This window comes from Streptomyces sp. NPDC029292 (genome assembly GCF_055569295.1).
Genome location: NZ_JBVHXR010000002.1, coordinates 261726 through 373917, shown reverse-complemented (window position 1 = coordinate 373917; position 112192 = coordinate 261726). Strand labels below are relative to the sequence as shown.

General features: G+C 69.7%; 103 protein-coding genes and 3 pseudogenes (2 of these 106 only partly in view). 41 read left to right on the top strand and 65 right to left on the bottom strand.

The window, feature by feature from the left end; all coding sequences use genetic code 11:
- From ACZ4WS_RS06545 to ACZ4WS_RS06525, 5 genes are all read right to left on the bottom strand, one after another.
- Nucleotides 1-897 carry the 5' portion of a CpaF family protein gene (locus tag ACZ4WS_RS06545; protein WP_467977750.1) on the bottom strand. Its footprint begins 444 nt before the window's first position, so 897 of the gene's 1341 nt are visible here — the first part of the coding sequence; the start codon lies at nucleotides 895-897; its stop codon lies off the left edge, out of view.
- Between the two features lie 18 nt (nucleotides 898-915).
- Nucleotides 916-1494, bottom strand: a complete 579-nt coding sequence (locus ACZ4WS_RS06540; RefSeq protein WP_467977748.1) for a TadE family protein — start codon at nucleotides 1492-1494, stop codon at nucleotides 916-918.
- Between the two features lie 164 nt (nucleotides 1495-1658).
- On the bottom strand, nucleotides 1659-3275 hold the full coding sequence (locus tag ACZ4WS_RS06535) for an AAA family ATPase (protein ID WP_467977746.1): 1617 nt from the start codon (nucleotides 3273-3275) through the stop codon (nucleotides 1659-1661).
- A gap of 111 nt (nucleotides 3276-3386) precedes the next feature.
- On the bottom strand, nucleotides 3387-4100 hold the full coding sequence (gene cpaB, locus ACZ4WS_RS06530) for a Flp pilus assembly protein CpaB (protein WP_467977744.1): 714 nt from the start codon (nucleotides 4098-4100) through the stop codon (nucleotides 3387-3389).
- A gap of 161 nt (nucleotides 4101-4261) precedes the next feature.
- Nucleotides 4262-5137, bottom strand: a complete 876-nt coding sequence (locus tag ACZ4WS_RS06525) for a hypothetical protein (RefSeq protein ID WP_467977742.1) — start codon at nucleotides 5135-5137, stop codon at nucleotides 4262-4264.
- A 379-nt stretch (nucleotides 5138-5516) separates the two neighbouring features.
- On the opposite strand from ACZ4WS_RS06525, the gene ACZ4WS_RS06520 reads away from it, so the two are divergent.
- From ACZ4WS_RS06520 to ACZ4WS_RS06510, 3 genes and pseudogenes are all read left to right on the top strand, one after another.
- Complete coding sequence (locus ACZ4WS_RS06520; protein ID WP_467977741.1) at nucleotides 5517-7211, top strand: chitinase; 1695 nt, start codon at nucleotides 5517-5519, stop codon at nucleotides 7209-7211.
- Nucleotides 7212-7452: 241 nt separating this feature from the next.
- A pseudogene (locus tag ACZ4WS_RS06515) lies at nucleotides 7453-7716 on the top strand (hypothetical protein); the annotation flags it as partial.
- A 301-nt stretch (nucleotides 7717-8017) separates the two neighbouring features.
- Nucleotides 8018-9397, top strand: coding sequence for a M14 family metallopeptidase (locus ACZ4WS_RS06510; RefSeq protein WP_467977739.1), 1380 nt, complete (start codon nucleotides 8018-8020; stop codon nucleotides 9395-9397).
- 50 nt (nucleotides 9398-9447) lie between these two features.
- On the opposite strand, the gene ACZ4WS_RS06505 is transcribed toward ACZ4WS_RS06510, so the two are convergent.
- The 5 genes from ACZ4WS_RS06505 to ACZ4WS_RS06485 form a co-directional block, all read right to left on the bottom strand.
- Nucleotides 9448-10005, bottom strand: a complete 558-nt coding sequence (locus ACZ4WS_RS06505) for a hypothetical protein (RefSeq protein WP_467977737.1) — start codon at nucleotides 10003-10005, stop codon at nucleotides 9448-9450.
- Nucleotides 10006-10126: 121 nt separating this feature from the next.
- On the bottom strand, nucleotides 10127-11611 hold the full coding sequence (locus tag ACZ4WS_RS06500) for a GntP family permease (RefSeq protein WP_467977735.1): 1485 nt from the start codon (nucleotides 11609-11611) through the stop codon (nucleotides 10127-10129).
- Between the two features lie 201 nt (nucleotides 11612-11812).
- The gene (locus tag ACZ4WS_RS06495; RefSeq protein ID WP_467977733.1) at nucleotides 11813-12223 is read right to left on the bottom strand and encodes a RidA family protein; all 411 of its coding nucleotides are present in this window, start codon (nucleotides 12221-12223) and stop codon (nucleotides 11813-11815) included.
- Nucleotides 12224-12230: 7 nt separating this feature from the next.
- Nucleotides 12231-12986 carry an IclR family transcriptional regulator gene (locus ACZ4WS_RS06490; RefSeq protein WP_467977731.1) on the bottom strand — a complete coding sequence of 252 codons (756 nt, stop codon included), beginning with the start codon at nucleotides 12984-12986 and terminating at the stop codon, nucleotides 12231-12233.
- The gene (locus ACZ4WS_RS06485) at nucleotides 12983-14095 is read right to left on the bottom strand and encodes a sugar kinase (protein WP_467978327.1); all 1113 of its coding nucleotides are present in this window, start codon (nucleotides 14093-14095) and stop codon (nucleotides 12983-12985) included. Before ACZ4WS_RS06485 ends, ACZ4WS_RS06490 begins: the two co-directional genes overlap by 4 nt.
- Nucleotides 14096-14302: 207 nt before the next feature.
- Between ACZ4WS_RS06485 and ACZ4WS_RS06480 the strand changes: the two genes are divergently transcribed.
- Both ACZ4WS_RS06480 and ACZ4WS_RS06475 read left to right on the top strand, forming a co-directional pair.
- Nucleotides 14303-15580: an amino acid deaminase gene (locus ACZ4WS_RS06480; RefSeq protein WP_467977729.1), complete on the top strand. Its 1278-nt coding sequence runs from the start codon at nucleotides 14303-14305 to the stop codon at nucleotides 15578-15580.
- Nucleotides 15581-15588: 8 nt separating this feature from the next.
- Complete coding sequence (locus ACZ4WS_RS06475) at nucleotides 15589-17196, top strand: N-acyl-D-amino-acid deacylase family protein (RefSeq protein ID WP_467977727.1); 1608 nt, start codon at nucleotides 15589-15591, stop codon at nucleotides 17194-17196.
- 21 nt (nucleotides 17197-17217) lie between these two features.
- Here ACZ4WS_RS06475 and ACZ4WS_RS06470 read toward each other — a convergent pair whose 3' ends face one another.
- Both ACZ4WS_RS06470 and ACZ4WS_RS06465 read right to left on the bottom strand, forming a co-directional pair.
- Nucleotides 17218-18102, bottom strand: coding sequence for a S1 family peptidase (locus ACZ4WS_RS06470; RefSeq protein ID WP_467977725.1), 885 nt, complete (start codon nucleotides 18100-18102; stop codon nucleotides 17218-17220).
- A 495-nt stretch (nucleotides 18103-18597) separates the two neighbouring features.
- Nucleotides 18598-19257, bottom strand: coding sequence for a hypothetical protein (locus tag ACZ4WS_RS06465; protein WP_467977724.1), 660 nt, complete (start codon nucleotides 19255-19257; stop codon nucleotides 18598-18600).
- A gap of 125 nt (nucleotides 19258-19382) precedes the next feature.
- Here ACZ4WS_RS06465 and ACZ4WS_RS06460 point away from each other — a divergent pair, with 125 nt between their 5' ends.
- A complete protein-coding gene (locus ACZ4WS_RS06460; protein ID WP_467977722.1) occupies nucleotides 19383-20594 on the top strand; it encodes a pyridoxal phosphate-dependent aminotransferase in 1212 nt (403 codons plus the stop codon).
- A 103-nt stretch (nucleotides 20595-20697) separates the two neighbouring features.
- Nucleotides 20698-21120: an SCO4983 family protein gene (locus tag ACZ4WS_RS06455; protein WP_467977720.1), complete on the top strand. Its 423-nt coding sequence runs from the start codon at nucleotides 20698-20700 to the stop codon at nucleotides 21118-21120.
- A 146-nt stretch (nucleotides 21121-21266) separates the two neighbouring features.
- On the opposite strand, the gene ACZ4WS_RS06450 is transcribed toward ACZ4WS_RS06455, so the two are convergent.
- The 6 genes from ACZ4WS_RS06450 to ACZ4WS_RS06425 form a co-directional block, all read right to left on the bottom strand.
- Nucleotides 21267-22427, bottom strand: a complete 1161-nt coding sequence (locus ACZ4WS_RS06450; RefSeq protein ID WP_467977719.1) for a hypothetical protein — start codon at nucleotides 22425-22427, stop codon at nucleotides 21267-21269.
- Nucleotides 22424-23221 carry a PP2C family serine/threonine-protein phosphatase gene (locus ACZ4WS_RS06445; protein WP_467977717.1) on the bottom strand — a complete coding sequence of 266 codons (798 nt, stop codon included), beginning with the start codon at nucleotides 23219-23221 and terminating at the stop codon, nucleotides 22424-22426. The genes ACZ4WS_RS06450 and ACZ4WS_RS06445 overlap by 4 nt, the downstream gene beginning before the upstream one ends.
- 27 nt (nucleotides 23222-23248) lie before the next feature.
- Nucleotides 23249-24010, bottom strand: a complete 762-nt coding sequence (locus ACZ4WS_RS06440; RefSeq protein ID WP_467977716.1) for a vWA domain-containing protein — start codon at nucleotides 24008-24010, stop codon at nucleotides 23249-23251.
- A gap of 33 nt (nucleotides 24011-24043) precedes the next feature.
- Nucleotides 24044-25123 carry a hypothetical protein gene (locus ACZ4WS_RS06435; protein ID WP_467977714.1) on the bottom strand — a complete coding sequence of 360 codons (1080 nt, stop codon included), beginning with the start codon at nucleotides 25121-25123 and terminating at the stop codon, nucleotides 24044-24046.
- 118 nt (nucleotides 25124-25241) lie between these two features.
- Nucleotides 25242-25706: a hypothetical protein gene (locus ACZ4WS_RS06430; RefSeq protein WP_467977712.1), complete on the bottom strand. Its 465-nt coding sequence runs from the start codon at nucleotides 25704-25706 to the stop codon at nucleotides 25242-25244.
- Nucleotides 25693-26679, bottom strand: a complete 987-nt coding sequence (locus tag ACZ4WS_RS06425; RefSeq protein ID WP_467977710.1) for a serine/threonine-protein kinase — start codon at nucleotides 26677-26679, stop codon at nucleotides 25693-25695. Before ACZ4WS_RS06425 ends, ACZ4WS_RS06430 begins: the two co-directional genes overlap by 14 nt.
- A 498-nt stretch (nucleotides 26680-27177) precedes the next feature.
- Here ACZ4WS_RS06425 and ACZ4WS_RS06420 point away from each other — a divergent pair, with 498 nt between their 5' ends.
- Complete coding sequence (locus ACZ4WS_RS06420; RefSeq protein WP_467977708.1) at nucleotides 27178-27801, top strand: tetratricopeptide repeat protein; 624 nt, start codon at nucleotides 27178-27180, stop codon at nucleotides 27799-27801.
- Nucleotides 27798-29072: a glycosyltransferase gene (locus ACZ4WS_RS06415; RefSeq protein WP_467977706.1), complete on the top strand. Its 1275-nt coding sequence runs from the start codon at nucleotides 27798-27800 to the stop codon at nucleotides 29070-29072. Before ACZ4WS_RS06420 ends, ACZ4WS_RS06415 begins: the two co-directional genes overlap by 4 nt.
- Before the next feature lie 117 nt (nucleotides 29073-29189).
- On the opposite strand, the gene rfbD is transcribed toward ACZ4WS_RS06415, so the two are convergent.
- From rfbD to ACZ4WS_RS06395, 4 genes are all read right to left on the bottom strand, one after another.
- Nucleotides 29190-30107: a dTDP-4-dehydrorhamnose reductase gene (gene rfbD, locus ACZ4WS_RS06410; RefSeq protein ID WP_467977704.1), complete on the bottom strand. Its 918-nt coding sequence runs from the start codon at nucleotides 30105-30107 to the stop codon at nucleotides 29190-29192.
- Entirely contained in the window at nucleotides 30104-31078 is a 975-nt protein-coding gene (rfbB, locus tag ACZ4WS_RS06405; protein WP_467977702.1) for a dTDP-glucose 4,6-dehydratase, read from the bottom strand. The genes rfbD and rfbB overlap by 4 nt, the downstream gene beginning before the upstream one ends.
- 276 nt (nucleotides 31079-31354) lie before the next feature.
- The gene (locus tag ACZ4WS_RS06400; RefSeq protein ID WP_467977700.1) at nucleotides 31355-32017 is read right to left on the bottom strand and encodes a hypothetical protein; all 663 of its coding nucleotides are present in this window, start codon (nucleotides 32015-32017) and stop codon (nucleotides 31355-31357) included.
- A 418-nt stretch (nucleotides 32018-32435) separates the two neighbouring features.
- Nucleotides 32436-33035, bottom strand: a complete 600-nt coding sequence (locus tag ACZ4WS_RS06395; protein ID WP_467977698.1) for a dTDP-4-dehydrorhamnose 3,5-epimerase family protein — start codon at nucleotides 33033-33035, stop codon at nucleotides 32436-32438.
- A gap of 390 nt (nucleotides 33036-33425) precedes the next feature.
- Between ACZ4WS_RS06395 and ACZ4WS_RS06390 the strand changes: the two genes are divergently transcribed.
- The gene (locus ACZ4WS_RS06390; protein ID WP_467977696.1) at nucleotides 33426-34883 is read left to right on the top strand and encodes a DUF2079 domain-containing protein; all 1458 of its coding nucleotides are present in this window, start codon (nucleotides 33426-33428) and stop codon (nucleotides 34881-34883) included.
- 291 nt (nucleotides 34884-35174) lie between these two features.
- Here ACZ4WS_RS06390 and rfbA read toward each other — a convergent pair whose 3' ends face one another.
- Nucleotides 35175-36119, bottom strand: coding sequence for a glucose-1-phosphate thymidylyltransferase RfbA (rfbA, locus tag ACZ4WS_RS06385; protein WP_467977694.1), 945 nt, complete (start codon nucleotides 36117-36119; stop codon nucleotides 35175-35177).
- A 129-nt stretch (nucleotides 36120-36248) separates the two neighbouring features.
- On the opposite strand from rfbA, the pseudogene ACZ4WS_RS06380 reads away from it, so the two are divergent.
- A pseudogene (locus ACZ4WS_RS06380) lies at nucleotides 36249-36602 on the top strand (transposase family protein); the annotation flags it as partial.
- A 36-nt stretch (nucleotides 36603-36638) separates the two neighbouring features.
- On the opposite strand, the gene ACZ4WS_RS06375 reads toward ACZ4WS_RS06380, so the two are convergent.
- Nucleotides 36639-37430, bottom strand: a complete 792-nt coding sequence (locus ACZ4WS_RS06375) for a DUF6445 family protein (protein ID WP_467977692.1) — start codon at nucleotides 37428-37430, stop codon at nucleotides 36639-36641.
- Nucleotides 37431-37698: 268 nt separating this feature from the next.
- Here ACZ4WS_RS06375 and ACZ4WS_RS06370 point away from each other — a divergent pair, with 268 nt between their 5' ends.
- A complete protein-coding gene (locus tag ACZ4WS_RS06370; protein WP_467977690.1) occupies nucleotides 37699-37854 on the top strand; it encodes a phosphorylase family protein in 156 nt (51 codons plus the stop codon).
- A gap of 395 nt (nucleotides 37855-38249) precedes the next feature.
- On the opposite strand, the pseudogene ACZ4WS_RS06365 reads toward ACZ4WS_RS06370, so the two are convergent.
- Nucleotides 38250-38381: pseudogene (locus tag ACZ4WS_RS06365) on the bottom strand (MerR family DNA-binding transcriptional regulator); the annotation flags it as partial.
- Between the two features lie 175 nt (nucleotides 38382-38556).
- Nucleotides 38557-40380: a phosphoenolpyruvate carboxykinase (GTP) gene (locus ACZ4WS_RS06360; protein WP_467977688.1), complete on the bottom strand. Its 1824-nt coding sequence runs from the start codon at nucleotides 40378-40380 to the stop codon at nucleotides 38557-38559.
- 332 nt (nucleotides 40381-40712) lie between these two features.
- Between ACZ4WS_RS06360 and trhA the strand changes: the two genes are divergently transcribed.
- From trhA to ACZ4WS_RS06340, 4 genes are all read left to right on the top strand, one after another.
- Nucleotides 40713-41426: a PAQR family membrane homeostasis protein TrhA gene (trhA, locus tag ACZ4WS_RS06355; RefSeq protein WP_467977686.1), complete on the top strand. Its 714-nt coding sequence runs from the start codon at nucleotides 40713-40715 to the stop codon at nucleotides 41424-41426.
- Between the two features lie 137 nt (nucleotides 41427-41563).
- Nucleotides 41564-43222, top strand: coding sequence for an MFS transporter (locus tag ACZ4WS_RS06350; protein WP_467977684.1), 1659 nt, complete (start codon nucleotides 41564-41566; stop codon nucleotides 43220-43222).
- A complete protein-coding gene (locus tag ACZ4WS_RS06345) occupies nucleotides 43219-43890 on the top strand; it encodes a TetR/AcrR family transcriptional regulator (RefSeq protein ID WP_467977682.1) in 672 nt (223 codons plus the stop codon). The genes ACZ4WS_RS06350 and ACZ4WS_RS06345 overlap by 4 nt, the downstream gene beginning before the upstream one ends.
- A 4-nt stretch (nucleotides 43891-43894) precedes the next feature.
- Nucleotides 43895-44623, top strand: coding sequence for a Mut7-C RNAse domain-containing protein (locus ACZ4WS_RS06340; protein ID WP_467977680.1), 729 nt, complete (start codon nucleotides 43895-43897; stop codon nucleotides 44621-44623).
- Nucleotides 44624-44649: 26 nt separating this feature from the next.
- On the opposite strand, the gene ACZ4WS_RS06335 is transcribed toward ACZ4WS_RS06340, so the two are convergent.
- The 5 genes from ACZ4WS_RS06335 to ACZ4WS_RS06315 all read right to left on the bottom strand — a co-directional run bounded on the left by ACZ4WS_RS06335 (nucleotide 44650) and on the right by ACZ4WS_RS06315 (nucleotide 53404).
- Nucleotides 44650-46914: a galactose oxidase-like domain-containing protein gene (locus ACZ4WS_RS06335; RefSeq protein ID WP_467978325.1), complete on the bottom strand. Its 2265-nt coding sequence runs from the start codon at nucleotides 46912-46914 to the stop codon at nucleotides 44650-44652.
- A gap of 152 nt (nucleotides 46915-47066) precedes the next feature.
- A complete protein-coding gene (locus tag ACZ4WS_RS06330) occupies nucleotides 47067-48272 on the bottom strand; it encodes a glycosyltransferase (protein WP_467977678.1) in 1206 nt (401 codons plus the stop codon).
- Nucleotides 48269-49924, bottom strand: coding sequence for an ArnT family glycosyltransferase (locus ACZ4WS_RS06325; RefSeq protein ID WP_467977676.1), 1656 nt, complete (start codon nucleotides 49922-49924; stop codon nucleotides 48269-48271). The genes ACZ4WS_RS06330 and ACZ4WS_RS06325 overlap by 4 nt, the downstream gene beginning before the upstream one ends.
- The gene (locus ACZ4WS_RS06320) at nucleotides 49921-51183 is read right to left on the bottom strand and encodes a glycosyltransferase (protein ID WP_467977674.1); all 1263 of its coding nucleotides are present in this window, start codon (nucleotides 51181-51183) and stop codon (nucleotides 49921-49923) included. Before ACZ4WS_RS06320 ends, ACZ4WS_RS06325 begins: the two co-directional genes overlap by 4 nt.
- 193 nt (nucleotides 51184-51376) lie before the next feature.
- Nucleotides 51377-53404: a thioredoxin domain-containing protein gene (locus ACZ4WS_RS06315; RefSeq protein WP_467977673.1), complete on the bottom strand. Its 2028-nt coding sequence runs from the start codon at nucleotides 53402-53404 to the stop codon at nucleotides 51377-51379.
- A 258-nt stretch (nucleotides 53405-53662) separates the two neighbouring features.
- Here ACZ4WS_RS06315 and ACZ4WS_RS06310 point away from each other — a divergent pair, with 258 nt between their 5' ends.
- Together ACZ4WS_RS06310 and ACZ4WS_RS06305 are read left to right on the top strand one after the other, a co-directional pair.
- Nucleotides 53663-56866: a tetratricopeptide repeat protein gene (locus tag ACZ4WS_RS06310; protein WP_467977671.1), complete on the top strand. Its 3204-nt coding sequence runs from the start codon at nucleotides 53663-53665 to the stop codon at nucleotides 56864-56866.
- Between the two features lie 113 nt (nucleotides 56867-56979).
- Entirely contained in the window at nucleotides 56980-57321 is a 342-nt protein-coding gene (locus tag ACZ4WS_RS06305) for a hypothetical protein (RefSeq protein ID WP_467977670.1), read from the top strand.
- Nucleotides 57322-57327: 6 nt separating this feature from the next.
- On the opposite strand, the gene ACZ4WS_RS06300 is transcribed toward ACZ4WS_RS06305, so the two are convergent.
- The 3 genes from ACZ4WS_RS06300 to mca all read right to left on the bottom strand — a co-directional run bounded on the left by ACZ4WS_RS06300 (nucleotide 57328) and on the right by mca (nucleotide 59681).
- Complete coding sequence (locus ACZ4WS_RS06300) at nucleotides 57328-58467, bottom strand: Fic family protein (protein ID WP_467977668.1); 1140 nt, start codon at nucleotides 58465-58467, stop codon at nucleotides 57328-57330.
- Between the two features lie 61 nt (nucleotides 58468-58528).
- Nucleotides 58529-58807, bottom strand: coding sequence for a hypothetical protein (locus tag ACZ4WS_RS06295; protein WP_467977666.1), 279 nt, complete (start codon nucleotides 58805-58807; stop codon nucleotides 58529-58531).
- Nucleotides 58800-59681 carry a mycothiol conjugate amidase Mca gene (mca, locus tag ACZ4WS_RS06290; protein ID WP_467977664.1) on the bottom strand — a complete coding sequence of 294 codons (882 nt, stop codon included), beginning with the start codon at nucleotides 59679-59681 and terminating at the stop codon, nucleotides 58800-58802. The genes ACZ4WS_RS06295 and mca overlap by 8 nt, the downstream gene beginning before the upstream one ends.
- A 175-nt stretch (nucleotides 59682-59856) precedes the next feature.
- Here mca and ACZ4WS_RS06285 point away from each other — a divergent pair, with 175 nt between their 5' ends.
- Both ACZ4WS_RS06285 and greA read left to right on the top strand, forming a co-directional pair.
- Nucleotides 59857-60258 carry a DUF4307 domain-containing protein gene (locus ACZ4WS_RS06285; RefSeq protein WP_467977662.1) on the top strand — a complete coding sequence of 134 codons (402 nt, stop codon included), beginning with the start codon at nucleotides 59857-59859 and terminating at the stop codon, nucleotides 60256-60258.
- Nucleotides 60259-60445: 187 nt separating this feature from the next.
- The gene (gene greA / locus ACZ4WS_RS06280) at nucleotides 60446-60943 is read left to right on the top strand and encodes a transcription elongation factor GreA (protein ID WP_467977660.1); all 498 of its coding nucleotides are present in this window, start codon (nucleotides 60446-60448) and stop codon (nucleotides 60941-60943) included.
- A gap of 64 nt (nucleotides 60944-61007) precedes the next feature.
- Here the strand turns inward: greA and ACZ4WS_RS06275 are convergent, their stop codons facing one another.
- The 3 genes from ACZ4WS_RS06275 to ilvA form a co-directional block, all read right to left on the bottom strand.
- The gene (locus tag ACZ4WS_RS06275; RefSeq protein ID WP_467977659.1) at nucleotides 61008-61865 is read right to left on the bottom strand and encodes an ABC transporter permease; all 858 of its coding nucleotides are present in this window, start codon (nucleotides 61863-61865) and stop codon (nucleotides 61008-61010) included.
- Nucleotides 61862-62872: an ATP-binding cassette domain-containing protein gene (locus tag ACZ4WS_RS06270; RefSeq protein ID WP_467977657.1), complete on the bottom strand. Its 1011-nt coding sequence runs from the start codon at nucleotides 62870-62872 to the stop codon at nucleotides 61862-61864. Before ACZ4WS_RS06270 ends, ACZ4WS_RS06275 begins: the two co-directional genes overlap by 4 nt.
- 151 nt (nucleotides 62873-63023) lie before the next feature.
- The gene (gene ilvA, locus ACZ4WS_RS06265; RefSeq protein ID WP_467977655.1) at nucleotides 63024-64253 is read right to left on the bottom strand and encodes a threonine ammonia-lyase; all 1230 of its coding nucleotides are present in this window, start codon (nucleotides 64251-64253) and stop codon (nucleotides 63024-63026) included.
- 164 nt (nucleotides 64254-64417) lie between these two features.
- On the opposite strand from ilvA, the gene ACZ4WS_RS06260 reads away from it, so the two are divergent.
- The 3 genes from ACZ4WS_RS06260 to ACZ4WS_RS06250 all read left to right on the top strand — a co-directional run bounded on the left by ACZ4WS_RS06260 (nucleotide 64418) and on the right by ACZ4WS_RS06250 (nucleotide 65976).
- Nucleotides 64418-64924 carry a MarR family winged helix-turn-helix transcriptional regulator gene (locus tag ACZ4WS_RS06260; RefSeq protein ID WP_467978323.1) on the top strand — a complete coding sequence of 169 codons (507 nt, stop codon included), beginning with the start codon at nucleotides 64418-64420 and terminating at the stop codon, nucleotides 64922-64924.
- Between the two features lie 306 nt (nucleotides 64925-65230).
- The gene (locus tag ACZ4WS_RS06255) at nucleotides 65231-65731 is read left to right on the top strand and encodes a sigma factor-like helix-turn-helix DNA-binding protein (RefSeq protein WP_467977653.1); all 501 of its coding nucleotides are present in this window, start codon (nucleotides 65231-65233) and stop codon (nucleotides 65729-65731) included.
- A complete protein-coding gene (locus ACZ4WS_RS06250; protein ID WP_467977651.1) occupies nucleotides 65728-65976 on the top strand; it encodes a hypothetical protein in 249 nt (82 codons plus the stop codon). The genes ACZ4WS_RS06255 and ACZ4WS_RS06250 overlap by 4 nt, the downstream gene beginning before the upstream one ends.
- Nucleotides 65977-65980: 4 nt before the next feature.
- Here ACZ4WS_RS06250 and ACZ4WS_RS06245 read toward each other — a convergent pair whose 3' ends face one another.
- Nucleotides 65981-67138 (bottom strand): cystathionine gamma-synthase, encoded by a 1158-nt coding sequence (locus tag ACZ4WS_RS06245; protein ID WP_467977649.1) that lies wholly within the window; start codon nucleotides 67136-67138, stop codon nucleotides 65981-65983.
- Between the two features lie 110 nt (nucleotides 67139-67248).
- On the opposite strand from ACZ4WS_RS06245, the gene ACZ4WS_RS06240 reads away from it, so the two are divergent.
- From ACZ4WS_RS06240 to ACZ4WS_RS06230, 3 genes are all read left to right on the top strand, one after another.
- Nucleotides 67249-68367 (top strand): hypothetical protein, encoded by a 1119-nt coding sequence (locus ACZ4WS_RS06240; RefSeq protein WP_467977647.1) that lies wholly within the window; start codon nucleotides 67249-67251, stop codon nucleotides 68365-68367.
- A 169-nt stretch (nucleotides 68368-68536) separates the two neighbouring features.
- Nucleotides 68537-69205 (top strand): peptide-methionine (S)-S-oxide reductase MsrA, encoded by a 669-nt coding sequence (gene msrA, locus ACZ4WS_RS06235; protein WP_467977646.1) that lies wholly within the window; start codon nucleotides 68537-68539, stop codon nucleotides 69203-69205.
- On the top strand, nucleotides 69198-69536 hold the full coding sequence (locus ACZ4WS_RS06230) for a hypothetical protein (protein WP_467977645.1): 339 nt from the start codon (nucleotides 69198-69200) through the stop codon (nucleotides 69534-69536). Before msrA ends, ACZ4WS_RS06230 begins: the two co-directional genes overlap by 8 nt.
- Before the next feature lie 44 nt (nucleotides 69537-69580).
- On the opposite strand, the gene ACZ4WS_RS06225 is transcribed toward ACZ4WS_RS06230, so the two are convergent.
- The 6 genes from ACZ4WS_RS06225 to ACZ4WS_RS06200 all read right to left on the bottom strand — a co-directional run bounded on the left by ACZ4WS_RS06225 (nucleotide 69581) and on the right by ACZ4WS_RS06200 (nucleotide 73896).
- Entirely contained in the window at nucleotides 69581-69901 is a 321-nt protein-coding gene (locus ACZ4WS_RS06225) for a DUF5958 family protein (RefSeq protein ID WP_467977643.1), read from the bottom strand.
- A 33-nt stretch (nucleotides 69902-69934) separates the two neighbouring features.
- Nucleotides 69935-71149, bottom strand: coding sequence for a cytochrome P450 (locus tag ACZ4WS_RS06220; protein WP_467977642.1), 1215 nt, complete (start codon nucleotides 71147-71149; stop codon nucleotides 69935-69937).
- Between the two features lie 13 nt (nucleotides 71150-71162).
- Entirely contained in the window at nucleotides 71163-72554 is a 1392-nt protein-coding gene (locus tag ACZ4WS_RS06215) for an NAD(P)/FAD-dependent oxidoreductase (RefSeq protein ID WP_467977641.1), read from the bottom strand.
- Nucleotides 72551-72778, bottom strand: a complete 228-nt coding sequence (locus ACZ4WS_RS06210) for a ferredoxin (RefSeq protein ID WP_467977639.1) — start codon at nucleotides 72776-72778, stop codon at nucleotides 72551-72553. Before ACZ4WS_RS06210 ends, ACZ4WS_RS06215 begins: the two co-directional genes overlap by 4 nt.
- A 526-nt stretch (nucleotides 72779-73304) precedes the next feature.
- Entirely contained in the window at nucleotides 73305-73523 is a 219-nt protein-coding gene (locus ACZ4WS_RS06205) for a hypothetical protein (RefSeq protein WP_467977637.1), read from the bottom strand.
- Between the two features lie 4 nt (nucleotides 73524-73527).
- A complete protein-coding gene (locus tag ACZ4WS_RS06200; protein WP_467977636.1) occupies nucleotides 73528-73896 on the bottom strand; it encodes a hypothetical protein in 369 nt (122 codons plus the stop codon).
- Nucleotides 73897-74235: 339 nt separating this feature from the next.
- Here ACZ4WS_RS06200 and ACZ4WS_RS06195 point away from each other — a divergent pair, with 339 nt between their 5' ends.
- The 5 genes from ACZ4WS_RS06195 to ACZ4WS_RS06175 all read left to right on the top strand — a co-directional run bounded on the left by ACZ4WS_RS06195 (nucleotide 74236) and on the right by ACZ4WS_RS06175 (nucleotide 78431).
- Nucleotides 74236-74883 (top strand): hypothetical protein, encoded by a 648-nt coding sequence (locus tag ACZ4WS_RS06195; protein WP_467977634.1) that lies wholly within the window; start codon nucleotides 74236-74238, stop codon nucleotides 74881-74883.
- 163 nt (nucleotides 74884-75046) lie between these two features.
- The gene (locus ACZ4WS_RS06190) at nucleotides 75047-76105 is read left to right on the top strand and encodes an ABC transporter substrate-binding protein (RefSeq protein WP_467977632.1); all 1059 of its coding nucleotides are present in this window, start codon (nucleotides 75047-75049) and stop codon (nucleotides 76103-76105) included.
- 7 nt (nucleotides 76106-76112) lie between these two features.
- The gene (locus ACZ4WS_RS06185; RefSeq protein WP_467977630.1) at nucleotides 76113-77135 is read left to right on the top strand and encodes a FecCD family ABC transporter permease; all 1023 of its coding nucleotides are present in this window, start codon (nucleotides 76113-76115) and stop codon (nucleotides 77133-77135) included.
- On the top strand, nucleotides 77132-78196 hold the full coding sequence (locus tag ACZ4WS_RS06180) for a FecCD family ABC transporter permease (RefSeq protein ID WP_467977628.1): 1065 nt from the start codon (nucleotides 77132-77134) through the stop codon (nucleotides 78194-78196). The genes ACZ4WS_RS06185 and ACZ4WS_RS06180 overlap by 4 nt, the downstream gene beginning before the upstream one ends.
- Before the next feature lie 31 nt (nucleotides 78197-78227).
- On the top strand, nucleotides 78228-78431 hold the full coding sequence (locus ACZ4WS_RS06175; protein ID WP_467977627.1) for a hypothetical protein: 204 nt from the start codon (nucleotides 78228-78230) through the stop codon (nucleotides 78429-78431).
- Here the strand turns inward: ACZ4WS_RS06175 and ACZ4WS_RS06170 are convergent.
- Nucleotides 78428-79468, bottom strand: a complete 1041-nt coding sequence (locus ACZ4WS_RS06170) for an NAD(P)-dependent alcohol dehydrogenase (RefSeq protein ID WP_467977625.1) — start codon at nucleotides 79466-79468, stop codon at nucleotides 78428-78430. The two genes, ACZ4WS_RS06175 and ACZ4WS_RS06170, sit on opposite strands and share 4 nt — an antisense overlap.
- 171 nt (nucleotides 79469-79639) lie before the next feature.
- Here ACZ4WS_RS06170 and ACZ4WS_RS06165 point away from each other — a divergent pair, with 171 nt between their 5' ends.
- Complete coding sequence (locus ACZ4WS_RS06165; protein WP_467977623.1) at nucleotides 79640-80545, top strand: helix-turn-helix domain-containing protein; 906 nt, start codon at nucleotides 79640-79642, stop codon at nucleotides 80543-80545.
- A 169-nt stretch (nucleotides 80546-80714) separates the two neighbouring features.
- On the opposite strand, the gene ACZ4WS_RS06160 is transcribed toward ACZ4WS_RS06165, so the two are convergent.
- The 6 genes from ACZ4WS_RS06160 to ACZ4WS_RS06135 all read right to left on the bottom strand — a co-directional run bounded on the left by ACZ4WS_RS06160 (nucleotide 80715) and on the right by ACZ4WS_RS06135 (nucleotide 89346).
- Entirely contained in the window at nucleotides 80715-81485 is a 771-nt protein-coding gene (locus ACZ4WS_RS06160) for a globin domain-containing protein (RefSeq protein ID WP_467977622.1), read from the bottom strand.
- Between the two features lie 119 nt (nucleotides 81486-81604).
- A complete protein-coding gene (locus ACZ4WS_RS06155) occupies nucleotides 81605-84847 on the bottom strand; it encodes a S8 family peptidase (RefSeq protein ID WP_467978321.1) in 3243 nt (1080 codons plus the stop codon).
- 265 nt (nucleotides 84848-85112) lie between these two features.
- Nucleotides 85113-85796: an ABC transporter ATP-binding protein gene (locus ACZ4WS_RS06150; protein ID WP_467977620.1), complete on the bottom strand. Its 684-nt coding sequence runs from the start codon at nucleotides 85794-85796 to the stop codon at nucleotides 85113-85115.
- Between the two features lie 56 nt (nucleotides 85797-85852).
- Complete coding sequence (locus ACZ4WS_RS06145) at nucleotides 85853-87322, bottom strand: ABC transporter permease (RefSeq protein WP_467977618.1); 1470 nt, start codon at nucleotides 87320-87322, stop codon at nucleotides 85853-85855.
- A gap of 204 nt (nucleotides 87323-87526) precedes the next feature.
- The gene (locus ACZ4WS_RS06140) at nucleotides 87527-88792 is read right to left on the bottom strand and encodes a L,D-transpeptidase (protein WP_467977616.1); all 1266 of its coding nucleotides are present in this window, start codon (nucleotides 88790-88792) and stop codon (nucleotides 87527-87529) included.
- 209 nt (nucleotides 88793-89001) lie between these two features.
- Nucleotides 89002-89346, bottom strand: coding sequence for a hypothetical protein (locus ACZ4WS_RS06135; RefSeq protein ID WP_467977614.1), 345 nt, complete (start codon nucleotides 89344-89346; stop codon nucleotides 89002-89004).
- 110 nt (nucleotides 89347-89456) lie between these two features.
- On the opposite strand from ACZ4WS_RS06135, the gene ACZ4WS_RS06130 reads away from it, so the two are divergent.
- Together ACZ4WS_RS06130 and ACZ4WS_RS06125 are read left to right on the top strand one after the other, a co-directional pair.
- Complete coding sequence (locus ACZ4WS_RS06130) at nucleotides 89457-89798, top strand: hypothetical protein (RefSeq protein ID WP_467977613.1); 342 nt, start codon at nucleotides 89457-89459, stop codon at nucleotides 89796-89798.
- A 37-nt stretch (nucleotides 89799-89835) separates the two neighbouring features.
- Nucleotides 89836-90570 carry a DUF2625 family protein gene (locus ACZ4WS_RS06125; protein ID WP_467977611.1) on the top strand — a complete coding sequence of 245 codons (735 nt, stop codon included), beginning with the start codon at nucleotides 89836-89838 and terminating at the stop codon, nucleotides 90568-90570.
- A gap of 106 nt (nucleotides 90571-90676) precedes the next feature.
- Here ACZ4WS_RS06125 and ACZ4WS_RS06120 read toward each other — a convergent pair whose 3' ends face one another.
- From ACZ4WS_RS06120 to ACZ4WS_RS06100, 5 genes are all read right to left on the bottom strand, one after another.
- Nucleotides 90677-92341, bottom strand: a complete 1665-nt coding sequence (locus ACZ4WS_RS06120; RefSeq protein ID WP_467977610.1) for a DEAD/DEAH box helicase — start codon at nucleotides 92339-92341, stop codon at nucleotides 90677-90679.
- A 139-nt stretch (nucleotides 92342-92480) separates the two neighbouring features.
- On the bottom strand, nucleotides 92481-92684 hold the full coding sequence (locus ACZ4WS_RS06115; RefSeq protein ID WP_028803001.1) for a cold-shock protein: 204 nt from the start codon (nucleotides 92682-92684) through the stop codon (nucleotides 92481-92483).
- Nucleotides 92685-92924: 240 nt separating this feature from the next.
- Nucleotides 92925-94463, bottom strand: a complete 1539-nt coding sequence (gene hutH, locus ACZ4WS_RS06110) for a histidine ammonia-lyase (RefSeq protein ID WP_467978319.1) — start codon at nucleotides 94461-94463, stop codon at nucleotides 92925-92927.
- 79 nt (nucleotides 94464-94542) lie between these two features.
- Complete coding sequence (locus ACZ4WS_RS06105; protein WP_467977608.1) at nucleotides 94543-95715, bottom strand: GGDEF domain-containing protein; 1173 nt, start codon at nucleotides 95713-95715, stop codon at nucleotides 94543-94545.
- A 273-nt stretch (nucleotides 95716-95988) separates the two neighbouring features.
- A complete protein-coding gene (locus ACZ4WS_RS06100; RefSeq protein WP_467977606.1) occupies nucleotides 95989-96795 on the bottom strand; it encodes an enoyl-CoA hydratase/isomerase family protein in 807 nt (268 codons plus the stop codon).
- Between the two features lie 205 nt (nucleotides 96796-97000).
- On the opposite strand from ACZ4WS_RS06100, the gene ACZ4WS_RS06095 reads away from it, so the two are divergent.
- A complete protein-coding gene (locus ACZ4WS_RS06095; RefSeq protein ID WP_467977604.1) occupies nucleotides 97001-97705 on the top strand; it encodes a hypothetical protein in 705 nt (234 codons plus the stop codon).
- Nucleotides 97706-97770: 65 nt separating this feature from the next.
- Here ACZ4WS_RS06095 and ACZ4WS_RS06090 read toward each other — a convergent pair whose 3' ends face one another.
- Both ACZ4WS_RS06090 and ACZ4WS_RS06085 read right to left on the bottom strand, forming a co-directional pair.
- The gene (locus ACZ4WS_RS06090) at nucleotides 97771-98973 is read right to left on the bottom strand and encodes an adenylate/guanylate cyclase domain-containing protein (protein WP_467977602.1); all 1203 of its coding nucleotides are present in this window, start codon (nucleotides 98971-98973) and stop codon (nucleotides 97771-97773) included.
- Between the two features lie 291 nt (nucleotides 98974-99264).
- The gene (locus tag ACZ4WS_RS06085; RefSeq protein WP_467977600.1) at nucleotides 99265-100131 is read right to left on the bottom strand and encodes a biotin--[acetyl-CoA-carboxylase] ligase; all 867 of its coding nucleotides are present in this window, start codon (nucleotides 100129-100131) and stop codon (nucleotides 99265-99267) included.
- A 136-nt stretch (nucleotides 100132-100267) separates the two neighbouring features.
- On the opposite strand from ACZ4WS_RS06085, the gene ACZ4WS_RS06080 reads away from it, so the two are divergent.
- Nucleotides 100268-101860, top strand: a complete 1593-nt coding sequence (locus tag ACZ4WS_RS06080) for an acyl-CoA carboxylase subunit beta (protein ID WP_467977599.1) — start codon at nucleotides 100268-100270, stop codon at nucleotides 101858-101860.
- Between the two features lie 23 nt (nucleotides 101861-101883).
- Nucleotides 101884-102093: an acyl-CoA carboxylase epsilon subunit gene (locus ACZ4WS_RS06075; RefSeq protein ID WP_467977597.1), complete on the top strand. Its 210-nt coding sequence runs from the start codon at nucleotides 101884-101886 to the stop codon at nucleotides 102091-102093.
- On the opposite strand, the gene ACZ4WS_RS06070 is transcribed toward ACZ4WS_RS06075, so the two are convergent.
- Nucleotides 102090-103220: an SGNH/GDSL hydrolase family protein gene (locus ACZ4WS_RS06070; RefSeq protein ID WP_467977595.1), complete on the bottom strand. Its 1131-nt coding sequence runs from the start codon at nucleotides 103218-103220 to the stop codon at nucleotides 102090-102092. The two genes, ACZ4WS_RS06075 and ACZ4WS_RS06070, sit on opposite strands and share 4 nt — an antisense overlap.
- A gap of 162 nt (nucleotides 103221-103382) precedes the next feature.
- Here ACZ4WS_RS06070 and mmpB point away from each other — a divergent pair, with 162 nt between their 5' ends.
- Together mmpB and ACZ4WS_RS06060 are read left to right on the top strand one after the other, a co-directional pair.
- Nucleotides 103383-103511, top strand: a complete 129-nt coding sequence (gene mmpB, locus ACZ4WS_RS06065) for a morphogenic membrane protein MmpB (protein WP_327431229.1) — start codon at nucleotides 103383-103385, stop codon at nucleotides 103509-103511.
- A gap of 22 nt (nucleotides 103512-103533) precedes the next feature.
- Entirely contained in the window at nucleotides 103534-104142 is a 609-nt protein-coding gene (locus ACZ4WS_RS06060; RefSeq protein ID WP_467977593.1) for a Maf family protein, read from the top strand.
- A 107-nt stretch (nucleotides 104143-104249) separates the two neighbouring features.
- Here ACZ4WS_RS06060 and ACZ4WS_RS06055 read toward each other — a convergent pair whose 3' ends face one another.
- The gene (locus ACZ4WS_RS06055) at nucleotides 104250-104537 is read right to left on the bottom strand and encodes a hypothetical protein (RefSeq protein WP_467977591.1); all 288 of its coding nucleotides are present in this window, start codon (nucleotides 104535-104537) and stop codon (nucleotides 104250-104252) included.
- Between the two features lie 20 nt (nucleotides 104538-104557).
- Nucleotides 104558-105028: a hypothetical protein gene (locus tag ACZ4WS_RS06050; RefSeq protein ID WP_467977589.1), complete on the bottom strand. Its 471-nt coding sequence runs from the start codon at nucleotides 105026-105028 to the stop codon at nucleotides 104558-104560.
- Between the two features lie 355 nt (nucleotides 105029-105383).
- Here ACZ4WS_RS06050 and ACZ4WS_RS06045 point away from each other — a divergent pair, with 355 nt between their 5' ends.
- Nucleotides 105384-107156, top strand: a complete 1773-nt coding sequence (locus tag ACZ4WS_RS06045; protein WP_467977588.1) for an acetyl/propionyl/methylcrotonyl-CoA carboxylase subunit alpha — start codon at nucleotides 105384-105386, stop codon at nucleotides 107154-107156.
- Nucleotides 107157-107251: 95 nt separating this feature from the next.
- On the opposite strand, the gene ACZ4WS_RS06040 is transcribed toward ACZ4WS_RS06045, so the two are convergent.
- Nucleotides 107252-107902 carry a hypothetical protein gene (locus ACZ4WS_RS06040; RefSeq protein WP_467977586.1) on the bottom strand — a complete coding sequence of 217 codons (651 nt, stop codon included), beginning with the start codon at nucleotides 107900-107902 and terminating at the stop codon, nucleotides 107252-107254.
- 191 nt (nucleotides 107903-108093) lie between these two features.
- On the bottom strand, nucleotides 108094-109083 hold the full coding sequence (locus ACZ4WS_RS06035) for a helix-turn-helix transcriptional regulator (RefSeq protein ID WP_467977585.1): 990 nt from the start codon (nucleotides 109081-109083) through the stop codon (nucleotides 108094-108096).
- Between the two features lie 249 nt (nucleotides 109084-109332).
- Between ACZ4WS_RS06035 and ACZ4WS_RS06030 the strand changes: the two genes are divergently transcribed.
- Nucleotides 109333-109878 carry a TetR/AcrR family transcriptional regulator gene (locus tag ACZ4WS_RS06030; RefSeq protein WP_467978317.1) on the top strand — a complete coding sequence of 182 codons (546 nt, stop codon included), beginning with the start codon at nucleotides 109333-109335 and terminating at the stop codon, nucleotides 109876-109878.
- Nucleotides 109879-109896: 18 nt separating this feature from the next.
- On the opposite strand, the gene ACZ4WS_RS06025 is transcribed toward ACZ4WS_RS06030, so the two are convergent.
- Complete coding sequence (locus ACZ4WS_RS06025; protein ID WP_467977584.1) at nucleotides 109897-110862, bottom strand: DeoR/GlpR family DNA-binding transcription regulator; 966 nt, start codon at nucleotides 110860-110862, stop codon at nucleotides 109897-109899.
- A 167-nt stretch (nucleotides 110863-111029) separates the two neighbouring features.
- Nucleotides 111030-112192, bottom strand: the 3' portion of a protein-coding gene (locus tag ACZ4WS_RS06020; RefSeq protein ID WP_467977582.1) for an NAD(P)H-quinone dehydrogenase. The gene runs 337 nt beyond the window's last position; only the last 1163 of its 1500 coding nucleotides appear in the window; its start codon lies off the right edge, out of view — the gene reads right to left on this strand; it ends in the stop codon at nucleotides 111030-111032.

Sequence of the window (112192 nt, the reverse complement as noted above, 5' to 3'; positions counted from 1 at the left end):
GGTCTCGCCGCCGCGGACCTCGCCGACGATGATGCGGTCGGGGCGCATGCGCAGGGAGTTGCGGACCAGGTCGCGGATGGTGATCTGGCCCTTGCCCTCGACGTTCGGGGGGCGGGACTCGAGGCGGATGACGTGCTCCTGCTGGAGCTGGAGTTCGGCCGAGTCCTCGATGGTGATGATGCGTTCGTGGACGGGGATGAGTCCGGAGAGGGCGTTGAGAAGGGTCGTCTTTCCGCTGCCCGTTCCGCCGCTGACGATGACGTTGAAACGGGCCCGTACGAAGGCCGCGAGGAGCATGAGCATCTGCTCGTCCAGGGAACCCAGGCCGATGAGCTCGGGGAGGGTGTACGCGCGGGGGAAGCGGCGGATCGTGAGGGTCGGACCGGTGAGGGCGAGCGGCGGGATGATGACGTTGACGCGCTCGCCGGTGGGGAGGCGGGCGTCGACCATGGGGTTCGACTCGTCGACGCGCCTGTTCACCGTGGAGACGATGCGTTCGATGGTCTGCATGAGCTGTTCGTTGGAGGCGAAGCGGAGGGGGAGCTGTTCGACGCGTCCGGCTCGCTCCACGAAGATCGAGTCCGGGCCGTTGACCATGATCTCGGTGATCGACGCGTCGGCGAGGAGAGGTTCGAGGACGCCGAGGCCGAGGGCCTCGTCCACGACCCTGCGGATCAGCTGGGAGCGTTCGGCGGAGGAGAGGACCGGGCCCTCGCGGCTGATGATGTGGCCGAGCACGCGCTCCAGGCGTACCCGGCGTTCGGCTGCCGCCAGGCTCGACATCTCGGCGAGGTCGATCTCTTCGAGGAGCTTCGCGCGATAGACGGCGACGAGGTGTCCGTCCTCACGGGCGGGCCCTCCCTCGTCGGGGGCGGCGATACGGGAACGCAGGCTCATGTCTTCGGCTCCTCCCGGTCAGTCGTCGGTGGGCATGGTCGCGTGGCGCACTACGGTCCAGCCGTCGAAGAGCGGGATGACGGCGGGGACTTTGACGGTGACCGTCGCGGTGGTGACGTCGGGTCCCTCGGGAGCCGATACGGCCGGGTCGAGCCAACCGCTCACCGCGGCCTGCCCTGCCGCCGCGCCGTCACCGCCCTGCGAGGCCACCCGGGCGGCGGCTCGCGCCCCGGACCCTGCCTGGTTGATGCCGTATCCGATGAGGCCCAGCTGGATGGCGGCCATACCGATGACGAGCAGGATGGGGAGGAATCCGGCGAACTCCAGGATGGAGACGCCTCGGTCGCCCCAGCGGCGGTGACGCGGCTGGGCGTCGCGGGTCGGCTTCGCGTCGTGGCCCGGCTTCGCCCCGTGGCTCGGCTGCGCCGGGGTCGCGGCCGGTTCGGCACCGCCGGAATCCGCCGTCGTGGCTGCTCGCCGTCGCGGCGGATTTTCTTGAGCGGGCGTGGAGGGGTGAGCGGGAGTGAGGGGGCGAGCGGGCGTCGAGGGGTGAGCAGGAGTGAGGGGGTGAGCGGATGTGAGGTGGTGGGCAGGCACTGTTCGGGCCGCAGGCGCAGTCCGAGCCGCAGGCACTGTGCGAGCCCCCCGCGTTGAGCGGGCCGCAGGATCCGAGCGCCGGGCAGGCTCCGTGCGCCGAGCAGGCTGCGCGGGCCGAATGGGCTGCGCGCGCCCAGTAGGTGTTCCGCCGACTGTCACCCGGGTCATCCCCCGTCCCCCTCCAACGCCGCCCCCGCGTCCCCGCTCACATGCCACCCCGCGTCGAAGCCCGGGAAGAAGAGAGGGACGTCGGCCTCGACGGTGGCCGTCATCACCGAGCCTGCGGGGGTGCAGTTGATGGTGGCGCCCTTCCAGGCGCCCGGGAGATGTTTGTCGCCCGCCGCCTGGCACGCGCCCGCGACGTCGCCGTTGACCGCGTACGCCGCCGTCGCCGCCCGAGCCGCCTCGTCCGCCGCGTTCCCGGCCAACGTGTACGTATAGCCGTACAGCACGCACTGCCAGAGGATCGTCATCACGACCAGCAGCAGCGGGAACATGCCGGCGAACTCCAGCGTGACCGCTCCCCGGTCGCCGCCCCGGCGGCGGAGAGCCAGCGCGCCGCGGTCCGAGGACGCCTTGCGACGTCGGCCGCCGCCCCCGCTCTCCTGGGCGACCACGAGCCCCAGTTCGCCCGCCAGGGCCCACAGCGCCTGCTTCACGGTGGAGCGGGCGTCCAGGTCCTGGAGGCGGCCCGCGTCGACCACGGACTGGAGTTCCTTGAAGGCGGCGGGCACCGTGGAGCGGGCGACCTTGGTGCCGGTGACGCGTTCGACGAGGGAGGGCTGGATCTCCGTGCCGCGAGTGGAGCGGTTGACGACGGTCGTCGTCTCCTCCGCCTTGCGGATCTGGAGGCGGTCCCACATGCGCACCATGCGTTTGGCGGCGCGGACGGCCACGACGTCGGGGGTGACGAGGAGCAGGGCCTGGTCGGCCATCTCCACGGCGGCGGCGGTCGCGGAGTTCATCTGGGAGCCGCAGTCGACGACCACCACGTCGTGGCGGGAGCGCAGGGCGGCCAGGACCTGGCGGGTCACCCGGTCGGTGACCTCCTCGCCGCGTTCGCCCTCGGCGGGGGCCAGCAGCAGCCCGATGCCGCTGTCGTGGGTGTAGACCGCGTCCTGGAGCACACGGGGGTTGATGTCGCTGATCGAGGCGAGGTCGGCCACCGACCGCCGGAACTGCACGTCCAGGTACGACGCCACGTCCCCGGACTGGAGGTCGAGGTCCACCAACGCCACGGTGCGGCCCGACGCCCGTGCGGCGAGGGCGAGCTGGACGGCCGTCACCGTCGCGCCGACGCCGCCCTTCGCGCCGGTCACCGTGACGACGGTGCCGCCGGGGCCCGCGTACAGCTCGGGCGTACCGCTGCCGAGGTGGCGGCGCATGCCGAGCGACCACGCGGCGGCCGCCTGGACGCGTTCGGCGAGGGCGTCGTAGCCCAGCGGCAGGCCGATGATGCCCCGGGCGCCGGAGTCCATGGCGGCGGTGAGCACGCCGGTGCTGGTGTCGGCGGTGATGAGGACGACGCCGACGGCGGGGAAGCGCAGGACCAGGTCGCGGATCAGGTCCAACGCCGGGACGGGGCCGATCCGTTCGTGGACCAGGACGACCTCGGGCAGCTCGTCCAGGGAGTCACCGGCCAGCCGCGCCAAGGTGTCGAGGAGGGCCGTCGAGTCGGGGACGGGCGGGGCCGGTTCGGCGTCGGCGAGCTGGCTCAGCAGCGTGGTGAGCGCGCGGGCCGAGTCGATGTCCCCGACGGCGGGGAGAATGCGGATGGTCATCGGCACAGCCCCACGACCGCCGTGCCCGGCCCTGCGCACAGCCCCATAGCCGTAGACCCCGTGCGTGGCCATCGGTACCGCCCCGTAGGCGTGGACCTCATGCGCGGCCTCCTACTTGTCCTCGTCGAGGGTGTACGTACGGTCGCCGGGCGGGACGGTCGTGTCGGAGCCGCCCGCGACCAGGGCGAGCCGGACGTGTTCGGCGAACGACTCGGCGTACGCGACGCGTTGGGCGTCGGCGGTGTCGAGCGCGAAGGTGATGGGGACGGCCTGGGTGGCGGTGCGGCTGCGCTCGGAGCTGGACTGGCCGGGGTCGAGCGCGGTGAGCTTGCCGACGTCGATGACGCGGGCGTTCTCGACGATGACCTTGGACTGGTCGGTGCCCTTGTCGTTCTGGGCCTTGAAGGTGGCGTAGATGTTGACCCGCGCGCCCGGGTTGATCTTGCCCGCGACACCCGTCGCCGCGTCGATCATGATCGCGATCTCCTGCTGGCCCGCCTCCAGCGCGGGCCGGTCCACGATCATGTCGGTCTGGAGCAGGGAGCCCTTCTCCAGCTGGGTGACCGCGATCTTTCCGCGGATCTGACTGAGCCGCGTGACGGCCGTGGACGACAGCCACCGCTTGGGCATCGAGATCTTCTCGAACTGGTCGGCCGACAGCTCCTTGTAGGGCGCGATGTCGCTCTTCAGGCGGTACGCCACCACCTCCGGGCCGACCTTGGAGTTCACGTCACGGATCACCGAGAGCACTCCGGCGAAGGCGCCCAGGGCGCACAGGGCCGAGAGGACCAGCAGGATGACGCCGCGGCGCTGGCGCGAGTTCACTGAATCTCACCTCGTAGTGGCTTACCGGGAACGGGCCGGAGCTGTCTTTCCTGCCGGGGGTCCGGGGGTTGTCCCCCGGGGTGATGCAGCATGCTCCGGACAACCTCGATCTGCGGGGGACGGCGGGGTCGGCGGTCGTGCCTGTTGTTGTTCAGGTGTGCTTACGTGGCGCCCCGGGGCAGCGCGCGTACAGAAGAGGCTGCCCGTACGGCGGGAGCCGGAAGCTCCGCCGGCGGGGGCAGCGGCGCGGCGCAGAACCCGCAGCGGTCACCGATGAGTTCGAGGCCGCACCAGTGGCACTCCTCCCGCCGGACGGACGACACGAGCTGGTAGAGCACGGAGACGTCGTACAGGCCGGCGGCGAACTCGACGAGGCGCGAGGTGCCCCACCAGCGGGCCGACTCCTCCGGCAGCGGCACGGTCGCGGCACTCTGGACGCGCCAGCCGGGCGCGAGGGTCGCCGTGACCCAGTCGGAGGGCGGCTGGCCCTCGGCGACGAGCAGCCGGGTGCCGAACTCGGGCCCGGCCAGCTCCTCTTGGCCGACTCTGACGAGCTGCGGCCGTGGATTGGCGAGTACGGCGAACTGGGCGCCCGGCACCCACGACTTGGCGTGCGCCTTCAGGGTCACCGGGATCCGGTCGAGCTTGGTGACCGAGCCGAGCAGGGCGCCGGCGTAGATGTAGTGGGCGAGCAGGCGGGCGGAGGAGGCGAGTACGCCGGGGCTGAAGTCGCAGACCGACAGCTGCCGCAACTGCTGGGCCAGCAGGGCGAGTCCGAGCGGCGGCAGGTCGATGCCGAGCAGCGCGATGCGGTCGCTCTCCAGGACGGAGCGGACCGTGTGCAGCCGCCGGGTGACCTCCCCGGGGACCGAGGCCGGGTAGAGCGAGATGACGTACCCGTGCTGCTCGATGAGCGCGTGCATCCCGGTGAGGGAGTTCTCGAGGGTGTCGAGCGGCTGGACGACCGCGGGCGGGGTCTGCCGGTCGTGCGGTGGCAGCACCAGATCGGGACTGGTGACGGCTATCGCGGTCGGCACGCTGCACACACCCCGTTCACTGCGGCGGGGTGGTCAACCGCCGCCTCAGATGGCCCCTGTTTCGCCATGGACCGTCACAGATGGCGACAGATCGTCACTGTGACGTCCTCCTGCATCTGCACCATATCCACGGCATGCCCCGCTCAACACCGAATCCCCGAGATCATCTCACCGAAGGTGCGGGCGTGATCAACGCAGAGTGAGGCGAACATGCCACAACTCGGGGGCCCGGCAGGGACGTTGAAGGTTCCAGAGGTCTTGACAACCGAATTGGTCTGGACCAGCTTGTACGTCAACGGTGGCCACCGTTCCGTATCCCTTCCCCTCGTCTCCCCTCCCCTCCCCCTCATCGGAGGTCCCAGTGGACCGCGTATCAGGCATGCCCGGACGCAGACGCACCTGGGCGGGACTCCTCGCCGCCGCCCTCGCCGCGTCAGCCCTCACCCTCACCGGCCTCGCCACCGACGCCTCGGCCGCCGACGTCAACAACGCCAAGAACGGCGGCTACGAGTCGGGCCTGAGCAACTGGACCTGTTCCGCGAGCAGCGGTACGACCGTCTCCTCGCCGGTGCACGGCGGCTCCGCCGCGCTGAAGGCCACGCCCGCCGGGCAGGACAACGCCCAGTGCACCCAGGCGGTCGCCGTCCAGCCGAACTCCACGTACACGCTGAGCGCCTGGGTGCAGGGCGGGTACGCCTACCTCGGCGCGACGGGCACGGGAACGACGGACGTGTCGACGTGGACGCCCGACTCCTCCTCCTGGAAGCAGCTGACGACCACCTTCACCACGGGCGCGTCGACGACCTCGGTGACGGTGTACACGCACGGCTGGTACGGACAGGCCGCGTACTACGCGGACGACCTGTCGGTGTACGGCCCCGACGGCGGCGGTGGCACCGACCCGGCCCCGACGATCCCCGCGGCGCCGGCCGGTCTGGCCGTCGCGTCCACGACCTCCTCGTCCGTCTCACTGTCCTGGAGCACGGTGTCGGGCGCGACCGGCTACAACGTCTACCAGGACGGCACCAAGGTCCAGTCGGTGACGGGGACTTCGGCGACCGTCTCCGGACTCGCCGCCTCGACCTCGTACTCCTTCCAGGTCACGGCGACGAACTCGGCCGGTGAGTCGGCGAAGTCGTCGGCGGTCACCGGTACGACGACCGCGTCCTCGAGCGGCGGCGGTGGCACCGTGCCCGCCCACGCCGTCACGGGCTACTGGCAGAACTTCAACAACGGCGCGACCGTCCAGAAGATCTCCGACGTGCAGTCCGCGTACGACATCATCGCCGTCGCCTTCGCCGACGCCACCACCACACCCGGCGCGGTGAGCTTCACCCTCGACTCGGCCGGGCTGGGCGGCTACACCGTCGACCAGTTCAAGGCGGACATCAAGGCCAAGCAGGCCGCGGGCAAGAAGGTCATCATCTCCATCGGCGGCCAGAACGGCACGGTGTCGGTGAGCGACTCGGCCTCCGCGACGAACTTCGCGAACTCCGTCTACTCCCTCATGCAGACGTACGGCTTCGACGGCGTCGACATCGACCTGGAGAACGGCCTCAACGCGACGTACATGTCGCAGGCCCTGAGGTCCCTCTCCACGAAGGCGGGCTCGTCCCTCGTCATCACGATGGCCCCGCAGACGATCGACATGCAGTCCACCTCGAACACCTACTTCCAGACGGCCCTGAACATCAAGGACATCCTGACCGTCGTCAACATGCAGTACTACAACAGCGGTTCGATGCTCGGCTGCGACGGCAAGGTGTACAGCCAGGGCTCGGTGGACTTCCTGACGGCCCTCGCCTGCATCCAGCTGGAGGGCGGCCTGTCCCCGGCCCAGGTGGGCCTCGGCCTCCCGGCCTCCACCAGCGGCGCGGGCAGCGGCTATGTCTCGCCCACCATCGTGAACAACGCCCTCGACTGCCTCACCCAGGGCACGAACTGCGGCACCTTCAAGCCGTCCAAGACGTACCCCACCCTGCGCGGCGCCATGACCTGGTCCACGAACTGGGACGCGGCGGCGGGCAACGCGTGGTCGAACGCGGTGGGTCCGCACGTGCACGCGCTCGGCTGACAGCCGACACCGCTAGCCGCTAGCCGCTAGCCGCTAGCCGACAGAGATACGGAAGCCGCCTGCCCCCGGACGCTGCACGCGCCGGGGGTCGGGCGGCTCTTTCTACGGGTCCAGCGCACCGGGTAGGCCGCCTGGGCCCGAAGCAGGTTGAAACATTTCCGTGGGCCCGGCGCATCAATGAGGTGAGGCGGTACGAAGCAGGCACTGGGGGCGCGCATGAGAGAGGTCCGGGCGGACGGCTGCGGACCAGCTCTTCGGCTCCGACGCCGAGACCCTGCCCGACGGCACGAAGATCGCCACGCATCAGGTTCCCGGCGAGAAGGGCGGCGCCGGAGTCGTCATGTGGACCGCCGACACCCTCAGGACCGACGGCCTGCGGGTGGTGGTCAGCGCCTTCAACTCCGGCAGCCAGAGCAGCGCCGCGACGCGCAAGGCACCGGCGCTCACAATGAAGCAGCTCAAGGCGATCGCCACCAGCGAGACGTGGCGCAAGGTCGCCTCCTGACCGAGCTGCCGCACGACCCGGGGGCACCGCCCGGGATAGCCCGGGACGACCCGTGACGGCCTCAGCCCGTCGCGCCACCGGCCGGGCATACGCCACGCGTACGCCCGGCCGATTTTCGGCCGATTCCCGCCACCGGCCCTTTATCCACTCTTGACCTGCTCATGCCACACCCCCACCATGAGCGCCACACCCGCGCACACCCGTACTTCGCACCCGCACCAAGTACGTCGCACTGAACCACCCCCCGCTCCACTCCCCACTTCCGGAGACCCCGGAATCCCTGGAGAAACAAGGAGACTTCATGCGACTTCGCATACGCGGCAGCGGCAGCGGCAACCTCAACGGCAAAAGCAGAAGCGGCCGGCGTACCGCCGCCCTCGCCGTGCTCGCGGCCCTCGCCCTCGCGGCCCCCCTCACCGCCACGGCCACCGACGCCACGGCGAGCGGAGTGAAGGCCCCCGCGCCCTCGTCCGACGACATCCGCCAGTACGAGATCCACCAGAGCACCACACCGGTGACCCGTGCGGCGATCCAGCAGACCGGCGTCAGCGTGGACGAGGCCGACGAGGAGACCGTCGTCGTCTCCGGCCGCGCGGACCAGATCAAGAAGCTGCGCCAACTCGGTTACGACGTCTCACTGCTGGGGTCGGCACCGAACCGTGCGAGCAGTGCCGACGACGTACGGATCCTCGACTTCCCGACGGCGGACTCGAAGTACCACAACTACGCCGAGACGAACACGGAGATCGACCAGCGGCTCGCGGCGTACCCGAGCATCATGAGCAAGAAGGTGATCGGCAAGTCGTACCAGGGCCGGGACATCGTCGCCATCAAGGTCAGCGACAACGTCGCGACCGACGAGGCGGAGCCCGAGGTCCTCTTCACCTTCCACCAGCACGCCCGCGAGCACCTCACCGTCGAGATGGCGCTGTATCTGCTACGCGAACTCGGCGCGGGCTACGGCTCCGACTCCCGCGTCACCAACATGGTGAACAACCGCGAGATCTGGATCGTCCCGGACCTGAACCCCGACGGCGGCGAGTACGACATCGCCACCGGCTCGTACCGCTCGTGGCGCAAGAACCGCCAGCCCAACTCCGGTTCGTCGTACGTCGGTACGGACCTCAACCGCAACTGGAACTACAAGTTCGGCTGCTGCGGCGGCTCTTCGGGCTCCACGTCCTCCGAGACCTACCGCGGCGCGTCCGCCGAGTCCGCCCCCGAGGTGAAGGTGGTCGCCGACTTCGTACGCGGCCGGGTCGTCGGCGGCAAGCAGCAGATCACCGCCGGGATCGACTTCCACACGTACAGCGAACTGGTGCTGTGGCCCTTCGGGTACACCACGTCCGACACGGCGACGGGCATGACGACCGACGACCGCAACGCGTTCGCCGCCGTCGGCCAGAAGATGGCCGCCAGCAACGGCTACACGCCCGAGCAGTCCAGCGACCTGTACATCACGGACGGCTCGATCGACGACTACCTCTGGGGCACCCAGAAGATCTTCAGCTACACCTTCGAGATGTACCCGACGTCCAGCTCCGGCGGCGGCTTCTACCCGCCCGACGAGGTCATCGAGCGCGAGACATCACGCAACCGCGACGCGGTACTGCAACTCCTGGAGAACGCCGACTGCATGTACCGGTCGATCGGCAAGGAGGCGCAGTACTGCGCGAGCTGAGCGGGTTGAGCAAGCCGAGAGAGCCGAGCGAGCTGAGCCAGCCGACCGGGCTATTCCTGGAAGTAGGCGTCCAGGACCTCGTCGAGCTGCGTCTCCCACTCCTTGAAGCGCGCCCGGGCCGTCGCCTCGATCTCGATCGGGTACCAGCGGCGGTCCGGTGTGTGCACCGTGATGGTGAACCGCTTCCCGAAGCGGGGCGTCTCCGTCTCGACGGCCCCGATCTCGTCCCAGCGGAACTCCGCCTCCTGGTCGTCCAGGCGCAGTCGTACGCCGCTGTGGTCGGCCGCGATCGAGGCGCGCCGGTCGGACGCCTCGAAGACGGGGCCGTCGGGGTCGGGCGCCTCGGCTTCGGCGGACTCCTCCTCTGCCTCATCGTCGGGGTCGGCGTCGGCGTCGGCCTCATCCTCGGCCTCGGCCTCATCCTGGTCGGAAGCCGCCTCCTCGGCGGTGACCTCGTCAGAGGCGGCTTCCTCGGTCTCCTCGACCTCGGCGTCCTGCACCGCGTCTTCCGGCTCCGCGGGCGCGGGTGACGTGAGCCCGGGGATGTACGCCGGGTTGACCGCGGCGGCATCCAGGGGCTGACTCTTCGAACCTATGCGCTGCTCCACAGCGGGCAGTATGGTCGACGATCCTGTGTCAGCAACAGTCAGCCCCTGGATCACAGGGTCAGTTGACGCCTTTCGTGGGCTGGAGGTCGTGGGCTGGAGGTCGTGGACTGGACGTCGCGGGCTAGACGAAGAGGCTCAGTACCGCCGCCATCGCGAAGCCCGCCACCGACAGGACCGACTCCAGGACCGTCCAGGTCTTGAGCGTGTCGCGCTCGCTGATGCCGAAGTACTTGGCGACCATCCAGAAACCGCCGTCGTTGACGTGCGAGGCGAAGATGGAGCCCGCCGAGATCGCCATGATGACCAGGGCGACGAAAGCCTGGGAGTGGTCGCCTTCGGCCAGCAGGGGCGCCACGATGCCCGCCGTCGTGACGATCGCGACCGTCGCCGAGCCCTGGGCGACCCGCAGGACCAGGGAGATCAGGTAGGAGAGGACGATCACCGGAAGGCCGACGTCGTTGAAGGTGTCCGAGAGGGCCTGGGCGACACCGCTCGCCTTCAGTACGGCGCCGAAGATACCGCCCGCGCCGACCACCAGCAGGATGTTGCCGACCGGCTTCAGGGACGAGGTCGACACGGTCTCCAGGGACTTGCGGGACCAGCCGCGGCGGATGCCCAGCAGGTAGTACGCGAGAAGCAGGGCGATCGTCAGAGCCACGAACGGGCTGCCGAAGAACTCGATCACCGAACGGCCCGTGGAGGGGTCGAGGGCGATCGACGAGAAGGTGGCCGCCAGGATCAGCACCAGCGGCGTACCGATGATGCCGAGGACCGTGCCCAGCGGCACCGGCTTCTCACGCGGCTCCACTCCCGCCGCGCGCTGCTCCTCGATGACGGCCAGCTTGGCCTCGGCGGCGGCCTCGACCATGTCCTGCGGTACGGCGACGAAGATCCGCTTGCCGATCCAGGCGGCGTAGACCCAGGCGGCGAGCACGGCGGGGAGGCCGCAGACGACGCCCATGAGGATGACCCAGCCGAGCTGTACGTGGAGCAGTCCCGCGGCGGCGACCGGACCCGGGTGCGGGGGCAGGAACGCGTGGGTCATCGACAGGCCCGCCAGCAGCGGCAGGCAGTAGAGCAGGATCGACTTGCCCGAGCGCTTGGCGGCGGCGTACACGATCGGCGCGAGGACGAAGATGCCGACGTCGAAGAAGACCGGGATGCCGAAGATCAGGCCCGTGAGGCCCATGGCCAGGGGCGCCCGCTTCTCGCCGAAGAGGTTCAGCAGCCGGGACGCCAACACCTCGGCGCCGCCGCTGACTTCGAGGATCGCGCCGAGCATCGTGCCCAGGCCGATGATGATCGCGACATGGCCGAGGATGCCGCCCATGCCTGACTCGATGGTGGAGACCGCGTCGGAGCGCTGGACCGTGCCGAAGAGTTCGGTGACCGAGAGTCCGGCCGCGAGGCCGACGGCTATGGAGACGGCGAGCAGCGCGACGAACGGCTGGATCCTGGCCTTGATGATCAGGAAGAGGAGGAGCGCGATACCGAGGGCGGCGACCGTGAGCAGCCCCGCGGTGCCGTCGACGAGGAGGAGCAGACCGCCGGTGTGGACCGGCGCCGGGGCGGCTGGGGCTGTCGCGGCGAGCGGATGGGAGAGCAAGGGGGACCTCTTCTTAAGTACATGGTGCTTTCGGGCAGGGGGGATCGCGGCACGACGCCCCAGGGGTGAGGGGTGCCGTGCCGTGATGACATACGGGGTGCGGGAGTTGATGGAGCATCAGCCCGTGTGGGGCGTCAGTCCATGTGAGGCGTCAGTCCATGTGAGGCATCGGCCCACGTGCGGCGTCGGCTCCTGTGGGCGTCAGCCGAGTACGGCGAGCGCGTCGATCTCGATGAGGAGTCCGGCCGGCAGACCGACGTAGACCGTCGTGCGGGCGGCGGGGGGCGCGGTGAGGCCCTGCTCCTCGAAGTAGGTGTTGTAGATCTGGTTCATCTCGGCGAAGTGGTCGACGTCCGTGAGGTAGACGCGGATCATCATCGCGTCGTCCCAGGTCGCGCCGCCCTCTTCGAGGATCGCCTGAACGTTGGCGAGGGTCTGGAGGGTCTGCTCGCGCAGGGTGGGCCCGGCGGGCGTGGGCGGCTTGCCCTCCTCGGCCGGCAGGAAGCCGACCTGCCCGGCCACCTGCAGGATGTTCCCCTTCTTCACGCCGTGCGAGAACTTGGCGGGCGGGGTGGTGTGGGTCTTGGGGGTGAGGGCGATCTTCTCAGTCATGCTGCATTCATTCCTTCGTGGAGGACTTGCCGGAGTACTCGCGGCTGATGGCGTCCGCCGTACGGCGCACCAGCGGGAGCAGCGTGAGGAGTTCGTCGGCGGTGACGACGACGTTGGGCGCGGAGACCGACATCGCGGCGACGACCCGTCCGTCGGTGCCTCGGATGGGGGCGGCCACGCAGTTGATGGATTCCTCGTGGCCGCCGAGGTCGGTGGCCCAGCCCTGTTCGCGCACCGTCGCCAGCTCCTTGAGGAAGGCAGCGGCGCCCGGGATCGAACGGGCCGTGTACATGGGGTAGTCGAGCTTCTCCGCGAGGGCGCGGCGCTCGGCTTCGGGGAGGTCGGCGAGGAGGAGCTTCGCGACGGCGGCGACGGTGATGGCGACGGGCTTCCCGATCCGCGAGTACATCCGCACGGGGTAGCGGCTCTCCACCTTGTCGATGTAGAGGACCTCGCCCTCCTCGTGCACCGCGAGGTGGACGGTGTGCCCGCACTGCTCGTTGAGGCGTACGAGGTGGGGGTGGGCGATCTCGCGGATGTCGAGGTTCTCGACGGCCTCCTGGGCGAGGGCGAAGAGACGGGCGCCGAGGCGGTAGCGCTGGTCCGACTGGCGGTAGACGAGCCCGTGCTCGTGCAGGGTGCGCAGGAGGCGGAGCGCCGTGGACTTGTGCACGCCGAGGCGGTCGGCGACCTGCCCGAGGTCGGCGGGTCCCTCGGCGAGGAGCGGCAGGATGCTCAGCGCCCGGTCGACGGTCTGGCTCATGGGGTACATACCTCCTCGTCGGCCCGCGTGACGGCTTCGGTCCAGCCGGGGCCGAGTCGAAGTGTCTCCCACGCACTGTCGTCCAGAGCGGCCAGCCGGTCGGCGTGGTCGCGCGCGGGAGGTGCGGCGAGGTCGCCGGGGACGGTGAGGGCGGCGGCCGCCATGAGGTGGCCGTGCCGGAGCCGCTCCCGGGCGGTCAGTCCCCGCAGGGTCGCGGAGAGGAAACCGGCGGCGAAGGCGTCTCCGGCACCGACGGCGGCCACGACGTCGACCCGCAGGGCCCGTACGAACGTGGCAGTGTCCGTGACGATGTCCGTGGCTGTGTCCGTGGCGATGTCCGTGGCTGTGTCCGTGGCGATGTCCGGGGCGGTGTCCGTGGCGATGTCCGTGGCGTCCTCGACGCCCCCGCCGTCCTCGGCCCTTCCGTCGACGCTCTTCTCGAACACGATCGCCCCGCCCCTGCCCTGCTTGACGACCAGGACGTCCGGCTCGGGAAGCGCCGCCCGGATCGCGGCGGCGCCTCGCAGCCCCCAGGCCTCCCGGGCCTCGTCGTCGCCGACGAACACGATGTCGGCGCCGCGCGCGAGGTCGAGCAGTACCCGCGGCGTGCCGGCGTCGCGCCACAGCCCCGGGCGGTGGTTGACGTCGAAGGAGACGAGCGGGCGGCCGGGGCGGGGTGCGGTGAGTTCGCGCATCAGACCGAGGCAGTCGCCGGAGAGCGCGGCGGTGATCCCGGAGAGGTGGAGGACACGGCCCGCGCGGACGGCGTCCAGGTCCACGTTCTGCACGGCCATCGCGGAGGCCGCGGACCCCGCCCGGTAGTACGCCACTTCGTGGGCGTCGGTCGCCCGGTCCCCCGCGGTGCGGAAGTAGATGCCGGTCGGACGCCCGGGATCACGTCGTACGGCGGAGGTGTCGACGCCGTACGAGGTGATCGCCTCCACCAGGTGGTCGCCGAACCCGTCGGCGCCGACCCGCCCGACCCACCGCACGGAGTGCCCCGCGGCGGCGAGCACGCACGCCACGTTCGACTCCGCGCCGCCGATCCCCCGCTCGAAGGACGGCACGTCGGCGAGGCGCCCGGCGCGCGTGGGCAGGAACGTGACCATGGACTCGCCGAGCGCGACGACGTCGAAGGGGGCGACATCGTGGGATGCGGCACAGGCCTGCCCGTTGATGGTCACGATGGTGGGGACTCCTCGCTCTCGCGGCCAACGGCACCGTTGACCCTGCGTTGGCTGGGATGTTAGACAGCAGTAAGCGACATACGCAATGACCGTTGCAGACAGTGCAACGCACCTCACCAGGGAGGCCCCATGGGCGCCGACACCGCCGCAGCACCACTGGCCGCTCTCACGGCGGAGCGCGTCGACCACCGCTTCAAGGGCCTCCCCCCGGACGCCGCGGGCCTGACCGTCGGCGAGCTCGCCGCCCAGCGCCGCAACCTCTTCACCGGCGGCTTCACCACCCCCGTCCTCGCCCTCTCCGCCGAGCGTCTGACGCACAACCTCGCCCTCATGGAGACCTACGCGGCCCGCCACGGCCTCACCTTCGCCCCGCACGGCAAGACCTCGATGGCCCCGCAGCTGTTCTGGCGGCAGATCGAGCACGGTGCCTGGGGCATCACGCTCGCGGTCCCTCACCAGGTGCGCGTGGCACGGGAGTTCGGGATCGACCGGATCTTCCTCGCGAACGAACTCGTCGACGCGGCGGCACTGCGCTGGATCGCCTCCGAGCTGGCGAAGGACCCGGACTTCCGATTCATCTGTTACGTCGACTCCGTACGCGGCGTCGCCCTGATGGACGCCGCCCTGCGCGGGACCTCCCGCCCGGTGGACGTCGTCGTCGAACTCGCCGCCGGTGAGGGCGCGCGTACCGGCGTCCGTACGGAGGCGGAGTGCGCGGCGGTCGCGGACGCGGTGGCCGCGACCGCGACGCTGCGGCTGGTGGGTGTGGCGGGCTACGAGGGCGAGGTCCCGGGCGCCGACCCGGAGCGCGTGCACGCCTGGCTGCGCCGTCTGACCGCGCTCGCGGCGGAGTTCGACAAGGCGGGCCGGTTCGCGGGCCGCGAGGAGATCGTCGTCAGCGCGGGCGGCAGCGCCTGGTTCGACGCGGTCGCGGACGTCTTCGCCGAGCTCCCCGAACTGTCGCTGCCCGTCCTGAAGTTGCTGCGCTCCGGTGCGTACGTCTCGCACGACGACGGCCACTACCGCAAGCTCACCCCGTTCACCCGCGTCCCGGAGGAGGGCGCCCTCCACCCCGCCTTCCGCCTCTGGGCCCAGGTCGTCTCCCGCCCCTCCCCCGAGCAGGCCTTCGCCAACGCGGGCAAGCGGGACGCGGCGTACGACCTGGATCTGCCCGAGGCGCAGGCGGTGCGCCGCGGCGGTGCCGAGCACCCGGCCGCCGGCATCACGGTCACCGGCCTCTCGGACCAGCACGCCTGGCTGCGTACGACCCCGGAGGCGGACCTCCAGGTGGGCGACTGGATCGGCATGGGCCTCTCGCACCCCTGCACGTCCTTCGACAAGTGGCAGCTGATTCCGCTGGTGGAGGCGGACGGCACGGTCGTCGACTACATCCGCACGTACTTCTAGGAGCGGCCATGGACCTCGTCATCCGTGACGCGGACGTCGTGGACGGCACCGGCGCGCCCTCGTACCGCGCCGATGTGGTCGTCGACGACGGCAGAATCGTCTCGATCGTCAAGGAGGCCGCGGCAGCGGGCTGCCAACGCCCCATCGCCACCCGGGTGTTGGACGCCGAGGGCCTGGTCCTCTCCCCCGGATTCATCGACATGCACGCGCACAGCGACCTCGCGCTGCTCAGGGACCCGGACCACAGCGCGAAGGCCGCGCAGGGGGTGACCCTCGAAGTCATCGGCCAGGACGGCCTGTCGTACGCACCGGTCGACGACCGTACGCTCGCCGAGGTGCGCCGCACGATCACCGGCTGGAACGGCCACGGCGACGACATCGACTTCGACTGGCGTTCCGTCGGCGAGTACCTGGACCGCCTCGACCGGGGCATCGCGGTGAACGCCGCGTATCTCATCCCCCAGGGCACCGTCCGCATGCTCGCCGTCGGCTGGGAGGACCGCGAGGCCACGCCCCAGGAGCTGGACCGGATGCGGCAGTTGGTGGCCGACGGCTTGCGGGAGGGCGCGGTCGGCATGTCCTCCGGACTCACCTACACCCCCGGCATGTACGCCAAGGACGCCGAACTCACCGAGCTGTGCCGGGTGGTGGCCGAGCACGGCGGCTACTACTGCCCGCACCACCGCTCGTACGGGGCGGGCGCCCTGGAGGCGTACGAGGAGATGGTCGCCCTCACCCGCGAGGCCGGCTGCCCGCTCCACCTCGCCCACGCCACCATGAACTTCGGCGTGAACAAGGGCAGGGCCCCGGACCTGCTCGCCCTCCTGGACAAGGCGCTGGCGGAGGGCGCCGACATCAGCCTGGACACGTACCCCTACACCCCGGGCTGTACGACTCTCGTGGCGATGCTGCCGAGTTGGGCGAGCGAGGGCGGCCCCGAAGCGATCCTCGGCCGGCTGAGGGACGACTCGGTGGCGGAACGGATCCGGCACGACATGGAGGTCGTCGGCGCGGACGGCTGCCACGGCGTCCCCATCGAGTGGGACACCATCGAGATCTCCGGGGTGAGCGATCCCGGGCTCGCGTCGTACGTCGGCCGGACCGTCCAGGAGTCCGCGGACCTGCGCGGCGAGCGCCCGTGGATCACCGCCCGCCGCCTCCTGGTCGACGACGGTCTCGGCTCGACGATCCTCCAGCACGTCGGCCACGAGGAGAACGTCCAGGCGATCATGCGGCACCGGGTGCACACCGGCGGCTCCGACGGCATCCTGCGGGGCGACAAACCGCACCCGCGCGCGTACGGCACCTTCCCGCAGTATCTGGGCCGGTACGTACGGGAGTTGGGCGTCCTCTCCCTGGAGGAGTGCGTCGCCCACCTCACCGGCCGCCCTGCCGCCCGCCTGCGCCTGCCCGACCGCGGGCTCGTCCGCGAGGGACACCGCGCCGACCTCGTCCTGTTCGATCCGGACACGGTGGCCGCGGGTTCGACCTTCGAGGCGCCGCGCACGCTCCCGGTCGGCATCCCGCACGTCCTCGTCGACGGCCGGTTCGTGATCGAGGACGGGCGCCGGACGGACGTACTGGCGGGGCGGGCGGTCCGCCGGACTGCCGGGTGACCGCCCGCCGCCGCACAGGAGTTACGGCTTGGGCAGGGTGCACCCGCTCGCGCTCAGGTTGAGCTGGTTGCCGGTCGTGAAGCAGGCCGGTATCTGGTAAGTCTCCTCGGCGTAGTTGATGCCCTCATGGATGGTGACGTTGCCGCTCGCGTCCACCTCACAGGGGTTGTTCACCGTGCAGGTCTCGCCGTCCTCGTTGCCGGTGTTGTTGACGGCGACGACCTTGCCGGTGGACTGGTCGATGACCGGCGAGCCCGAGGTGCCGCCGATGGTGTTGCAGGCGGAGGTGTAGCGGACCGAGTCCTTCCAGGTCCAGTCGCCCTCCTTGAGGCGGTACACGAACCCGTCGATGTTGCAGCTGTAGAGCCGCTTCCAGTAGCCGGAGGCGACGGTGATGGCGGTGCCGGCGGTCGGGTGCGTGTCCTGCACGGTCAGCGCGCTGATGCCGTACGAGTTCTTGATCGTCGCGTAGGTGCTGGTGAGTTGGTAGATCGTGACGTCCGTGTCGGTCATCGTCGAGTACGCGACCTTGCCGGCGCGCAGCGTCGCGACCCGGGTGCCGGCCGAGTTGAGCAGGCCGAAGGTACGGCTGGACGACTGGCCGACGATCACCTCGCCGGGATCCGGGAAGCCGGTCTCCAGGCAGTGACCGTTGGAGAGCACGAGCGCCGGGTCGGTGTCCGCGGAGTTGGGGAAGCGGATGACCGAGCCGGAGCAGTTGCTGAGCGCGACGGTCCCGGCGAGGCTGACGGCCTGGAGGGTCGGCGTCGCCGCCGCCTTCGTGTCCACCTTGACCGCGGACGCCGACGCGGACGTCGACGCGGGCACGGGTGCCGCGACCGCGGGTGCCGCGCCCGCCCCGGCAATCACCAGGGCGAAGAGCGCGGCGACGAGAGGCTTTCTCATGTGGGGGTCCCCTCTTGCGACTTGGGTGACCGGAGGTCTTCCGGTCACCTTCCGTTTTGTCATGCGCATTGTGAGGGGATTGGGGCTGGGGGGCAAGGAGTTGTTTTTGGCCTGGCGTTCGGCTTGTTCGAGTGCCGCGCCGATGCACGCGAAAAGCGCCCACCCGGCGGTCGCGATCTCCGCTCCGAGTTCTCGGGAGCGGGCCTCGCGGTGGGGTGTGGTGCGGCTGACGAAGAACACCGTGGGCCCCATGGACGGCCCGCGATCGCGCAAGCTCTTGAGATCGGCGATCCCGGCGTCACGGTCCGGGCCGCGCTTCATGTCCGAGATCAGCGGGTCGATGCGGTTGACCCCGAGCACGTGCCCGGCCCGGTCCCGGTCCGCGGCCCACCCGGACCCGGGCACCCGGCCTCGCCACCGGCTCGTCGTTCACCAGCGCGAACTCCATGCCCTGCCTTCCCCCTTACGGCAGGGCCAACCCACTGGGACGCACGGCTACTTGGGCCGCTTCGAGGCTCCTTGGCCGTGGCCGTTCGAGTTCCCCGGGCCGGACGGGGCGCTGGTGGCGGCCGTGGCGGTCGTGGAGGTCACGGACGAGGGAGCCGCCGAGGCGCTCGCGGACGCCGTCCCACTCGGGGTGGCGGCACTCGGGCTCCCGGAGGCCCGGGACGTCCCGGAGGGGCCGGGCGACGGGTCCGCCGAGGACGTGCCGGTCATGCCGGAACCGTCCGTGGGTTCCGTGCCGATCAGCGAGGGCGAGGTGTTCTCCGGAACGCGGTCGCCCGTGCTCTTGGACGGCCCGGAGTCGAACAGTCCAGAGATCACCACGGCAAGGACGACGACGCACGCCGCGCCGCCCGCCACGGCCGCCCGGCGCAGCAGCCGGGCCCGGCGCCGGCGCTGCAGCCGGTCGCGGCGGCCCGACGGATCACCGGGGACGGCGTCGTGCTCCACGGTGTCGTGCTCGTGATCAACGGTTTCGTGCTCAAGGGTGTCGTCGTCACGGCTCTCGCTCGCGTGACGCTCGTACGCGTCCTCCCACCCGTGCGCGGCGGCAGGATCCGCGTATGCCTCGTAGGCCGGGGGCGCACCCCCGTCGCCCTGCGGGAGGTACACCCTCGGCGCGGTTTCGGGTTCGCCGGACTGCCAGGACATGGGCGCGCATTGTAGAGACCGCAAGGGCTTGCGGCGTAACGAGGAGACAAAGGGCCCAAAGCGTCACGTCTCACGTGGTGAAAAACACCCCCCGCCGAGCGTTACACGGCCGTAAGCTCACGGACATGCAGGTGATCCAGTCCACGAAGCTTGCCAACGTCTGTTACGAGATCCGGGGCCCGGTGCTCGAGGAGGCGATGCGGCTCGAAGCGGCAGGTCATCGCATCCTCAAGCTGAACACCGGAAACCCGGCCTCCTTCGGCTTCGAGTGCCCGCCCGAGATCCTCGAGGACATCCTCCGCAACGTCTCCTCGGCGCACGGATACGGCGACGCGAAGGGCCTGCTCGCGGCGCGCCGCGCGGTCGTCATGCACAACCAGACCCTCGGCATCGAGACGGACGTCGAGCACGTCTTCATCGGCAACGGCGTGTCCGAGCTGATCGTGATGGCGATGCAGGCGCTGCTCGACGACGGCGACGAGGTACTCGTACCGGCGCCGGACTACCCGCTGTGGACCGCCGCCGTGTCCCTGTCCGGCGGTACGGCCGTGCACTACCACTGCGACGAGCAGTCCGACTGGATGCCCGACCTCGCGGACGTGGAGCGGAAGGTCACCGACCGCACCAAGGCGATCGTGATCATCAACCCGAACAATCCGACGGGTGCGGTGTACGACGAGGCGATGCTGCGCGGGCTGACCGACATCGCCCGCCGCCACAACCTCCTGGTCTGCTCGGACGAGATCTACGACAAGATCCTCTACGACGGCGCCACGCACACCTCCACCGCCTCGATCGCCCCCGACCTGCTCACCCTCACCTTCAACGGCATGTCGAAGGCGTACCGGGTGGCGGGATACCGGGTCGGCTGGATGTCGATCTCGGGTCCCCGGGCGCACGCGGAGTCGTACATCGAGGGGCTGACGATCCTCGCGAACATGCGGCTGTGCGCGAACATGCCGGGCCAGCACGGTGTGGTGGCGGCGCTCAGCGGCCGCCAGACAATCAATGAACTGGTGCTTCCGGGCGGTCGCCTGAAGGAGCAGCGGGACGCGGCGTACGAGCTGCTGACACAGATCCCGGGGGTGACGTGCGTGAAGCCGAAGGGCGCGCTGTATCTGTTCCCCCGCCTCGACCCGAAGATCTTCAAGATCAAGGACGACCGGCAGATGGTCCTGGACCTGCTGCGCCGCGAGAAGATCATGGTCGTCCAGGGGACGGGCTTCAACTGGACGGAGCCCGACCACTTCCGCGTGGTGACGCTGCCGACCGTGGGGGATCTGACGTCGGCGATCACCCGCATCGGGAACTTCCTGGACGGATACAGCCAGCCGTGACGCTCACACTGTGTACCCGCCCCGACGAATTCCGCGACCTGGCTCAACTTTAGACGAAATCCAAGCTAGGATGGTTTCCTGTCAGAGCACAGGAGGCCATCCCATGTACGAACCGATCCGCACCAAGTCGGTCCACACGATGGCCGGCACCACCTCCGACTTCCCCCACCGGTCGCGCGAGGAGGAGCTGGACATCCAACTCGCCGGTCACCTCGCGGCTCTGCTCGCGGTGACCGACGAGATCCGTACGATCGCGCCGTCCGGTGACCTGGACGCGGCGACCGAGCGGCTCGCCGAGCAGGTGGCCCGGCTGCGGCGCGGGGTGCCGCCCGTACGGTCGTCGGTGGCCGCCGCCGGCAGCCACACACCGCATGTCGCGGCGCTCCACCAGCGTGCGCACGCCCTCGCCGGACGCGCCCTCGTCGTCGCGGCGTCCCGCGCGGACACGGCAGCCGCGATTCTGGCGGCCGAGCGGATGGACGCCCACGCGTCCGCCGTGGACCCGCGCGAGCTCGCGGCCCACTGAGCCCAGGGGCTCCCCCCATACGGCCCCGGTCCGCGCGCACCCTCAGCGTCGTGCGGACCGGGCGCCACAGCACGGCGTTCGCTTCGGCCGTGGTGGTGCCTGCCGTCGGCTGTGCTCCGGAGGACGGGCCACTCCCCCTCGATCCGTCAGCCGCCCAGCTGCGACAAAAGCAGCACCACCAGCACCACGACAGCCAGCACGGCCAGCACCTTCAGGACGCCGAACCGTGAACCCGACGGCTTCGCCTGCGGAGCGTCCGGGAGCGGAGCCGGTACCGGACCGTTGAACACGTCGTGACCTGTCACCGCCGCCCGCGTGCACCACGGGCAGGACGGGAGATGGGAGCCGTACGCGTGCAGTGGGCGGTTCTGGCAGACCCGCACCAGGGAGCGCTCCTTGTTCAAAGCGCGCAGCCACGCCTCCGCCGGAGGGCGCGCGGCGGGGGCCTGCACGCCGGGGCCGAAGGCGGCGCGTGCCAGGGTGAGCAGTTCGGGGGGCAGCACGGAGGGGTCGATGGTGCCGCGCGGGATGACGACCCGCTCGGGGCGTACGACGTAGGAGCAGCTGGCGGCGATGTTGTCCTTGACGGTCGACTCGGAGGCGCTGTCGTGCGGGACGCCGCCGAAGGGGTGGTTTCCGGCCGTCAGCAGCTGATAGACGAGGACCGCGAGGGCGAAGTCGTCGGTGGCGCGGGTGGCGGGGCCGCCGGCCTGGCGCTCGGGGGACGAGTAGTCGGTGGTGTGCATCAGGCAGGGGAAGAGTTCTCCGGTCACCGGGTCGTTGAAGGCGATGGAGTCGCAGTCGAGGAAGGTGACGAAGCCGTTCGCGTCGACCACCACGTTGCTGCTGGAGAAGTCGCCGATGACGAGGTCGTCGTAGTGCATACGGGCGGTCATGAAGGCGAGGTTCCAGGCGACGCCGAGCAGAAAGCGCCAGTCGGCCCGCTCGGGGAAGAGCTTGAGGCGCTGGACGCGGGTGAACAGGCCGATCAGCTGGACGTGTTGGGGTTCGCCGAAGCGGCGCATGGCATAACCGAGGAACTCTCCCTGGGGGCCGCGGGCGAGGGCGGTGGGCCAGGCCAGTTCGGGCGGCTGGGAGCGGTCAGTGGGGCGGGCGGCGAGCGGGGACATGGTCAGCATCCGCATCAGCCGCCGTTCCTGTTCCAGGCCCGGTGGTTCGCGGTAGAGCTTGACGACGATCCCGTCGTCGCCGACGACCGGGAAGACGGCGGCCTGGCCGCCGCCCTTCAGCGGCAGCTCCGCGAGGGTGACGGGCTTCCCGTCCAGGAACACGGTGAGGCCGCTCATGGCCGCGCCTTGCGCACGGCCCGCAGCAGGGTCTTGTCGTCGGCGTTCAGGGCGGTGAGGCGGTCCGACCTCAGCAGGGTCGCGAGGCCCTCGTGGGCGTTGTCGGTCACGGTGTCCAGGGAGCGGAACACGGCTTCGGCGAAGGACGTGTTCGGGGACAGCGGGCCGGCCCCGGCACGGGAGAGCGCGGCCTGCGCGAGCCCGTCGGTGGACAGCAGCACCCCGTCGATCCCGTCGTCGGACACACAGTCGGTGTGCACCCAGCGTGCCGCGTCCGGCGAGGTGAGGAAGACCGTCTCGTTGCTGTACTCGCTGGCCGCCCTGGCCTGCGGCAGCAGATGGAACTGCCGCTCGCCGTCCTCCGTACCCGCGCGCAGTACGACGAAGCCGTCGCCCACGGTGAGATGGCCCAGCCAGCCCGGCGCGAGCACCACGACGGTGAGGGTGGTGGCGAAGTCCGCGGCGTCGGGGCCGGTCCGGTCCAGGAACACCTTGCTGACGTCGTGGAAGGCGTTGTCGAGCAGCTCGTGGACGGCCTCGCCGGGCAGGCAGTCCACCGCCGCGGCGGCCCGGCGCGCGAAGTGCTCCGCCGCCAGCTCGACCGCGAGCATCGACCCCTCCTCCGAGCGCGGCCTGCTGCCCGCGCCGTCCGCGACCGCGAGGACCGCGACGGACGCCGACACCGTGTACGTACAGGCGTCCTGGCAGGGCAGTCCCTGGCGGCGGTGGCGGTATCCCTCCACGCTCATGCCGTGGATCCGCCACGGCGACTCACGTTCGTCGACTCCGGTCATCAGTCAGGAATCCCATCCGGTCATCGGTCACGATTCCCAGGCCGGTCGCTGCGTCTTGAACTGGCTGAAGATCTTCTCGAAGACCTCGTCGCCCGCGCCCTTCTGCTCGGCGTTCGCGCTCGCGGACATCATCTGGAGCAGCTCGCGGAACGGGAATCCCTGCAACCGGGCGTTGAACTTCGGGGCGAAGGCCTGGAGCACCTGCTCGCCCATGTCGGTGATGCCGCCGACCCCTATCGCGTACAGCCGGAAGCGGCGGGCGCGCTGCTCGTCGGCGAGGACCGGGATCAACCGGTGCCAGGAGTCGGTGAGACGGCCGGTGCCGTCGGTCGGCAGACCGTCGGTGACCAGGCAGATCTGCGGCCGGTAGTACTGGAGTCCGGAGGCGCGCAGCTCGGCCTTGCGGGCCGCGACGATGTGCATCGACAGCTCCAGCGCCTCCGTCATCAGGGTCACCCCGGCGGCGGTGAGCTGCGGCGGCCGGAACATGTGCGCGGGTACGAAGGGGCTCACCGGGGCACGCGGGGCGAGAAGTTGGGGCCCGCGCCAGGCGACGACGCCCTGGCCGCCGAAGGTGACGACGGCGACCTCGACGCTGTAGCTGAGACTGACGTCGTCGTGCAGTTCCCGGGTCCACTCCATGAGCGCGTTGTTGAGCGTCTGGATGGGCTGTCCCGCCATGGAGCTGGAGGTGTCGAGGCAGAGCACGAGCGGCAGGCGCTGCGCGTTGTTCTCGAACTCGATGTCGGCGTACTCCGCCGGCAGCGTGGGCGGGTATTCGCTGTGCATGGCTTCTCCTGGTGTAGCTGCGCAGTGCGATGGCTATCTGTGACCGGGGCCCTTGGCGTGCCGTCCGGTGGTCGGCGGGAACGCGTACAGGACGTCGGAGTCCCGCTCCCGCGCGTCGGTGACGTCGACGAGTCCGCCGGGGGCGGGCGGCGGCCGCCCGGGCTCGGCCCACACCGCCCGGTACAGCACGCTGTCCAGTTCGACATAGCCCTGCGGGTGCAGTTCGGTGCGGACGACGGCGGACCTGGCGGGTCCCGGCACGTTCCCGACCCGCCGCCCGTACTTGGGCGTCTGAGTGACCCTCAGGCGGGTGGTGGTCTCGTCGGGCGTACGGGTGTGCGCGGTGGCGGAGGACGGTACGGCACCCACGCCCGGTGCGGCGAGGGCGCGGCGGGACAGGGTGCCCACCGCCTGGGAGGACCTGCGGATCAGGAACAGCAGGACGGCGAGCAGGAGGACGAGCAGGGCGCAGAGGACGGCGAGGATCTTTGTGGTGGTGTCCCGGCCCGAGCCGGAGGAGCCGGGGTCGCCGGGCGGAGGGGACGTGGACTCCTTTTCGGACGGGCTCTTGGAGGCGGGTGCCCGGCCGTCGGCGATGGCGTACGCGTGCTGCTTGGAGAGGTCGGTCGCCTGATGCTGGGCGATCAGGTCATGGCCGTTCAGCGGGCCCTTGGCGAGCTGGGCGCACAGGTCCTCGGGGTTCTTGGAGTTCTTGGGGTCGCAGACCGGGAGGCTCGCCAGTTCGTTCACGGCCTCGGGCGTCAACTGGTCGACCGTGGCGTCCGGATCGACGAGACGGGCGCCGGGCTTCGCCAGCAGGAGGAGCGCGGTTCCGCCCGCTCCGGTGTGCCCGCCCTTCGGTATCTCGACCACGAGCTTGGCGCGTTCGCGCCACAGGGTCTGCTCGACGTCCTTGCGCTCCTTCGTACTGCCGTCGAACGGCACCGCGTCGTCCAGGGTGACCCGGACGGTCCCCTCACCGATCCACTGGGACCAGCACTGGAGACGCTCCTTGAAGTCCTTGCCGCACACCTCGCCGGCCGACGCCGCCCCCGCGGGAGCCAGCGCGGCCAGCACTCCGAAAAGCACGGTGAAGTAAAGCGAACGCCGCATGGGCAAACCCCCCGTGGCCTGAAAGGCACACCCCCGTGGCCTTGAAAGGCACTCGCCCATAGTGAGGGCAACCGGCGTGCGCCCGGAAGGGGTTTGGGGCACACGTCGGCTTTCACTTCTACAACTTGAAAACCTGATGGCAGCGGGTGAACATCTGTCGCGCCCGTTCCACCCAATCACTGGCCAGAGCATCGAAATCCGCTTGCGTCATCCGGCAGGTCAGCGGGAGATCGCAGACCCCGGCGAGACAGGGCCGCGGCCCCCGTACGTCCCACACGGACAACATGGGGTTCAACTGTTCGGTATTCCACGCGTTCGCCGCCGCCGCGGCGACGGCCAGTTGATCCTGGCGCAGATAATGGCCGTCGGTCGCAAAGGCGACAAGGAGCCGTTTGGTGGTCATGAATCTCACCGTGACCATCCGTCCCGTTTCCTTGAGATCGAATTGCATGGACACGGAAACGGTGTCGGTCACGGTGTGGTAATTCCGCCGGGCCACCCAGCTCTGCACCAACTGCCGCCAGTGCGTGCCGATTTCGAGGATCTCGTGGCCCCGGCCGGGAAGGGAGTCAGGCGTCGCCACGGCCCACCGCCTCGGCGACCATCGCGTCGGTCAGTCCGGCGTCCAGCAGCGCCTGGGCGTGCAGCAGCAGACAGGAGGGCACGGACACACTCGTCCCCTCCTTGCGGCGGCTGGCCAGCTCATGGGTGCGCACCTTGATGCTGTGGGCCACGGTGGGCGGCGGCCAGGACGTCGACTTCGGCGTCTGCTCCAGCAATTCGGCGAGGAGTTCGCCCAGTGGGGGCCGGTCCTCGGGCCGCTTGGCCAGACAGTGCGCGATCAGCTCCCGCATGGACGCGGGTACGCCGTCGAGTTCGGGCTCGGCGAGGACGACCCGGTTGCGCACCGCCTCCCCGCTGCCGTGCGGCGGGCGCCCGGTCAGGGCGTACACCAGCACCCCGCCGAGGGAGAAGACGTCGCTGGGCGGGCCCACCGGCGCTCCCTTGATCTGCTCGGGCGACATGAAGGGCGGGGTGCCGACGACGACGCCGACCTGGGTGAGGCCGGGTGCGCCGTCGACCCGGGAGATCCCGAAGTCGATGACGCGGGGCCCGTCGGAGGCGAGGAGCACGTTCCCCGGTTTCAGGTCCCGGTGCACCACACGGGCGGCGTGGATGGCCCCCAGCGCCTCGACCAGGCCCGCGCCGAGCCGCCGTACCTGTGGTTCGGGCAGCGGGCCGTCCGTGCGGACGGCCTCGGCGAGCGAGGGGCCGGGCACGTACATCGTGGCCAGCCAGGGCAGTTCGGCCTCGGTGTCGGCGTCGATCACGGCGGCGGTGTACGCGCCGCTCACGACCCGCGCGGCCGCCACCTCGCGCGCGAAACGCTCCCTGAACTCGCCCTCCGCCGCGAGCTCGGGCCGCACCACCTTCACCGCGACCTCGCGCCCGGCGGGCGAACGGCCGAGATACACCCATCCCATCCCGCCCGAGCCGAGCCGCCCCACAATGCGGTACGGCCCGATCTTCATGGGGTCACTGACGGGTGTGCGCACCCCGCTCACCTCATTTCGGGGTTCGTTGCAGGATGTCCCCGAGTGTCCCGCGAATTCCCGGTCGGGGCACGGGTGATGCCGGAAATGGACGCCGGGACTACGTTCGACGCGGTTCGGTACGCGGTGGGCGTCAGCCGCGAGGCTTCGGCCCGCGGGTGGTGCGGCCCAGGCGCCGCGCCAACGCGCGCCACGCGTCCTTGTCGACGGTGAGCAGCGAGTCGAGGTCGGACTCCAACAGGTCGAGCCCCTTCCGGCCGCCGTCCTCATCGGCGTGAGCACCGTGATGGTGGCCTATCAGACGATGAAGGGTGCATTCGGGTGGTCTGCAATTCCCAAGCGCCTGCCGCATGGCAGCTCATCGGGGCGGCCTCGTAACGTCGGCGCAGATGACGGTGGTTCGGATTCCGGTACCGCTGGCAACGCCACGGTCTTTCGCTATAGGCCACCTGAGATCAGCCGCATCCATCCATCCCTCACTATTCCACGAGATGTGACCAAGTGAAACGTACGACATTGTGGGCAGGGCTCGCCGGAACCGTGGCGGTTGCCACCGGGGTGACCGTCTGGGCGTTTCAGTCCCCGTCACTCGCACCGTCGGAGTCCAAGGCCGCGTCAGTAGCCCGGCAGACCGAGCAGGCCAATGAGCTCTTGCAGGACGGCATTCGGCAGCAGGAGCACCAAGACTCCAAGGGGGCGGCCCATACCTACAGCAAGGTGCTGGAACTGAACCCGCGCAACACCTTCGCCTGGTACAACCTGGGGGTCATCGCTCAGCAGGAGGGCCGGACGGCCGATGCCCGTGCGGCCTACGACAAGGCGCTGAAGATCGATCCGAAATTCACGTCGGCTCTCTACAACGAGGCGATTCTGCTGAGTCGCAGCGAGCCCGACCGGGCCATCGGAATCCTGAAGCGTGCCATTGCCGCCAATCCGAAGACGGCCACGGCCTTCCGTCTGCAACTCGGACAGATCCTGGCAGAAAAGGGCCGTGACGACGAGGCCGAGGACCAGTTCCGTCGCGTCGTCGCGGCCAGTCCCGCGCTGCTTTCCCAAGTACCGGAACGATTCCGGGATTCCGTCAGCCCCTCCCCCACATCGAGCCAAGCAGGGAGCACCAGATGACGTCGACCGCGACTCCGAGGTTCTCCGTCTTCACCCCCAGCCACCAGCCCCGATTTCTCGATGAGTGCCTGGCGACCCTGCAGGCGCAGACCTGTTCGGACTGGGAGTGGATCGTCCTGCTCAACAACGGCGCCCGGTGGCGGCCGGAGCGACCCGACGAGAGGGTCCGGGTGGAGATCGCGGACGACCTCCGCGGCGTCGGCGCGGCCAAGCGCAGGGCCTGTGAACTGGCGCGCGGCGAGCTCCTCGTGGAACTCGACCACGACGATCTCCTGGCCAAGGCCTGCCTGACGGAGCTCGGCAAGGCGTTCGACGCGCATCCCGAGGCCGTTTTCGTCTACAGCAACACCGCGCAGATCACCGAGGACGGGAAGCGGGACGACAGCCGTTTCGACGAGACGTGCGGCTGGCAGTACGAGGAGGTGAACGTCGACGGCCGCAAGCTGCTCCAAGTCATCTCCCTGGCGCCGACGCCGCACAACGTCTCCTACATCTGGTACGCGCCCAACCACGTGCGCGCGTTCCGCAAGGAGAGCTACGAGAAGGCCGGCGGGTACGACGCCGCGCGTACGGTCCTGGACGACCAGGACCTGATGTGCCGCCTCTTCCACATCGGCGACTTCCACCACATCAACCGCTGCCTGTACCTCCAGCGGGTGCACCCCGCGAACACCCAGAGCGAGCCGGAGATCAACGGCCACATCCAGCGCGAGACCGTCGCCCTCTACGACAAGTACATCGAGGCCAACGCCCTCGCCTGGACCCAGCGGCGTGGACTGCTCGCGCTGGACCTCGGCGCGGCCCGCCGGAAGCCGCCCGGCTACCTGGGCGTGGACCAGTACCCGGGAGAGGGCGTCGACATCGTCGCCACCCTGCCCGGGAATCTGGATCTGCCCGACGGCTCCGTCGGTTTGATGCGGGCGGTGGAATTCCTCGAGCACGTGCCCGCGAAGGTGCCGCTGATCAACGAGCTGTACCGGCTGCTGGCGCCCGGCGGCATGCTCCTCACCATGACGCCCAGCTCCGACGGCCGCGGCGCGTACCAGAACCCGGCACGCGTCGCCTACTACAACGAAAACTCGTTCTGGTACTACACGGACAACCAGCACCGTGCCTTCGTGCCCGAGATCGAAGCCCGGTTCCAGTCGTCGCGGCTGGTCACCTACTTCCCGACCGAGTGGCACTCCGACAACAACATCTCGTACGTGGTCGCCAACCTCATCGCGATGAAGGACGGCGCCGCGCGGTGCGGCGGACCGCTGCTGGTTTAGGCCCTGTATGCAGAAGGCGCCCGGCGGGACTGTCAAGTTCCGCCGGGCGCTTCCTGCGTTCGCCGGGTGCCTCGTGCTTTCAGGGCCTCTCTCGTCCCGGTCGCGACCTTGGCTTCCTCAGGTCAGCAGGTGTCCGCCGCTCGTGCGCGCCGCGGCGGCCAGAGCGGCGAAGGCGGGCGCCTTCAGGGCCGCGGTCAGCTGGTCGTCCCAGCGGGGCAGTGGCGCGAGGCCGGCCCGCAGCCAGTTGCCGTGACCGAGGACACCAAATGCCGGGCGAGCGGCCGGGCGCGGGAACTTCTCCGAGCCGACCGGGCGGATCCGCTCGGGATCGAGGCCGCTGAGCCGGAAGGTCTCACGCGTCAGGCCGGACCATGTGGTGTGGCCGGCCGCCGTGCCGTGGTAGATGCCCGCCGGTGCCCGACCGGCAAGGGCGGCACGGCCGAGGGCCGCGAGCTGCCGGGCGAGCGCACGGGACCAGGTCGGCTGGCCGTGCTGGTCGGCCACCACATCCAGGGTCTCGCGCCGGGCGGCCAGTTCGAGCATGGTGGCCACGAAATTGGGGCCGTGCGCGCCGTAGAGCCAGGCGGTGCGCACGATGTAGCCGGTGCGCGGCAGCAGTTCGGTGACGGCACGCTCCCCTGCCAGTTTGCTCCGCCCGTACGCGTTGACGGGTCCCGTCGGCGCGTCTTCGGGGTACGGCCGACGGGCGTCGCCCGGGAACACGTAGTCGGTGGAGATGTGCAGCAGAAGGGCGCCGCTGTCCGCGCAGGCGCGTGCGAGGTGGCGGACGCCCGTGCCGTTCACGGCTGTGGCCGCCACCTCGGACTGCTCAGCCCCGTCGACGTCCGTCCAGGCGGCGCAGTTGACGACCACCCGGTGCCCGGTGACGGCCGCGCGCACGGCCGTCGGGTCGGTGATGTCGAGCTGGTCACGGCTCAGCCCCGTCACCGCGGCGTCCGGATCGGCAGCGAGCTCGGCCAGCACATCCTGGCCGAGGAGGCCCTGTGCACCGGTCACCAGCCAGCTCGTGGTCATCGCAGCTCGGCCCTCTCCTTGAGCGACTCCCACCAGGAGCGGTGTGCGCGGTACCAGGCGACCGTGGCCGCCAGGCCTTCCGTGAAGGACACCTGTGGGGCGTAGCCGAGTTGCTCACGGATCTTGCTGTCGTCCAGCGAGTAGCGCAGGTCGTGGCCTTTGCGGTCGGCCACGTACTCGACCCGGTCCCAGCCCGCGCCGACCGCGTCCAGCAGCAGGCCGGTGAGCTTGTGGTTGCTCAACTCGGTCCCCCCGCCGATGTGATAGACCTCCCCGGCCCTGCCGCCGTGCAGGACCAGGTCGATTCCCCGACAGTGGTCGGAGACGTGCAGCCAGTCGCGGAGGTTGCGGCCGTCTCCGTACAGGGGGACCGTGTTCCCGTCGATCAGGTGGGTGATGAAGAGCGGGATGACCTTCTCGGGGAACTGGTACGGCCCGTAGTTGTTGGTGCACCGGGTGACCACCACGTCCAGGCCGTGGGTGCGGTGGTAGGCGAGCGCCAGCAGGTCGGAGCCGGCCTTCGACGCGGAGTACGGGGAGTTCGGCGCCAGGGGCCACCCCTCGGTCCACGAGCCTTCACTGATCGAGCCGTACACCTCGTCGGTGGACACGTGGACGAAGCGGCCGACACCGTGCCGGTGGGCCGCGTCCAGGAGCACCTGGGTGCCCATCACATTGGTGCGGACGAACGGGCCGGCCCCGTGGATCGAACGGTCCACGTGCGACTCGGCGGCGAAATGGACCACCGCGTCCTGGCCCGCCATCGCCTGGTCGACCACATCCGGGTCACAGATGTCGCCCCGGACGAAGGTGTAGCCCGGATGTTCCGCCACCGGTGCCAGATTGGCCTCGACCCCCGAGTAGGTGAGTTTGTCGAGGACGGTGATCCGCACTGTCGGATCCGAGTTCAGCCGTCGGCGGACGTATTCCGAACCGATGAATCCAGCGCCGCCGGTCACAAGGATGCGCATATTTCTCCGAGTTTTCTTGCCGCCCGGCGTTCAGCACCGGGGGTGTGCCTGGTCACCCAAGTATCTGCACCACTTACGCTACTCAGGGCTGCAGCATCTCCCTGGCAGGCAGGACGGGATTCACGCTGGTGTTGTCGATGACGAGCCGGCGCATTCCTCGATTCCGCGGGCGCGTGCGGAATGCGGACGGTGCCCGCGAGGCCGAAGCCTCGGGGCACCGTCGCTCATTCCCGAGTGAAGTTGACGGCCGGTAGGGCACCGCCGCTCACATGGGATTTACGGAACCGGGCTGCAGACCGCGTAGGACTGGATGGTGCTAGTGGACGGGAAGCTGCCGGCGGCCTGCCATCCGTCCCTCGGGCTGCTCTTGAGCGGGATACTCTTGATCGTCATGGAGACGACGTTGGGGGGGCCCTCCAGGTATCCGCCGCCGGTGACGACATCGTTGTCGTCGCAGAGGGCTTCCGACGAGACTTGAGTCCCGCCGCCCAACCCGGCAACCACGGGGCCGGTACGAATGTAGGTGGTAATCGAGCCCACGCCCGATGCACCCTGCGCGCCCGTCGCACCCTGGGCGCCCGTCGCACCCTGAGCACCTGTCGCACCCTGAGCACCCGTCGCACCCTGAGCACCCGAACCCGCCGCACCCTGGGCGCCCGTCGCACCCTGGAAGCCCCGCGGACCCTGCGCGCCCTGGTAGCCCCGCGGACCCCGCGGACCCTGGGCACCCTGGTACCCCCGCGGACCCTGCTTGCCGTCCTTGCCGCGCGGCCCCTGGTCACCACCACCGGCGACACTCCTGACGCCGTTCGGGCCGGGCAGCCCCGCGCTGACGTCGGCGCCGGACCTGTGGATCGCGTCGGCGATGGCCGTCGTGCTCGGGACGACGTTGAGCGCTACGGCAAGCGCACCCGCCGTCACCAGAGTGGCGGACCTCACGCGGGAACTTCGGATCGTTCTACGGCTCACCAGAGAACCTCTCTTACGAACTTGGAGTGACCACATCGCAAGCGTGCGCACTCAGCGCGCTTTATCCGCAAGCGAGTCGCGTCGCCTTCGGCTACGGACAACTCCATCCTTAACCCCCGGGAATTGAATGATTACGATTCGGCACGTGTCGTAGGCGAACATCACCCGGGCGGCCTCAACGCACTTTCTCCGCGCCTTCCTCACCGTTTCCTTTACGGGGCGGACGGGTGCCGATTCCGGCGTCGTACCGACTTTCAAGGCGCGATGTCACGGAAGCTGACGTTTCGAAAGGGCCCGGCCTCGCTGCGGCTGCTGAGCGATGGCCGCGCGGCTGCGGGCTCCCCAGAGCCCCGCCGCAAGGGCGGGGCTCTGCCGAAGAGCGGCCCTCTCAGGCGCTGCTCACGAGACTTCTGCGATACGCACTGCAGTCCTCGAAGGAGGGCAGCAGACCTTGCCGCTCGGCTTCCTCCAGCGTGGGCGCCGCGGCGTCCTTGTCGGAAAGGCGCGGTGCGAGGTCCTCGGGCCAGGCAATGGCCAACGTGGTGTCGAGCGGGTTGATCCCGTGCTCGCGCTGCGGCGCGTATCCCTGCGAGCACAGATAGACGACCGTGGAGTTGTCCTCCAGCGCCATGAAGGCGTGGCCCAGCCCTTCCGAGAGATAGACACAGCGGTGCGTCGTGTCATCGAGCTGAACCGCCTCCCATTTCCCGAAACTCGGGGAGCCGGTGCGGATGTCGACCACCACGTCGAGGACGGCGCCACTGACGCAGGTGACGTACTTGGCCTGGCCCGGCGGGACCGACGCATAGTGGATACCGCGAAGAGTTCCGCGAACGGAGCGGGAGCAGTTGGCCTGCTCGAGTTGGAGCCCCTGGCCGATGGAATCGTGGAACCTGTCGCTCTTGAACCACTCGTGGAATCGGCCCCTGCTGTCCGCGAACGCCTTGGGTGTGTCCACCCAGGCCCCTTCGATGCCAAGTGGCCTCACGTGATTGCTTCCTTCCACCAGACAACTCTCTTTGCCGATCACTACGTCCGTGTCATCGGGACATCCGCCGCGGGACTTTAGGCCGTACGGCAGCAGCTGTGCCTGACGGCCACCGCCGCCAGGCAATAGCACCTTCGGAGCGAATCCCGTCAGATGCGCGTTACGGGTGACTGCATCTTCAGACGGAAGGTCACGCGCAGTCACGCCTCCCGGGCGTGCGGCCATTCGGTGGATTCTGACCATACGGGAGTTTGGCCGAGGTCGAATACCGCACGCTGCTGGCATCTTGATGGCCGCCACTCTCGGTTTCCTGAAGGGCTCTCGATGCAGACATCGCCCACCAAAAGCGCAACAGTCCCGACGCAACAACCGCCCTTCCAGAAAGAGGCGATGGCCGACCCACCTCACAAGGGCCGCTTCGACGGCACATGGTGGATCTGGGCCATGGCCGGAGCGCTGTTCGTGATGTACGCGGCGGTGTCGCTCCGTCTCCACCAACGGATGCTCACGAGCAGCTATGACCTGGGAATCTTCGAACAGGTCGTCCGCTCGTACGCGGAAGGACACTTGCCGGTCTCCGAAGTGAAGGGACAGGGCTTTCCCGTCCTTGGGGATCACTTCTCCCCCATCCTGGCACTCGTGGCGCCTTTCTACCGGGTGTGGCGAGGAGCGGAAACGCTCCTCGTCGTGCAGGCCGCGCTCCTCGCCGTGAGCGTCGTCCCTCTGGCTCTTTGGGCGCGCCGAACCCTGGGCGGCCCGGCCGGCGCGGTGATCGGTGCCTGCTACGGGCTCTCCTGGGGAATCGCAAGTGGGGTCGGCTACGACTTCCACGAAGTGGCCTTCGCTGTTCCGCTCCTGGCGTTCTCGCTCGCCGCCCTCGGGAATGACCGGCTGACCGCCGCGGCGTGCTGGGCTCTGCCCCTGCTGTTCGTGAAGGAAGACCTCGGACTCACGGTTCTCGTCATCGGTCACGTGATCGCCCGGCGGGGCGACCGCGGGCTCGGAATGTTCACGGCTACAGCCGGCCTCTGCGGGACGGTGCTGGCGCTGTTCGTGGTTCTGCCGGCCTTCAACCCGAGTGGGTCCTTCGCCTATTGGTCCCTGGTCGAGGACGGTTCTGGAGCACCTGGAGTCGACGGTGGCAGTGCAGGCAGTCTGCTGGATCTGCTCCACCAGGGCACGATCGGTCTGATCACTCCCCAGGCCAAGGTGTCGACACTCCTACTCGTGCTGGCTCCCACCGTGTTCCTTGCGATGCGGTCCCCGCTGCTGTGGGTCGGTCTGCCGACTCTGGTGTGGCGCTTCACGTCGAGCAACAGCCTGCACTGGGGGACCAGCTTCCACTACTCGCTCGTCCTGATGCCGATCGTCTTCGCGGCCTTCATCGACGCCCTGGTGCGACGTGGGACGAGCGGGAGCAGTCTGCGCCGTTACCTCGCGGGCTCCTCCGCGATCACCCTCATGGTCCTTCCGAACTTCGCTTTGTTCCCACTGGTCCAGCCGGACACCTGGCGGACCGACCCACGCGTCGCCGTCGCCCATCGTCTGATGGACAAGATCCCCGACGGCGCCAGGGTCCAGGTATCCAACGAGCTGGCACCCCAGCTCACCAACCGTACGAGCGTCAGCCTCTACGGCTCGCCGGGCAGCCGCCCCAACCCTCAGTGGATCATGGTGGACACGTGGGTGCCGGCCGGCGCACGAGGGTGGCCGGGCGAGCCGCTGAGCGCTCAAGCAGAACAGTCGCAGTTGGAGGAAAACCGCCGTGCGGGGTACGACCTGGTGGCGGCGCAGGACGGCTTCGTGCTGCTGCACCACCGAGAGGTGACGCCGCACCGCCGGAGCTGATCGGGCATCAAAGGCATTCGGCAGGGCGCCTGTCTGGACCGGGTCTCCGAGGTGCCGACGGTAGCCGCCGTCCACCCGCAGCTTGCGCAGGGTGGGATGGGTGGCGGCGACCTGGCCTCGACCATATGAACGCCGGCGGCCGAGTCCTGCACGCCGGCTGCGGTGACCAGCACTGCCGGCAGCACGCCGGTGAGCTGGACGAACACGACGTCCTTCGGCCACTTCGCGAAGTACCCGTACACGGTCTCCGCGGGCGAGAAGTCGTGCGGCAGGTAGCGTCAAGAGCCGCCGTTACACGGGAGCGCCCGGCCCTGTTCGCAGCAGTTCTTCGCTACGCGATCCGCTGCCTCTTTGGGGCATGACGACGTATCGGGAGTCCTCCAGCAGCCCCAGCAGATAGTGGCCGTATCCGCTCTTGAGTAGCGGCTGGGCCAGCTGCCGGAGCCGGTGGTCGTCGATCAGGCCGGCCCGCCAGACCGCCTCCTCGACGCAGCCGACCTTGAAGCCCTGGCGCTCCTCGATCACCCGGACGAATTCCGAAGCCTGAACCATGGAGTTGAAGGTTCCGGTGTCGAGCCACGCGGTGCCTCGGTCGAGCCGGGTGACGTGCAGCGCCCCGGCTTCCAGATAGACGCGGTTGAGGTCGGTGATCTCCAACTCGCCCCTGGCGCTGGGCCGTAGGTCGCGGGCGATGTCCACGACGTGGTTGTCGTAGAAGTACAGTCCGGGCACGGCGTACCGGGACTTGGGCCGGGCGGGTTTCTCCTCGAGGGACAGCGCTTGGCCCAGTTCGTCGAACTCCACCACGCCGTAGGCCGAGGGGTTGGCAACCTGATAGGCGAATACCCTGCCGCCCTTCAGATCGTCGAGGCGGGCCAGCCGTGTGCCAAGGCCGCTGCCGTGGAAGATGTTGTCGCCCAGAATCAGGGCGACCGGCTCATCCTCGATGAACTCGGCTCCCAGCACGAAAGCCTGAGCAATGCCCTCCGGGCGCTCCTGTGCCATGTATTCCAGCCGCAGGCCCAGTTGGGTGCCGTCGCCGAGCAGCCGACGGAATGGGGACTGGTCTTCGGGCGTGGTGATGATCAGGATTTCCCGGACGCCGGCCATCACCAGTGTGGAAAGCGGGTAATAGATCATGGGCTTGTCGAAGACCGGCAACAGTTGCTTCGACACCGAACGGGTCAGCGGCCACAGTCGTGAGCCGGTGCCCCCGGCCAACAGGATTCCTCGCATGCCATCACCATAGGCGAATTGCCCTTGTATGCCGCTTTTTCACACGGCCGAGGACTGGCCTCGATTTCATCAGCGCGCTTCACGATCCCGGGAGTTCCGCGCCACCAACGGGCTGGTACGCGCCGCCCGACGGAAAACGCCCTGGGAATACGCCTCCTCGACCAGGCCAAGAAGACTTACCCAACCATCTCCAAGAGCTGAGTCGACACCGGCTTCAAAAACGCCGTCGTCGAACACGGGGCCATCCTCGGAATCGACGTCGAGGTTGTCGCCAGAAACCCGGGAGTCCGTGGTTTCCATGTCGCCAAAAGGCGCTGGGTGGCAGAGCGGAGTATCGGATGGATCACGATGCGCCGACGCCTCGCCCGCGACTACGAGGCCCTGCCCGCCGGCTCCGAGGCCATGATCCGCATCACCTCAATCGACAACCTCACCAAGCGCATAACGGACGAGACCACACCCACCTGGCGAGGAACCTACTAGGACATAAAGGGTAATCTGCCTACGCCGAACGCCCTCTCAGGCGTTGATGTCGAAGAAGAAGAGCTGCACCAGGCGGTGAGTGCCGTGCTCCCCGGCGAAGTGCTCGTACGACGTGGCCGAGTGCATCAGCTTCGCGTCCCAGATCACCAGCCGGTTGTACTGGCCGGAGACCGACTCGATCAGCTCCCAGTTGTCCTCGTGCTCGAAGTTGTAGGGGTCGTAGACGACCGAGCGCGCGGCTTCGACGGCCTCGGAGCTGCCGAGGCGCGCCTGTTCCTTCGGATGGCTGGGCGCACGCCGGCAGCCGTAGGTCCTGTCGCGCCAGAAGCTGGTGCCGGCACCGGGGGGCGGGTTCGGGTTCAGGTAGATCGCTGCGGCGTAGCTCTGCGAGTCGTGGTGCCAGACCAGCGGGTCGTCGTGCGCGGTCTGCTGAAAGACGCCGTTGGCGTTGTGGCCGAGCCATTCGGTGACCGGAGTGCCGAGCAGCCGCGAGAACTCCTCGCGCAGGCCGGGCCAGAGGAACCGGTGCTCGCTGCGCAGACCTTTGAAGTACTGCAAGTTGGTGTGGTAGCTGGCGCGGAGCGCGATCTCGCGCACCTCGTCCGGGTCGTCGAGGAAGTCATCCACGGAGAGCAGGTGCGGTGCGGTGGGGGTGAACAGCCGCTTCGCGGCGGGCTTGAGCTGCGCGTCCTCGAGGGTGGGGGCCGGGACCACGATCGGCAGCTGCGCCGGGCCGCTGGAGATCAGGTAGCCACCGTCACCGCGGTCCTCCAGCACGACAGCGACCTCACCGCCGAAGTTGAGCTGCTCCCCCGAGTTGAATGACATGGCCAGACTTCCTTCGTCGTGCGCTGACTGACGCTCGAAGATTACCGGCCGACTCATCGCAATTGCCATGTTTCGCCGCATAAATACCCACATCGGCGCAGTCGCCGGTCAGATCGCGCCGACCGTCCTGCTGCCGGGAGATCCGCTGCGTGCGAAGTGAATCGCGGAAACCTTCCTCGACAACGCCACCTGCTACAGCGAGGTGCGCGGGATGTACGGGTTCACCGGGACTTGACAAGGGACGCCGATCTCGGTCCAGGGCTCCGGGATGGGGCAGCCGTCGATGGCGATCTACGTCAACGAACTCTTCGCTGAGTACGACGTACAGAACATCGTCCGGGTCGGGTCCTGCGGGGCGTTCACCACGACGACGGGCATCCGCGACGTGGTCATCGCCTCCGGGCCTGCACCAACTCCTCGATGAACCGGCACCACTTCCTCGGGGTCGACTATGCGCCGGTTGCCGACTTCGGGCTGCTCCGTGCCGCGGTCGAAGCCGCCGAGGCCCGCGACGAGGTCATCCACCACGTCGGGCCGGCTCAAGACCTCGTAGTCCATCAGACAGGTCAAGCGATCAACCCACCGATCAGGTACGGGGATCAGGAACAGGCACTGACTTGACTCTGTCGGGGATCTTGGGATTCCAAGGTGGTCCTCCGATGTCCGGTGCGACGCTGGAGGCGTCCGCGGCTCGGAGGTGATCAAGATGTCCATTCGACCCTGTCCCGGCCGGCAAGTCCCGGAACTGACCGCGCGTATCGCCCGTGCCAGCAACCTCCGGGGGACTCCGGCCATGTGGATCCGTGACCGCCTGGTGTACTCACGGTACCCAGCGGCTGTACGCCGGGACGGGCTGAGAAGCCCGACCCGGTCCCAGTGATGCAAGGTGCGCACGGTCAGCCCACTTGCTTCAGCGAGTGCCCCGACCTTCCACGTCTGCTCAGGACTCATGCGCCACCAATGCTCCCTGACGTCGCGTGAGGGTCAAGGCCACTGGGCCGGGGGCCCGCCCGCCGTTGTACGGTGCGGGCCCCCGGCCCAGTTCGTGGTGCTGTCACCGCGGCCGGTCGTGACGACGTCGCAGGTCAGGGCAAGTCGGACCGGCCGCGGAGCTTAACGGCGGGCGTCAGCCCAGACGCTGCACCAGCGCCCGGTACTCGTCCCACAGCTCCTTCGGCGTGTGGTCGCCGAAGGTGTTGAGGTGCTCGGGGACCAGCGCGGCCTCCTCGCGCCAGACCTCCTTGTCGACGGTGAGCAGGAAGTCGAGGTCGGACTCGGACAGGTCGAGACCCTTGGTGTCCAGGGCCCCCTTGGCCGGCAGGATGCCGATCGGCGTCTCGACGCCCTCGGCCCTGCCGTCGAGGCGGTCCACGATCCACTTCAGGACGCGGCTGTTCTCGCCGAAGCCCGGCCACACGAACTTGCCCGCGTCGTTCTTGCGGAACCAGTTCACGTAGTAGATCTTCGGGAGCTTCGCCTGGTCCTTGTCCTTGGCGACGTCGACCCAGTGGCCCATGTAGTCGCCCATGTTGTAGCCGCAGAACGGCAGCATGGCGAAGGGGTCGCGGCGCAGCTCGCCGACCTTGCCCTCGGCGGCGGCGGTCTTCTCGGAAGCGACATTCGCACCGAGGAAGACACCGTGGTTCCAGTCGAAGGACTCCGTCACCAGCGGGACCGCCGTGGCGCGACGGCCACCGAACAGGATCGCCGAGATCGGCACGCCCTTGGGGTCCTCCCACTCGGGCGCGATGATCGGGCACTGCGCGGCGGGGACCGTGAAGCGGGCGTTCGGGTGGGCGGCCGGGGTGCCGGACTCCGGCGTCCAGTCGTTGCCCTTCCAGTCGGTCAGGTGGGCCGGAGTCTCCTCCGTCATGCCCTCCCACCAGATGTCGTTGTCGTCGGTCAGCGCGACGTTGGTGAAGACGGAGTTGCCCCACAGCGTCTTCATCGCGTTGGCGTTGGTGTGCTCACCGGTGCCGGGCGCGACGCCGAAGAAACCGGCCTCGGGGTTGATCGCGTACAGCCGCCCGTCCGCGCCGAACCGCATCCACGCGATGTCGTCACCGATCGTCTCGACCGTCCAGCCGGAGACCGTGGGCTCCAGCATGGCGAGGTTGGTCTTGCCACAGGCGCTCGGGAAGGCGGCGGCAACGTACTTCGACTCGCCCTGCGGCGGCGTCAGCTTGAGGATCAGCATGTGCTCGGCGAGCCAGCCCTCGTCGCGCGCCATCACGGAGGCGATGCGCAGGGCGTAGCACTTCTTGCCGAGCAGCGCGTTGCCGCCGTAGCCCGAGCCGTAGGACCAGATCTCGCGGGACTCCGGGAAGTGCGAGATGTACTTCGTGGAGTTGCACGGCCACGGCACGTCGGCCTCGCCCTCGGCCAGCGGCGCTCCGAGCGTGTGCACGGCACGCACGAAGAAGCCGTCGGTGCCGAGCTCGTCCAGGACGGGCTGTCCCATGCGGGTCATGGTGCGCATGGACACGGCGACGTAGGCGGAGTCGGTGATCTCGACGCCGATCGCGGAGAGGTCCGAGCCGAGCGGGCCCATGCAGAACGGGACGACGTACATCGTCCGGCCCTTCATCGAGCCGCGGAAGACGCCGTTCTCGCCGGCGAAGATCTCCCGCATCTCGGCGGGGGCCTTCCAGTGGTTGGTCGGGCCCGCGTCCTCTTCCTTCTCGGAGCAGATGAACGTCCGGTCCTCGACCCGCGCGACATCGGTCGGGTCGGAGGCGGCGTAGTACGAGTTGGGGCGCTTGATCGGATCGAGCTTCTTGAAGGTGCCCTTGCGGACGAGCTCCTCGCTCAGTCGCTCGTACTCCGCCTCGGATCCGTCACACCAGACCACGCTGTCCGGCTGGGTCAGTTCTGCGATCTCGTTGACCCACGAGATCAGGTCTTTGTGGTGAGTGGGGACGACGGTGGGAGCCGCGATGTCGCGCGCCACGATTGCTCCTAAATGAGGGGTTTTGTTGTTGTGCCCCGTGGGGGCTGCGACCCGGATGCTTCACGATGCTTGACTTCTGGCGCTCATCCGGTGCCGACCGCACTCATATGATCATCCGACGGGTTCGCCCATATGTCCAGAGGGCCTCACAGCTGAGCGGAGTGAGCATCGCCACGTGTATCCGCGATTCTTTGCGGACACGTTGGGTTCAGCTGAAGGATTCTTTGCGCGGGCGCCGCCTTGCACCGCATCGTGAGAACATGGCCACTCCTGCGCTGTTCGGCGCGCCGTACTGACACGTAACTTACGGTTCCGTAGGTAGGATTCCGCCTATGACTGCGTCCGCCCCCGACGCGCCCACGGACTCGCAGGCCGCCGGCCAAGGTCCCGTCGCGCTCTCCCAGCCGCATCCGGTCAAGCCCAAGCTCCGCGGCTGGCTGCATCTGGGCATGTTCCCGGCCGTGCTCATCTCCGGCCTGGCGCTCACCGCCCTCGCGGACTCCCCCCGCGGCCGCATCGCCTGCGGAATCTTCGCCCTGACGGCCTGCCTGCTGTTCGGCGTGAGCGCGCTCTACCACCGCGGCAACTGGAGCCCGCGCATGGACGGCGTACTGCGCAGACTCGACCACGCCAACATCTTCCTGATCATCGCGGGCACCTACACGCCGCTGACGATGCTGCTGCTGCCGGAGGCCACGGGCCAGTGGCTCCTGTGGGGCATCTGGGGCGCGGCGGCGGCCGGCATCGCCTTCCGGGTGTTCTGGGTCGGCGCCCCGCGCTGGCTCTACACCCCCTGTTACATCGCGATGGGCTGGGCGGCCGTCTTCTTCCTCCCGGACTTCATGCGGGCCGGCGGCATCGCCGTTCTCGTCCTGGTGATCGTCGGCGGTCTGCTCTACAGCGCGGGCGGCGTGATCTACGGGATCAAGCGCCCCAACCCGTCACCGCGATGGTTCGGCTTCCACGAGGTCTTCCACTCCCTCACCCTCGCGGCATTCGTCGTGCACTACGTCGGGATCTCGCTGGTCGCCTATCAGCACGGGTAACCCCTTCCGACCAGTCTCTTTCCAGGGCCGCGGCTTTCGAGCCGCGGCCCTTTGCCGTGTCCGGCCACCGCCCCGTCCAGACACTGACAGACTCCACCCATTGACAGTTGCCATCTTTTGACAGCTACTCTCATTTCATGGTGACTCTCACTCAGGACGGCGCCGAACGGCGCGATCCTCCCCCATTGCCTAAAGGGCATGGGCGGGACCCCCGGCGCTGGTGGGCCCTCGGGGCCCTGGTCGCGAGCATGCTCGTGCTCGGTTTCGACATGACGATCCTCAACGTGGCGCTGCCGACGATGGCTCGTGACCTGGGCGCGTCCACGGGCCGGCAGCAGTGGATGGCGGACGCGTATGTCGTCGTCTTCGCCGCGCTGATGCTCCCGGCGGGCCTGCTCGGCGACCGGTTCGGACGGCGCCGGATGCTCATCACCGGGCTCGGCATCTTCCTCGCCGGTTCCCTGGTCGGCGCCCTCGTCGACGACGTCACGCCGGTGATCGCCGCCCGCGCCCTGATGGGCCTCGGCGGCGCGCTCGTGATGCCGCTCGCGATGGCCGTGCTGCCCTCGCTGTTCGGACCGGACGAGCGCACCAAGGCCGTCGGCGCGGTCTCGGCGGCCTCGGCGCTCGGGCTGCCGCTGGGCCCGATCATCGGCGGCTGGCTGCTCGACCACTTCTGGTGGGGCTCGGTCTTCCTGGTCAACGTGCCCATGGCGGCGATCGGCATCGTCGCCTGCGTCTTCCTGCTCCCCGAGACCCTCCCCCACTCTCAACTTCGTTCGAGCGGGGGGACCCCCATCCCGGCCGCACCCAAGGTCGACGCCGTCTCCACCGCGCTCACCGCGTCCGGCCTCAGCATCCTGATCTACGCGACCATCGAGGCCCCGCATCGCGGCTGGGGCGACCCCCTGGTCCTCGGCCTGTTCGCGGCTTCCGCGCTCCTGATCACGCTCCTCGTCCGGCGCGAGCGCCGCAGCGCCCGCCCGATGCTGGACCTCTCCCTCCTCGCCCAGCGCGGCTTCCTGCTCAACACGCTCGCCGCGACCCTCGTCATGTTCGTGCTGTCCGGGCTGATGTTCGTGCTGCCGCAGTATCTGCAGGCGGTGCTCGGACACGACGCGTTCGCCACCGGGGTGCGGATGCTGCCGATGATGGGCGGGCTGTTCGTCGCCGCCAGGACAGCGGCGCCGATCGTCGCGAAGTTCGGGCCGCGCGCGGTCGTCAGCGCCGCGCTCGTGGTCCTCGCCTTCGCCGCGATCCTGGGCAGCCGGACGTCCGTGGACGACGGCTACGGCTTCGCCGCCGTGTGGCTGTCCATCGCCGGGATCGGCTTCGGTTTCGCCGTGGTCCCCGCGATGTCCGCCTCGCTCGGCGCGCTGCCCCGCGACCGGGCCGGCAGCGGCTCCGGGCTCCTGTTGACGGTGCGCCAGGTGGGCAGCGCGATCGGTATCGCGCTGCTCGGCTCGCTCCTCGCGAGCGCCTACACCGGCCGCCTCGACACCTCCGGGCTGCCGCACGCGGCCGCGGTCACCGCCGGGGACTCCGTGGTCGGCGCCCATGTGGTCGCGGCACAGCTCGGCGACCGCGCTCTCGCCGCCTCCGCGAACGCCTCGTACATCCACGGCATGAACCTGGTCCTGCTGGTCAGCGGGATCGCCGCGCTGGTCACCGCGCTGCTGGCGGCGGCCCTGCTGCCGAACACCGAGCCGGCCACCCGCCCCGTCCCCGAGGACGGCGAGGAGGACGGCGAGGAGGACACCGACATGGCCCCCGCCCCCGTGGATGCCGGACAATGAACACCATGGCCGCCACCGCACACAGCTCCCCTCCCGCCCCGGAGCCCCGGCTGGGGCTCCGCGAGCGGAAGAAGATGAAGACCCGGATCGCGATCCGCGACGCGACGTACCGACTGATCAAGGAGCAGGGGTACGACGCGACGACCATCGAGCAGATCGCGGAGGCGGCCGAGGTCTCCCCGTCCACGGTCTTCCGCTACTTCCCGACCAAGGAGGACATCGTCCTCACGGACGAGTACGACCCGATCATGGAGCAGGAGCTGTGCGAGCGGCCCGCGGACGAGCCGTGGATGGAATCCCTGCGGTACGCGCTGCGGAGGGCCGTCGGCGTCGGACACGCCGAGGAGCCCGACGTGTCCCGGCTGCGCACCCGGCTGATGGTCGACGTGCCCGCGGTGCGCTCGCGGATGATGGAGAGCATGTCGGTGACCGGCCGCATGCTGTGCCGGGTCATAGGACAGCGCACCGGCCGGGACCCGGACAGCCTGGAAGTGCGCGTCTTCGCGATGTCCCTGATCGGCGGCCTGATGGAGACCTCCTTGTACTGGGCGGAGAGCGGCCACCAGGAGGACCTCACCGAGCTCCTCGACCGCGCCCTGGCCGTCCTGCAGAACGGCCTGGAGCTCGGAAACCCACAGGCTCCGGGCGCACCCCCCGTGCCATCCTGACCCGGTGAACGGTCCGGAGATCCACATCGAATTCGCCCCCGAACTGGGGCTGTTCGTCCCGCACGCGCGGCGCGCGGGTGCCACCCCGCTCGTCACCGACGGCTCCTCCACGCTCGGCCATGTCGTCGAGTCGCTGGGCGTCCCGCTGACGGAGGTCGGTGCCCTGGTCGTGGACGGACGGGAGGTGCCGGTCTCGCACCTCCCGAAGGCGGGCGAATCCATCGGCGTACGGGCGGTGGAGCGTCCGCAGTCCGTGCCGGGCGCCCCCCTGCGTTTCCTCCTCGACGTCCACCTCGGGACCCTCGCCCGACGCCTGCGCCTGCTGGGCGTCGACACGGCGTACGAGTCCACGGACATCGGCGATCCGGCCCTCGCCGCCCGTTCGGCCGCCGAGCGGCGCGTCATGCTCAGCCGGGACCGCGGACTGCTGCGGCGCCGCGAGCTGTGGGCGGGCGGCTTCGTCTACAGCACCCGGCCGGACGACCAACTCCGTGACGTACTGGGCCGGTTCGCGCCCGAGCTGAAGCCCTGGACGCGCTGCACGGCGTGCAACGGCCTGCTCGAGGAGGCCACCAAGGAGCAGATCGCGGACCGGCTGGAGGGCGGCACGCAGCGGTCGTACGACATCTTCGCGCAGTGCGCGGAGTGCGGGCGGGCGTACTGGAAGGGCGCGCACCACGACCGCCTGGAGGCCATCGTGGGGCGCGCCCTCGCGGAGTTCGGGAACCGCTGAGGCGGTTCCCGCGGCGAGCGGACGAACTAACGCCTCTTCAGATCCTTCGCACCGCAGGCCAGTCCGTCGTTGTTCGGGTCGAGCCGCAGTGGATCGTCCTTCCCGTTGACCTTCAGCCGTCCGTAGTCGTTCTTCTTCAGCCACGCGCAGCGGGCGGCCGTCGTCTTGCGCACCGTGTCCGGGAAGACCGTCGGCACGCAGACGTTGATCGTGCCGTAGTGCCGGTCGCAGCCGGAGATCGTGGTGCTCACCTTCTGCGAGGACTTCTTCTTGCCCGCCTTCGTGACCGTTCCCTCCAGGGAGTCGGCGAAGGAGTGGACGTGCGCCGACGAGGTGTCCGTGGCGAGCGCGGACGGGCCCTGGAGGTGCACCCACTTGGCCACCGACGGGACCCCGTTGGCGTCGACGGCGAAGAGCATGTACCAGCCGGGCGGGGCCAGGTCGGGATTGCTCGTCACGTTCAGGTCGACGTTGTTGCCGTCCACGGACAGCGGCAGATCGACGTACCGCTGGTTCGGGTCGGAGGAGTGCGTCACCGCGGCCGGGCGGATCAACTCGGCCTTCACGATCGGCCGGTCGACGGTGATGCGCTGCGTGTCGCCGTACACCCACTCGTTGTCGATCACCGAAGTGATCGTCGGGCGGGTGCCCTTGAGCAGGTACGGCGGGGTGTAGATGGACACGTTGTGGTTCCACGTGCCGTTGCCCGGGTTGTCGCCCGTCGCCATCACACGGCCGTCGGGGAGCAGGAACGCGGACGAGTGGTAGCCGCGGGCCTCCGGGTCGGCGGCGACCGGATCGAAGGTCGTGGTCGCCGGGTCGAAGATCGACGACTCGTAGACCGAGTTGGCGCGGTTGTGCAGGCCGCCGCCGGTCTCCAGGACCTTGCCGTCGGGCAGCAGCACGGTGGAGACGTACATCTTGCCCTGGCTGCCGGTCTCGGCCACCGGACCGTTGCCCAGGTCCACCGTCCCCTGCGGGATCTGCGGCCCGGCGACGTACGTCGGGTTGGCGGCCTTGAGGTCGATGATGTCGGTGAGCCGGTTGGCGTCCGGGTTGGAGTCGATGTTGCCGCCGCCGATCGTCAGGACCTTCTGGTCCTGGGCCGGGGGCAGCAGCACGCTGGCGGACTGGTCGCGTTCGTCCTTGTTCTGCAGGCCCGAGATCGCCGTGGTGGTGTTGGCGTCGTAGTCGTAGATCGCCGAGCCCGTGCCCGGGGTGCCGTTGCCGAAGACATGGCTGCCCGAGTAGAAGAGCCGGCCGTCCTGCATCAGGATCATCGACGGGTACAGGCCCCAGTACGACCAGGTCTGGTTGACCTGCGACAGCGGCAGCCACTGCTGCTGGGCAGCCGACCAGCGCTCGGCGGTCACCGAGCCGGTGGAGTCCTCGCGCAGCCCGCCGAACGAGATGATGTCACCGTTGCCGAGCTCCGTCGCGGACGGATACCAGTGGCCGTCGTTCAGGTCGTTCGTCTTGCTGTACGTCTCGGTGACCGGGTCGAAGATGTACGAGTCCTTGTAGCCCTCGTAGCCGTGCCCGCCCGCGACCGGGAACGCCTTGTTGCCGCTCATCACCAGCACGCGCCCGTCGGCGAGCTGGACGTGACCGGCGCAGAACATGTCCTTGGGCGTGGGTATCGTCTTGTACGTGCCGTTCACCGGATCGTAGACCGCGCTGGTGAACGTGCCCGCGTTGAAGTTCTCCTCGCTGTTGCCGGAACCCGCGATCAGCAGCACCTTGCCGTTGTTGAGGACGACGGAGTGCATGGAGCGGACCGGGTTCTGCGTGGGCAGCACCGTCCACTTGCCGTTGGCGCACTCGTCGGCCGTGGCCGTGCAGGTGGCCGGCGGGATCGGGTCGGCGACCTGTTCCATCGTGTAGTCGTCGGTGGTCGCGGAGCCGGTGCCGTACACCGAGACGCCCCAGGTGATGCGGTCCGTGCCCGCCGGAACGGCCGGGGTCCGGACGGTCGCCTGGGTATAACTGCCCGCCATGTCCAGGGTCTTGAGGTCGGTCCAATACTGCCAGCCCGCCGTGGTGTCGTGCCGGAAGAGCGTGATGGCGGCGTCGGGAGTCGTCGTCTTGTACCAGAGCCCGAGGTCGTACTGCTTGCCCACGGTGACCACCGGCGCGCAGGCGGCCGACTCGGTGATCAGCGCCTTGCGGTCGCCGTCGACGCGACGGGTCAGCGAGACCTTCATGGCCTTGGAGCCGGAGTGGGCGTCGGCGACGGTCGCGAAGGTGAAGTCGTTGTCGCCCCAGCCGGACTTCTCCCAGCAGTTCGGCATGCCGTCCGTGCCGTCGGTCTCGAAGCCCGGGTTGGTGACGAGGTTGGCGGCGGACGCGGGCTGCGGCGATATGAGCAGCAGCCCGGCGGCGAGGCCCGCCACGGCCAGTAGTGAGGTGCTCCGGCTCGGCCTCAGCCGGAATCTGGTTCTTCTCACGCGGTTCTCCTTGCTGTGCGGCTCCCGCCCGCGGGCTTGCTGCTGCGGCGCGGCAGATAGACCAGCGCTTCGGTCCCTGCGAAGCGCAGGACAAAGGTCGTCACCAGGGCCAGTGCGGTGGCGGAGAGAGCGCCCATCCCGAAGTGGTCGACGAACAGGGCGATCAGCGGGATGCGCAGCACGAGATCGGCGTTGGCGAGCAGGGCGAACCGGCCTGCGCGGTCCCACCAGTTGCGGTGCTTGCGGCGCTCGCGGAAGAGAAGATGCTCGATGAGCAGGAAGTTCCAGGCCACGCCGAGCTGGTTGGCGAGGATCTCGGCGGGTACGTAGTGCAGTCCGGCGGCGGTGAGCGCGTACAGGCCGAGCAGGTTCGGTACGAAGCCGGTGGCGCCGATCAGGCCGAAGACCACCATGCGGGAGACCGGCGAGGCGGTGCGCAGCCCGACGAGGTGGCGCAGGAACCGGAAGCCCTCCTGCGCGGTCGACTTGGACTCGCCCGCGAACCGGTCCTGGAAGACGAAGGGCACCTCGGTGACCTGGCGGGGGCGGCTGCGCACGGCGAGTTCGAGGAGGATCTTGTAGCCGAGCGGCTGGAGGATCTCCGCGGTGACCGCGCTGCGGCGGATCGCGAAGAAGCCGCTCATCGGGTCGCTGATGCCGTGCAGCTTGCGCGGGAAGAGCGTCTTGGTCAGCCAGGTCGCGCCGCGCGAGACGGCGATGCGGTAGCCGCCCGCGAGCCCCTCCCGGCTGCCGCCCTTGATGTAGCGGCTGGCGACGACGAGTCCGGCCGAGGCCCGCTCACCGGTGGCCACCAACTCCGGTACCAGGGAGGGCGGATGCTGCAAGTCGCCGTCCATGACCACGATCCAGTCGGAGCTCGCCGCCTTCAGCCCCTCCACGACCGCGCCGCCGAGCCCGCCCACGGGTTCGTCGCGGTGCAGCACCGTGACGGGGAAGGGGCAGTCCTGCGCGGCCTGGGAGATGACCTCCGGGGTGTCGTCGGTGGAGTCGTCCACGAAGACGACCTCGCAGGGCAGCCGGGACGGCACCGACTCGGTGATCTGGTGCAGCAACTCCCGGATGTTCGCCGACTCGTTGAACGTCGGTACGACGATGGTGACCGCGCCCGGTTCGGGGACCTCGGCGGCGCGTACGGCCGGATCGCCCAGCTCTTCCGGGACAGTGCTCTCGAAGCTGCTCATCGACTGCCTCCGGAACTCGCCGTGGTGGTGTCGTTGATGTGCCGGATCTCGATGCGGTCCGCGCCCTTGCCGAAGGTGGCGACCGGCGTCGAGTGCTCGATCGCCGCCTTGACGTTGGGCAGGTCGACCGCGTCGCGCCGTACTGTCGGGGAGGCGACGACGTAGTCGAGGTCGCGCCAGCCGCGCGGCATCGTCTTGGTCACCGCGGGGTCGAGGTCGGCCTTGTAGAACCAGATGACGCCGAGCCCGGGCTGGTATCCGTCGTGCACGAGGTCGAGCCAGAGCGCGTCGTCGACGAGGACCCGGGTGCTCTTGGGGTCCTTCACCTCGGTCTTCAGCCACGCAGAGGCCGCCCGATAGGGGGCGTTGGCGTCGGTGGTCACGGCGGTGTGGTCGCCGTCGTACCAGCGGGGCACGACATAGGCACCCGCCGCCACCACGAGCACGGCCGCCAGCCCGCGGCGCGACCAGGTGACGTACGTCTTCTCCTCCTCGCTGCGCCACCTGCGCAGCACCGCGTGCGCGACGCTGGCGGTGCCTCCGGCGAGGACGAGCGCGAGGAACGGCAGCGCCTGGATGACGTACATCGCGGGCAGGTAGCCGCTCGGCCGCAGCGCCACCAGGGCGAGGATCGCCACGGTGAGCGCGGGTCCGGCCAGGGCGCGCGCGGTCACCGACCAGCGCCAGGTGACCAGGAGCAGCAGGGCGCCGGCGAGGCCGCCGAGGGGCAGCACGCGGTCGTAGTACAGCCAGGAGTGCAGGACGCCGTACGAGCCGGTGCCCTGGTCGAGGATGAAACCGGAGCCGGGCCTGCTCATCTGGTACGTGATGCCGTCCCACAGCGACACATGGCCGGAGCCCTGGAACAACTCGCCCTTGAGCAGGGCGAAGAGCGGATACGCCAGGCCGATCAGGACGCAGGCCGTGATGGCTCCGGTGAGCGCGAACTTGCGGGTGTCACGGTGCCCGTGGCGCCACATGGTGACCAGCAGCGCGGGCAGGATGACGAGCATCGTCTCCTTGGTGAGCACGGCCGCGGCGGCCGCGATGCCCGCACCGAAGTGGTGCCAGAGATGACGGCTCGGCGAGGCCGCCAGGCAGAACGCCAGCAGCGTCCACATCACCGCGATGTTGTCCAGGAAGATCTCGCGCTGGAGGACGACCGACAGCGGCGAGAGCCCGAAGAGCAGCATCGCGAGCCCAGCCGCCCACTGCGGCAGCGAGAGGCGGCGTGCGAGGACGTACACGAGGACCGCGCTGATGGCGCTGACCAGCAGCATCGCCACGCGCATCGAGCCGACGGTCATCAGGGACGGGCTGAGGTGCGCCGGGATCCAGGTCAGCACGGCTATCTGGATCCAGCCGAGCGGTGGGTGGTCGTACCAGTACGTGTAGTGGGCCAGGCCCTTGCCCTGCTGCACGGCCCAGGCCTGGGCGAGGTAGGTGCCCTCGTCGTCGCTGAGGGTGGGGTAGTCGGCGATGTTCCAGCCCTGGACGACGAGGATCGCCGCGAGGAGCACCGCGCACAGGATCAGATCCGAGCGCGAGCTGCGAAACCGTAGGACCGGATGGGCGTTGGGGACGATTTTGGGCGCACGGGGCCGCTGCGCGGGGACCGTGGGTGTGGTCGCCGCGGGGAGGGTGGAGGTCACGCAGGAACGTCCTCTCGGATCGCTTCGGTGAGATGCGCGCCGACATGACTGGTCAACTCCCAGTCGTTGCGCCCACGTTGTTCGCGCCATACGGCCCGCACGGCGGCGCCCGCCAGCAGCACCTGGTAGAAGGGACCGCCGGCAATGAGCTTCAGGTAGTGGATGAAGCGGACGCGGAGCCCGTACTGCTTGCCGAAGTCATGCAGTCCGACGAGCTCGAAGACGAAGGTGACCAGGGCGGTCACGGCCGGCAGGAACGTGATGAACGCGACGCCGACGGGCACGTCGAGGAAGAGCGCGATGGCCACGTTGAGCGGGATGACCACGCCGGAGACGGCCTGCAGGTACGGCGTCATGAGCGTGTAGCGGGCGAGCAACCGCTGTCCGAAGCCCGGGAGTTGCTTCCAGTCCTTCTTCCGGTAGACCTGGAGGAAGCCCTGGTTCCAGCGGGTGCGCTGCTTCATCAGCGACATCAGGCTGCCCGGCGTCTCCTCCCGGGTCACCATGTCGGAGTCGTAGGCGACGACGACCTTCTTGCCGACGCTGGACAGCCGCACACCCAGGTCGCAGTCCTCGGCAAGGCAGTTGGGATCCCAGCCGTCCGCCTCCCGCAGGACGTTCGTCCGTACGAAGACGGTGTTGCCGCCGAGCGGGATGAACCCCTTCTGCGCGTGCAGATGAAGGCGCGAGCGGAACCAGAAGAAGTACTCCAGACAGTTGCGCAGGCTGTACCAGCTGGAGTTGAAGTTGATCAGCTGGACGCCGCCCTGGACCACGTCCGCGTCCGTCGTACGGAACGCGTGGTCGACGTGGGCGAGCAACTCCGGGTGGACCTGGTCCTCGGCGTCGAAGACCCCGACGACGTCACCGCGGCAGTGCGGCAGCGCCGTGTTCATGGCCTTCGGCTTGTTCTTCTTCTCGTGGGTGTCGACGACGACGCGGACCCGCGGGTCGCGGGCCTCGGCCTTCCGGGCCACCTCGGTGGTCTCCGGGTCGTCGTGCCCCACGATGACGATGATCTCGAAGTCGGTGTGGCTGGACTCCAGCAGGCGCTGGATGGTGTGGTCGAGCACGGCCTGCTCGTGCCGCGCGGGCAGCAGCAGCGAGAAGGACAGGCTCTCACCGCCGTCCGGACTGCTGAACCGGGTGGACGCGAGCACTTCGGGCGTACGCCACGCGTGCATCTGCCACCACAAGGTGAAGGCCGCCATCCAGAAGAGCGCAAGCGAAACAGCAGCAATGAAGACAGACGTGAGCAACAGATCCCCCCAGATCCCCAAAAGCCCCCAGTCGCGACAGTGAGTCACACCTGTCGCGTCACGGTGCAGAGACTATGGGCAATCTGTGAAGCGCACGGGTTGTTCTGGTGAAGAGCATGTTTCATCACACTCGGTCGACTAACTGAACAATCTGAACACTGGTGGCGTTTGGGCCGGTTGGGTACCAGCCGTTTCAGCCGCTCAGCGCCGTGCCGAGCCGGTCGGGATCGGTCGTCGGAGCGTCACAAGTGAAGTTACGGCAGACATACGCGGCCGGTTTTCCGTCCACCAACGGTCGGCCGGAAAGCAGCGGCAGCTCGTCACTCTCCGGCGTCCCCACGGCGACGACAGCACCCGGAGCGGTGCCCAGAAGCGCCGTACGGTGCAGGGCCTTTGTGGCCGGATCGTCGCTCGGCCCCACGATCGCGACCTCCCGCGGCCCGTCGAGGAGCGCCTCGGCCACCGCAAGACCCCAGCCGATGAAGCGGGGTGCGCGCGGGCCGAGCGCCTTCACCACGCCCAACGCCCGTTCCGCGGCGGTGCGATGGGACTCGGCACCGGTCTGCGCGGCGTACGACAGCAGCGCACCGGCCGCCGCGCTCCACCCCGAAGGCGTGGCATTGTCCGTGGGATCCTGCGGACGGCGGATCAGCTGCTCGGCATCGCCCGCCGTGTCGTACAGCGCACCCGACTCGGCGTCCGTGAACTGCACGATCACGTGGTCGAGCAGGAACCCGGCGAATTCCAGCCAGACTCCTTCCCCGGTGACGGACGCGAGCGCGAGGAAGCCCTCGGCGACGTCCGCGTAGTCCTCCAACACACCGGCATTCGCCCCGACTTGGCCGTCCTTGCTGGTACGGGCCAGCCGCGCGCGGTCGTCCATGTGCAGCCGTACGAGGAGGTCGGCGGCGCCGATCGCGGCGTCCACCAGGTCGGGGCGCTCGAAGTAGGCGCCGGTCTCCGCGAGGGCGGCGACGGCGAGCCCGTTCCAGGCGGCGACGATCTTGTCGTCGCGGCCGGGGGCGGGGCGCTCGGCGCGGGCGACGAGGAGCCTGCCATGGATGTCCGCGATCTTCTCGGCGTCGAACACGCCCTCGTGCTGCGGGAGTTGGAGGACGGAGGCACCCTCCTCGAAGGTGCCCTCTTCCGTCACGCCGAAGTAGTGCGCGGCGAGCTCGGCGTCGTCGCCGAGGACTTCGCGCAGCTGCTGCGGGGTCCACACGTAGTACGCGCCCTCGACGTGCTTACCGGTCCCGTCGTCGCTGTCGGCGTCGAGGGCGGAGGCGAACCCGCCCTCATTGGTGCGCAGTTCACGCACCATGAAGTCGGCGGTTTCCAGGGCGACACGGCGGGCGAGCTCGGAGCCGGTGGCGCGCCAGAGGTGCGCGTACACCCTGCACAGCAGGGCGTTGTCGTACAGCATCTTCTCGAAGTGCGGTACGACCCACTCACGGTCGACGGAGTAGCGCGCGAACCCACCGCCGAGCTGGTCGTAGATACCGCCGCGCGCCATCCGCTCGCAGGTGTCGGCGGCCATCTGGAGGGCGCCCTCGGCACCGGTGCGCGCGTGATGCCGGAGCAGGAACTCGATCACCATGGACGGCGGGAACTTGGGCGCCCCGCCGAATCCGCCGTGCGCGGCGTCGTACTCCCGGGTGAGCCCGAGCAGCGCACCGGCGAGCTCCTCCTCGCCGGGCACCTGGTCGTCCCCGAAACTCATCTCCCGCCCGGCGAGATCCCGCACGATCTTCCCCGCGACCTCGGCGACCTCGTCCCGCCGGTCGGTCCAGGCGCCGCGCACACCCTCCAGGACCTGCTGGAAGGAGGGCATGCCGTGGCGGGGCTCGGGCGGGAAGTACGTACCGAAGTAGAAGGGCTCGGCGTCGGGGGTCAGGAACACGGTCATGGGCCAGCCGCCCTGGCCGGTCGCGGCCTGCACGGCCTCCATGTAAACGGCGTCGACATCGGGGCGCTCTTCGCGGTCGACCTTGATATTGACGAAGTGCTCGTTCATGTAGGCGGCTACTGCTTCGTCCTCGAAGCTTTCCGTTGCGAGAACGTGGCACCAGTGGCAGCTCGAATATCCGACGCTCAGCAGCACGGGAACGCCTCGGCGCCGCGCCTCCTCGAATGCCTCCTCCGACCAAGGCCACCAGTCGACGGGGTTGTCGGCGTGCTGGAGCAGGTACGGGGACGTCTCATGGGCCAGTCGGTTCGGCATGTCCCCATCCTGCCCGACCACCTCCCGACAGTCGCGGGACGGCCTGCCACTCGGACAGTCGCTCCCGACGGTGCCACCCGATCCGCCCAACGTCATACGGGCTGCACGCGCGAGTAGTCCCAGGAGCGATCTCCCTTCACAAGCGATTGATCTCGAGGTCACAGGAACTGGAACCGGTGATCGTCGACCCCCTCGCGCTCACGTCCCGCACGAAGGACACTCATAGGCAAAGGAGTTGCTGCCGGAGGGGGACGCGACATGCGGGACAGCCATCGGGATGAGGCCGAGCGGCTGTTGGCCCGGGCCGTGGAGGAAGAGGTGCGGCGCTCGGGTGGGCGCGTCGACGGGGGTGTGCTGCTGTCCCGGGCGCGGGCCGCGCTCGACGCGATGGGGGAGACGGCCGCCGAGGAGTACGGGGCGTATACGCGAGCCCTCGACGAGGGGGAGGCGGGCCGGCTGACCTTCGGGCAGCGGTACGCCCAGGAGGGCGCCGGAACTCCCTTGCTGGTGGCGGCCGTCGCGGCGGTCGCGGCCTGCGTGGCGGACCTGGCGTTCGGCACGGGCGCGGGGACGGCGGTCGGTACGGGGGCGACGGTGGCGGTGGCGGGCGCGGCGGCCACCGTGGTCAAGGTGACGGCCTCGCACCTGCCGGCGGCGAGCCGGCGGGCCGGAGCCCTGGGTCAACCCGGCGGCCCGGAGCAACTGCGCCTGCAGTGGCTGACGGCCCTGGAGGTACGGGGCATCCGTCCGTTCCTCGACCAGCAGCGGGTGCTCAGCGCCACCACGGGCGCGAAACAGGGGGCGCCCCAGCTGCGGCGTACCGACAAGAGCGCGGCCGCGCGCCGGCGCAGTGTCCTGGAGCAGTCCTTCGGCCAACTTCCCGAGCCGGACGGCCCGTTCGCGGGCCGCCGGACCGAGCTGTCGCGGGTCGCGCAGTGGGTGCACGCGGCGCGGGCGAGCACGGAGAGCAAACCGACGGTCGTGGTACTGCACGGCGCGCCCGGCTCCGGCCGCAGCACCCTCGCGATCCGGGCGGCGCATGCCCTGAGTGACCAGTTCCGGGGCGCGTGCGTGGTGGACCTGCGCGGCGACAGCCCGGACGACCCGCCGCTGACCACCCGCGACGCGCTGCTCCACCTGCTGAACCGCCTCGGCGCACCGCGCGAACAGCTCCTCTTCCGGGAGCGTTCCTCGCAGGACCAACAGGTCAGGCGGCTGAGCGAGCTGTACCACCAGCACCTGACCGGGCTGCCGGTCACGATCGTCCTCGACGACGCGTCCGACGCAGAGCAGGTCCGGGTGCTCGTCCCCGAGCGCTCGGAGAGCCTGGTCCTGGTCACCGCCCGCAAACCGCTCGACCTGCCCGCCGACCTCCCCGCCTGGGTGCACCAGATGCCCGTCGAGGCGCTGAACGCGGCAGGCGCCGATGAGCTGCTGAACGCGGCGGCGCAGGACGCGTCGGGGCCGTACGACGCCGAATCCGCGGACCGTGTGCGGGAGTTGTGCGGAGGTCTGCCGCTGGCCCTGCGCATCGCGGGCTCCTCCCTCGGCCCCCGTACCCCGCGCCGGCTGGCCTCCGACCTCGCGGCGTACGGCCCGGTGGAACCGGTCGAGCGAGTCCTCTGGCTGCGCTACACCGACCAGTCGGACATGGCACGCAGGCTCCTGCGCCGCCTGGCCCTGGCGGGCCGCGCCTCCCTGGGCACGGCAGCGGCGGCGTCCCTCCTGGCCACGGACGAGCCCGAGGCCACCCGCCACCTCACCGCGCTCTCGCAGGCGGGCCTCATCGACCACGTCCGCGGCAGCCGCTACCGCCTGCACGATCTCGTACGGGCCTTCGCACAGGCCCGCCTCCTCGACGAGGAGGAACCCGCCGAGCGCTCGGCCGCGCAAGAGCGCCTGATCGTGAACTACGCGGAGCTGGCGGACTCGGTGATCCGCCTGGTGGACGGCAAGACGTCCACCCGTGCGGATCAGTTCGGCCCGCACGGTTTTACCTCGCTGGACGCGGCGTTGCACTGGCTGGACGACGAGTCGAGCTTCATCACGGCGGCACTGCGCCACGCGGAAGGCGTGAACCAGGCGGCGGTACTGAACCTGCTGGGCGCCCTGTGCGACTACTGCCTCCTGCGCGGCGACCTCTACCGCCTGGGCGAGATCAGCGAGTTGACGCAGGCTGTCGACCAGGGCCTGCTGGTCCGCTCGGTCCAGTGGCGCACGGGTATCGCGGCCCGCCAACTCGGCGAACTGGACAAGGCGCGTACGACCCTCACCTCGGTCGTGGACCTGTACTTCGAGGCGCACCACGACGCAGGCGCGGCAAGGGCCTTGTGCTCCCTCGGCATCACCCTCCACCACCAGGGCCACCTCACCGAGGCCGCGGCCAAACTCCAGGAGGCCATGGACCTCCAGTCCTCCCCCGACCTGGCGGCCGACCGCGCCTGGACGATGCACGCGCTGGCGGCGGTCGAGCGCGACCGGTCTCGCCTCGCCCGGGCCCTGGAGCTCCTGACCCAGGCCCTCGTCCTGCACCGCGAGAGCGAGTCCGTGCACGGTGAGGCGTGGGCCCACTTCCAGCTCGGCCAGCTGGGCCTGCGCATGGGCGACGTTCCGCGCGCGGAACGCGAGCTGCGCGAGGCCCTCGACCTGTACGGCCGCACCCGCGACCCCCGCGGCGAGGCCTGGGCCCTCACCCAGCTGGCCCGCGCCCACCTCGTCGAAGGCGACGCGTCCACCGCGGTCGCGGGCTTGCGCCAGGCGGCCTCCCGCCATCGCGAGAACGAGGACGCGCGGGGCGAGGCATGGACGATCTACTACCTCGGCCAGGCCCTGGAGGAGACGGGCAACCTGGACCAGGCGGTGCGGGAGCTGGAGCGCTCTCGGACCATGTTCTCGCGCATGCGGGACGTGTACGGGCTGGCGTGCGCGCGCCACCATTCGGCGCGGGTGACCCGGGACCAGCGAGCGGCCCAGACGGGCAGCCTGCGCAACTCGGGCTTCGCCCGCCAGCTCCTGGTCGACGCGCGCGCCGACTTCCAGCGCATCGGCGTGGCCCACGGGGAGGCGTGGACGTGCCTGGAGCTGGCGGTCGTGGACGCGGGAAACGCCCGTACCCAGCAGGCGCTCGCCCTGTGCGACGAGGCGGTGGACCTCTTCACGTCGTACGGCGATCGACGGGGCGAGGACTGGGCCAGGTTCTTGAGGTGCACGCTGCTGCCGTACGCGGCCCCGGGCGGCTACGAGGTCGGCGCGGCGGTGGCCCAGGAGGAGCTCGCCCAGCTCTCCCGCACCGGCCATTCGTCCCGGGACGGAAAACTCGACGACTACATCGAGGCGTACCAGCTGCTGCTGGAACGGGGGGTGGATCTGGACGCCGGGTGGCAGGCGTGGCGGTTGGGGATGGTGCCGGGGCGGCATGCTCGGGAGGTCATGGGGGTGGCGGTCGGAGCCGGACGGGAGTGAAGGCCCGCGTTCCGGTGGTCGCGGGGCGGCTACCTGGGAACGTGGAGCTGTTTCCGGTGCCCTACGACCGCGACCGGTAACTGCCTTACGAAGTGGGCGGATTGGGGGCTGCGATGGATGACGTGCTGCGGGGCCCTGGGCCCCCATTGGCGGCGGACGGCCGCCCCGCGCCGGGCGGTCCGGAACGCCCGTACGCCGCGCTCGTGGATCTGCGGGCGGAGAAGCGGGCGGGCATCGGGTACGCGGGGATCGGCACCGCGCCCGCACCCGTGTCCGCCATCAGGATGCGGTGCGTCGAGGACGCGTATCCGCGTGACGTCCTCGACCACCGCTTCGTCAGCGTCGACGCGAGCGAGGTGTACGTCCACGGAAGCGGGCCGGCGGGTGCGCACTCCGACCATGTGCGGCCGGAGTCCGCGCACCTGCTGCTGTCGCTGGCGGACCACTCGCGCTGACGACCCTCAGTCGTCGTACGGATCCACGAGCCGCAGCGGTTGCCGGACCCGCTCCAGCACGCCCGGCGGGAAGTCGGGACCGGGCACGTAGTAGCGAGCCTTCGTGTTGCCCACGGGTTCGAGGAGCCTGGCCTCTGCCAGCGCTCTGATGTCCCGTACGGCCTGCTGGTTGCTCAGGTTCTCCGCCCGCTGGTACCGGGCCCGCCGCACACGTCCGGCGAGGGCCGCGTCATGGAGGGCCGTGACCTGCCGTTCGTCAAGACCCTTGCCTTCGGCGTACTCGGTGAGGTCGATCCAGCAACGGTTGGAGCGGTCGATGCGATGCTTCACGGACTGGGACTGCTGGTGGTAGGCGAGAAGGTTGAAGCGGAGCCAGGGCGCCGCATCGGCCCCCGGGGTCCAGTCGGCCCCACCGACGCGCTTCAGGACCTTGTAGTACTCCCAGGTGTTGCCCGGCTTGCCCAGCCACGCCTCGACGGAGGAGAACTCGGGGGCCAATACGCCGCCTCGGGCGATCACCAGCGTCTGCAGCGAACGCGACATGCGGCCGTTCCCGTCGGACCACGGATGGATCTTGACCAGGTTGAAGTGGGCCATGGCCGCGCGAACCAGGACGTGGGCATCGAGATCGCCCTCGTTCAGCCAGGCGACCAACTCGCCCATGAGATCAGGAAGCAGATCCGCGTCGGGCGCGACGTACGCGGCGGAGTCCGGGTCTCCCGGTTCGTTGATCCATACCCCGCGCCTGCGCCACTGACCCGCAAGCCGTGCCGGGTGGTGATGCCCCTGCAGCATCCAGTGCAGGGCGTTGAGCAGCGACTTGGAGTACGTGAAGTCGGGGTCGTCGTGAAGCGACTGGATGTACGTCAAGGCGTGCTGGTACGCCAGAGTCTCCGCCTTGTTCTCGTCCGACGTGGCGACTTCCTGTTCGCCGTCGATCAGGTCCTCGACATCGGCGGAGTCGACCTTGTAGCCCTCGATGGTGTTGGAGCCGGCGATGGCCTGGGCCGTCAGCGTCTTGCGCAGCCCTTCGGTCCACTTGGCCGGGGTCTGCCGGACCTGATGCCGCAAGCCCGCGCGCAGCGCGTCGACCTCCTCGAGGACGCGTCGGTCCGTCGCGGTGAGGGCAGGGGTCACAGGCAGCATGACTCCATGATACCGACTGGGTGTCATAGAGTCATGCTGTCAGGCAATCCGGCCCGGCTCCTCAGCCCTTCGCGGGTGAGGCCTTCCCGCCGGAGGCCGAGGCGGGACCAGAACCCGAGCCGGCGCCCTTGCCGGAGGCCGCCGCGTCCTTCTCCGGGTCCTCCTCGAAGGTGACCTTGCCCATGTGCCGGTTCATGGACTTCATCAGGCCCCACACCGCCAGGGCCAACGCCGCGAAGACGATGAAGCCGAGGACGCCGGGGGTGACCTTGTTCTGGTCGACCTCCTTGGCGAGGGGGACGAGGTGCGTCAGTGCCAGGCTTGCGCTCATGTCAGGCATTGTCGCGGATGCCCGCAAAGAGGTCGTCCTCGGGGAGGGAGGTATCGACGAAAGACTTGGCGAGCTCGTACTCCTCGGTCGGCCAGACCTCCTTCTGGATCTCCATGGGGACCTTGAACCAGCCTCCGTCGGGGTCGATCTGCGTGGCGTGCGCGATCAGCGCCTTGTCGCGGATCTCGAAGAACTCGGCACAGGGGACGTGCGTGGTGAGCGTGCGCTCGGTGCGCTCGAACTCCGACCAGCGCTTCAGCCAGTCCCCGTACGGCGACTCCATGCCGCGGTCAAGCAGGGCGTTGTGCAGCGCCTCGGTGCGCGGGCGGTTGAAGCCCTGGTTGTAGTAGAGCTTCTGCGCCTGGTACGCCGGGCCGAACTCCGACTCCGGGTACTTCTCGGCGTCCGCCGCGCCCTCGAACGCCACCATCGTGATCTTGTGGGTCATGATGTGGTCGGGGTGCGGGTAACCGCCGTTCTCGTCGTAGGTGGTGATCACCTGCGGGCGGAAGGAGCGGATGGACCGGACCAGGCGCCCCGCGGCCTTGTCGACGTCCTCCAGCGCGAAGCAGCCCTCGGGGAGGGGCGGCAGCGGGTCGCCCTCGGGAAGACCCGAATCGACGAAGCCGAGCCACTCCTGCTTGACGCCGAGGATCTCGCGCGCCTCGTCCATCTCCTTCTTGCGTACCTCGTGGATGTTCTCCTCGATGTACTTGTCGCCCTGAAGCTTCGGGTTGAGGATGGAGCCGCGCTCCCCGCCCGTGCAGGTCACCACCAGCACGTCCACCCCCTCGGACACGTACTTCGCCATGGTGGCCGCACCCTTGCTCGACTCGTCGTCGGGGTGGGCGTGCACGGCCATCAGTCGCAGCTGGTCAGTCAAGACTCAATCCTCAGTAAGTCGGCCAGTCGGCAAGTCGGCGCCCGGCGTGAATCGGCGCGATGGGCGGCTTCTATAGTGACGGAATCGGGGGGCGAATAATTCCGGGGCCCCGTCCCTGGTGCCCCTTCCAGGACCAGGGCAGGACCTTGGTCCCGGCCCTGCCGAGAGGACGATCATGAGTACGGCGAGCACGCAGCTGCCCGAGGGCCGGTACGGCCGCTCCGCGGACGAGCGCGCCGACCGAAAGCTCAAGATCACCGGCAGCGTGCTGGGGGTGGCGCTACTCGTGGTCATCGGCTGGATCGGTTACGACTACGTCGGCGGCAGCAAGATCAGCGCCGAGGTGATCACCTTCAAGGCGGTTTCGGACAGCGCGGTCGAGGCGCACCTGGAGGTCCGCAAGGACACGGACGCCAAGGGCTACTGCACCCTGCGCTCGCAGTCCGAGGACGGCACCGAGGTGGGCCGCGCGGATTTCCGGTTCGACCAGAGCTCCTCCCGCATCGACAAGGTCGTCACGCTGCGTACGACGGCCAGGGGCAGCACGGCGGAGTTGCTCGGCTGTCACGCGGACTGACACGGACAACACGGACCGTTGTCACCCTCAGCACTTACCCGCTGACCTGCATCGACGTAATTCTGATGTCTTATGTCCTCCCCCTTGGGCCACTGAATTGTTAGGCTCGTGGTTTCGCCCACCCGTGAAGGAACATTCTTCTGGGTAGGGCGATGCTTTGTATTCCCAGTACCTACGAGGAGCACCTGTGACCCAGACCAGCGAGAACGTCACCTGGCTGACCCAGGAGGCGTACAACCAGCTCAAGGCCGAGCTGGAGCACCTGTCTGGTCCTGCGCGCACGGAGATCGCCGCCAAGATCGCGGCCGCGCGCGAGGAGGGCGACCTGCGCGAGAACGGCGGGTACCACGCGGCCAAGGAGGAGCAGGGCAAGCAGGAGCTCCGCGTGCGCCAGCTGACCCAGCTTCTGGAGAACGCCAAGGTCGGCGAGGCTCCCGCGGCGGACGGCGTGGTCGCGCCGGGCATGGTCGTCACCATCGCCTTCGACGGCGACGAGGACGACACCCTGGACTTCCTGCTGGCCTCGCGCGAGTACGCCAGCTCCGACATCGAGACGTATTCGCCGCAGTCCCCGCTGGGCTCCGGCGTCAACGGCAAGAAGGTCGGCGAGGACGCCCAGTACGAGCTGCCCAACGGCAAGCTCGCCTCGGTGAAGATCCTCAAGGCCGAGCCCTACCAGGGCTGAGCCCAGGACCAGCGACTACGGCGATGCCCCCGGCCGCGCGGCCGGGGGCATCGTCATGCCCAGGTCACGCCGTGGCGGATCGGTACTTGCGTACCGCCAGCGTCCTGAATATCAGGATGATCAGGACCGAGTAGATCACCGAGGCCCAGATCGAGTGCTGCATGGGCCAGGCGTCCGACTTCGACTGGCCCGGGTTGGCGAAGAGCACCCGGCAGGCCTGCACGGTGGCACTGAACGGGTTCCAGTCCGCGATGTGCCGCAGCCAGGGCGTCATGTTGCTGGAGTCCACGAACGCGTTCGAGAGAAACGTGACCGGGAAGAGCCAGATCAGTCCGCCGGACGTGGCCGCCTCGGGGGTGCGTACGGAGAGGCCGATGAGCGCGCCGATCCAGGTGAACGCGTACCCGGACAGGAGCAGCAGCCCGAAGGCGCCCATGACCTTGCCGGCGTTGGTGTCGCCGAACGAGCCGACCCGCCAGCCGACCAGCAAGGCGACGATCGCGAGGACCAGCAGGGTCAGCGCGGTCTGCACCAGGTCGGCGAGCGTGCGTCCGGTCAGCACCGCGCCCCGTGCCATGGGAAGCGAGCGGAAGCGGTCGATGAGGCCCTTGTGCATGTCGTCGGCGATGCCCGCGCCGGCGCCCGCGGTGGCGAAGGTGACGGTCTGCGCGAAGATGCCCGCCATCAGGAAGTTGCGGTAGTCGGCCGGGCTGGTGCTGCCGCCGATCTTCATGGAGCCGCCGAAGACATAGCTGAACAGCACGACGAACATGATCGGCTGGATCAGCCCGAAGATCACCATCTCGGGGATCCGGGACATCCTGATCAGGTTGCGCTTGGCGACGACCAGCGAGTCGCGGATGGACTGGCCGACCGGGTTCGAGGGCGCCGCGACCTGCACGGCATCGGTGACGGCGCTCACTTGGCGGCCTCCTTCTTGCGCTTGCGGCCCTTGATGTCGTCCGCCACTCCGTTGCCCTCTTCCTTCTCCTCGGCCACATGGCCCGTGAGCGAGAGGAAGACGTCGTCGAGAGTGGGGCGGCGCAGGCCGATGTCGTCGATCTCGATGCCGCGGGTGTCCAGCTCGCGGATGACCTCCGCGAGGAGCTTCGCGCCGCCGGTGACGGGCACGGTGAGCTTGCGGGTGTGCTCCTCGACGGTGGTCTCGCCCTTGCCGAAGCCGCGCAGTACCTCGGCGGCGGTCGCTATGTGCTCGCGCTCGTGCACGACGACCTCGACGCGCTCGCCGCCGGTCTGGGCCTTGAGCTGGTCGGCGGTGCCGCGGGCGATGACGCGGCCGTGGTCGACCACACAGATGTCGTGCGCGAGGTGGTCGGCCTCTTCGAGGTACTGGGTGGTGAGCAGCAGCGTCGTCCCGCCGGAGACCAGCTGCTTGATGACGTCCCACAGCTGCTGGCGGTTGCGCGGGTCGAGGCCGGTCGTCGGCTCGTCCATGAACATCACCGGGGGCGAGACGACCAGCGCGGCCGCCAGGTCCAGCCGGCGGCGCATACCGCCCGAGTACGTCTTCGCGGTGCGGTCGGCGGCGTCCGCGAGGTTGAACTGCTCCAGGAGCTCGTCCGCCCGGACCTTCGCCGCCTTCGCCTTCATCTGGTAGAGCTGGCCGACCATCTGCAGGTTCTCGCGGCCGGTCAGATACTCGTCGACCGCGGCGAACTGTCCGGAGAGGCCGACCCTGCGCCGTACCGCGTCGGGGTGCTTGAGCACGTCGATGCCCGCGACCACCGCCTTGCCGCTGTCGGGCCGCAGCAGGGTCGTCAGGCAGCGGACCGCGGTCGTCTTCCCCGCGCCGTTCGGCCCGAGCAGGCCCAGCACGGTGCCCTCGGGGACATCGAGATCGACGCCGTCCAGAGCCCTTACGTCACCGAAGGTTTTCACCAGGCCTTCGGCATAGATGGCGCCTGGCATGTGAGTACTCCACGTCGTTGGGGATTTTCACGGAAAGAGCTTCTTATTGCCCGTATCGTCTCGCCTCACAGGTGGCGAGAGACACACGGTAACGCGATGTATCGCGTCACTCAACAGGTTTTTCCAATCGGCGACCGCGGCGGCCCTGACCTCAGTCGATGACCGTGTAGCCCGCCTCGCGCAGCGCCCGGTTCACCTCGGCGCAGTGCTCGTGCCCCTTCGTCTCGAGGTGCAGCTCGACCTCCACCTCCGTGAGCCCGAGCCGTGGGTCGGTCCGTACGTGGCTCACATCGAGGACGTTAGCGTCCACCACTGACAACACCCCGAGAAGTGTGGCCAGCGCACCCGGACGGTCGGTCAGCCGCAGTGTGACCGCCAGATAGCGGCCGCCCGCCGCCATGCCGTGGCGCAGGATGCGCTGCATCAGCAGCGGGTCCACGTTCCCGCCCGACAGCAGGGCCACCACCGGGCCCTCGAAGGTCCTGGGCTCTCGCAGCAGTGCCGCGACGGGGCTCGCGCCCGCCGGTTCGACGACCAGCTTGGCCCGCTCCAGACAGAGCAGCAGCGCGCTGGACAGATTGTTCTCGGAGACCGTACGGACCTCGTCCACCAGGTCCTCGACGATCCGGAACGGCACATCGCCCGGCCGCCCGACCTTGATGCCGTCGGCCATCGTCGCCGGGTTCTCGATCGACACCGGACGCCCGGCCGCCAGCGAGGGCGGGTACGCGGCGGCACCCTCCGCCTGCACACCGACGATCCGTACGTCCGGACGGATCGACTTCACCGCGAGCGCGACGCCCGCGGCCAGCCCGCCGCCGCCGATCCCGACGACGATCGTGCGCACCTCCGGGCACTGCTCCAGGATCTCCAGGCCGACCGTGCCCTGGCCCGCGATGATGTCGGGGTGATCGAAGGGGTGGATGAACACGGCGCCCGTCTCGGCCGCGTACTCCTGCGCGGCGGCCAGCGTCTCGTCCACCACCTGTCCGTGCAGTCGCACTTCGGCGCCGTAGTCACGCGTGGCCGCGACCTTCGGCAGCGGGGCTCCGGTGGGCATGAAGACGGTGGAGCGCACACCGAGCAGCGAGGAGGCCAGGGCGACACCCTGCGCGTGGTTGCCCGCGCTCGCGGCGACGACACCCGCGGCGCGCTCCTCGGGAAGCAGCCCCGCGATACGTACGTACGCACCGCGCAGCTTGAACGAACCCGTGCGCTGGAGGTTCTCGCACTTGAAGTGCACCGGCGCGCCCACCAGCTGGGACAGGTACCTGCTGCCCTCCATCGCGGTCATCCGCGCCACACCCGTGAGCATCTTCTGCGCGCCACGCACATCGTCGAGAGTCACGCTGGGCAAGGAGTCAGCCGTGCTGTAGCTCATGACCACCAGTCTCGCAGTTCACGCGGGCACACTCCCGCTGTGACCACGCTCCGAGACTGGTTTGCGCAGCGTCGGGACGGCCCGCGCCCCGGCCGCGTACCCTGTCCCCCAACCCAGCTCCCCACGCATGAATTGAGCCCCCGGCCATGCCCACAACACCTGAAATGTCGATGGACATGACGACCGTCGGTGAAACCGGTCTTCTCGACACGCTGCAGCACGAGGTCGCCGTGTTCGCGCGCCGTGCCGAACAGACCCGGCTCGGCGGGGTGGGGCAGGTGCGCAACTCCATGGACCGCGCCGCGTACCTGCTGCTCAACCGCCTCGACAAGGAAGGCCCGATGGGCGTCAAGGCGCTCGCCGCGAGCATGGGCATCGACTCCTCGACGGTCACCCGGCAGGTGGCCCCGCTGGTCGACACCGGGCTCGTCAAGCGCACCTCGCACCCCGAGGACGGACGCGCCGTGGTGCTCCAGCTGTCGCCGCGCGGGCAGTCCCGGCTCGACGAAGTGCGCTCCTCGAGGCGTCAGTTGATGGCCGAGCTGACACACGACTGGGCGCCGGAGGAGCGCGAGGCGTTCTGCACGCTCCTCACGCGCTTCAACAGCGCGCTCTCCGCCCGCCAGGCCGCGCAGGGGGTTCCGGTGGCGGAGTCACAGCCTGCTTCCTGAGCGCGGGCGCGTACGCGTACGCGTCACACCGTGCGACTGAGGAGCGGTTCAGGATTCCACGCGGGCGTGGGGCATTTCCTTGGCGCTCACGCGCGCGTACACGCGCGTAAGGCCGGTTTCCGTGATCCCCCGCGGCCGGGCAGGCCGTCTTCGGCCTCCCGCGCGCGTGCATGTGCGCCGGACTCTTGACCGGAAGGCCGCGCCTGGCCTCATATGAGACCGGGTCCCTGTCATACGCGGTGCGGCATGGCGTACGCGGCCGGGGCCCCGTTTTACCTCAGGGTCGCCCTCAGGGCGGGAGGCGCGGTGCGAGAACGGCATGCGTCCCAAGGCGCCCGCCGGGCCCGGGAGTTCGAGGCGTTCGTCGCGGGCGCGGCAGGGCGGCTGCTGCATGCCGCCACGCTGCTCACGGCGGAACCCCCGGACGCCAACCCGCGCGCACGGCGCCTGCTGACGCTGGCCCTCGCCCACACGTACGCCTCCTGGGACCGGCTGCGCGGCGAGGACCCGTACGACCGCGCCCGCCAGCAGCTGGCCGTCCGCTTCGCGCGCACGGCCTGGCACCAGTACGGGAGTTTCGGGCGGTTCCGCCCGTCCGCCGACAGGAGTGTGCTGGCCCGGCTCACCCCCCAGGAGCGGCTGATTCTGGTCCTCAGGATGTACGAGGGTGTCGCCGAGGAGCAGACGGCGGCCCTGCTCGGGCTCCCCGCGGAGCGGGTACGGGCGATCTGTGCCCGCGCGACGGCGACGCTGCTGCACCCGCCGCGCGGACCGGCACCGGCGGTCGTGAAGGTGGCCCCGTCATGAACCAGCCCGAGCGTGAGGCGGCCGTACGGCGGATGCTGGAGCGGACGCCGCCCCCGGTGCCACCCGACCTGTACGCGGACATCGTGCGCCGCGGAGGTCGGATGCTGCGCCGCAGAACGGTGGCCCGCCGCCTGATGTGGCTGCTGCTGTTCGCCGCGGCCGTCGCCTTCGTCGTCTGGGCGACGATGGCCCGTCCGTGGGTGGAGCCGCCGTCGGAGACGACTCCACCCCTCACCGGCTGGTGATCGTTTACTGACCGAGGGCCTGCTGGAGGTCCTGGAGCAGGTCGTCGACGTTCTCGATGCCCACGGAGAGGCGTACGAGATCGGCGGGGACCTCGAGGGCAGAACCGGCCGCCGACGCGTGCGTCATGCGTCCCGGGTGCTCGATCAGGGACTCGACGCCACCCAGGGACTCGCCGAGCGTGAACACCTTGGCGCGGTTGCAGACCTCGACGGCCGCCTCCTCGCCGCCCTCGACCTGGAAGGAGATCATGCCGCCGAACGCCTTCATCTGCTTGGCGGCGATCTCGTGACCCGGGTGCTCCGGGAGACCCGGGTAGAGAACACGCGTCACGCGCGCGTGCCGGGTGAGCATCTCGGCGATCTTGCCGGCGTTCTCGCTGTGCCGGTCCATGCGCACGGAGAGCGTCTTGGTGCCGCGCAGCACCAGCCAGGAGTCGAAGGGCCCGGCGACCGCGCCCATCGCGTTCTGGTGGTACGCCAGCTCCTCGCCCAGCTCCTGGTCGCCGACGATCAGGGCGCCGCCCACGACGTCCGAGTGGCCGCCCATGTACTTGGTCAGGGAGTGCACGACGACGTCCGCGCCGAGCGCGAGCGGCTGCTGGAGGTAGGGGGTCGCGAAGGTGTTGTCGACGACGAGCTTCGCGCCCGCCTCGCGCGCGATCTGGGCGACCGCGGCGATGTCGGTGATGCCGAGGAGGGGGTTGGAGGGCGTCTCCACCCAGAGGACCTTGGTCTTCGGGGTGATCGCGGCTCGTACGGAGGCGGGGTCGCTGGTGTCCGCGACCGACCACTCCACCCCCCACCGGGAGACGACCTTCGCGAAGAGGCGGAACGTGCCGCCGTACGCGTCGTTGGGGATGACCACGTGGTCGCCGGGGCTGAGCAGCGTACGCAACAGGCAGTCCTCGGCCGCCAGTCCGGACGCGAACGCGAGGCCCCGGCGGCCGCCCTCCAGGGCGGCGAGGTTCTCTTCCAGGGCGGTCCTGGTCGGGTTGGCGCTGCGGCTGTACTCGTATCCGCCGCGCAGGCCGCCGACGCCGTCCTGCTTGTAGGTCGAGACCTGGTAGATCGGCGGGACGACCGCGCCGGTGAGGGGATCGGCGGTGTTGCCCGCGTGGATCGCGAGGGTCTCGAAGTGCTGACTGATGTGCCTGTCGCTCATGGGTCCCGAGCGTAGTGCGCCCGCGGGGTTGATGTCGGCGGACGCTCGCCGGAGCGAGCCGGGACCGACCGGGTTGGCCAATTGTCGGACCCGTCTGGTTCGCTTGAGGCATGGAGATTCTCTGGGTCCTGATGGCGCTGGCCATGTTCAGCCTGGTGCTGCTGCCGGTGCTGATGCGCAGGCGTGCCGGAATACAGCAGGTCGCGCCCGGCGATCCGGACGCCGCGGACCCGGCGAACTACGGATTTCTGCGGCAGGAGGAGCTGGACATCCGCATGCCCGGCCCCGACCAGGACCTGCTGGACGTGCTGGACCTGGTGCAGCGCACGCAGGACTACCGCTCCGCGTCGCAGCTGCTCGCGGGCACGGAAATAGACGGCGAGCGGCGCTGGCAGCGGGTGCAGGCCTTCGCGGGCGCCGCGTCACTGGAGTTGCAGCAGCGCCCCGGCGGGGTCAGTGAGACGCCGGGCGGGCAGTGGCTGCGGGTGTGGCGGGCCGAGCAGCCCAAGGACGCGGGCGGCGCGGCGGTGCACGCGGAGTTCCTGGTGCAGCAGGCGTGGCGTACGTCGACGCCCGGGACGGACGAGTTCCGGATCATCATGGAGGAGGCGAAGGCGGCCTGCGGCGAGGCCGCGCTGCTGTCCCCCGGTGACCCGATCCCGTACATCGTCGAACTGTCGGTGGCCCGCGGACTCGCCTACCCCCAGCCGGAGTTCGAGAAGCTCTGGCTGAAAATCCTGGACCGCTCGCCGTCCCACATGGGAGCGCACCTGGCGGCCCTGCACTACTGGTGCGAGAAGTGGCACGGCTCGCGAGAGGTGGCGTACGCCTTCGCTGAGGCCTCGGCGGCACGCGCCCCCCAGGGCTCTCTCCTCGCCGCGATGCCCCTCTTCGCGGTCTTCGAGCACCTCCCCGAGGTGAATCTGGTCCGCAGCTTCTACCAGAGCGAGGTCGTGACGAAGGCGGTCCACGGCGCGCTGTTCGCGGTGCACGCGGCCCGCCCCGACGACCCGATGCTGGCCCATGTCCGCCACCTCCTGGTCTTCTTCCTGGTCCGCGGCGAGCGCTGGGCCGAGGCCATGAACCAGCTGGTGCACGTCGACGGTCATGTGGGGGCGCTCCCCTGGACCCTGACCTGCGACCCGGCGGCGGACTACGCGGTCTACCGGGCGCTGGCGGTGGCGGGGTACGAGGCGAACGGGGGGAGCCCGGCGACGCTGTCGCACTGAGCACGTACGACGGGACGGTGCCAGGCGTCACCGGCGCGGGGCGGTTACGACGGGCACCCGTTGGAATGCCTGGCCGGGTTCATACGTTGGAAAACACGGATCCCGCTCACGCCCGTCTGCCGCCCACTCCGCCCCCGACCCCGTGCCCCTGTGACCCCGTGGAGACCGCATGTTCCTGCACAGCCGTACGCCTCAGCTCCCGACCGCCGAGCAGGCTCTGCGCGGCCGTCCCGAGCCGACCTTCACGGTCCCCGACCGCCACACGGTCCTCGGCACCCCGCTCCTCGGCCCCTACCCCGAGGGTCTGGAGATCGCCGACTTCGGCCTGGGCTGCTTCTGGGGCGCCGAGCGCAAGTTCTGGCAGCTGCCGACAGGCGTGTACACGACGCTGGTGGGCTACCAGGGCGGCTTCACCGAGCACCCCACGTACGAGGAGGTCTGCTCGGGCCTGACCGGCCACACGGAGGCGGTCCGCGTCGTCTACGACCCCGCCAAGATCACGTACGAGCGTCTCCTCCAGGTCTTCTGGGAGTCCCACAACCCGACCCAGGGCTTCCGCCAGGGCAACGACACGGGCACCCAGTACCGCTCCGCCGTCTACACCCACACCCCGGCCCAGGCCGCCGCCGCGGCAGCCTCCCGCGAGGCCTACCAGAAGGTCCTCACGGGCTCGGGCTACGGCACGATCACCACGGAGCTGCTCCCCGCGGAGGGGCGCACCTTCTATCCGGCCGAGGGGTACCACCAGCAGTACCTGGACAAGAACCCGGCGGGCTACTGCGGGATCGGCGGGACGGGCGTTTCCTGCCCGATCGGCGTGGCCAAGGCGGATGGCTGAGCCCCTACGGCTGGACGTCGCGGCGACGTTGAACGCGCTGCTCACCGGCTCCGATCCGGTGAGCAGCGCGCTGCGTGCTCAGCTTCCGTACGCCCGGGTGGTCGGCAGGTGTGGTTGCGGCTGCGCGACGGTCGACCTCGCGGTGGACCACGCAGCGGTCCCACCGGCTCCCGCTCACGGCAATCCGGCCGCGGACGCCTGGTACGCCGAACCGGAGGACGCCGGCGTGATGGTCTTCACGAAGGACGGCTACCTCTCACTGCTGGAGATCTACTCGACGTCCAGCGAGCCGATCAGCACATGGCCGGAGCCCCGCTTCGTCGAGCGCTGAGCACGGCCGCGAACCCCGTCGGTGTGGCTCCCACCGAAGGATGCTCATGTAGGGGCCGGCCCTGCATCCTCGCAAGCGGCTAGCTGGTGCCACTCATGGCTGCACCCGCCGACGCAGTAACGCTCGCGCCGACGGGTGTCCGCGATCGCGAACAGTGCGACCAGCAGACGAAACGCCCTGGCACGGTCGTAGGACGGCAGGTCGGCCATGTTCAGCCGCCATCGCGTCAGCATCACGGCCGGCGTGTAGGTCGGGCGCAACCCAGAGCGCGCAATGGCCTCATCGGCAGCCCCTGGCTGCCTGGTCGACCGAACAGCACACCGAGATCCGACGTCACCAGGACGCGTACGACCAGAGCGCCCCACGGAGTGCGTGACTGCGTGAGGCGGGGTGGACCATCAGCTCTGCTCGATGTGGAGATGGATGGGCCCTCGCAGGACGGGGCTGGGCCGGTACGGCGGCGGGTCGGCGACCAGCCTGGGCCGATCCAGGCGACGTACCAGCTCGTTCAACGCGATCTGGGTCTCCAGTCGAGCCATCGGGCCGCCGAAGCACAGGTGGATGCCGCTGCCGAACCCCAGGTGCTGGTTGTCCTGCCGATCGGGGTCGAAGCGGTCGGGCTCGTTGAAGCGGTCCGGATCCCGGCTGCCCGAAGCGAGCATGAGCATGATCTGCGAGCCCTTGGGGATGACGGTGTCGGCGACGGTGATGTCGCTGTACGCCGCCCGCCACGGAATGATGTGCACGGGGGGCTCGTAGCGCAGCAGTTCCTCGACCAGCGGCACGACCAGGTCCGGTTCGTCGCGCAGTCGCTGCAGTACCTCCGGGTGGCGCAGCAGCGTCAGCATGCCATTGGTGATGAGGTTGACGGTGGTCTCGTGGCCGGCGATGAGCAGCAGGTTGGCGGTGCTGATGATTTCTTCGTCGGTCATCCGCCCGTCGGGCCCGTCGTCGTTGGCCAGCCGTGTCAGCAGGTCGTCGCCGGGCCGGCCGTGGCGTTGTTCCAGCAGCCCGCCGAGGTATTGGCGCAGGTCTTTGGTGGCCTGCACGCCGTTGTCCAGTTTTTCCTTCGGGTCGGTCTTGGGGTTGTAGCCGATCGAGTCGATGATGGCGTTCACCCACACGCGGAACCGCGGTTCGTCCTCGCGTGGTACGCCGAGCAGGTGGCAGATCACGGTGACGGGGAACGGGTAGGCGAAGTCGTCGACGATGTCGATCTGCTGCTTGCCCGCGAAGTCGTCGATGAGGCTGCTGACGATGGTCGTCAGGTCGGGTTCCATGCCGGTCACCAGCCCCGGGGTGTGCGGGGGGCCGAAGTGGCGCATCGCCAGGCGCCGCAGACGGTCGTGCTCGGGCGGGTCGAGGTTGATGAACGACGGCGTGGCACGTTCCTCCATCGCGGGCATCGGATGCGACAGATTGCGGACGTCGGAGCTCAGGTGTGGGTCGTGCAGTACGCCGGCGAGTTCGCGATAGGTGCTGATGACGTAACTGCCGTCCTCCTGCAGGGCCACCGGCGTCTTGCGCAGCTCGGCGTACAGCGGGTACGGGTCGGCCCGGGCGGAGTAGTCGAGGATCCGGGGCAGGATGTCGGGCGTCTCGGTCGTGGTCATGTCGCTGTCCCTCCTACCGGTGCTGCCGCATGGCTGTGACACGCCGCTCGCCCGGGTCATGGCCGGTGACGACCACCGTGGCGCCCTGGCCGAGCAGAGTGGGGCCGGGGAAGTCGACGGGCACCGGTTTCGCGTCGGCGGGCCCGTCGGGCGTGGGGCAGGGAGGCGGGAAGGGCGCGGCCGTCTCGATCAACTGCCGGTAGTGGTCGAGCCACTTCGCGTTGTTGAAGCTGACCGCCGCGGTGACGCGGCCTTGGTAGCCGTATGCGGCGACGAAGCGGCGGTCGGACACAGACCCCTGGGTGACGACGACCTCGTCGGCATAGGTCGGTACACCGACGGACTTGATGTTGACGCCGAACTGGATCGACCAGAACGCCGGGATGGACAGGTGCGGCCAGCGGTCCGCCTGGGCGCTGACCATGTTGTGCGCCGCGATTTCGGCCTGCTCCACGGCGTTGGCCCAGTGCTCCAGCGAGATGAACCGGTATTCGTAGATCGGGTTCGGACAGCGTGCCACGTCTCCGGCGACGAAGATGTCGTCGGTGACCAGGCCGTTGAGGTCGAAGGCGCGGCAGCCCGCGTCGCAGGCAACTCCCCATATGCCCACCGCCAGTCCCGAGTCCCGCAGCCACTCGGTGTTGCGGATGCCCCCGAGCGCGACTACCGCCACGTCGGCGTCGACCGTGCTGCCGTCGGAGAAGTGGGCGCGGCGAAACCGCCCTTGCGCGTCGCCCTCCAGTTGGGTGACCTTGACACCGCAGCGCAGGTCGACGCCGTGGGCGCGCTGCATGTCCGCCGCGACCTCACCGATCATGGCGCCGAGTCCGCCGACCAGCGGGGCCGGCGCGAGCTCGGCGACGGTCACCGCGATATCACGCTCGCGGCAGATGGAGGCGATCTCGGAACCGGTGAAGCCCGCGCCGATGATCAGTACGCGGGAGGGCCCGGCGGCCATCGCCCGCTGCAGGCCCTCGGCGTCCTCGCGGGTGCGCACGACGAACACGCCGTCCAGGGCCGCCTCGGCCTCGACGAACCAGGGCCGGGCCCGTACCCCGGTAGAGATCAACATGCGGTCGAAGGGAACCTCGCGGCCGTCGGCGAGATGCACGTGGTTGGTCGCCAGGTCCAGCCCGTCGGCAGGGACGCCCAGAAGCCACTCCGCATCGATCTCACGACGTCGCGGCAGCGTGGTGCCCCCGGCCGGCACCCATCCGGTCAGTACCTGCTTGGACAGCGGAGGGCGGTCATAAGGCTCGCCCAGTTCGTCGCCGATCATGGTCAACGTGCCGGTGAAACCCTCGGCGCGCAGAGCCTCCGCGGTTCGCAGTCCCGCCAACGACGCCCCGACGATGACGATGCGGCCGTCGCGCTTGAATCCCTGCAGGGTGGCGGCGCTGCTCATGACGGCGACGCCCCAACCGGCGCGTCCCGCCCCTCCAACTGGTCGACCAGAATGGCCTGGAGCGGGCACGCTGCCGCGGCGCGCAGCACCTGCTCGCGCTGGACGTCGTCGGGATTCGGGTTGTACATCAGCGCTTCCTCGCCGTGCATCCGGAAGGCGTCCGGAGCCAGGAACGCGCACTGCGCATACCCCTGACACCGGGAAAGATCAACGACAACTTTCATCCCGAACTCCATTTCAGGGACGCAAAGCTGCGGGTCCTGAGGCAGCACCACTACGGCACCCAAAGCGCGAGGCACGCCTTCGAAGAAGGGATTCGACCGTTACTCACCCCTGCGCATACGAAGGGGTGCACCACGCACGTCAAAGGTCTCCGCAGGAAGAATTGATCATCGCGAATGAGGCCCGGGCGTCTGCAAAACCGCCCGGAGAACCTGACCTTGCCGTCAAAAGCGTAGCCCGCGCGCACGTCGTCCGCACCCTGGGAAAGGGACGTGCGGGCGTCGGTCACCAGGCGAGGTTGCTGTGGCCGCTGCCAGGAGGTGAGGAGGGCGATGCCGTCACCGACTCCCAGCGGGGCCGCCGAAGAAGATCATGACCCAGGCGAAGTCACCGGCCTCCGTGCCGTCGCCCGGGTCGGCGCGTGATGACATCCGTGGATGACGGAGGGTTGCAGAGGTCTGTGAGCGCGGCTTGACCTGGGTCTCACCGTCGCACCCTGCAGACCTCCCAACCAGTGCTTGACCACGATCACTTGGAAAGCCCCAGCTTGCTGAGCTTGGTCAGCTGTGTCCTGATGATCGCTTCCGGTACGACAGCTGGGCCCTTGCCCCTTGGCCCTCGGGGGCGGTTGAACTCGTAGAACATGGCGACCGTCGTCCCCTGTCGAACGGCCACCACTGCGTAGGGAACCCGGATGGGCTCCTCGTCCTCGCTGTCCGCCGCGAGCTGTGTGAGCCGCAGGGACACGGATTCATCGCCGTAGCCGGGGTCGGGCTGGAGTGCGGCCTCGCTGTAGCGGATCCACCCGGATGTCCTTGAAGGTCTTGCACCGCTTGGCGGCCATGCGGAATGCGTCGATCACCCGCGCGGCATCCCCGGCGCTGTGTGACGACAGGATCATGGATGCACCGGGGCCGTGCTTCTTCGAAAAAATCACCCGGCCGACGCGTGCGGTGGCTGTGAAGCCGCTGCTTCCGCCCAGTGCCTGAACGACGGGCGTGCATTCGGCAGGATCCGCCGTCCTCTGAGACGCCGAGGGAGCAGCCAGGATCCGGTTGACCTCGTAGCCGTCGAGATCCGTGTCCGTGATCGCCGCCCGCTCCAGGTCCGCCTTGCTCAACGGCTTGTCCTGGACACCAGCCCTCTTGGTCTCTTCCGACGCTGCGCCTGCCCGGGAGCTCTGCCCGGATCCACATGCGGCGAGCGTCAAGAAGGTCATGAGCATGGCAATAGCGGTGCCGACCCGTGATTGGCGAACCACTGTCTTCCCCACCCGTTTGATTGTTGAGCGCGCGCAGGTTCCCGCCGGCTCAGGAAGCTTCGCTCGAACCATCCGCCCCGGCTCAGAGCATTGAGCAGCAGGGTAGATCGTCCGCTTGGGAAACGGGATGGGTTTTGAGGCTGAGGGGCGGTTGCGGCGTGCCATCGAGGGAAGGGGCGCCGCCGGTATTTTGCAGGCATGTGTGTCTCGATGCGTCAGGCCGAGTTCTCCGGCACGACTCTGTACGGCGGGCGGCTGCGGCATCCCGTGCACGGATTGATTCATGTACTGGGGTATCAGAACACCGTGGTCAATCTGGCCGACGGGCCCAACGCCATGCTGCTGCACCTGCCCACGTTCCGGATGACTCAGGACAACTTCCTTTCGGTGGGGAGAAGTTCGGACGTTCTTGAGCGCATGGTGGATGCCGTGCGGCCCCGTTCCGTGGGCATATCCGACGGCATCGAGTGGATGGGGTGGGACGCCCCGCCGGAGGTCCAGGTCTTCGAGCACGACATCTACACGGTGCTGCTCGCCCATACCCCGACCGCGCTGCCGGCCGCCCTCGCGCAAGTGCCGGAGCACAAGCGGCCCCGGCTGAGTGAGGCGCTGTTGCGGTTCTACGCGGAGCGGTATCCGGGGCGTGCTCTCGCCGTGTGCTGCTTCGACAACGCGCAGGCCGCGCAGGCCAAACCGCTGTTGATGTGGTACCCGCCCATCGATCCCGACGTGCTCACCCTGCCCGCGGTGGACTGCCACACGGGAGAAGTGCCCGACCTCAATGCCGAGGTACCGGCCGACCATTGGGTGGGCGACCTGAATCTCGTCAGTAGGACCACGCCATAAGGGTGCGGGCCCGCTCGAAGGCCGCTCGCTTGAAGGCCGCTCACTTGAAGGCCCAGGATTTCGGCATTCATCGCCCGACCTGGGCCCCTGGCGCCAACCCCTCCGAGAGCCATATAAGGTAAGGCTTGCCTTAGTCATTGGTCGGAGCGGTATCGGAGTCGTTGTGCGCACCTTGGGATCGAAGGCCGTCCTGGCCGTTGCCGTCGCCGGCGGGCTGCTGCTGGCCGGATGCGGGTCAGGGGACGGCGGAGCCGCGTCGCAGAGCGAAGGCTCCTCCGACGGCTCGCGCAACCTCGTGGCGGGCGCCTCCGAGGGGCCCGTCGTCGCCCCCAGCGCCGTCGCCGACGGCATGGGAGCCGGTGACGCCGAGGACGGCGAGTTCCCGCGGACCGTCGGGCATTTCGAGGGCAAGACGGAGATCAAGTCCGCGCCCACACGGATCGCTGTGCTCAGCACCGGGCAGCTGGACGACCTGCTGTCCCTGGGGGTCGTACCGGCCGTCACGACCCGCGCCGACAATGCCGGGCTCGTGCCGGACTACCTCCGGGACGCCTTCCCCACCTATAAGAAGCAGCTCGCGAAGATGACCGACGCGGGCACCCGCACCGCGCCCAATCTGGAGACGCTGGCCGCCGCCAAGCCCGATCTGATCCTGGTCAACGACTCGCTGGGTGATCTCTACCCGAAGCTGTCGAAGATCGCGCCGACCGTCGTCACGGCGGGCAACGGCATCAACTGGAAGCGGGATCTACTGCTCGTCGGCGCCGCGATCGGCAAGGCGGACAAGGCCGAGGAGATGCTCGACGACATCGCGAGCGACGCCGCCGAAAGCGGCAGGAGCCTCGGTGACCCCGCCGTGTCCATGGTGCGGTTCACGCCCGACCGGACGCGGATGTTCGGGGTGTCGTCGTTTACCGGGTCCATCGCCGTCGACATGGGGCTCGGACGGCCCAAGTCCCAGCAGTTCAACGCCATTTCGCAGGACATCGGGGCGGAGAGCATCGATACCGCGGACGGTGACTGGATCTTCTACTCCGTGCAGGGCGACGCGTCCAAGACCGACGCCGGGAGCGTGCTCGCCGGGCCGCTGTGGAAGTCGATGAAGGCCGTCAAGGCCGGGCACGCGGTGAAGGTCGACGACGACCCCTGGTACCTCAACGCCGGTCCGACCGCCGCACGGCTCGTCGTACGCCAGCTCGCGGACGCCATCACCGGCAAGTGAACCCCCGGTGAGCCAAGCGAGTCGAGCGAGCCAAGCGAGTCGAGCGCGTCGAGCCGGGTGGCTCGCCGCCGCCCTCCTCCTCACCGCCACCACCGTCGCCCTCAGCCTCGCCGTCGGCACCCGCCCGGTCCCCCTCTCCGTCGTCCTCGACGCCCTCGCGCACGGCGGGAGTTCGCCGGACGCACTGGTCGTACGGTCGCTGCGGGTGCCGCGGACCGCGATCGGGCTGACCGCGGGTGCCGCGCTCGGGCTCGCGGGGGCGGCGTTGCAGGCGGTCAGCCGCAATCCGCTCGCCGATCCGGGGATCCTCGGGCTGAGTCAGGGCGCGGCGGCCGGTGTCGTGTGCGCGATCGCGCTCGGGCTCGCCAACGGCTTCGACGGATACGTCTGGTACGCCTTCGCCGGTGCCGTCCTTGCCGCGTGTGTCGTGTACGCCATCGCCTCGCGCGGGCGCGGCGGGGCCTCGCCGGTGAAACTGGCGCTCGCCGGAACCGCGCTGTCCGCGATGACGGCGGGCGCCACGACTGTCGTACTGACGTCGAGTTCGGCGACGCTGGACCAGTTCCGCTTCTGGCAGGTGGGCGCGCTCAGCGGGCGCGACGCCGGGACCGTCGGGCGGATGCTGCCGTTCCTGCTCGCCGGTGCGCTCCTTGTGCTGGCCTGTGCCCGCGGCCTGGACGCGCTCGCGCTCGGCGACGACCAGGCGAGGGCGCTGGGCCACCGGGTCGCGCTCGTACGGGGCTGCGCGGCGCTCGGCGCGACCGTCCTCACGGCGTCCGCGGTCGCCGCCGCGGGCCCCATCGCCTTCATCGGCCTCGCCGTACCCCACCTCGCCCGCCGCCTCGTCAACGGCGGTCACCGCTGGAGCCTCCCGCTCTCCGCCCTGCTCGGCGCCGCCCTGCTGCTCGCCGCGGATGTGGCGGGCCGCGTGGTCCGTGCACCCGCGGAGGTCCCGGCCGGGGTGATGACCGCGCTGGTGGGAGTGCCGGTGCTGGTCGTCCTCGTACGACGGAAGGGGGTGGCAGCGTGACGGCGGCAACCGCGTCTCCCCCTGCGTATCCGCGCTCGGCCGGGCTCCGCGTACTCCGCTGCCGGCGGCTCTCCCTCCTCGTGCACCGGCGCTCGGCGGCCGTCGCCTGCGCGCTGCTCCTGCTCCTCGCGGGCGTGATGCTGTTCTCGGCGTGCGTCGGACAGACGTACGTCCCGCCCGGTGAGGTGTGGCGCGTTCTGCGCGGTCACGGAGGCCCGTACGACCTCGTCGTCGGCGAGCTGCGCGTGCCCCGGATCGTGCTGGGCGCGCTGGTCGGCTCGGCGCTCGGGCTGTCCGGGGCGCTGGTGCAGACGGTGACGCGCAATCCGCTGGCCAGCCCGGATGTCATCGGCGTCGGGCACGGCGCCGCCGCCGCAACCGTCCTGGCGCTCGCCACCGGCACGGTCGCCTCCCCCGGCGCGCTCCCGGCCGTGGCCGTCGCCGGCGGGCTCGGGGCCGCCGCGCTGGTGTACGTGCTGGCCTGGCGGCATGGCATGCAGCCAAGTCGGTTCGTGCTGACGGGAGTCGGGATCGGCGTCGCGCTCTCGGCGGTCGTACAGCTGTATCTCGCCGAGAGCGAACTGGCCGCCGCCGAGCAGGTCAAGCTGTGGCTGACGGGCAGTCTGAACGGGCGTGGCTGGGAGCAGGCCGAGCCCCTCGCCTGGGTGCTTCTGCTCTCGGCTCCCGCCCTGGTGTGGGCGAACCGTGCGCTGCGGCCGCTCGGTCTGGACGCCGACACGGCCGCCGCCCTCGGCGTCCCCGTGCAGCGCGTCCAACTCGGCTTGACCGTCCTGGGCGTGGTGCTGGCCGCGACCGCGACGGGCGCCGCGGGCCCGATCGGCTTCGTCGCCCTCACCGGCCCCCAGCTGGCCCGCCGCCTCACCCGTACCCCCCAACTGCCCCTCATCGCCTCCGCATTGACGGGCGCCGTCGTCGTGGTCGGCGCCGACCTGGTGGCCCGCACGCTGCTGCCGCCGCTGGAGATCCCGGTCGGGGCGCTCACGTCCCTGGTCGGGGGGCCGTATCTGCTGTGGCTGCTGGGGCGGTCGGGCAGGCGCTGACCGGGGACCAACGGCCGTCCGGCGTGGGCCGGTGACCGGGGATCAGCGACCGTCCGGTGTCGGCCGGTGCTCCACGTACTCGACGACCGTGCCGTCGGGATGCCGTGCCGAGATCACCCTGCTCGGCGCGCCCGGCGGTCACGCACTCGTGCAGACCCCCGAGTCGTACGACGGGAAAGGCGAGGGCGCCGACCGGCCGTACGACCCGTCGGCGCCCCGAACGCGCGAGAACTAGATGGTCGCGGTGTCGATCACGAAGCGGTAGCGGACATCGCTGGCGAGGACCCGCTCGTACGCGTCATTGATCTCGGACGCGCTGATCAGCTCGATCTCGGCGCCCAGGCCGTGCTCGGCACAGAAGTCGAGCATTTCCTGGGTCTCCTGGATGCCGCCGATGCCGGAGCCGGCGAGGGACTTGCGGCCCATGATCACGGAGAAGAGGTTGAGGGAGATCGGCTCCTCGGGGGCGCCGACGTTCACCAGCGCGCCGTCCGTCCTGAGGAGGGACAGGAACGCGCCGAAGTCCAGCGGCGCGGAGACCGTCGACAGGATGATGTCGAAGGTGCCCGCCAGCTCCTCGAAGGTCTTCGGGTCGCTGGTCGCGTAGTAGTGGTCGGCGCCCAGCTTCAGGCCGTCGTCCTTCTTGCGGAGCGACTGGGACAGGACGGTCACCTCGGCGCCGAGGGCGTGTGCGATCTTGACGCCCATGTGGCCGAGGCCGCCCATGCCGAGGACGGCGACCTTCTTGCCGGGGCCGGCGTTCCAGTGCTTGAGCGGGGAGTACGTGGTGATGCCGGCGCAGAGCAGCGGCGCGGCCACGTCGAGGGAGAGGCCGTCGGGGATGCGGACGGTGTAGTTCTCGTCGACGACGATCTTCTCGGAGTAGCCGCCGTAGGTGGGCTCGCCGTTCTTGTCGAGGGCGTTGTACGTGCCGACGTTGCCCTTGACGCAGTACTGCTCCAGGCCCGCCTTGCAGTTCTCGCACTCACGGCAGGAGTCGACCATGCAGCCGACGCCCACGCGGTCGCCGACCTTGAACTTGGTGACGCCGGGGCCGACCTCGGAGACGATGCCGGCGATCTCGTGGCCCGGCACCATCGGGAAGATGCCCTCGGCCCAGCCGTCGCGGGCCTGGTGGATGTCCGAGTGACAGATACCGGCGAACTTGATGTCGATCAGGACGTCGAACTCGCCGACCTCGCGGCGCTCGATGGTGGTGCGCTCCAGCGGAGCCTTGGCGGCGGGGGCGGCGTACGCAGCAACGGTGGTCATGCCGGGGTTCTCCTAAGGAGTGGTCCTGTACCCGGCCGCCTTCTGACCGGGTACGTCGACCAGCCTGCCGTACCGCACAGCTTTCACCCAGGTCACGGCTCTGCGTACGTCCGCTGGTCCTACTACTGGCGGGGTCAGGTTCACAGGCGTACGACCATGAATACTGGAGGTATGGATGAACAGCCCGAGCACCTGGAGGCCGGCCCGCCCCTGGACCGGCGCGCCGAGCTCAGCGAGTTCCTGCGCACCCGCCGGGCCCGGCTGAAGCCGGAGGACGTGGGGCTGCCGGACTACGGGCGGCACCGTCGCGTGCCGGGGCTGCGGCGCGAGGAGCTGGCCCAGCTGGCCGGGGTGTCCGTCGCGTACTACACGCGCCTCGAACAGGGCAACGGACGGAACGTGTCCGCGGAGGTACTCGACGCGATCGCCCGCGCGCTGCGGCTGACGGACGCCGAGCACGCGCATCTCACTCACCTGGCGAAGCCCAAGGCGCACAAGAAGAAGCAGGCGGCGCGGCCGCAGCAGGTGCGTGTGGCGTTGCGGCAGCTGATCGACACCTTCGACGGCGTTCCGGCGTACGTCGTCGGGCGGCGCTCGGAGATCCTCGTCTGGAACCGCATGGCCGCGGCTGTCTTCGGCGACTGGTCGGAGCTGCCGCCGCAGGAGCGGAACTGGGCGCGGATGGTATTTCTGAAGCCCGAGTACCGCGAGCTGTTCGTGGAGTGGGACCAGAAGGCGTCCGACATCGTGAGTCTCCTGCGCATGAACGCGGGCTGCCATCCCGACGACCCGCGCCTGTCGGCCCTCGTCGGCGAACTCTCCGTGAAGAGCGAGGAGTTCCGGCGGTTGTGGGCCACGCACGACGTCAAGGAGAAGAGCCACGGCGTCAAGCGGCTGCATCACCCGCTGGTGGGTGAACTGAGCCTCCACTTCGAGTCGTTCAGACTCGTCGACGACGACGAGCAGTCGCTGGTCACGTACCACGCGGAACCGGGTTCCGCCTCGGCGGAGGCGCTGCGCCTGCTGGCGAGCTGGGGGACGGATGCGACCCGCGCGGGGGCGGCTTCTACGCCGTAGGGTTTTCGCCCCCGCCGCCCCCTGCCCGTCCCGTCCCGGGGGGCTCCGCCCCCAGACCCCCGTATCGCGCTGACGCGCTCGCCCTCAAACGCCGGACGGGCTAAAACTCTCCAGCCCCGGCCGGCAAAAAGACGGATAGGGGCGGCGGGGGCGAAGAAACCCATGCCGATCACGGCTGATACGGCGGCGCGGCCCCCCAGTTCCACCTCGGCACCGGCTGCTCCCCCGGCGGCACCGCATCCGGGCCGGAGAAGTACACGGCCAGCCGCGTCCCCCACTCCGCGTACGCGACGAACGCCGAGCGGAACTCGGCGTCCGTGGGCAGCCCGGCGTCGTCCGCCGCGTCCTGGAGCAGGTTCACCCAGCGGCGCCGCTGCACCTCCGTGATGTTCTTGCCGAAGTGCTTGGCGACCATGTGCCCGTGGCCGCCCTGTGTCTCGGAGTACGTGTGCGGACCGCCGAAGACCTCGCCGAGCCAGAGGGCGACGTGCGCGGCGTGTTCGGGGGCCAGGTCGGCGAAGAGCGGGGCCAGGATGTCGTCCTTGAGGACCTTGTCGTAGAAGACCTCGGTGAGGCGGGAGAAGGCCTCGGCGCCGCCCGCCCAGGCGTAGAGGGTGGGGACGGAGGCGCCGGCGCCGCGGACGGTCGTCGGCTTGTAGTGGCGCATTTCCTCGATGTGGGAGATGTAGGGGCGGATCTCGGCGAGGAAGTCGGCGAAGAGCTCCGACTTCCGGAAGCCTTCGAGGTGGGCCTCGGTCGACGTCCAGGTGATCCGCAGGATGAAGTGCTCGAAGTCCTCCTCGCAGCGCGCGAGTTCGTAGTCGACGCACTGCGGGGCCGCGGCCAGCTGGGCGGCGGCCCGGGTATAGGCGGCGAGGAATTCCGCCGACTGCTGCTCGGGAATCCGGTACCGGGTGTATTCGACGGTGTGGGCAGTCATGGCGCCCACGGAAACACGGACGGCCCGCCGGAAGCTTCTCTTCCGGCGGGCCGTTCGCTAATGGCTCATTCGCTGTGGCGTCCGCTCATGGCTCACTCGCCGTGGCATTCGCTCATGGCTCACTTGCCGTAGTACGCGTTGTAGATCGAGATCGTCGACTTGTTGCCCTTCTTGTCGGCGATCTTGGCGTGGAACGAGATGCCCTTGCCCTTCGCCGGGTTCTTGAAGGTGATCTTGCCGTTCTTGACGCTGAGCTTGGTCCACGTCTGGCCGTAGTCGTACGAGACGTACACGTACAGCGACTTCAGGTTGGATCCCTTGGCCGCGCCCTGGACGGTGACCGGGATGGTGACCTTCTTGTCGGCCGTCCCACGGCTGTCCAGGCCGAGGGAAGCGCCGAAGCGGACCGTGGAGACCGGCAGCTTCGCCCCGTCGGCCTTCTTGGAGTGGAACGTCCAGCTCGCGTCGATCCGCGTGGAGGCCGCGGCCACCTTCACGGAGCGCTTGATGGACGTGGTCAGCTTGTACGCCGCGTCCGCGTCCGGCACCTTGAACTGGCCGCTGCCGTCCAGCGCGTCGGCGGTCTCGGCGACCTTGGTGCCGTTGCGGTACAGATCCGTCTTCACCGAGGTGTAGAGGGAGGACCCGGCGTGCGTCGCGCCGTCGGCGAACACCGGCAGATAGCCGTAGATGTACTTGCCACTGCGGTAGACGCCGAACTCACCACCGATCTTCGGGCCGAAGACGCCGGTGTTGAACGTCTTCGTGTAGCTCTTGCCCGCCTTGAAGGTCTGCGGCTCGCCCAGCGTGTAGAAGGCCTCGGAGATCGGGAAGCCGTCGGCGTCCGTGCCCCCGTACTGCTCGAAGTCGAGGCTCCACTGGACCTTGTCACCGGTGGACACGTACATCGTGCGCGTGCCGGGCAGCTTCTGCTCGACGGCGACCCCGAAGGAGAAGTCGTCGGGCAGATAGCCGTACGCGCTGACGGCGCCCGTCTTGCCGGAGGTCGCGGCCCCCAGGTTCGACTTCACCGTGGACAGTTCGCTCGCCTTGTAGTGCTTGACGTGCGTGCCCTGCAGCTTGGTGACCTCGCCGCCGGTCAACACGTCGTACTCGGCGTTGTCGCCCTTCGTCCACACGCCGGACCAGCTCTGCGACAGACCGGAGGAGACCGCCGCACCGATGTGTCCCACTCGCAGGTTCTGGAAGGAGTCCAGGCCGATGCCGACGCCGATGCCCGCGGGGTCGTACATGTAGGAGACCATCGCGGACAGCGGCTTCGCCTGGGCGTCCGGCACCGTGATGTCGGCGGCCTTGGCCGTGCGCTGGTCGATGGTCACCGACAGGTTCTTGGTGACGCTCAGCTTGGGCTGGACCAGCCAGTCCACGCCGCCGTCGACCGAGGTGAGGTCCTTGACCAGCTCGGAGTCGAGGACGTAGTTGCCCTTGGGGACGCGAATGGTCTCGGTGTCCCCGGTGCCCTGCGAGAAGAAGTCCCGCCCGAGGCCAAGACCCGAGTAGGCGTACAGGTCGGTGAGGTGGATGGGCTGCTCGCCCGCGCGGGCGATGTACTTGAGCTTGACGTCGTACGACTCCACCTCGCGCTGCACCGCGGCCGCGGTCCGCACCGACTGGCCGCCGCCCGTGGCCGTCACGTACGCCGAGTACGCGCCGTCCGTGGTGCCGCCCAGCTTGGTGTTGACGGTGACGTCGACCGAGGCCTTGCCGCCCGCCGGGACGGTGACGGTCTTCGCGCCGAGCTTGAAGAAGCCCGCGGGGGCCGCCTGGCCCTTGGGGTTGGTCGCGGAGACCGCCAGGGTCAGCGTGACGTCGGTCTTGCCGAGGTTGCGGTAGGTGAGCTGCTTGGTCACCGGCGTGTCGTCGGTGTGCGGCCACTGCTGGACGCCGAAGCTCACCGAGTTCGGGTCGGCGATCACGGTCTGCTTGATCGCCTTGTCGACGGCGATGCGGCCCGAACCCTGCTGGAACGGCGTGTACTTGCCGCCCTTCGCGGAGCCGGTCAGCGCGCCCTTGAGCTCGGCGAACGTCCAGTCCGGGTGCTCCTGCTTGAGGATCGCCGCCGCGCCCGCTACATGCGGGGTGGCCATCGACGTACCCGAAATGGTCAGGTAGCCGGCCGGCTTCTCGCCGACCTCCTTGTCGATGAGGCTGCCCGGGGCCGCCGCTGCCGTGATGTCCACGCCGGGGGCGGTGACGTCGGGCTTGATGGCGCCGTCGAGGCCGGGCCCGCGGCTGGAGAAGGACGCCAGCTTGTCGTTGTCGTCGACCGCGCCGACGGTGAGCGCGTCGGCCGCGCTGCCCGGGGAGCCGATGGTCTGCTCGCCGAAGTCGCCGTCGTTGCCGGCGGCGATCGCGAAGAGGATGCCCTTCTCCTCGGAGAGCTTGTTGACCTCGGCCTCGAGCGGGTCGATCTCCGGGGTGTCGCCGCCGCCCAGGCTGAGGTTGACGACATCGGCGCCCTGGTCGGCGGCCCACTCCATGCCCGCGAGGATGCTGGAGTCGTCTCCGTAGCCGTCGTCGCTGAGGACCTTGCCGTTCAGGATCTTCGCGCCGGGCGCGACACCCTTGTACTTGCCGTTGGACTTGGCGCCCGTGCCCGCCGCGATCGAGGCGACGTGCGTGCCGTGGCCGAACTTGTCGGTCGCGTCGGCGGAGGTGGAGAAGTTCTTGGCCGCGATCACCTGGTCCTTGAGGTCCGGGTGGGTGGCGTCGACTCCGGTGTCCAGGACGGCGATCTTGACGCCCTTGCCGTCGTAACCGGCGGCCCACGCGGTGGGCGCGCCGATCTGCGGCACGGACTTGTCGAGGCTCGCCTTGCGCACCCCGTCGAGCCAGACGTGCGCGATACCGGAGGCGGCGCTGCCGCCGTTGGTGACCGCCGACCAGAGCTCGGCCGCGTCCTGCTTCGGCGTCAGCACCGCGTCCGCGTTCAGCGACTTCAGGGTCCTGCGGACCGTGCCCGCGTCTCGCACGTCGGCCTTGGCGGCCGTCGCGGCTCCCTTGTAGCCGACGATCAGCTTCAGGCCCTTCTGCTGGGCCTTGCGGGTCGCGGCCTTGTTCAACTCGGTGACGTCGAAGAGCCGCTGGTCGAGCTTGCCGGTGGCTATCAGGCGCTGGGCGTCGGCCGGCACGACGAGCGTGTGACCGTCGGCCTTGCGGACCGATACGGGTATGTGCTCGCGGCCCTTGGCACGCTCGAAGCCGACGACGCGCCCCTTGGCGTCGACGGCCACCCGGTCGCCGGTGATCAGTGTGATGTGGTGCCTGGCCGTGAGCTTGGCCTGCCCGGCCACGGAAGCGCTGCTCGCGTGCTCTTGCTTCGCCGACGCCGGGCTGGTCATTCCCGCCGCCAGGGCCACGGCGGCCGCCGTGGCGATGGTCGCCGCGCACGCTCTTTTCACTTGTCTGCGCAAGTCTCCCCCTGGAGATGAGGTCCGGGACGAAATCCCCATTTCATCCGGCCGGGGGAAGTCCCGCACGCATGCGCGTACACCCCCCGGAATACGAAGTATGCCGGGGGGTGATCGACCACTCAATAGTGGGGCAGCTGTAAAGAGTTGACGGAGTTGCTCCGCTACGCTCCCGCGCTCCCCCTTTTGTGCTCCTTTATGCCCCCGCGTTTTCCTTGACAGTGATCTTGCCCTTGCGGATCGTCGCAAGCCGCGGGGCCTTCTTCGCGATCGCGGAATCGTGCGTGACCATGATGAAAGTGAGCCCGTGCTCCTTCCACATGGCTTCCAGTACGTCCATGATCTCGTCGCGCATCGACTCGTCGAGGTTGCCGGTGGGTTCGTCGGCGAGCAGCACCTTCGGCTGCTTGACCAGGGCGCGGGCGATGGCGACGCGCTGCTGCTGGCCGCCGGACAGCTCGGCGGGCAGATGCCCGAGCCGCTCGGCGAGGCCCACCGACTCCAGTGCGTCGGCGGCCCGCTGCCGCCGTTCCTTGGTCTTCACACCGAGGGGTACGAGGGCGGTCTCCACGTTCTCCTGGGCGGTGAGCGTGGGGATCAGGTTGAAGCTCTGGAAGACGAAACCGATGTTCTCGCTGCGCACCTTGGTGAGCTTGGCCTCGGACAGCTTGGCCATGTCCGTGCCGTCGAGTTCGACGCTGCCGGCGGTGGGCCGGTCGAGTCCGCCGAGCATCTGCAGCAGTGTGGACTTGCCGCCGCCGGTGGGGCCCTGGATGACGAGCCGGTCGCCGTCCCCGATGGTCAGATCGACCCCGACGAGCGCGTCGATCGTCTCCTTGCCCCGTGTATAGCGCTTGGTGACGCCTCTGAGTTCGTACATGGTGCAACTCCTGGTTTTGCGTAAGGGGGTTGGCCGCGTGAGCCGTGCGGGCCGGGCTATTCGACGCGGCGCAGGGCGTCCGCGGGCCGCAGCCGGGAGGCGCGCCAGCCGCCGAAGGCGCCGGCGATCAGACCACCGGCGACGGCGAGGGCGACCGCGCCGATGATGGTGCTGAGGCTGACGGGCGCGGTGAGCGCGACGTCGAGGGCCTTGGACGCGGTCTGCCGGGCAGGACCGCCGAGGCCGCCGCCACCGGGGCCGCCCGCGCCACCGCCGCCGCCACCCGAACTGCCCACCTGCGCCTGCAGGGTCGGGCTGATCTCGGTGACGACGTACGCGCCCGCGAGGCCGATCGCGATGCCGAGAGCGCCGCCGACCAGACCGTTGACCATGGCCTCACCGACGACCTGACGGGTCACCCGGCCGGACTTCCAGCCGAGCGCCTTGAGGGTGCCGAACTCCCGTACGCGCCGGGAGACGGCCGAGGAGGTGAGCAGACCCGCCACCAGGAAGGCGGCCACGAGCACCGCGATGGACAGCCACTTGCCCACGTTCGAGGCGAGGCTGGAGGCGGTGGAGAGGGAGCCGGAGACGGTGTCCGCGAGGTCCGCGGAGGTCGTCACGGTCGTACCCGAGATGTTCTTCTGGATGGTGCTCTTGACGCTGCTGATCTGCTGCGAGTCGGACGCCTTGACGTAGATCGTGGTGACCTTGTTCTTGGAGTCACTGATCGTCTGGGCCTGCTTGAGCGGGATGTAGAGGTTGGCCGCCGCGTCACCGCTGTCGGGCGTCGCGACGCCGATGACCTTGTACTTGACGCTCTTGATGGTGACGGTGCTGCCGACCTTGAGCTTCTTCTCCTTGGCGTACGACTTGTCCGCGACGACGACCTTGGCGTTGGCCTCGGACGTCTTGAACGTACGGCCGCTGGTGATCTTCGACGAGGTCAGCGGGCCGAGGGCCGGCTTGGTGACGTCGGTGCCGTAGACGGAGTAGTTGTTGACGTCGAAGTTGGCGCCGCCGCCCTTGACGGTGCCCTCCGGCGAGGGCTGGGCGCCACCCTGGCGGCCGCCCTGCTGGGTGCCACCGGCGCTCTGGTCCTGCTGGAACTGACCCCGCGTGAACTGGCCGTTGACCTTGATGACTTGGAGGCTCAGCCCGCCGACGGAGTCCGCGACGCCCTTCTGCGAGTTGACCTTGGTGACCGTCGAGGAGGCCAGGGTCTGGAAGCCCTGGACCATGACGCGGTCGCTGCTCTGCTCCGCGTCGTCGCCGTTGTCCTGCGCGTCGAAGTTGAAGCGTGGGCGGTCACTGCTGCTCGTCGTGGGTGCCGCAGCCTTCGTGACCGTCATGTCCGTACCCAGCCCGTACAGCGACTGGAGGACCTTGCCCTGGGCCTTCTCCATGCCCGAGGACACGGAACTGACCACGATGACCAGGGCGATGCCCAGGGCGAGCCCGGAGGCGACGACGAGGGCCGCCTTTCTGCGGCGGCGCAGTTCGCGCCTCAGGTAGGTGAAGAACATGGCCGCAAGGTAGGTACGGCGCGTGATGAAGCCATAAGGCCGAAATAAGAGAATGATGAGAAGGCTGTGGCGACACGGGAGTTCACCTGTGCGCAATCCCAGAAACCTGTGATCGCACGACGGCGCGGGCCCGTGAACACACGACGGCGGCGGCAGCCCTCACAGGCTGCCGCCGCCGTCGTTCGACAGGGGCGTCGGGGTGGATCAGACCGCCGAGCCGGCCTTCCAGGCCGCCCAGTCCAGGTTCCAGCCGTTGAGGCCGTTGTCCGGGGCGATGGTCTTGTCGCCGGTGTTCTTGACGACCACGACGTCACCGATGAGCGAGTGGTTGTAGAACCAGGCCGCGGGCGTGTTCGGGTCGTTGGCGCCCTTGGTGTCGGACAGGCCGACACAGCCGTGGCTGGTGTTCACGGAACCGAAGACGGACTTGGCGCCCCAGTAGTTGCCGTGGATGAACGTGCCGGAGCTCGAAAGGCGCATGGCGTGCGGTACGTCCTTGATGTCGTACTCGCCCTTGCCGTCGTCGTTCGTGAAGCCGACCGTCGAGCCGTCCATCCGGGTCTCCTTGAACTTCTCGGAGATCACCATCTGGCCCTGGTAGGTCGTGTGCTCCGGAGCTCCCGCGGAGATCGGGATGGTCTTGATGGTCTTGCCGTCCTGGGTGACCTTCATGGTCTTGGTCTGGGCGTCGACGATCGAGACCTGGTTGCGGCCGACCTTGAAGGTGACCGTCTTCTGCTGCACGCCGTACACGCCGCTCGCGCCCTCGACGCCGTCGAGGTTCAGCTTGAGGGTGACGGTGGAGCCGCCGGTCCAGTAGCTCTCCGGGCGGAAGTCCAGGCGGTTGGCGCTGAACCAGTGACCGACGACCTCCTGGCCGCTGCTGGAGGAGACGGTGATCCCCTTCTGCACGGCGGCCTTGTTCGTGATCGCCTTGTCGAAGTTGATCGAGACCGGCATGCCGACGCCGACGGTGGAGCCGTCCTCGGGCGTGAAGTTGCCTATGAAGCTGTTGGTCGGGGAGACCGTGGTGAACGAGGTGTTCTCGTGGGCCGTGCGGCCCGCGGAGTCGCTGGCCTCGGCGGCGATCTTGTACGTGGTGGCGCGCTCGAGCTGACCGGCGGGCTTCCAGCTCTTCTTGTCGGCGGATATCTGGCCGGCGACGGCGGTGCCGGTCGCGGTCGTCATCGTCACGGACGTGAGCGAGCCCTTGCTCACGGTGACCGCGGTGCCGTTGTTGATGGAGGCGTTGTCGGACCCGTCCTTTGGCGTGATCTTGATCTCGGCCTCGGAGGTCTTCTTGGCCGCGGCCTCGTCGACCTTGGCCTGCGACGAGCTGTCGCCACCGTTCGAAGCACTGGCCTTGCTGCCTCCGCTGCACGCAGAGAGCACCAGCACCCCGCCGAGCAGGGCGGACGCGGCCATCAGGCCCTTGCGCCGCTTACTGTCCGTCATCACACGCTTCTCCATCGTTGCCGAATCCACAAAAACCACGACTGCCCCGTAAGAGCCTTCAACGCTACGACCGATTCGTCCCGTTCCACACCCCTGGGATGTGTGGGGCACACCACGTCGGATCGCACTGGATCGACTGGTGCGGATGCGGTCAGTGCGCCTGCTGAGACGAAGAAACCCCGGGCGGCGGTTGCCACCCGGGGTCACGATTCCCCCAAGGCGCGTCAGCCGACTCCGACTTCCTCGTCGTCCTCGGCGTCATCATCCTCGTCGAGGTCCCAATCCGGCGAATCGGGGTCGTAGTCGATCGGCTCGCTGCTCCAGGAGGCCTGGGCGAGTTCGATCCCGGGCACCTCGCTGACCAGGTCGAACGGATCGACGAGATACGCGAGGGCCTCGGCAGTGTCTTCCGTCACTGCGTTCTCGGCGTGCACCCGCTCGTCGGCGGGCATGTCGGCGTCGTCGGCGATCCGCCGCAGCGCGGCCTTGGTGACGGCGTCGGCGTCGTCTACTTCCACCACCAGTTCGACACGAAGCCGGACGAACTGTGATGTCTCAGGAGTACTCATGGGACGGAGCGTACGGCCCATGGGTTGCGCGACTTTCCCACGACCCGCGCCTTTCATTAGCATCGCCCCACACGGCCAATTCGCCAGCGCCACAAGGGGATCGATATTTCGTGTCCGCCGCACGTCGATCGTTGCTGACCGCCACCGCCGCGGGGACCCTCCTGGGGGCCCTGTGGTTCGTCCCGTCCGCCAACGCGACCCAGGACAAACCAGAGCAGCGCGTTTCGACATCGACATCGACACCCGCGACATCGACGACCGTGGCGGCGCAGGCCGCCGCGGAGTCGACCGCGCCGCAGCCCGCCGCGGAGTCGAGCGACGACCACACCCAGCTCGCCGACACCGGAAGCGTCGACACGACGCCGTACGTCGTCGGCGGCACCCTCTTCCTCGGCCTCGGCGCGGGGTTCGTGACCTATTCGGTGCGCCGGGAGCGCACGATGGCCTACTGAGCGCGACGCTAAGGCCCGGAAGACCCACGGGGTACCCATGCGAGACCTGACCGAGCTGACCGACGTCGAGGACCCAGCCTGGCCGCTCCTCTCCGAGGAGCTCGCCAAGGGCGCGGTGTCCATGGACGTGCTGCCGGTGGACCCGGCGCGAGGCCGCTCGACCCTGCTCCAACTGCAAGTCACCGCGCGGTCCTGGCTCGGCGCGCTCGTGCTCAACTGCGGCGGGCTCGTGCTGGACAGCGGCTGGCTGCGCATCTACGGCAGCCCGGACGCCGACGATCCGACGGGGCTGCCCGGCCTCGCCGAGGTCAACGGCTTCCCCGCGCGGTTCGATCCGACCTGGCGCCCTGCCGGCGGACTCGTCGTCGGCCATGACGTCCTCGGCGGGGTCTTCGTCCTCAACGGGCCCGACCCGGAGGCGCAGGGCCGCCCCGGCGCCCCGGGCGAGGTGGTGTACTTCGCGCCGGACTCCCTGCGCTGGGATGCCCTCGGCGCGGGCCACGGCGCCTGGCTCAGCTGGCTTCTGAGCGGCGGCACGGAGCAGTTCTACGACACCCTCCGCTGGCCCGGCTGGCGCGCCGAGTCCGGCGCCCTCACCGGCACCCAGGGCCTCTCCGTCGTCCCGTACCTGTGGTCCGCCGAGGCCCGCCGCGACCTTCTGTCGACCAGCCGCCGCGCGGTCCCCCTGGCCGAACTCCTCGGCCTGCACCGCGGCTTCGTCCTGGAACTCGACTCGATCGACACCGGGTTCCTGGGCAGCCTACGGCGCTGAACACCCCGTACAGGGGCGCGGCGCCGTGACCCACCATGCGGCTCCGCCGCGGGGGCGCGACCGGCCCCCACGGCCCGCACGGTGTGCCGGACCTCGCGCGGAGCGCTTACGCGGCCTTACGCCCGCCGCCGCCCTGTCCACCGCGCTCGGTGCGGCGCTGCGGGGCCCGCCCACGACCACCCGTACCCGTGCCGGTGCCCGTACGGCGTCCGGAGGCGTCGCCGCCCGCCGTGCCGCCGCCGCTCGTGCCGCGCCGCGCGGAGCGCTGCGGCTGACGGCCCTGCGACTCCGTACCCGTACCGGTACCCGCGCCCGACGGCCGCCTGGCGCCGCCCCCGGTCCTGGGCCTCGACCTGGGCCGCTGCTTCGGCTGCTCGGCGGGCTGCGGCACCTCGATGACGACCGGTACGCCGGAGGGCTCGCGGGCGCCGGTGATGCGGGTCAGTTCCTCGTCGCTGGACTTGACCCGGGCGGTACGCGGGCTGATGCCGGCGTCCGCCATCAGACGCGTCATCTCCCGCTTCTGCTCGGGCAGTACGAGGGTGACGACGCTGCCGGACTCACCGGCGCGGGCGGTGCGGCCGCCGCGGTGGAGGTAGTCCTTGTGGTCGGTCGGCGGGTCGACGTTGACCACGAGGTCGAGGTCGTCGATGTGGATGCCGCGGGCCGCCACGTTGGTCGCGACCAGCGCGGTGACCTGACCGTTCTTGAACTGGTCCAGGGTGCGGTTGCGCTGCGGCTGGCTGCGCCCGCCGTGCAGCGCGGACGCCCGTACACCGTTGGCGAGCAGCCGCTTGGTGAACCGGTCGGCGCCGCGCTTGGTGTCGACGAAGAGGATCACCCGGCCGTCGCGCGCCGCGATCCGCAGCGCCACGGCCTTCTTGTCGGTCTCGTCGGCGACATGCAGCACGTGGTGCTCCATGGTGGTCACCGCGCCCGCCGAGGGGTCAACGGAGTGCACCACGGGGTCCGTCAGGAACATCCGTACGAGCCGGTCGATGTTCTTGTCCAGCGTCGCCGAGAAGAGCAGCCGCTGACCGCCCGGCTCGACCTGCTGGAGCAGCGCCACGACCTGCGGCATGAAGCCCATGTCGGCCATCTGGTCGGCCTCGTCGAGGACGGTGATGGCGACCTGGCCGAGCGAACAGTCGCCCCGCTCGATGAGGTCCTTGAGCCGCCCGGGGGTGGCCACCAGCACCTCGGTACCGCGGCGCAGCGCACCGGCCTGCCTGCTGATCGACATACCGCCGACGGCCGTGGCGATCCGCAGGTTGACGGCGGTCGCGTACGGCGTCAGCGCGTCGTTGACCTGCTGTGCGAGCTCGCGCGTGGGCACCAGGACGAGGGCGAGCGGCGCCTTGGACTCGGCGCGGCGGCCGGCGGTGCGGGCCAGCAGGGCGAGCCCGAAGGCGAGCGTCTTGCCCGAGCCGGTGCGGCCCCGGCCGAGAACGTCGCGCCCGGCAAGGGAGTTGGGCAGCGTCGCGCCCTGGATCGGGAAGGGCTCGGTGACGCCCTGGGCCGCGAGGGTCTTCGTCAGGGCTGCCGGCATGTCCAGCGCGTCGAAGGAGTCGACGGCGGGGAGGGCGGGCGTGATGGTCTCGGGCAGCGAGAACTCCTGCGGCGGGGCGACCTTGCGGGACGCGCTCTTGCCGGTGCCCCGGCCGGTGTTCCGGCCGCCGCTCCGGCCCGCGCCGTTCGCGGAACCGGTCGCCTGGGCGCTGCCACGTGCATTTGCCGGCCGCTTACGGACGGGACGTTCGGATCGAGTCATGCTGGATCTGGATTTCCTTCCTGGGCCCCACAGAATGCACACGCACAGCGCTCGAAGCGCTCACTTCACTCACAGCACGAGCCGGGACCCACACCCCAAAGGTGCGGGCCCCGGCTCTGGAAAAGCGCGTCCCCGAAAATCAGGCGGGGATGATGTTCTCCGCCTGCAGGCCCTTCTGGCCCTGCGCGACGTCGAACGAGACCTTCTGGCCCTCCAGCAGCTCACGGAAGCCGGAGCTGGCGATGTTGGAGTAGTGGGCGAAGACGTCGGGGCCGCCGCCGTCCTGCTCGATGAAGCCGAAGCCCTTTTCCGAGTTGAACCACTTCACGGTGCCTGTAGCCATTTTTTTCTCCTGAATAGGTAGGTGCCCCATCCGGAGATGCACCGGGAAAAGCCGGAGATGCCGGTAAAACAAAACGCGCCTGCGGAGGATCCCGATCAGGCGCACAAAGTAAATGGGTACCAAAAACGTATCAATGAGACAGTAGCACACCTCTGGCTGCCCTCCGGCACCGAGAGGCCCTGACGTGACGGGGGCCACCGTAGCCGACGGCGGGCCCCCTCCACGTACAACGGACTGCCGCTAGGCCAGCGGACCCGTCACCGGCTCGACCGCCGTGACCACCTGTCCGCCGCGCACGAACGCGTCCGCCGCCGCCAGGTCCGGGGAGAGGAAACGGTCCGGGCCGGGGCCCTGGACGCCGGCCGCGCGGACCGCGTCGATGACCGCCTGCGACGCCGGGGCCGGGGTCAGGCCCTCGCGCAGCTCGATCGCGCGGGTGGCGGCGTACAGCTCGATGGCGACGATGCGGGTGAGGTTGTCGACGGCGGTGCGCAGCTTGCGCGCGGCCGACCAGCCCATGGAGACGTGGTCCTCCTGCATCGCGGAGGACGGGATGGAGTCCGCGGACGCCGGTACGGCAAGCCGCTTCATCTCGCTGACCAGCGCCGCCTGCGTGTACTGGGCGATCATCAGGCCCGAGTCGACGCCGGCGTCGTCCGCGAGGAACGGCGGGAGGCCGTGCGAGCGGTTCTTGTCCAGGAGGCGGTCGGTGCGGCGCTCGGCGATGGAGCCGAGGTCGGCGGCGGCGATGGCGAGGAAGTCGAGGACGTAGGCGACCGGGGCGCCGTGGAAGTTGCCGTTCGACTCGACGCGGCCGTCGGGCAGCACCACCGGGTTGTCGACCGCCGAGGCCAGCTCGCGCTCGGCGACGGTGCGCGCGTGGGCGAGGGTGTCCCGTCCGGCGCCCGCGACCTGCGGGGCGCAGCGCACGGAGTAGGCGTCCTGGACGCGCGGGGCGTCGTCCTGGTGGTGCCCGGTGAGCTGCGAACCCTTCAGCACGGCCAGCATGTTGGCGGCACTGGCCCCCTGCCCGGGGTGGGGGCGGATGGCGTGCAGCTCGGGGGCGAGCACCTTGTCCGTCCCGAGGAGCGCCTCCAGGGAGAGGGCGGCGGTCACGTCGGCCGACTTGTAGAGCGTCTCCAGGTCGGCGAGGGCCATGACCAGCATGCCGAGCATGCCGTCGGTGCCGTTGAGGAGGGCGAGGCCCTCCTTCTCGCGCAGTTCGACGGGGGCGATGCCGGCCTCGGCGAGGAGTTCACCGGCGGGGCGGACCGTGCCGTCCGGACCCTCCGCGTCTCCCTCGCCCATGAGCGTGAGCGCGCAGTGCGAGAGGGGCGCCAGGTCGCCGGAGCAGCCGAGCGAGCCGTACTCGTGCACGACCGGGGTGATACCCGCGTTGAGGATGTCGGCCATGGTCTGCGCGACCTCGGGCCGTACGCCCGTGTGGCCCGAGCAGACGGTCTTGAGCCGCAGGAACATCAGCGCGCGGACGACCTCGCGCTCGACCCGCGGGCCCATCCCGGCGGCGTGCGAGCGGACGATGTTGCGCTGCAGCTGGGCGCGCAGCTCCGGGCTGATGTGCCGGGTCGCGAGGGCACCGAAACCGGTGGAGACGCCGTAGACGGGCTCCGGCTTGGCCGCCAGCGCGTCCACGATCTCGCGGGCCGCGGCGAGGGCCGCCACCGCCTCGTCGGAGAGCTCGATCCGGGCGCCGGCGCGCGCCACGGCGAGAACGTCGGACGCGGTCACCCCGGACGTCCCCACCACCACAGTGTGCATATCCATATTCAGGAGCGTACGCAGTGAATTCGTTGATGTCACTAGTGGGTCGCCGGTTTACCCCTTACTTCGGCGTACGTCACACCGGCCCGGCGCGACGCCCGGGGTCCGGCTCGTGACGCCCCCGGAAGCGGCGGCGCTCCCCGGCCGGGGGCGGCGGCGCGTCGGCGAGGCGGACGACCGGGTCGTCGGGGCCCTCGCGCCCGGCGACGACGGGTTTCGCCGCACGGACGGCCTTGGCCCGGTACTGGGCCGCGTCGGCCAGCCGGAACAGCCGCCGGGCCGAGCGCACGGGCCCGATCGGATCCTCGGTCGAGGCGACCCCGCACGCCACCCCCTCCCCCAGCTCCAACTCGGCGGCGCGGCGGCAGAGTTCGTCGGCGATGCGGACGACCTCGTCCGCGGCCGGGGCGACCGCCAGCAGACAGAACTCGTCACCGCCGAGACGGGCGGCGAGCGTCCCCGGGAGCATCGCCCCGCACAGGGACAGCACGGACCCGAACCGCTCGAGGAGCCGGTCGCCGACGGCATGCCCCCGGGTGTCGTTCACGCGCTTGAGCCCGTTGAGGTCGCAGACGACAAGACTGACGACCGTCCCGTCCTCCTTGTGCCGCTCGATGGCCTCGTCGAGGCGTACGTCCACGGCGCGGCGGTTGGCCAGCCCGGTGAGCGCGTCCGTGAACGCCAGCCGCCGGGCCTCCTCCAGGCGCTCGGTCTGGGCGATCCCGGCGGCGACGACGGAGGCCAGGACGGTCGCGAAGTCGGCGTCGGCCCGGTCGAAGACGGGGGCACCGGCCGGGCGGGCCACATACAGCTCGCCCCAGGCCCGGCCGTGCAGGACGATCGGGGCGACCACGCAGCATCCGCGGCCACGTCTGCGCAGCGCGGCGACGCGCTGGTGGCAGTACCCGGCACGGCCCCCCGCCGGACCGTCCGCGGTCTCGACCCAGGCATTGGGCCCACCGCCGCCCGCCCACCGCTCGTGCAGGAACTCGGTGATCTCCGGGAACTGGTGCACCGGATAGGCCTCCCCGTCGGGGAACTCCTCCTCGTCCGGGGACCGCTCACCCACATTCACGAGCACCCGCAACCGGCCGAGTTCGCGCTCCCACACCGAGAGCGCCGCGAAACTCCCGGTGAGCGCATGACAAGCACCGAGCGCCGCGGCCCGCCACGACTCGCGCGGAGTGCGTGCCGCCGCCATCCCCTGCGCCAGCGCCACCACGGCTCTCAGCCGTCTGTCCTCACCCATCACTCCAGGCTAGGTAAAAATGCGGCATTTCGGGACATTGATACGGCGAACAGGGGTCCGTCTCCTATCTGGGGTCTCCGCCCCCAGACCCCCGTGTCGCGCTGACGCGCTCGTCCTCAAACGCCGGGCGGGCTGAAATCAGCCCCTCCGGGGTTTGAGGAGCGGGGGTCCAGGGGGCGGAGCCCTTTGGCGGGGTCAGGGGCGGAGTCCCAGGGACGGGAAGGGTAGGGGCGGAGGGGGCGAAAACCGGCCTTGGTGGCCGTCACCCTCGGGCTATTCCCCCGGCCACTCCGGCCGACGCTTCTCATTGAAGGCCGCCACGCCCTCCGCACGGTCCCCCGAGAAGGCGACGGAGCGCCAAGCGGCGTCCTCGACCTCCAGGCCGGCGCGCAGATCGAGCCCGTGCCCGAGCCGCAGCGCACGCTTGGCGGCACGCAGGCCGACCGGCGAGTTCGCGGCGATACGGGCGGCAAGGGCAAGGGCTTCGGTACGGTCCTGACCCTCGTCCACGAGTTCGTCCACGAGCCCCAACTCCCGCGCCTCCCCCGCCTCCAGCCGCCGCGCGGAGAAGATCAGCTCGGCCGCGCGAGCGGCCCCGACCCGGCGCGGCAGCAGCTGCGTACCGCCCCCTCCGGGGATCACCCCGACCGACACCTCGGGCAGCCCGACCACCGCAGTGCGGTCGGCCACGATCAGATCGCACGACAGCGCCAGCTCGAACCCACCGCCCAGCGCGAAGCCGTGCACGGCGGCGACGGTCGGCATCGGCAGCTCCAGCACACCGGTGTACGCGGCCCGCGCGACGGGACGCTGCCGCACCAGGTCGGCGTCGCTGAAGGAGTTGCGCTCCTTCAGGTCCGCGCCGACACAGAAGGCCCGCTCATGCGTGGAGGTCAGCACGACCGCGCGTACGTCCCGGTCGGCGGCGAGCGCCAAGCACGCCGCGGCGATGGAGCGGGCCATGTCCGTCGACACGGCGTTCATGGCCTTGGGCCGGTCGAGGGCGAGCTCCGCGACGTACCCGTGCCGCCGTACGACGACGAATTCCCCGAACCGCCGCTCGTCCCCTTGCTCCGCCATGACACCCTCCCGGTTAACGCGGGTTAACTACCGACGCCCCGATCATCGCAGCCGACGCCGCCCGGCGAAACCCGCTCCCTCGCACACACCTCCCCGTTCGAGTGACATCCCGCCCAACTCCCGCCCGCCGCCCCCAAACCGCACATAACCTGCGCACCGCCGAGCGTTTCGGGGGGCGCGGCAGTTCGGGGAGGGATGGCCGGCCATGACGGACAAAGAGACAACAGAGGCGACGAGGACACCGGACCTCCCGCGGGGCGGGCGGACACCGGTCCTCACGCCGGGCAGGCGGACACCGGTCACGTCCGTTCGCACGGAGCCGACGCTCACCGAATCAAGCCCCGCCCCCGTCCGGCTCCGCCCGGTCCGCGGGCGGCACCGCAGGCCCCGGCCCCGGCGGGTGCTCTTCGCCGTGGGCGGACTCGCGCTCGCCGCGGGGGCGTTGAGCTTGGTGCGCATGACGCCGGAGTCGGTGATCGGGGGCGGGGGAAGCGCGGAGGCCGAGCCGCGGACGGGAACCGTCACGGACACGGCGGGCAACGCCGTCACCACCGTCGAGGCCGTGCCCTCCGCACATCCGGTGGCCGCCACCGCGACCGCCGCGATGGGTGGGGCGAGCGCGACGCCCACCGCGGGCGTGGCCCTCGTACCGGCACAGCCGACGACGACGCCGTCCGCGTCGGTCCCGGCAGGCGGGAGCACTCCCGCGACCAGCGCGCCGGACACGACCGGGATTCCCACCGCCCCCGTGAGCGCACCACCACCGGCCGCGACCCCTCCCGCCACCCCGCGGCCCACGCCGAGCGCGACCACCCACGCCCCGGACCCGAAGCCCGACAACCCGCCGGGCCTGTGCGTGCCGATCGTCGGGATCTGCGTCGACGATCTGGCGCAGCCGGGCAGCCACTGACCCGACCGCTCCCGGCTACGACCCCGTCACGACTCGTCAGAATTGCCAGGATTCGTCAGGACTCGTCACGACTCGGTGTCGCGGCGGGCGAGCAGCCAGGGCTCGATCACGCCGAGACCGCGCACCGGCCGCTGCCACATCGGCTGGAGCGCGAAGCGGTAGGAGGGCGGTTCCTCGCCCTCCTTCTCCGCGGCGGCCGCGGCCTCGGCGGCCTCCGCCTCGGAGGCGGGCGCTTCCCCGGTGCGGACGAGTTCCTCCGCGAAGGCGCCGTCCACCAGGACGGCGTCCCGTGGCGCTATCGACGTCAGACGGCTCGCCAGATTGACGGTCGTACCGAATACGTCGCCCATCCGCGTGGTCACCGTGCCGAAGGCGATGCCGACGCGCAGCTCCGGCATCGTCTCGTCGTTCGCCATCGTCTCGATGAGCCGCAGGGCGATCTCGGCGGCGACGCCCGCGTCGTCCGCGGAGTACAGGACCTCGTCGCCCAGCGTCTTGATGAGGCGGCCGCCGTGCGCGGCCACCAGGTCGGCGGCCGTGGTCTCGAAGGCCTCGACCAGTTCGCCGAGTTCCTCTTCCTCCATACGACGGGTCAGCCGCGTGAACCCGACGAGGTCCGCGAAGCCGACGGCGAGCCGGCGGTCGACCATCTCCTCGTCGTCCGCCGCCTGGACGACCCGGCCGGTCGCGGCGGCGAGCTGGCGGCGCCAGACATAGACGATGAACTCCTCCAGCTCGGGCAGGAGCAGCTCCACCAGGGGGTACGTCACCTCGGTGCGCGTCATGCCCGGCTCGGGCGGCTCGGTCAGACCCTCCAGGAAGGAGTCGATCTGCCACTCGGCGAGACGGGCGGTGGTCTGTCCGGTCGAGCGCGCCACCTGAACCGCCATGGCCTCGCTGAGCAGCCCCGCCTCCACGAGACCGGCGAGCCGGCGCAGGGCGAGGACGTCCGCTTCCGTCAGCGCCTTGGCCTGGCCGATGTCGGCGAAGCCCATGGCCCGCCAGAAGCGGGAGGCCAGCTCCATGGAGACGCCCGCGCTGCGGGCCGCCTGGAAGGGGGTGTAGCGGCGCTCGGCCCCGAGGATCAGCTGCTCCAGGCGCAGCGCCAGCGGGTCCCCTCCGGAGTCCTCCGGGTCGGGGTGGGTGTCCCGCCCGGTCGCGTCGACCCGTGCGGGCGCCGGGTCGGTGACCGACCCGGCGGTACGTCCCGGCTCACCGTCGGGGGCGGGGTGTGCACCCGTGCCGGAGCCGGTGTCGTCGACGGTCACGCCTGCTGCCCTTCCGATCTGCCGAGGTCAGGTATCGACCGCGCTCAACTCTACGGCAGGTGTGCGCTGGCTCACTCCTGAGTCGTACGGCTACCCGTGGCTGACCTCGGGAGTTTTTCGCCCCGCCGCCCCTGCCCTCCCCCACTCTCGGCTTCGCTCGAGCGGGGGGACCCCCATCGTCCTCCTGGGGCTCCGCCCCAGACCCCGCTCCTCAAACGCCGGAGGGGCTGAAATCTGCGGTAGCCCCCAGGTACGGGACGGGTAGGGGCGGCGGGGGCGAAAAGCCATTCCTCACGCCGACCGCAGATGCACGATGTCCCCCGCACCCACCGGCTGCTGCACCCCCTCCTCCGTGGCCAGGACAAGACGCCCGTCCCCATCGACCGCCACCGCTTCCCCGGTGATCGACTTGCCGCCCGGCAGCTCGGCCCGCACCACCCGCCCGAGCGTCGCGCACCCCGCGGCGTACGTCTCCTGAAGGCCGGATGCCACAGGGTCACCGCCCACGCTCCGCCACCGCTCGTACCACTGCTCAAGGGACCGCAGGACAGCCCGCAGCACCGTGTCACGGTCCGTGGTCGCGGCCCCCGCGAGCGCGAGCGACCCGGCACCCGGCACGGGAAGTTCGTCCTCGCGCAGCGTGACATTGATGCCGATGCCGACCACCACCGCGTCGGCACCCGCCCGCTCGGCAAGGATGCCCCCGGCCTTGCGCTCCTCGCCGCCCACGGTCACCAGGAGGTCATTGGGCCACTTGAGTGCCGTGTCGACACCGGCCGCGCGCGAGAGCCCCGTCGCGACGGCGACTCCGGTGAGCAGTGGCAGCCAGCCCCAGCGTTCGACGGGCGCGGCGGTCGGCTTCAGCAGGACGGAGAAGAAGAGGCCGGAGCGGGCGGGCGCCGTCCACTGGCGGTCCAGACGGCCGCGCCCGGCGTTCTGCTCCTCGGCGACGAGGACCGCGCCCTCCTCCGCCTTCCCCTCGGTGGCGAGGGCCACGAGGTCGGAGTTGGTGGACCCGGTGCGCTGCACCACCTGGATGTCGCTCCACAGTCCGCCCTCGCGGGCCAGAGCCCGGCGCAGGGCGGCCCCGTTCAGGGGCGGACGATCCAGGTCGGACCACCGATTGTCGTTCGCGTCTGAAGCATCTCGCGGCGTCATGCAACCCACCCTAGGTGTGGTAAACGCCGCACTGCCGAACGGTAGGCACGCCACTACGCTACGGATGAGTAGCAAGCCCCCCTTCTGAGCACCTCACCCTCACGTCCCCCTAGATCAGGCAGGGAGCCGCATCCCGATGTCCGAGCCGGAAGAGCTGCAACACCCCGACATCCACACCACCGCGGGCAAGCTCGCGGACTTGCAGCGCCGCACCCAAGAAGCGACGCACGCCGGCTCGGAGCGCGCCGTCGAAAAGCAGCACGCCAAGGGCAAGTTGACGGCCCGTGAGCGGATCGAGCTGCTGATGGACGAGGCCTCGTTCGTCGAGTTCGACGAGTTCGCGCGGCATCGCTCGACGGACTTCGGGCTGGAGAACAACCGCCCGTACGGCGACGGTGTCGTCACCGGGTACGGCACGGTCGACGGCCGTCCCGTCGCCGTCTTCTCCCAGGACTTCACCGTCTTCGGCGGCGCCCTCGGCGAGGTCTTCGGCCAGAAGATCATGAAGGTGATGGACTTCGCGCTGAAGACCGGCTGCCCGGTCATCGGCATCAACGACTCGGGCGGCGCCCGCATCCAGGAGGGCGTCAGCGCCCTCGGGATGTACGGCGAGATCTTCCGCCGCAACACCCATGCGTCCGGGGTCATTCCGCAGATCAGCCTCGTCGTCGGGCCCTGCGCGGGCGGCGCGGTCTACTCCCCCGCGATCACCGACTTCACCGTCATGGTCGACCAGACCTCGCACATGTTCATCACCGGCCCGGACGTCATCAAGACGGTCACCGGCGAGGACGTCGGCTTCGAGGAGCTCGGCGGCGCGCGCACGCACAACGCGGTGTCGGGCGTGGCCCACCACATGGCGGGCGACGAGAAGGACGCCATCGAGTACGTCAAGCAGTTGCTGTCGTACCTGCCGTCCAACAACCTCAGCGAGCCCCCGGTGTTCCCGGAGGAGGCGGACCTCACCCTCACCGACGAGGACCGCGAGCTGGACACGATCGTGCCGGACAGCGCGAACCAGCCGTACGACATGCACACGGTGATCGAACACATCCTGGACGACGCCGAGTTCTTCGAGACGCAGGCACTGTTCGCGCCGAACATCCTCACCGGCTTCGGGCGGGTCGAGGGTCACCCCGTCGGCATCGTCGCCAACCAGCCGATGCAGTTCGCCGGCTGCCTCGACATCGACGCCTCCGAGAAGGCCGCCCGCTTCGTCCGCACCTGCGACGCCTTCAACGTTCCCGTCATCACCTTCGTGGACGTGCCCGGCTTCCTCCCGGGCGTCGACCAGGAGCACACCGGCATCATCCGCCGCGGCGCCAAGCTGATCTACGCGTACGCCGAGGCGACGGTCCCCCTCATCACGGTCATCACCCGCAAGGCCTTCGGCGGCGCTTACGACGTCATGGGCTCCAAGCACCTGGGCGCCGACCTCAATCTCGCCTGGCCCACGTCCCAGATCGCGGTGATGGGCGCGCAGGGCGCGGTGAACATCCTGCACCGCCGCACCATCGCGGCCGCCGAGGACCAGGAGGCGACCCGGGCCCGGCTGATCCAGGAGTACGAGGACACGCTGCTCAACCCGTACACGGCGGCCGAGCGCGGCTACATCGACGGCGTGATCATGCCGTCCCAGACCCGCGCGCATGTCGTACGCGGTCTGCGTCAGCTGCGGACGAAGCGGGAATCACTGCCTCCGAAGAAGCACGGCAACATCCCCCTCTAGGCCCTGGGACCCTTGGAGCAGACATGACGATCAAGGTCGTACGGGGCAATCCGACCCCGGAGGAGCTGGCTGCCGCACTGGCGGTGGTCCGGGCGCGCGCCGCGGCGGCCGCTTCCGCCCCGTCCGGCGCGCCCCACGAGCCGGACGCCTGGGCGGACCCGGCCCGGGTGGCCATGAGCCGCCTGCCGATCCCGGGCCCGAAGGCGTGGGGCCGTACGTACTGGCCCGGCTAGAGCAGTTTCGCCACGGCTTCGGCCATCACCACGTACCCGGCATCGTCCGGGTGCAGGTGATCGCCGAAGTCGTACGCCGGGTGCAGCCGGTCCGGGTCCGCCGGATCGGCCAGTACGCGGTTCAGGTCCACCACCGCGTCCCACTCGCCCGAGCCGCGGATCCACTCGTTGACCTCGTGACTCACCTTCGCCGCGTGCTCGCCCCAGTGATCGGAGCCGCCGAAGGGGAGCAGGGTCGAGCCGATCACCCGTAGCCCCCGCGCGCGGGCCTGTCGTATCAACTCCCGGTAGCCGTCGATGAGTTCGTCGGACTCGATGACCGGCGCGGGCTTGTACGTCGGCTGTTCGCCGGTCTCGCTGAAGCCGATGTCGTTGAGCCCCTGGAGCACGACGAGCGTCGCCACGCCCGGGTGGTCGAGGACGTCGCGCCCCAGCCGGTGGACGCCCTTCTCGCCGTACCAGGCCGAGTCGCTCAGCAGCAGATTCCCGCCGATGCCCGCGTTGAGCACGGGCCGCCCGGTGCGTTCGGCGAGCGCGTCGGTCCAGCGGCGGTTCGCGCCCGGGGTCGAGCCGAAGCCGTCGGTGAGGGAGTCCCCGAAGAGCGCGACGGCATCCGTACGGCCCGCGTCGACCTCGACGGCGGACAGGAAGTACCAGGACTCGGTCACCTCGCCGAAGCACTCACCCGTCACGTCCTCCAGGCGGTCGCCCGCACCCCGGTAGCTCGTCGCGAAGGCCTGCGCGTGGAAGGTCGCGGGCCCGGTGACGGCGTCCAGGTGGAGGGTGACGGTCAACGACCCCCGTGCTTCCAGGGCGAGTTCGGCCGCATCGCTGACGACGAGCCCGCGCGCCGGGATCTCGGCCGAAGCGGCCCCCGCGAAGGTCAGCCGCCGCACCGAACCCGCCTCGACAGCGGCCCCTTCGCCTGCACGGGCCACGGTGGCGCCCGCGATCCGCAGCGGCGAGGTGCCGTACGCGTTCGTGAGCCGGACACGGACCCGGCCGCGACCCGCACTGAGGCGTACGACCTGGCGCAGCGACTGGCGCCAGAAGCCCTCCCGCGACCAGTTCGGGGTGAAGCCGTCGCTGGGGAGCTGGGGCGATGCGGTCCAGGCGCTGGTGAACACGGCAGTTCCTCCCTAAAGGGGACCAGGGTCCCTTTAATGGTTCCCACGACCGTAGCAGGCCCCGACTCGCTAAAGAAACCCCAGACCCATTTACACAGGACGACCGCAAGTTGAGTACGCGTACTCAGGCGCGCAGGGCCTCGCCGCCGCACGATCGAAGACATGCTGTGGTCCGACCCGGAGAACGAGCCCCCCAAGGAACTCCGCGACATGCAGGACATGTTGCGACGCCTGGGCGTTCTCATGGCGCTGGCCATGGTGCTCGCGATGATCGTTCTCGGCATCATGTGAGGCGCGCCGATACCCTGATCGCATGACCGATCAGCCGCGCCGCCGTCTCGTGCTCGCCTCCCAGTCCCCCGCCCGGCTCAACCTGCTGCGGCAGGCCGGACTCGCCCCCGAGGTGATCGTGAGCGGGGTCGACGAGGACGCCGTCACCGCGCCCACCCCCGCCGAACTGGCCCTCGCGCTGGCCGAGGCGAAGGCCTCCGTCGTGGCGGCGAAGCCCGAGGTCCAGGGCGCCCTGGTGATCGGCTGCGACTCGGTCCTCGACCTGGACGGCGAGGCCCTCGGCAAGCCCGCGGACGCCGAGGAGGCCACCGCCCGCTGGAAGTCGATGCGCGGCCGGGCCGGGACGCTCCAGACGGGGCACTGCGTCTACGACACGACGGCCAAGCGCTACGTCGCGGGGGTCGCCTCCACCGTCGTCCGCTTCGGCGAACCGACCGACGCCGAGATCGCCGCCTACGTCGCCTCGGGCGAACCCCTCCATGTGGCAGGCGCGTTCACCCTCGACGGCCGTTCGGCCCCGTTCATCGAGGGCATCGACGGCGACCACGGCAACGTCATCGGGCTCTCCCTGCCACTGGTGCGCCGGCTGCTGGCCGAGCTGGGGATCTCCATCACCGAGCTGTGGACGTGATCCTCGCCCGCGTCTGGTGAACGGGCGGCGTACACGCGGGGGTTGGCGACATGGCGCGGATCGTGCTCGTGCATGGCATCGGCCAGGATTTCCTGGGTCCTGAGCAACTACACCGCGACTTCGCGCCCGCCCTGCTGGACGGCGTGTTCTTCCAAGGCTCCGCTCACGGCTCGGCTCACGGCTCGGCGCGCGTGGAACCGTCCGACGTGACGTGCGCGTTCTACGGCGACCTGCACTTCGAACCGGACACCCGCTCGATGGACGTACCCCCGTGGGACGAGACCGCCGTCGAGGACGGCCTGGAGGCCGAGCTGCGGGCGGTGCTCACCGGTCATGCCGAGGACGTGGAAGCCGTGGCCTGTACGCACCCAAGGCCCCGACATGGTCATCGCCATGGCCGACGAGGTAGTCGTCCTCACGCGGTCGCAGCCCCGTTCGTAGGCGCCGCCCCCTCGCCCGGCCCGCCCGACGCCTCCGCCTTCACACCGCCCGCGCCCCCGTTCCCGTACGCCAAGAGCGTGAACACGATCAGCCCGAGCACCACCATCATGAAGGCGAACGCGCCCCAGCCCACCAGGCCCACCGTGAACGCGCCGAGCAGACCGTGCACCACGGCCACGCTGATGAGCAGGATGCGGCCGACGAGGCCCGGCCCGCGGTCGCGCAGGGCGACGAGCAGGGCGGCGAGTCCGCACGCGGCGAAATACAGTCCGAAGACCAGCCCACCCACCTTCGACGAGACGGACATCATGTCCGAGTCGAGGCCCGCCAGAGACATGTCCTGGCGGTCGACGACGACGCCGAGGAACCAGTTCAGCAGAGCGATGCCGATCGCCTCCACGAAGAGCACGATCGCCGTCACCCACGCCACCGGTCTGCGTACCACCGGTCCCCACCCACTTCCGAGTGCTGTTACCCCAAGTACGTTCGAGACATCCTGAACGCTACTAACGGGTAAACCCCGGGACAAGAGGTCTGCCACGGGCAAAGAATCATTGGGCCATTCGTAGGGACTCGACAAAGAAACCCTGTGTCGCGCAGCACGGCCTCACAGAGACCTTGGCCACATCGGAGGGCTAGGGTTCAGGCAAGGATTCCTGCGTGCCGCGGTGCGACAAGGGATTTCGCGGGTCGAGCGAGCCTCGCATCACGCTCCGTGTGGGCAAGCTCACCATTGGGGACGGGTCGAAAGGTCGTGTCGGCAGTCCCTAAACTCGGCTTGTTTCAAGGAGGGAGCCATCGTGCGCAAGGTGCTCATCGCCAACCGTGGCGAAATCGCTGTCCGCGTGGCCCGGGCGTGCCGGGATGCCGGGATCGCGAGCGTTGCCGTGTATGCGGAACCGGACCGGGACGCTCTGCATGTCCGTGCGGCGGACGAAGCGTTCGCGTTGGGCGGTGACACCCCGGCCACCAGTTACCTGGACATCGCCAAGGTGCTGCAGGCCGCCAAGGACTCGGGGGCTGATGCCATTCACCCCGGCTACGGCTTCCTTTCCGAGAACGCCGACTTCGCGCAGGCGGTTCTCGACGCGGGCCTGATCTGGATCGGCCCGCCCCCGCAGGCCATCCGCGACCTGGGTGACAAGGTCGCCGCCCGGCACATCGCGCAGCGCGCCGGTGCCCCGCTCGTCGCGGGCACCCCCGACCCGGTCTCGGGCGCCGACGAGGTCGTCGCCTTCGCCCAGGAGTACGGGCTGCCGATCGCCATCAAGGCCGCCTTCGGCGGTGGCGGGCGCGGCCTGAAGGTTGCCCGCACCCTCGAAGAGGTCCCCGAGCTGTACGAGTCCGCCGTCCGCGAGGCCGTCGCGGCCTTCGGCCGGGGCGAGTGCTTCGTGGAGCGCTACCTGGACAAGCCGCGGCACGTGGAGACGCAGTGCCTGGCCGACTCCCACGGCAACGTGGTCGTCGTGTCCACGCGTGACTGCTCCCTCCAGCGCCGCCACCAGAAGCTGGTGGAGGAGGCCCCGGCGCCGTTCCTGTCGGACGCTCAGGTCCAGGAGCTGTACTCCTCGTCCAAGGCGATCCTGAAGGAGGCCGGGTACGTCGGCGCCGGTACCGTCGAGTTCCTGGTCGGCGTGGACGGCACGATCTCCTTCCTGGAGGTCAACACCCGTCTCCAGGTCGAGCACCCCGTCACCGAAGAGGTCGCGGGCATCGACCTGGTCCGCGAGATGTTCCGCATCGCCGACGGCGAGGAACTCGGCTACGGGGACCCGGAGTTGCGTGGGCACTCCTTCGAGTTCCGCATCAACGGCGAGGACCCGGGGCGCAACTTCCTCCCGGCCCCCGGCACGGTGACCGTGTTCGCGCCGCCGTCCGGTCCGGGCGTCCGGCTGGACGCGGGCGTCGAGTCCGGCAGCGTCATCGGCCCGGCCTGGGACTCCCTGCTCGCCAAGCTGATCGTCACCGGCGCCACCCGTGAGCAGGCCCTCCAGCGGGCCGCCCGCGCGCTCGCCGAGTTCAACGTCGAGGGCATGGCGACCGCGATCCCCTTCCACCGCGCGGTGGTCAAGGACCCGGCGTTCGCCCCCGAACTCACCGGCTCCGACGGCCCGTTCACGGTCCACACCCGCTGGATCGAGACCGAATTCGTCAACGAGATCCCCGCCTTCTCGGCCCCGGCCGACGCCGAGGCCGAAGAAGAGCCGGGCCGCGAGACCGTCGTCGTCGAGGTCGGCGGCAAGCGCCTGGAGGTCTCCCTCCCGTCCTCGCTGGGCATGTCGCTGGCCCGCACCGGTCTTGCGGCGGGCGCCAAGCCCAAGCGCCGGGCGGCCAAGAAGTCCGGCCCGGTCGCTTCCGGTGACACCCTCGCCTCCCCGATGCAGGGCACCATCGTGAAGGTGGCCGTCGAGGAGGGCCAGGAGGTCAAGGAGGGCGACCTGGTCGTCGTCCTGGAGGCCATGAAGATGGAACAGCCGCTGAACGCCCACCGTTCCGGCACCATCAAGGGCCTCAGCGCCGAGGTCGGCGCGTCCATCACCTCGGGCGCCGCGATCTGCGAGATCAAGGACTGATACACGGTCGTACGACATCCGAAGCGCCCGGCGGACTGGAGCAGTCAGTCCGCCGGGCGCTTCGTTTTCTCCCCCGTCCCACAGTGGTCGTAGGGCTATGTGGCACGCACCCAGCCGATGCCCTGACGGCTGACGACGAGGCTCGCTGCACCGAAGGCGACGCCCATCATCACGAAGGAGAGGACGGTGACGGGCATCAGGCCGCCCCCGTAACCGACCACGTTGAGCGGCATGGAGAGGATCAGCAGCCAGGCGGCCCAGGCCGGGATCACCCGGCCCCGCAGCAGGGCCACGCCGAGGAGGATCGCACCCACGACGTGCGCCAGGACGAAGTAGATCAGCGGAACGGTCGTCACCGCCAGCGCGTACGTCCCGTCCCCGGTCTTCGCCAGCACCGACTGGCTCACGCCCTTGTCGAGCCCGCCGAGCGCGACCGTGTCCATCGACGGGGTCGTGAGGAGCGCGAGGAATCCGGTGCCGAGCAGGAGCATTCCCCACAGACCGAGCTTCGGCGAGTACCGCATGGCCAGCAACCCGACGACAAGGGTCCCGGCCACGAGGGCGATCATCCCGAACGCCCAGCCCCAAATGGTGAGTTCGGTGACTGTCTGATGTCCGGCGATCTTCTTGGCCATCTCCGTACTGGAGTCGTCGGTCCCGTACGGGAGAAGAGCCACCGCGACGGCGAGCAGCAGCGGGCCGAGCACCGCCGTGACGCCCATGAGCCTGCGGCCTGTCGTGGCCATCGATGCCGGGTCTCCGGCAACCAAATGTTCGCGTGACGGCGTCGCGGTCATAGGAGTCCCCCTTGGCGGCCGGCCCCGATCGGGGCGCCCTGCGCCCAGTGAAACGACAGGGCCCACCCGATGACCATCCGTCAATTCTGACCAGTCGCGACATGTCGTGTCATCGCGCGCCAGAGGGCCGCGCCTGGAGGTCAGTCGGCCAGCAGCCCCAGATCCCGCCCGCGCCGCAGCAGCGCCGCCGTGTGTCCCGCCTCCAACTTGCGGTGCAGAGAAGCGATATAGCCGCGTACGGTGGCCGCCGAGAGCCCCATCTTCTTCGCCGCCTCCGTGGCCGTACGACCCTTGTCGAGGTGCAGCAGGGTCCGGTGCTCCTGCTCGGTCACGCCGAACAGCCGGGCGGCGGCCAGGCCTTGGGCGAGGTCGCGGAGCAGGAGCAGGTCCGGGAGCCCGGGGGTGATCGACGCGACGGGCCGCACTTCGACATGCCGCACGACGAAGGGATCGGTGCCGGAGAGGCGGGGGTCGTCGCGTACGAGGGGCAGCAGCCCGGCGGCGGCCGCGTTGAGGGCGTAGGGGTGCCCGTTCTCGTCGAGGGCGGCGATGCCACGGCCCTGGCTGCCGACCAGTTCCAGGGCGAGGGCGGAGAGGGCGCGCAGCCGCTCCCGTTCATTGAAGTGGCGCTCCATTGCGGCGAGCTGGAGCTGGGCGAAGCCGAACAGATCGCGTTCCCGCTCGGTGAAATCGCCGCCGCTGCGGACGAGGGCGTACCCCTTGACGACCGTCTGGTCCGATCCGCCCGACGCGACCAGGTGGCGGCGCAGTCCGAAGGGTCGGAAGTCCAGGTTGTAGCAGTGGGTGCGCTGCCACTGCCGGTCGCCGGCCACGTCACTGACCCTCCAGGCCTCGGGGGTCGGGGTCTGGAGCATGATCTCGGTCAGCGGGTGGTCCAGAGGATGGTCGTAGATCACCATCGGGTCCTCGTGGAAGGAATCCTCGGGATGCGAGACGGCGGCCAGGCCGGCGGCGTCGGCGGCGAGCCGGTACCACTGCCCCGCGTCGCTGGGGATCAGCTCCATCAGTTCCCGCAGCGCCCGTTCCCGCGACTCCTCGACGGACGCGGCCTCTTCGACTTCCCGTACGAGCCGCAGCACACGCTGTCCGTCCGTACCGCTGATCTCCATGCGCACTCTCCCGGCGCTGCTCCCGCCAAGGGGCGTACCAAAGGGACGTGCTAAAGGGACGTGTAAAGGGACGTACTAGAAGAAGGTACGGCTTTCACCAGCTCGGGGAGGTCGCTCGCGCGCTCTCGATGGCATGCTGTACGGCAGCCGCGCGGCAGGAGAGGGCAGGTGGATGCCATGGTGGGCGCGACCGCACGGGAGAGAGCGGGGGCAGGCGTGGCCGCGGAGAACCCCGGGGCGCCGCGCGCCCTGCGTGCCGACGCCCGGCGCAACTACGAACGGCTGCTCGTCGAGGCGCGTTCCGCGTTCGCCGAGCACGGAACCGGTGCTTCCCTGGAGGAGGTGGCTCGGCGCGCGGGCGTCGGAATCGGCACGCTCTACCGTCACTTTCCGAGCCGGCACGCCCTGATGAGCGCGGTCTTCGAGGACGCGGTGAGTGACCTGCTGGCCCGCTCGCGCGAGCTCCTCGACGCCCCGCAGCCGTGCTCCGCCCTGGTGGACTGGCTGCGCGAGATCATCACCCACGCGAGTGCGTACCGCGGGCTCGCGCGTGCCCTCATGTCGGCTTCGCAGGACGACAGTTCGGACCTCGCGCGGTGCAGCGGGCCGATGCGCGAGGCGGGCAGCGCCCTGCTCGCCCGTGCACAACGGGCAGGCGCCGTACGCCCCGACGTATCGATCGGTGACCTCCTTCAGCTCACCAACGCGATCGCGCTGGCGGCCGAGGAAACCCCGGACGAGCCGGAGTTGGCCGACCGGCTGCTGACACTGACCCTGCGGGGTCTGAAAGCGTGACCCCGCCGGAGCGGACGGTCAGCGTCGGCGCAGATCCGCGACCCGCGCACGCTCTCCCGGAGGCTGCTCCCCCAGGACGGTCGCGCTGCGCAACTGCGGTCCCGCACCTGGCACTTGACCGCGCCGCGGCCCCGGGAGGGTCGCGTCCCGGCGTGACTGGCGCCCCGCCGGGACCGGATCGCCCCCGGAAGCACTGCCGCCCGACGGGCCGGCCACCGCGATCTGTACGCCCTGATCTGCCAGGGCCTGCAGCTCGGTGACCGCGCGGTCGTCGTGGACGGGCGGCTCGTCCGTGACCAGGCGGGTGATCAGGTCGGTCGGCACGGTCTGGAACATCGTGTCGGTACCGAGCTTGGTGTGGTCGGCGAGGACCACGACCTCCGCGGCGGCCTGCACGAGCGCCCGGTCCACGGACGCCGACAGCATGTTGGACGTGGAGAGTCCGCGCTCGGCGGTCAGCCCGCTCCCGGAGAGGAAGGCCCGGGAGACCCGCAGCCCCTGGAGGGACTGCTCGGCACCGGAGCCGACCAGGGCGTAGTTGGAACCGCGCAGGGTGCCGCCGGTCATCACGACTTCCACACGGTTGGCGTGGGCCAACGCCTGGGCCACCAAGAGGGAATTGGTGACGACGGTCAGCCCGGGTACTCGCGCGAGCCGGCGAGCCAGCTCCTGCGTGGTCGTACCCGCCCCCACCACGATGGCCTCGCCCTCTTCGACGAGACCCGCGGCGAGATCGGCGATGGCCGTCTTCTCGGCGGTCGCGAGATGCGATTTCTGCGGAAAGCCGGACTCCCGCGTGAACCCGCCCGGCAATACCGCACCGCCGTGCCGGCGGTCGAGGAGTCCTTCTGCCTCCAGTGCGCGCACGTCCCGCCGTACGGTCACTTCGGAGGTCTGGACGACGCGGGCGAGCTCACGGAGCGACACGGCTCCATTCGCTCGCACCATTTCGAGGATCAATTGGCGACGTTCTGCAGCGAACACGAAACTGACAGTAACCCCAACGACCGTCTGCTTTCAGCAGTTTGCGCCGAATAACAGAAGTTGTTCGCATGGCAGGGCCCGAAGTGGTATAGGCGCCTACTCGCACCGCCTATGCCGCACGAATGGTCGACAACTCCCCGTGACCAGCGAAGAGTCGCCTTTACGGGTCAGCCCTCGCCCGCGGTCTTCCGGGTGTGCAACTGCCGTGCCACCTCGGCGATCGAGCCCGACAGGGACGGATACACGGTGAACGCGTTCGCGATCTGTTCGACCGTCAGATTGTTGTCGACCGCGATCGAGATGGGGTGGATCAGTTCCGAGGCGCGGGGAGACACGACCACACCGCCCACCACGATCCCGGTGCCGGGGCGGCAGAAGATCTTCACGAAGCCGTCCCGGATGCCCTGCATCTTGGCGCGCGGGTTGCGCAGCAGGGGCAGCTTGACGACACGGGCGTCGATCTTGCCCGCGTCGACGTCGGCCTGGGTGTACCCGACGGTGGCGATCTCGGGGTCGGTGAAGACGTTCGAGGAGACGGTCTTCAGGTTCAGCGGGGCCACCGCGTCGCCGAGGAAGTGGTACATGGCGATGCGGCCCTGCATGGCGGCGACGGACGCGAGGGCGAAGACGCCGGTCACGTCACCCGCGGCGTACACACCGGGGGCGGTCGTGCGCGACACCTTGTCGGTCCAGATGTGTCCGGAGTCCCTGACCTTGACCCCGGCCTCCTCCAGGCCCATGCCGCTGCTGTTCGGGATGGCGCCGACGGCCATCAGGCAGTGCGAACCGGAGATGACCCGGCCGTCGGAGAGCGTGACCTCGACCCGGTCGCCGACCCGCTTGGCGGACTCGGCGCGGGAGCGCGCCATGACGTTCATACCGCGGCGGCGGAAGACGTCCTCCAGGACGGCCGCGGCGTCCGGGTCCTCGCCGGGCAGCACGCGGTCGCGGCTGGAGACGAGGGTGACGCGGGAGCCGAGGGCCTGGTAGGCGCCGGCGAACTCGGCACCGGTGACACCGGACCCGACCACGATGAGCTCCTCCGGGAGCTCGTCGAGGTCGTACACCTGGGTCCAGTTCAGGATCCGCTCCCCGTCGGGCTGCGCGTCGGGCAGCTCACGGGGGTGCCCGCCGGTGGCGATCAGCACGGCGTCGGCGGTGAGCGTCTCCTCGGTCCCGTCCGCGGCGCGTACGACGACCTTGCGCGAACCGTCCAGGCCCTGCATGCCCACGAGCCGCCCGCGCCCGCGCAGCACCCGGGCACCGGCCCGGGTCACGGAGGCGGTGATGTCGTGCGACTGGGCCAGCGCGAGCCGCTTCACCCGGCGGT

Excerpts from the sequence above, each read along its gene's own strand:
- ACZ4WS_RS06535 (WP_467977746.1), bottom strand. The coding sequence starts at position 3,275 with ATGACCATCCGCATTCTCCCCGCCGTCGGGGACATCGACTCGGCCCGC.
- ACZ4WS_RS06520 (WP_467977741.1), top strand. The coding sequence starts at position 5,517 with ATGCCCGGACGCAGACGCACCTGGGCGGGACTCCTCGCCGCCGCCCTC.
- ACZ4WS_RS06510 (WP_467977739.1), top strand. The coding sequence starts at position 8,018 with ATGCGACTTCGCATACGCGGCAGCGGCAGCGGCAACCTCAACGGCAAA.
- ACZ4WS_RS06495 (WP_467977733.1), bottom strand. The coding sequence starts at position 12,223 with ATGACTGAGAAGATCGCCCTCACCCCCAAGACCCACACCACCCCGCCC.
- ACZ4WS_RS06490 (WP_467977731.1), bottom strand. The coding sequence starts at position 12,986 with ATGAGCCAGACCGTCGACCGGGCGCTGAGCATCCTGCCGCTCCTCGCC.
- ACZ4WS_RS06485 (WP_467978327.1), bottom strand. The coding sequence starts at position 14,095 with ATGGTCACGTTCCTGCCCACGCGCGCCGGGCGCCTCGCCGACGTGCCG.
- ACZ4WS_RS06480 (WP_467977729.1), top strand. The coding sequence starts at position 14,303 with ATGGGCGCCGACACCGCCGCAGCACCACTGGCCGCTCTCACGGCGGAG.
- ACZ4WS_RS06475 (WP_467977727.1), top strand. The coding sequence starts at position 15,589 with ATGGACCTCGTCATCCGTGACGCGGACGTCGTGGACGGCACCGGCGCG.
- ACZ4WS_RS06470 (WP_467977725.1), bottom strand. The coding sequence starts at position 18,102 with ATGAGAAAGCCTCTCGTCGCCGCGCTCTTCGCCCTGGTGATTGCCGGG.
- ACZ4WS_RS06465 (WP_467977724.1), bottom strand. The coding sequence starts at position 19,257 with ATGTCCTGGCAGTCCGGCGAACCCGAAACCGCGCCGAGGGTGTACCTC.
- ACZ4WS_RS06460 (WP_467977722.1), top strand. The coding sequence starts at position 19,383 with ATGCAGGTGATCCAGTCCACGAAGCTTGCCAACGTCTGTTACGAGATC.
- ACZ4WS_RS06455 (WP_467977720.1), top strand. The coding sequence starts at position 20,698 with ATGTACGAACCGATCCGCACCAAGTCGGTCCACACGATGGCCGGCACC.
- ACZ4WS_RS06450 (WP_467977719.1), bottom strand. The coding sequence starts at position 22,427 with ATGAGCGGCCTCACCGTGTTCCTGGACGGGAAGCCCGTCACCCTCGCG.
- ACZ4WS_RS06445 (WP_467977717.1), bottom strand. The coding sequence starts at position 23,221 with ATGACCGGAGTCGACGAACGTGAGTCGCCGTGGCGGATCCACGGCATG.
- ACZ4WS_RS06440 (WP_467977716.1), bottom strand. The coding sequence starts at position 24,010 with ATGCACAGCGAATACCCGCCCACGCTGCCGGCGGAGTACGCCGACATC.
- ACZ4WS_RS06435 (WP_467977714.1), bottom strand. The coding sequence starts at position 25,123 with ATGCGGCGTTCGCTTTACTTCACCGTGCTTTTCGGAGTGCTGGCCGCG.
- ACZ4WS_RS06415 (WP_467977706.1), top strand. The coding sequence starts at position 27,798 with ATGACGTCGACCGCGACTCCGAGGTTCTCCGTCTTCACCCCCAGCCAC.
- rfbD (WP_467977704.1), bottom strand. The coding sequence starts at position 30,107 with ATGACCACGAGCTGGCTGGTGACCGGTGCACAGGGCCTCCTCGGCCAG.
- rfbB (WP_467977702.1), bottom strand. The coding sequence starts at position 31,078 with ATGCGCATCCTTGTGACCGGCGGCGCTGGATTCATCGGTTCGGAATAC.
- ACZ4WS_RS06390 (WP_467977696.1), top strand. The coding sequence starts at position 33,426 with ATGGCCGACCCACCTCACAAGGGCCGCTTCGACGGCACATGGTGGATC.
- rfbA (WP_467977694.1), bottom strand. The coding sequence starts at position 36,119 with ATGCGAGGAATCCTGTTGGCCGGGGGCACCGGCTCACGACTGTGGCCG.
- ACZ4WS_RS06375 (WP_467977692.1), bottom strand. The coding sequence starts at position 37,430 with ATGTCATTCAACTCGGGGGAGCAGCTCAACTTCGGCGGTGAGGTCGCT.
- ACZ4WS_RS06370 (WP_467977690.1), top strand. The coding sequence starts at position 37,699 with ATGGGGCAGCCGTCGATGGCGATCTACGTCAACGAACTCTTCGCTGAG.
- trhA (WP_467977686.1), top strand. The coding sequence starts at position 40,713 with ATGACTGCGTCCGCCCCCGACGCGCCCACGGACTCGCAGGCCGCCGGC.
- ACZ4WS_RS06350 (WP_467977684.1), top strand. The coding sequence starts at position 41,564 with ATGGTGACTCTCACTCAGGACGGCGCCGAACGGCGCGATCCTCCCCCA.
- ACZ4WS_RS06345 (WP_467977682.1), top strand. The coding sequence starts at position 43,219 with ATGAACACCATGGCCGCCACCGCACACAGCTCCCCTCCCGCCCCGGAG.
- ACZ4WS_RS06335 (WP_467978325.1), bottom strand. The coding sequence starts at position 46,914 with ATGCCGAACTGCTGGGAGAAGTCCGGCTGGGGCGACAACGACTTCACC.
- ACZ4WS_RS06330 (WP_467977678.1), bottom strand. The coding sequence starts at position 48,272 with ATGAGCAGCTTCGAGAGCACTGTCCCGGAAGAGCTGGGCGATCCGGCC.
- ACZ4WS_RS06315 (WP_467977673.1), bottom strand. The coding sequence starts at position 53,404 with ATGCCGAACCGACTGGCCCATGAGACGTCCCCGTACCTGCTCCAGCAC.
- ACZ4WS_RS06310 (WP_467977671.1), top strand. The coding sequence starts at position 53,663 with ATGCGGGACAGCCATCGGGATGAGGCCGAGCGGCTGTTGGCCCGGGCC.
- ACZ4WS_RS06305 (WP_467977670.1), top strand. The coding sequence starts at position 56,980 with ATGGATGACGTGCTGCGGGGCCCTGGGCCCCCATTGGCGGCGGACGGC.
- ACZ4WS_RS06300 (WP_467977668.1), bottom strand. The coding sequence starts at position 58,467 with ATGCTGCCTGTGACCCCTGCCCTCACCGCGACGGACCGACGCGTCCTC.
- ACZ4WS_RS06295 (WP_467977666.1), bottom strand. The coding sequence starts at position 58,807 with ATGCCTGACATGAGCGCAAGCCTGGCACTGACGCACCTCGTCCCCCTC.
- ACZ4WS_RS06285 (WP_467977662.1), top strand. The coding sequence starts at position 59,857 with ATGAGTACGGCGAGCACGCAGCTGCCCGAGGGCCGGTACGGCCGCTCC.
- ACZ4WS_RS06270 (WP_467977657.1), bottom strand. The coding sequence starts at position 62,872 with ATGCCAGGCGCCATCTATGCCGAAGGCCTGGTGAAAACCTTCGGTGAC.
- ilvA (WP_467977655.1), bottom strand. The coding sequence starts at position 64,253 with ATGAGCTACAGCACGGCTGACTCCTTGCCCAGCGTGACTCTCGACGAT.
- ACZ4WS_RS06260 (WP_467978323.1), top strand. The coding sequence starts at position 64,418 with ATGTCGATGGACATGACGACCGTCGGTGAAACCGGTCTTCTCGACACG.
- ACZ4WS_RS06250 (WP_467977651.1), top strand. The coding sequence starts at position 65,728 with ATGAACCAGCCCGAGCGTGAGGCGGCCGTACGGCGGATGCTGGAGCGG.
- ACZ4WS_RS06245 (WP_467977649.1), bottom strand. The coding sequence starts at position 67,138 with ATGAGCGACAGGCACATCAGTCAGCACTTCGAGACCCTCGCGATCCAC.
- ACZ4WS_RS06240 (WP_467977647.1), top strand. The coding sequence starts at position 67,249 with ATGGAGATTCTCTGGGTCCTGATGGCGCTGGCCATGTTCAGCCTGGTG.
- msrA (WP_467977646.1), top strand. The coding sequence starts at position 68,537 with ATGTTCCTGCACAGCCGTACGCCTCAGCTCCCGACCGCCGAGCAGGCT.
- ACZ4WS_RS06230 (WP_467977645.1), top strand. The coding sequence starts at position 69,198 with ATGGCTGAGCCCCTACGGCTGGACGTCGCGGCGACGTTGAACGCGCTG.
- ACZ4WS_RS06220 (WP_467977642.1), bottom strand. The coding sequence starts at position 71,149 with ATGACCACGACCGAGACGCCCGACATCCTGCCCCGGATCCTCGACTAC.
- ACZ4WS_RS06215 (WP_467977641.1), bottom strand. The coding sequence starts at position 72,554 with ATGAGCAGCGCCGCCACCCTGCAGGGATTCAAGCGCGACGGCCGCATC.
- ACZ4WS_RS06210 (WP_467977639.1), bottom strand. The coding sequence starts at position 72,778 with ATGAAAGTTGTCGTTGATCTTTCCCGGTGTCAGGGGTATGCGCAGTGC.
- ACZ4WS_RS06195 (WP_467977634.1), top strand. The coding sequence starts at position 74,236 with ATGTGTGTCTCGATGCGTCAGGCCGAGTTCTCCGGCACGACTCTGTAC.
- ACZ4WS_RS06170 (WP_467977625.1), bottom strand. The coding sequence starts at position 79,468 with ATGACCACCGTTGCTGCGTACGCCGCCCCCGCCGCCAAGGCTCCGCTG.
- ACZ4WS_RS06165 (WP_467977623.1), top strand. The coding sequence starts at position 79,640 with ATGGATGAACAGCCCGAGCACCTGGAGGCCGGCCCGCCCCTGGACCGG.
- ACZ4WS_RS06160 (WP_467977622.1), bottom strand. The coding sequence starts at position 81,485 with ATGACTGCCCACACCGTCGAATACACCCGGTACCGGATTCCCGAGCAG.
- ACZ4WS_RS06155 (WP_467978321.1), bottom strand. The coding sequence starts at position 84,847 with ATGACCAGCCCGGCGTCGGCGAAGCAAGAGCACGCGAGCAGCGCTTCC.
- ACZ4WS_RS06150 (WP_467977620.1), bottom strand. The coding sequence starts at position 85,796 with ATGTACGAACTCAGAGGCGTCACCAAGCGCTATACACGGGGCAAGGAG.
- ACZ4WS_RS06145 (WP_467977618.1), bottom strand. The coding sequence starts at position 87,322 with ATGTTCTTCACCTACCTGAGGCGCGAACTGCGCCGCCGCAGAAAGGCG.
- ACZ4WS_RS06140 (WP_467977616.1), bottom strand. The coding sequence starts at position 88,792 with ATGGAGAAGCGTGTGATGACGGACAGTAAGCGGCGCAAGGGCCTGATG.
- ACZ4WS_RS06135 (WP_467977614.1), bottom strand. The coding sequence starts at position 89,346 with ATGAGTACTCCTGAGACATCACAGTTCGTCCGGCTTCGTGTCGAACTG.
- ACZ4WS_RS06125 (WP_467977611.1), top strand. The coding sequence starts at position 89,836 with ATGCGAGACCTGACCGAGCTGACCGACGTCGAGGACCCAGCCTGGCCG.
- ACZ4WS_RS06120 (WP_467977610.1), bottom strand. The coding sequence starts at position 92,341 with ATGACTCGATCCGAACGTCCCGTCCGTAAGCGGCCGGCAAATGCACGT.
- ACZ4WS_RS06115 (WP_028803001.1), bottom strand. The coding sequence starts at position 92,684 with ATGGCTACAGGCACCGTGAAGTGGTTCAACTCGGAAAAGGGCTTCGGC.
- hutH (WP_467978319.1), bottom strand. The coding sequence starts at position 94,463 with ATGCACACTGTGGTGGTGGGGACGTCCGGGGTGACCGCGTCCGACGTT.
- ACZ4WS_RS06105 (WP_467977608.1), bottom strand. The coding sequence starts at position 95,715 with ATGGGTGAGGACAGACGGCTGAGAGCCGTGGTGGCGCTGGCGCAGGGG.
- ACZ4WS_RS06100 (WP_467977606.1), bottom strand. The coding sequence starts at position 96,795 with ATGGCGGAGCAAGGGGACGAGCGGCGGTTCGGGGAATTCGTCGTCGTA.
- ACZ4WS_RS06095 (WP_467977604.1), top strand. The coding sequence starts at position 97,001 with ATGACGGACAAAGAGACAACAGAGGCGACGAGGACACCGGACCTCCCG.
- ACZ4WS_RS06085 (WP_467977600.1), bottom strand. The coding sequence starts at position 100,131 with ATGACGCCGCGAGATGCTTCAGACGCGAACGACAATCGGTGGTCCGAC.
- ACZ4WS_RS06080 (WP_467977599.1), top strand. The coding sequence starts at position 100,268 with ATGTCCGAGCCGGAAGAGCTGCAACACCCCGACATCCACACCACCGCG.
- ACZ4WS_RS06075 (WP_467977597.1), top strand. The coding sequence starts at position 101,884 with ATGACGATCAAGGTCGTACGGGGCAATCCGACCCCGGAGGAGCTGGCT.
- mmpB (WP_327431229.1), top strand. The coding sequence starts at position 103,383 with ATGCTGTGGTCCGACCCGGAGAACGAGCCCCCCAAGGAACTCCGCGAC.
- ACZ4WS_RS06060 (WP_467977593.1), top strand. The coding sequence starts at position 103,534 with ATGACCGATCAGCCGCGCCGCCGTCTCGTGCTCGCCTCCCAGTCCCCC.
- ACZ4WS_RS06055 (WP_467977591.1), bottom strand. The coding sequence starts at position 104,537 with ATGGCGATGACCATGTCGGGGCCTTGGGTGCGTACAGGCCACGGCTTC.
- ACZ4WS_RS06040 (WP_467977586.1), bottom strand. The coding sequence starts at position 107,902 with ATGGCCACGACAGGCCGCAGGCTCATGGGCGTCACGGCGGTGCTCGGC.
- ACZ4WS_RS06035 (WP_467977585.1), bottom strand. The coding sequence starts at position 109,083 with ATGGAGATCAGCGGTACGGACGGACAGCGTGTGCTGCGGCTCGTACGG.